This is a genomic window from Enterobacter asburiae, assembly GCF_008080435.1.
Taxonomy (GTDB): domain Bacteria; phylum Pseudomonadota; class Gammaproteobacteria; order Enterobacterales; family Enterobacteriaceae; genus Enterobacter; species Enterobacter asburiae_C.
In genome coordinates this window covers 1-81,986 of the sequence record NZ_VRKN01000017.1, presented here as the reverse complement: position 1 = coordinate 81,986, position 81,986 = coordinate 1, and the positions used below count along the sequence as shown (strand labels likewise).

The 81,986-nt window shown below is 56.6% G+C and carries 75 protein-coding genes and 1 rRNA gene; 37 read left to right on the top strand and 39 right to left on the bottom strand.

Features of this window, described 5'->3' with window-relative positions; all coding sequences use genetic code 11:
• Positions 1-116 precede the first annotated feature (116 nt).
• The 4 genes from rrf to FU672_RS21350 all read left to right on the top strand — a co-directional run bounded on the left by rrf (position 117) and on the right by FU672_RS21350 (position 3,353).
• A 5S ribosomal RNA gene (gene rrf / locus FU672_RS21365) occupies positions 117-232 on the top strand.
• A gap of 124 nt (positions 233-356) precedes the next feature.
• Positions 357-1,385: a UDP-N-acetylmuramate dehydrogenase gene (murB, locus tag FU672_RS21360; RefSeq protein WP_148244736.1), complete on the top strand. Its 1,029-nt coding sequence runs from the start codon at positions 357-359 to the stop codon at positions 1,383-1,385.
• Positions 1,382-2,344 (top strand): bifunctional biotin--[acetyl-CoA-carboxylase] ligase/biotin operon repressor BirA, encoded by a 963-nt coding sequence (gene birA, locus FU672_RS21355; RefSeq protein WP_148244735.1) that lies wholly within the window; start codon positions 1,382-1,384, stop codon positions 2,342-2,344. The genes murB and birA overlap by 4 nt, the downstream gene beginning before the upstream one ends.
• A gap of 16 nt (positions 2,345-2,360) precedes the next feature.
• Positions 2,361-3,353 (top strand): family 8 glycosyl hydrolase, encoded by a 993-nt coding sequence (locus FU672_RS21350; protein WP_148244734.1) that lies wholly within the window; start codon positions 2,361-2,363, stop codon positions 3,351-3,353.
• Between the two features lie 48 nt (positions 3,354-3,401).
• On the opposite strand, the gene bcsG is transcribed toward FU672_RS21350, so the two are convergent.
• Genes bcsG through bcsE form a run of 3 tightly spaced genes read right to left on the bottom strand, consistent with a single transcriptional unit; the run spans position 3,402 to position 6,827 of the window.
• Positions 3,402-5,081 carry a cellulose biosynthesis protein BcsG gene (gene bcsG / locus FU672_RS21345; RefSeq protein WP_063145660.1) on the bottom strand — a complete coding sequence of 560 codons (1,680 nt, stop codon included), beginning with the start codon at positions 5,079-5,081 and terminating at the stop codon, positions 3,402-3,404.
• Positions 5,074-5,271, bottom strand: coding sequence for a cellulose biosynthesis protein BcsF (bcsF, locus tag FU672_RS21340; protein ID WP_024908822.1), 198 nt, complete (start codon positions 5,269-5,271; stop codon positions 5,074-5,076). The genes bcsG and bcsF overlap by 8 nt, the downstream gene beginning before the upstream one ends.
• Entirely contained in the window at positions 5,265-6,827 is a 1,563-nt protein-coding gene (gene bcsE / locus FU672_RS21335; RefSeq protein WP_148244733.1) for a cellulose biosynthesis c-di-GMP-binding protein BcsE, read from the bottom strand. Before bcsE ends, bcsF begins: the two co-directional genes overlap by 7 nt.
• Positions 6,828-7,002: 175 nt before the next feature.
• On the opposite strand from bcsE, the gene bcsR reads away from it, so the two are divergent.
• From bcsR to FU672_RS21290, 9 genes are all read left to right on the top strand, one after another.
• Positions 7,003-7,191, top strand: a complete 189-nt coding sequence (gene bcsR, locus FU672_RS21330; RefSeq protein ID WP_008503237.1) for a cellulose biosynthesis protein BcsR — start codon at positions 7,003-7,005, stop codon at positions 7,189-7,191.
• Between the two features lie 11 nt (positions 7,192-7,202).
• Positions 7,203-7,955, top strand: a complete 753-nt coding sequence (bcsQ, locus tag FU672_RS21325; RefSeq protein WP_148244732.1) for a cellulose biosynthesis protein BcsQ — start codon at positions 7,203-7,205, stop codon at positions 7,953-7,955.
• Positions 7,952-10,567 carry a UDP-forming cellulose synthase catalytic subunit gene (gene bcsA, locus FU672_RS21320; protein ID WP_148244731.1) on the top strand — a complete coding sequence of 872 codons (2,616 nt, stop codon included), beginning with the start codon at positions 7,952-7,954 and terminating at the stop codon, positions 10,565-10,567. Before bcsQ ends, bcsA begins: the two co-directional genes overlap by 4 nt.
• Before the next feature lie 10 nt (positions 10,568-10,577).
• Complete coding sequence (bcsB, locus tag FU672_RS21315) at positions 10,578-12,998, top strand: cellulose biosynthesis cyclic di-GMP-binding regulatory protein BcsB (RefSeq protein WP_148244730.1); 2,421 nt, start codon at positions 10,578-10,580, stop codon at positions 12,996-12,998.
• 6 nt (positions 12,999-13,004) lie between these two features.
• On the top strand, positions 13,005-14,111 hold the full coding sequence (gene bcsZ, locus FU672_RS21310; protein ID WP_148244729.1) for a cellulose synthase complex periplasmic endoglucanase BcsZ: 1,107 nt from the start codon (positions 13,005-13,007) through the stop codon (positions 14,109-14,111).
• Positions 14,093-17,575: a cellulose synthase complex outer membrane protein BcsC gene (gene bcsC, locus FU672_RS21305; protein ID WP_148244728.1), complete on the top strand. Its 3,483-nt coding sequence runs from the start codon at positions 14,093-14,095 to the stop codon at positions 17,573-17,575. Before bcsZ ends, bcsC begins: the two co-directional genes overlap by 19 nt.
• A gap of 119 nt (positions 17,576-17,694) precedes the next feature.
• Positions 17,695-19,701 (top strand): biofilm formation regulator HmsP, encoded by a 2,007-nt coding sequence (gene hmsP, locus FU672_RS21300; RefSeq protein WP_148244727.1) that lies wholly within the window; start codon positions 17,695-17,697, stop codon positions 19,699-19,701.
• A gap of 159 nt (positions 19,702-19,860) precedes the next feature.
• Positions 19,861-21,147, top strand: coding sequence for a dicarboxylate/amino acid:cation symporter (locus tag FU672_RS21295; protein WP_148244726.1), 1,287 nt, complete (start codon positions 19,861-19,863; stop codon positions 21,145-21,147).
• Positions 21,148-21,374: 227 nt separating this feature from the next.
• Positions 21,375-22,868, top strand: a complete 1,494-nt coding sequence (locus FU672_RS21290; RefSeq protein WP_148244725.1) for a M16 family metallopeptidase — start codon at positions 21,375-21,377, stop codon at positions 22,866-22,868.
• 84 nt (positions 22,869-22,952) lie between these two features.
• Here FU672_RS21290 and kdgK read toward each other — a convergent pair whose 3' ends face one another.
• The gene (gene kdgK / locus FU672_RS21285) at positions 22,953-23,882 is read right to left on the bottom strand and encodes a 2-dehydro-3-deoxygluconokinase (protein ID WP_148244724.1); all 930 of its coding nucleotides are present in this window, start codon (positions 23,880-23,882) and stop codon (positions 22,953-22,955) included.
• A gap of 229 nt (positions 23,883-24,111) precedes the next feature.
• Between kdgK and pdeH the strand changes: the two genes are divergently transcribed.
• Both pdeH and FU672_RS21275 read left to right on the top strand, forming a co-directional pair.
• Complete coding sequence (pdeH, locus tag FU672_RS21280) at positions 24,112-24,885, top strand: cyclic-guanylate-specific phosphodiesterase (protein ID WP_148244723.1); 774 nt, start codon at positions 24,112-24,114, stop codon at positions 24,883-24,885.
• A gap of 65 nt (positions 24,886-24,950) precedes the next feature.
• Positions 24,951-26,993, top strand: coding sequence for an AsmA family protein (locus FU672_RS21275; protein ID WP_148244722.1), 2,043 nt, complete (start codon positions 24,951-24,953; stop codon positions 26,991-26,993).
• A gap of 60 nt (positions 26,994-27,053) precedes the next feature.
• Here FU672_RS21275 and FU672_RS21270 read toward each other — a convergent pair whose 3' ends face one another.
• The 3 genes from FU672_RS21270 to FU672_RS21260 form a co-directional block, all read right to left on the bottom strand.
• Positions 27,054-28,376 carry an MFS transporter gene (locus FU672_RS21270; RefSeq protein WP_063144297.1) on the bottom strand — a complete coding sequence of 441 codons (1,323 nt, stop codon included), beginning with the start codon at positions 28,374-28,376 and terminating at the stop codon, positions 27,054-27,056.
• 260 nt (positions 28,377-28,636) lie between these two features.
• Positions 28,637-29,662: an inner membrane protein YhjD gene (yhjD, locus tag FU672_RS21265; protein ID WP_148244721.1), complete on the bottom strand. Its 1,026-nt coding sequence runs from the start codon at positions 29,660-29,662 to the stop codon at positions 28,637-28,639.
• A 50-nt stretch (positions 29,663-29,712) separates the two neighbouring features.
• Complete coding sequence (locus tag FU672_RS21260; protein WP_045404754.1) at positions 29,713-30,612, bottom strand: LysR family transcriptional regulator; 900 nt, start codon at positions 30,610-30,612, stop codon at positions 29,713-29,715.
• A gap of 119 nt (positions 30,613-30,731) precedes the next feature.
• Between FU672_RS21260 and FU672_RS21255 the strand changes: the two genes are divergently transcribed.
• Both FU672_RS21255 and FU672_RS21250 read left to right on the top strand, forming a co-directional pair.
• Complete coding sequence (locus FU672_RS21255; protein ID WP_148244738.1) at positions 30,732-31,490, top strand: SDR family NAD(P)-dependent oxidoreductase; 759 nt, start codon at positions 30,732-30,734, stop codon at positions 31,488-31,490.
• Positions 31,491-31,663: 173 nt separating this feature from the next.
• Entirely contained in the window at positions 31,664-32,266 is a 603-nt protein-coding gene (locus FU672_RS21250; protein WP_148244720.1) for a helix-turn-helix transcriptional regulator, read from the top strand.
• Here the strand turns inward: FU672_RS21250 and FU672_RS21245 are convergent.
• Positions 32,245-32,583, bottom strand: a complete 339-nt coding sequence (locus tag FU672_RS21245) for a lysozyme (protein WP_148244719.1) — start codon at positions 32,581-32,583, stop codon at positions 32,245-32,247. The genes FU672_RS21250 and FU672_RS21245 overlap by 22 nt on opposite strands.
• Positions 32,584-32,654: 71 nt before the next feature.
• Entirely contained in the window at positions 32,655-33,194 is a 540-nt protein-coding gene (locus tag FU672_RS21240; RefSeq protein ID WP_148244718.1) for a GNAT family N-acetyltransferase, read from the bottom strand.
• Between the two features lie 147 nt (positions 33,195-33,341).
• Here FU672_RS21240 and FU672_RS21235 point away from each other — a divergent pair, with 147 nt between their 5' ends.
• Positions 33,342-34,931: an STY4199 family HEPN domain-containing protein gene (locus FU672_RS21235; RefSeq protein ID WP_148244717.1), complete on the top strand. Its 1,590-nt coding sequence runs from the start codon at positions 33,342-33,344 to the stop codon at positions 34,929-34,931.
• 120 nt (positions 34,932-35,051) lie between these two features.
• Here the strand turns inward: FU672_RS21235 and FU672_RS21230 are convergent, their stop codons facing one another.
• From FU672_RS21230 to FU672_RS21220, 3 genes are all read right to left on the bottom strand, one after another.
• Positions 35,052-36,701: an alpha,alpha-trehalase gene (locus tag FU672_RS21230; RefSeq protein WP_148244716.1), complete on the bottom strand. Its 1,650-nt coding sequence runs from the start codon at positions 36,699-36,701 to the stop codon at positions 35,052-35,054.
• Positions 36,702-36,883: 182 nt separating this feature from the next.
• The gene (gene gorA, locus FU672_RS21225) at positions 36,884-38,236 is read right to left on the bottom strand and encodes a glutathione-disulfide reductase (protein WP_148244715.1); all 1,353 of its coding nucleotides are present in this window, start codon (positions 38,234-38,236) and stop codon (positions 36,884-36,886) included.
• A 71-nt stretch (positions 38,237-38,307) separates the two neighbouring features.
• Entirely contained in the window at positions 38,308-39,150 is an 843-nt protein-coding gene (locus FU672_RS21220; protein WP_148244714.1) for a 23S rRNA (adenine(2030)-N(6))-methyltransferase RlmJ, read from the bottom strand.
• Positions 39,151-39,357: 207 nt separating this feature from the next.
• On the opposite strand from FU672_RS21220, the gene prlC reads away from it, so the two are divergent.
• Complete coding sequence (gene prlC, locus FU672_RS21215; protein ID WP_148244713.1) at positions 39,358-41,400, top strand: oligopeptidase A; 2,043 nt, start codon at positions 39,358-39,360, stop codon at positions 41,398-41,400.
• Between the two features lie 7 nt (positions 41,401-41,407).
• Entirely contained in the window at positions 41,408-42,160 is a 753-nt protein-coding gene (gene rsmJ / locus FU672_RS21210; RefSeq protein WP_148244712.1) for a 16S rRNA (guanine(1516)-N(2))-methyltransferase RsmJ, read from the top strand.
• Positions 42,161-42,252: 92 nt separating this feature from the next.
• On the opposite strand, the gene uspA is transcribed toward rsmJ, so the two are convergent.
• Entirely contained in the window at positions 42,253-42,690 is a 438-nt protein-coding gene (gene uspA / locus FU672_RS21205) for a universal stress protein UspA (RefSeq protein WP_003861223.1), read from the bottom strand.
• A 283-nt stretch (positions 42,691-42,973) separates the two neighbouring features.
• Between uspA and uspB the strand changes: the two genes are divergently transcribed.
• Positions 42,974-43,309, top strand: a complete 336-nt coding sequence (gene uspB / locus FU672_RS21200; RefSeq protein ID WP_003861224.1) for a universal stress protein UspB — start codon at positions 42,974-42,976, stop codon at positions 43,307-43,309.
• A gap of 53 nt (positions 43,310-43,362) precedes the next feature.
• On the opposite strand, the gene pitA is transcribed toward uspB, so the two are convergent.
• On the bottom strand, positions 43,363-44,862 hold the full coding sequence (gene pitA / locus FU672_RS21195) for an inorganic phosphate transporter PitA (RefSeq protein WP_148244711.1): 1,500 nt from the start codon (positions 44,860-44,862) through the stop codon (positions 43,363-43,365).
• A gap of 228 nt (positions 44,863-45,090) precedes the next feature.
• Between pitA and FU672_RS21190 the strand changes: the two genes are divergently transcribed.
• From FU672_RS21190 to FU672_RS21180, 3 genes are all read left to right on the top strand, one after another.
• The gene (locus FU672_RS21190) at positions 45,091-46,284 is read left to right on the top strand and encodes a BaiN/RdsA family NAD(P)/FAD-dependent oxidoreductase (RefSeq protein WP_148244710.1); all 1,194 of its coding nucleotides are present in this window, start codon (positions 45,091-45,093) and stop codon (positions 46,282-46,284) included.
• A gap of 108 nt (positions 46,285-46,392) precedes the next feature.
• Positions 46,393-46,791: a potassium channel family protein gene (locus FU672_RS21185; RefSeq protein ID WP_148244709.1), complete on the top strand. Its 399-nt coding sequence runs from the start codon at positions 46,393-46,395 to the stop codon at positions 46,789-46,791.
• 166 nt (positions 46,792-46,957) lie between these two features.
• Positions 46,958-47,983, top strand: coding sequence for a TerC/Alx family metal homeostasis membrane protein (locus FU672_RS21180; RefSeq protein WP_148244708.1), 1,026 nt, complete (start codon positions 46,958-46,960; stop codon positions 47,981-47,983).
• A gap of 48 nt (positions 47,984-48,031) precedes the next feature.
• Here the strand turns inward: FU672_RS21180 and FU672_RS21175 are convergent, their stop codons facing one another.
• Entirely contained in the window at positions 48,032-48,694 is a 663-nt protein-coding gene (locus FU672_RS21175) for an HAD family hydrolase (protein ID WP_148244707.1), read from the bottom strand.
• Between the two features lie 239 nt (positions 48,695-48,933).
• Between FU672_RS21175 and FU672_RS21170 the strand changes: the two genes are divergently transcribed.
• The gene (locus tag FU672_RS21170; protein ID WP_148244706.1) at positions 48,934-49,461 is read left to right on the top strand and encodes an NlpC/P60 family protein; all 528 of its coding nucleotides are present in this window, start codon (positions 48,934-48,936) and stop codon (positions 49,459-49,461) included.
• A gap of 5 nt (positions 49,462-49,466) precedes the next feature.
• On the opposite strand, the gene FU672_RS21165 is transcribed toward FU672_RS21170, so the two are convergent.
• Both FU672_RS21165 and FU672_RS21160 read right to left on the bottom strand, forming a co-directional pair.
• Positions 49,467-50,261 (bottom strand): SDR family NAD(P)-dependent oxidoreductase, encoded by a 795-nt coding sequence (locus FU672_RS21165; protein WP_047646797.1) that lies wholly within the window; start codon positions 50,259-50,261, stop codon positions 49,467-49,469.
• A gap of 32 nt (positions 50,262-50,293) precedes the next feature.
• Positions 50,294-51,175 carry a LysR family transcriptional regulator gene (locus tag FU672_RS21160; RefSeq protein ID WP_148244705.1) on the bottom strand — a complete coding sequence of 294 codons (882 nt, stop codon included), beginning with the start codon at positions 51,173-51,175 and terminating at the stop codon, positions 50,294-50,296.
• Between the two features lie 99 nt (positions 51,176-51,274).
• On the opposite strand from FU672_RS21160, the gene FU672_RS21155 reads away from it, so the two are divergent.
• From FU672_RS21155 to arnF, 8 genes are all read left to right on the top strand, one after another.
• Positions 51,275-51,781, top strand: coding sequence for a phenolic acid decarboxylase (locus FU672_RS21155; protein WP_148244704.1), 507 nt, complete (start codon positions 51,275-51,277; stop codon positions 51,779-51,781).
• Positions 51,782-52,232: 451 nt separating this feature from the next.
• Positions 52,233-53,372, top strand: coding sequence for a UDP-4-amino-4-deoxy-L-arabinose aminotransferase (arnB, locus tag FU672_RS21150; protein ID WP_148244703.1), 1,140 nt, complete (start codon positions 52,233-52,235; stop codon positions 53,370-53,372).
• Between the two features lies 1 nt (position 53,373).
• Positions 53,374-54,357 (top strand): undecaprenyl-phosphate 4-deoxy-4-formamido-L-arabinose transferase, encoded by a 984-nt coding sequence (gene arnC / locus FU672_RS21145; RefSeq protein ID WP_148244737.1) that lies wholly within the window; start codon positions 53,374-53,376, stop codon positions 54,355-54,357.
• Positions 54,354-56,336 (top strand): bifunctional UDP-4-amino-4-deoxy-L-arabinose formyltransferase/UDP-glucuronic acid oxidase ArnA, encoded by a 1,983-nt coding sequence (arnA, locus tag FU672_RS21140; protein WP_148244702.1) that lies wholly within the window; start codon positions 54,354-54,356, stop codon positions 56,334-56,336. Before arnC ends, arnA begins: the two co-directional genes overlap by 4 nt.
• Entirely contained in the window at positions 56,333-57,235 is a 903-nt protein-coding gene (gene arnD, locus FU672_RS21135) for a 4-deoxy-4-formamido-L-arabinose-phosphoundecaprenol deformylase (RefSeq protein WP_148244701.1), read from the top strand. The genes arnA and arnD overlap by 4 nt, the downstream gene beginning before the upstream one ends.
• Complete coding sequence (gene arnT, locus FU672_RS21130) at positions 57,232-58,887, top strand: lipid IV(A) 4-amino-4-deoxy-L-arabinosyltransferase (RefSeq protein WP_148244700.1); 1,656 nt, start codon at positions 57,232-57,234, stop codon at positions 58,885-58,887. Before arnD ends, arnT begins: the two co-directional genes overlap by 4 nt.
• On the top strand, positions 58,887-59,222 hold the full coding sequence (gene arnE, locus FU672_RS21125) for a 4-amino-4-deoxy-L-arabinose-phosphoundecaprenol flippase subunit ArnE (RefSeq protein ID WP_047345702.1): 336 nt from the start codon (positions 58,887-58,889) through the stop codon (positions 59,220-59,222). The genes arnT and arnE overlap by 1 nt, the downstream gene beginning before the upstream one ends.
• Positions 59,219-59,608, top strand: coding sequence for a 4-amino-4-deoxy-L-arabinose-phosphoundecaprenol flippase subunit ArnF (gene arnF, locus FU672_RS21120; protein ID WP_148244699.1), 390 nt, complete (start codon positions 59,219-59,221; stop codon positions 59,606-59,608). The genes arnE and arnF overlap by 4 nt, the downstream gene beginning before the upstream one ends.
• On the opposite strand, the gene acpT is transcribed toward arnF, so the two are convergent.
• From acpT to FU672_RS21020, 20 genes are all read right to left on the bottom strand, one after another.
• Positions 59,556-60,173, bottom strand: coding sequence for a 4'-phosphopantetheinyl transferase AcpT (acpT, locus tag FU672_RS21115; RefSeq protein WP_148244698.1), 618 nt, complete (start codon positions 60,171-60,173; stop codon positions 59,556-59,558). The two genes, arnF and acpT, sit on opposite strands and share 53 nt — an antisense overlap.
• A 2-nt stretch (positions 60,174-60,175) precedes the next feature.
• Positions 60,176-61,405, bottom strand: coding sequence for a beta-ketoacyl-ACP synthase (locus tag FU672_RS21110; protein ID WP_148244697.1), 1,230 nt, complete (start codon positions 61,403-61,405; stop codon positions 60,176-60,178).
• A complete protein-coding gene (locus tag FU672_RS21105; protein ID WP_148244696.1) occupies positions 61,402-62,133 on the bottom strand; it encodes a 3-ketoacyl-ACP reductase FabG2 in 732 nt (243 codons plus the stop codon). The genes FU672_RS21110 and FU672_RS21105 overlap by 4 nt, the downstream gene beginning before the upstream one ends.
• Positions 62,130-62,603 (bottom strand): hotdog family protein, encoded by a 474-nt coding sequence (locus FU672_RS21100; RefSeq protein WP_148244695.1) that lies wholly within the window; start codon positions 62,601-62,603, stop codon positions 62,130-62,132. Before FU672_RS21100 ends, FU672_RS21105 begins: the two co-directional genes overlap by 4 nt.
• Positions 62,600-63,769, bottom strand: a complete 1,170-nt coding sequence (locus FU672_RS21095; RefSeq protein ID WP_148244694.1) for a beta-ketoacyl-[acyl-carrier-protein] synthase family protein — start codon at positions 63,767-63,769, stop codon at positions 62,600-62,602. The genes FU672_RS21100 and FU672_RS21095 overlap by 4 nt, the downstream gene beginning before the upstream one ends.
• A 1-nt stretch (position 63,770) precedes the next feature.
• Positions 63,771-64,349, bottom strand: a complete 579-nt coding sequence (locus FU672_RS21090) for a DUF3261 domain-containing protein (protein WP_148244693.1) — start codon at positions 64,347-64,349, stop codon at positions 63,771-63,773.
• Complete coding sequence (locus tag FU672_RS21085; RefSeq protein WP_148244692.1) at positions 64,346-66,670, bottom strand: MMPL family transporter; 2,325 nt, start codon at positions 66,668-66,670, stop codon at positions 64,346-64,348. The genes FU672_RS21090 and FU672_RS21085 overlap by 4 nt, the downstream gene beginning before the upstream one ends.
• On the bottom strand, positions 66,639-67,244 hold the full coding sequence (locus FU672_RS21080; protein ID WP_148244691.1) for a LolA family protein: 606 nt from the start codon (positions 67,242-67,244) through the stop codon (positions 66,639-66,641). The genes FU672_RS21085 and FU672_RS21080 overlap by 32 nt, the downstream gene beginning before the upstream one ends.
• The gene (locus FU672_RS21075; protein WP_148244690.1) at positions 67,241-67,663 is read right to left on the bottom strand and encodes an acyl-CoA thioesterase; all 423 of its coding nucleotides are present in this window, start codon (positions 67,661-67,663) and stop codon (positions 67,241-67,243) included. Before FU672_RS21075 ends, FU672_RS21080 begins: the two co-directional genes overlap by 4 nt.
• Positions 67,664-67,666: 3 nt before the next feature.
• Positions 67,667-69,358: a glycosyltransferase family 2 protein gene (locus tag FU672_RS21070; RefSeq protein ID WP_148244689.1), complete on the bottom strand. Its 1,692-nt coding sequence runs from the start codon at positions 69,356-69,358 to the stop codon at positions 67,667-67,669.
• A complete protein-coding gene (locus FU672_RS21065; RefSeq protein ID WP_033146841.1) occupies positions 69,349-69,702 on the bottom strand; it encodes an ApeI family dehydratase in 354 nt (117 codons plus the stop codon). The genes FU672_RS21070 and FU672_RS21065 overlap by 10 nt, the downstream gene beginning before the upstream one ends.
• Positions 69,689-71,050 (bottom strand): class I adenylate-forming enzyme family protein, encoded by a 1,362-nt coding sequence (locus FU672_RS21060; RefSeq protein WP_148244688.1) that lies wholly within the window; start codon positions 71,048-71,050, stop codon positions 69,689-69,691. The genes FU672_RS21065 and FU672_RS21060 overlap by 14 nt, the downstream gene beginning before the upstream one ends.
• Positions 71,043-71,630: a COG4648 family protein gene (locus FU672_RS21055; protein WP_148244687.1), complete on the bottom strand. Its 588-nt coding sequence runs from the start codon at positions 71,628-71,630 to the stop codon at positions 71,043-71,045. Before FU672_RS21055 ends, FU672_RS21060 begins: the two co-directional genes overlap by 8 nt.
• Positions 71,631-71,636: 6 nt before the next feature.
• The gene (locus FU672_RS21050; RefSeq protein WP_008503082.1) at positions 71,637-71,888 is read right to left on the bottom strand and encodes an acyl carrier protein; all 252 of its coding nucleotides are present in this window, start codon (positions 71,886-71,888) and stop codon (positions 71,637-71,639) included.
• 12 nt (positions 71,889-71,900) lie between these two features.
• Complete coding sequence (locus FU672_RS21045) at positions 71,901-72,158, bottom strand: phosphopantetheine-binding protein (protein WP_008503081.1); 258 nt, start codon at positions 72,156-72,158, stop codon at positions 71,901-71,903.
• The gene (locus tag FU672_RS21040; protein WP_148244686.1) at positions 72,139-72,954 is read right to left on the bottom strand and encodes a lysophospholipid acyltransferase family protein; all 816 of its coding nucleotides are present in this window, start codon (positions 72,952-72,954) and stop codon (positions 72,139-72,141) included. Before FU672_RS21040 ends, FU672_RS21045 begins: the two co-directional genes overlap by 20 nt.
• On the bottom strand, positions 72,951-73,673 hold the full coding sequence (locus FU672_RS21035) for a beta-ketoacyl synthase chain length factor (protein WP_048981443.1): 723 nt from the start codon (positions 73,671-73,673) through the stop codon (positions 72,951-72,953). The genes FU672_RS21040 and FU672_RS21035 overlap by 4 nt, the downstream gene beginning before the upstream one ends.
• Positions 73,674-73,741: 68 nt before the next feature.
• Positions 73,742-74,806, bottom strand: coding sequence for a class I SAM-dependent methyltransferase (locus tag FU672_RS21030; protein WP_148244685.1), 1,065 nt, complete (start codon positions 74,804-74,806; stop codon positions 73,742-73,744).
• Positions 74,807-74,875: 69 nt separating this feature from the next.
• Positions 74,876-75,265, bottom strand: a complete 390-nt coding sequence (locus tag FU672_RS21025; RefSeq protein WP_121426138.1) for a lipoprotein — start codon at positions 75,263-75,265, stop codon at positions 74,876-74,878.
• Positions 75,266-75,600: 335 nt separating this feature from the next.
• Positions 75,601-76,650, bottom strand: coding sequence for an AI-2E family transporter (locus FU672_RS21020; RefSeq protein WP_148244684.1), 1,050 nt, complete (start codon positions 76,648-76,650; stop codon positions 75,601-75,603).
• A 145-nt stretch (positions 76,651-76,795) separates the two neighbouring features.
• Here FU672_RS21020 and FU672_RS21015 point away from each other — a divergent pair, with 145 nt between their 5' ends.
• Positions 76,796-78,013, top strand: a complete 1,218-nt coding sequence (locus tag FU672_RS21015; RefSeq protein WP_148244683.1) for an MFS transporter — start codon at positions 76,796-76,798, stop codon at positions 78,011-78,013.
• A 4-nt stretch (positions 78,014-78,017) separates the two neighbouring features.
• Here FU672_RS21015 and FU672_RS21010 read toward each other — a convergent pair whose 3' ends face one another.
• A complete protein-coding gene (locus tag FU672_RS21010) occupies positions 78,018-78,575 on the bottom strand; it encodes a DcrB family lipoprotein (RefSeq protein ID WP_148244682.1) in 558 nt (185 codons plus the stop codon).
• A gap of 72 nt (positions 78,576-78,647) precedes the next feature.
• Entirely contained in the window at positions 78,648-79,313 is a 666-nt protein-coding gene (locus FU672_RS21005; RefSeq protein ID WP_148244681.1) for a 7-cyano-7-deazaguanine/7-aminomethyl-7-deazaguanine transporter, read from the bottom strand.
• Positions 79,314-79,480: 167 nt separating this feature from the next.
• Between FU672_RS21005 and tusA the strand changes: the two genes are divergently transcribed.
• The 3 genes from tusA (at position 79,481) to FU672_RS20985 (ending at position 81,750) form a co-directional block, all read left to right on the top strand.
• A complete protein-coding gene (gene tusA, locus FU672_RS21000) occupies positions 79,481-79,723 on the top strand; it encodes a sulfurtransferase TusA (protein ID WP_008503071.1) in 243 nt (80 codons plus the stop codon).
• A 366-nt stretch (positions 79,724-80,089) separates the two neighbouring features.
• Complete coding sequence (locus FU672_RS20990; RefSeq protein ID WP_148244680.1) at positions 80,090-80,536, top strand: hypothetical protein; 447 nt, start codon at positions 80,090-80,092, stop codon at positions 80,534-80,536.
• Positions 80,537-80,763: 227 nt separating this feature from the next.
• The gene (locus FU672_RS20985; protein WP_148244679.1) at positions 80,764-81,750 is read left to right on the top strand and encodes an IS110 family RNA-guided transposase; all 987 of its coding nucleotides are present in this window, start codon (positions 80,764-80,766) and stop codon (positions 81,748-81,750) included.
• Positions 81,751-81,986: the final 236 nt, after the last annotated feature.

Sequence of the window (81,986 nt, the reverse complement as noted above, 5' to 3'; positions counted from 1 at the left end):
TGCGTTGAGCTAACCGATACTAATGAACCGTGAGGCTTAACCTTACAACGCCGAAGATGTTTTGGCGAAGAGACGACGCATTCAAATTTCAGCCTGATACAGATTAACAGAATTTGCCTGGCGGCTTTAGCGCGGTGGTCCCACCTGACCCCATGCCGAACTCAGAAGTGAAACGCCGTAGCGCCGATGGTAGTGTGGGGTCTCCCCATGTGAGAGTAGGGAACTGCCAGGCATCAATTAAGTAGAGAGGCCATCCGAAAGGATGGCCTTTTTGCGTTTATACGCTGCACAAACTAATCCCCCAACGCCCTGCTTATACGGTAAACTACCTGCGTTTTTGCATCAGGATAGCGTCTATGAACCACTCCCTTAAGCCCTGGAATAGCTTTGGCATTCAACGCAATGCTAATCAAATTGTACGTGCCGATACTGCACAGCAACTGCTGGATGCATGGCAAAGCGCAACAGAAAATAACGAACCCGTACTGATTCTGGGCGAAGGAAGTAATGTCCTGTTTCTCGATGATTTTGCGGGAACGGTGATCGTTAATCGCATCATGGGAATTGATGTTGAAGAGCGTGCCGATAGCTGGCACGTGCACGTGGGTGCCGGAGAAAACTGGCATCATCTGGTGCAATTTACCCTCGAAAAAGGGATGCCGGGCCTGGAAAATCTTGCGCTTATTCCAGGCTGCGCCGGATCGTCACCTATTCAAAACATCGGCGCCTACGGCATCGAACTGAAACATGTCTGTGAATATGTCGACTGCATCGAACTGGCGACCGGAACAGCTAAGCGTTTAACGGCAGAACAGTGCCGATTTGGCTATCGTGACAGTATTTTCAAACATGACTATCAGGATCGCTACGTGATTGTCGCCGTGGGTCTGCGCCTGTCGAAGAACTGGCAGCCGGTGTTGACCTACGGGGATTTAACGCGTCTCGATCCGGCGACCGTAACCGCCCGCGACGTTTTTGACTCGGTTTGCCATATGCGGATGACCAAACTTCCCGATCCAAAAGTAAACGGAAACGCTGGAAGCTTCTTCAAAAACCCGGTTATCAGCAGCGAAAATGCAAAAGTCTTTCTTGAGGGATGGCCAGCAGCGCCACATTACCCTCAGTCGGATGGCAGCGTGAAGCTGGCCGCGGGGTGGCTCATCGATCAATGCCAGCTAAAAGGCACTTCAGTAGGCGGTGCCGCCGTTCACCAACAGCAGGCCCTGGTACTGATTAATCAACGCGATGCGACCAGCGATGATGTTGTACAGCTGGCTCATTATGTTCGTCAGCGTGTGGGCGAAAAGTTTAACGTCTGGCTGGAGCCAGAAGTTCGCTTCATTGGCCGTACAGGTGAAGTCAATGCCGTGGAGGCCATCGCGTGAAAGACAATACCATCCCCTTAACCCTGATTAGCATCCTTGCTGACGGTGAGTTTCATTCTGGCGAGCAACTGGGTGAGCAGCTTGGCATGAGCCGTGCTGCTATCAATAAACATATCCAGACGCTCCGCGACTGGGGTGTTGATGTGTTCACGGTTCCAGGAAAAGGCTACAGCCTGCCGGAGCCTATTCAATTGCTGAATGAAGAAGCGATCCGCAGCCAGATTGGACACGGCAATATTGCGGTGCTGCCGGTGATTGATTCGACGAATCAGTATCTTCTGGATCGTCTGCCTGAACTGAAATCCGGCGATGCCTGTGTTGCTGAATATCAACAGGCCGGTCGTGGCCGTCGCGGCCGCAAATGGTTTTCGCCATTTGGTGCCAACCTCTATCTTTCTATGTACTGGCGACTCGATCAGGGTCCGGCCGCTGCCATTGGCCTGAGTCTGGTCATCGGCATCGTCATGGCGGAAGTGCTGCACGATCTGGGAGCGGATAAGGTACGCGTTAAATGGCCTAATGACCTGTACCTCAACGATCGTAAACTTGCGGGTATTCTTGTCGAACTGACGGGAAAAACGGGCGATGCGGCGCAAATCGTCATTGGCGCAGGCCTTAATATGGTGATGCGCAATGTACAAAATGATGTGGTGAATCAGGCCTGGACTAACCTTCAGGAGGCGGGGATCGTCATCGATCGTAACACCCTCGCCGTGCGTATGATTAAAGAGTTGCGCAGCTCGCTCACGCTTTTTGAGCAGGAAGGGTTGGCACCGTTCCTGTCTCGTTGGGAAAAGCTGGATAACTTCATCAACCGTCCGGTGAAATTGCTGATTGGTGATAAAGAGATCTACGGGACTTCCCGCGGTATTGACGCACAGGGCGCGCTGCTCCTGGAGCAGGATGGCGTGATCAAACCCTGGATGGGTGGTGAGATTTCACTGCGAAGTGCCGAATAACCGGATTGAGTTAATTATGCGAAAACCCGTCTGCGCGACGCTGGCCGTCATGATGAGTGTGTTGTTCTCGCCTCTCACTCAGGCGGATCAGGCCTGGGAGAGTTACAAGGCCCGCTTTTTCAAACCGGAAGGCCGGATTGTCGATACCGGCAATGGCGGTGTGTCGCATACGGAAGGTCAGGGTTTTGCCATGCTGATGGCGGTGGCCAACGACGATAAAGCCACGTTCGATAAGCTCTGGCAATGGACAGACAGTCAGCTGAAGAACAAAAAGAATGGTCTGTTTTACTGGCGCTATAACCCCGCAGAGTCCAACCCGGTCGCCGACAAAAACAACGCTGCAGATGGTGATGTGCTGATTGCCTGGGCGTTGCTGAAAGCCGACGCCCGCTGGCATGACAAACGCTACAGCGCCGCGTCGGATGCAATTACAAAAGCATTGATTGACCACAGCGTGATCCGCTATGCGGGTTACCGCGTGATGCTGCCCGGCGTCCAGGGATTTAAGCTTGAGGGTGAAGTGGTTCTTAATCCTTCCTATTTCGTGTTTCCGGCCTGGCAGGCCTTCGCCGGGCGCAGTCATTTGCCGGTCTGGCGCGATTTGATTAAGGATGGGAAAGGCCTGCTGGGGAAAATGGGCTCGGGTAAAGCGAATCTGCCCACTGACTGGGTTTCACTGGCATCAGGTGGCAAGCTGGCTCCAGCCAAAGGTTGGCCACCGCGAATGAGCTATGACGCGATTCGTATTCCGCTATACGTTGCCTGGTCTGAAAAACAAAGCCCACTGCTGACGCCGTGGAAGGCCTGGTTCGGTCATTTCCCCCGGGAACAAACTCCCGCCTGGGTTAACGTCACGACCAACGAATATGCGCCCTACATGATGGAAGGTGGCCTGTTGGCAGTACGCGATTTAACGATGGGGCAGTCTTCCGGAGAACCCGAAATCACCTCTACAGACGACTACTATTCGGCAAGTCTGAAAATGCTGGTGTGGATCGCCCAGCAATAATGTCGATATTGTCCCTCTCCCGGTCAGGGAGAGGGACGTCATACCGTATTACTGCGGATACGGTACCCAATCCCCGCCGTTCAGGCGAACGTACGGTTTGTTCTGATACTGGATCACCACCGCGTTGGCGTTCTCGGAAACTTCCGCCGTTTGCGGCAGTTTGCTGGTGAGCTGATCCCAGTTCACGCTATCTTCCACAAACAGCTTCCCGTCAACGGCACGGGCAACCAGTTCTGAGATCGCCAGATAGCTGGTTGGCTGTGTAATCTCAATCGGTGCGCCCTGATGGGGTGCCTTCATACCAAAGAATTTAATGCCGGCAGGCACGTTGGTGATGGACGGGCTTGGGATATCACGCAGACCTGATACCTGCATTCTGTCGCCTTTCAGCGCACCACCGTGCTCAGGTACCACAACCACCATCACTTTACGGCCTGATTTTTCCAGCTCCGTGAAGAACGCGTCCAGCTCGTCGAAGAATTTCTGCGCACGCACTTTATAATCTGCCGTTTTGCTCACGCCCGGGAAATGGTTACCGTCGTGGAGCGGCAGGGTATTAAAGAACGTCGCGCTGCGTGGATTACTGTCTTTTTCGATGGTCTGCAGCCAGCGTTGCAGGACGGCGGTATCGTCATAAACGGGCGAGCCGTCGAAGCCCAGCAGAGAGACAGGAAGACCGGTTTGATCCATCAGCGGTGCCTGCATGCCACCCTGTTCGCGCACCTCTTTCAGGAAGTTACCGAACTGGCCGTTATGCCCCAGCATCAGATGCTGCGTAAAGCCCAGTTTTGAGAGGTTATCGAACAGATAACACTGGTTGCCGGCGGGTTGATACAGGTTTTTATGCGATGTCTGACCGCAGCTTGCACGCAGCAGGCGGATCGCCGCCGGGCCGCTGTACGAGGTGGCAGAGTTGAAATCTTTGAACTGAATGTCGAAATGTGACCACAGCGGATGAGACATCAAACCGGCGGCATCCACGTCGGCCCAGGAGAGAGAACAGATGTTGATCACCAGCAGTTCAAACGGCTGCGCATCCGCTGGCAGCGCATCCGGGAATTTAGTCTGTCGCTTGTCTTCCGCGGTATAGAAACTGGAGAGCCAGGCGTTCAGGTTTGTAGAGGTCGGCGGTGCTGTCTGGGTTGGGATATCACCCACCACAGGCGTATCGCCTGCCGTTGTCACGGTTGCCGCTGCGCTTCCCCCGGTCGTGGTCACTGTGGTGGTCGGTTGACCGGCAGGCCACAGCGAAAAGTTTGGCCCTGCCAGCGTCAGCACGTTAAGCCAGATCATAATCGCGACGACAAACACCGTGACGCGGATCCACTGTGACAGGAACAGCCAGGCAACCAGCAGCACAAATACCGCGCCAATCATCTGCCAGTTAATAAAGCGCTCGGTCAGATCGAGGACATAGCTGGCGCTAAAGCCCGCCACCTGCGATCCCTGGCTCATAATGCTGTCCGGCCCCGGTAGCCAGGTATCATGCCAGAACAGCGCAAAGCCGACAGGGATGGCTACCCAGTGACGTAAGCGATGCAGCCTGATATTCGGCAGCGGCATCAGCAGGAAGGCCATAAACACGAGGTTGAGAAGGGGATGGAAATTCAGATAGCCTGCCCACAGCAGACCAAACTTCACCAGAAAGTAGAAGTTCCAGCCGGAAAGACCGCGCCAGTATTGCCAGAGCGGCGAGGGTGACGAAGCGGTATAGGTAGAATTAGTCATGTTTTCGGTCTGCCTTGACGTGTGATGCCCGTGTCAGTGTTCCGGCTGGTTTTACATAGCGAGGTTTTATAAACAGCACTCTGGCCGTATCACGGATACGGCGTATGGAATGACGCGCATAGTAGCCAAGCGGGAAAAAGATCAGCGCACAGAATATAACCAGTTGAATGATATCGCTGATATTCATGATGATGCGTTCTCCGCGTTGTCTGTTAATAAGCGAAGGGGTTCCGGAACCCGACGCCAGACGTGTCCATCATGTCTGGCATTGAGGATCGGTTTGGCATCGCTCTTGATAGCGAGCGGTTTAACCCATTGTTCAGGCTGGAGCGCACGCATCTGCACCAGCTCCGCGCTGATAGTATTATCTTCGAACCAAATCATACGGTTCGAGAAAATATCCCCGGTAGGCAGGGGGAAGATGTGGTTAAGCGCCGTATCGAGATCGTTTACCCGGCAGAAGGACAAAAACAGTACCAGGCGATTGTCGCCAATGGTCATGATGTCCCCTGTACGGTTCGGGCGACATAAGGTAAGAGCCTGTTCAACACGGATACCCGGTACAGGACGCAGGGCAACCATGACCCCTTTTCCGTCAGCGGGAAGAAGCGTGTTGCTCATCATGTTGCCGACGGCGTCGCAGAAGGTATCCCATTTTTGGTATCCACGCAGCTTCATCGGCTGCGTCATGGAGAGCAGCGTGGAAATATCTTCCGGCACATGGCGGCTAAACTGCTGGCCCTGAACGCTTTCGATAAGCGTCAGGCAGCGTGACAACGGCGCATTCCATGGAATAACCATATTGGCGCCGCAGCCCAGAAGCAGGCGCTCATCGGTGGCGCGCAGGCTGGTATTATTTTCGCGAACGATGATTTTTAACGCACTGCCGCGCTGGCGACGTAAGGTGTGGATTTGCCTTGCCAGCGTCTCAATCTGGTTATTCTGCATCAGTGAGAAAATAATGGTTGCCGCCTGGGTTGTGCGGGCTTCATGGAAAAGGGCTTCGTTAGATTCTAGCAGTGACCAGTTTTCCGACAGGGCAGGTGCCCCCTCTAAAACCGCGATATGGCTCAGGATGCGTTTTTCATCACTGCGCGGTTGCACCACGGTTTCTTCCTGCCGCGCCAGGTGCCACTCGCCCTCGATATGTTTCAGCGTAAGTTGTTGCCTGGCGCTCACGCCTTTTTCATTACACCAGAATGCAATATCGTAGAGATAGCTTCCCGCCTGGTCACGAACACTTGCCAGACCGAACAGGGAGCGATATTCACCCATTAAAAGTGAAAACAGCTTGTCATTATTACTGCCGGGATTGACTATCAATAGCGTGCAATTTTGAAATTTTGCCCATTTATTGATTTTTTCCAGCCATGGCAGCAGTTTTTCAGCAGGCATATTTTGCAGGACGTTATTTGCACATTTTAGAATCACTAAATAGTGATCCGGATCAATCGTGCACTGAACGTCGCGGGACAAAAAGTATAGACTATCGGCTTCCGATGTCATGGAAAATAATCGCACCGACTGGGGGCCGCGACCACTTTCAAGCGCGATAATTTTTCTGGGCTCTTCGCCCATGCTAATGACGGCCACACGGGAATCCTTATCCTGAGCAGCAATTGTCTGGTTTACCAGACTGATAGCATCTTCATTACGGTCCGTATTAATCCACCAGACTCCTCCGACTGGCATGTGGCTCAATTCGTCCCATAATGACTGGATGCCAATAGAAAATATGGAGTCCACGGTGTCCCTCTTTTCGTCTAATTTATCTGTATCTCAGTTTACTAGCGAAAGCGTAGAAATAAACCTAACATTGAAATTAAAGAACATCAGATTTAGCATGTAAATGAAATTTCATAGGGCAGGATGCCTCGCTACTTCTGATCTGGCGATTCTACGCAAAGGGATGGAAAAAAGAATGGATAATAACGAACCCGGTACCCCAGTCGATTCGACCCTGGGTTACACATTCCAAAACGATTTTCTGGCGCTGACGCAGGCCTTTTCTTTACCTGAAATAGATTACACCGATATTTCCCAGCGGGAACAGTTGGCTGCGGCTATTAAACGCTGGCCGCTATTAGCCGAATTCGCCCATCAACAATAAGGGAGCCATTGATGGCCATACTCGGATTACAGGGTGTCCGTGGCGGTGTGGGTACCACATCAGTTACCGCGGCGCTGGCGTGGTCATTACAGCTTTTAGGTGAATCGGTGCTGGTGATTGACGCCTGCGCCGATAATTTGTTGCGTATGTCGTTTAACGTCGACTTTTCTCGCGAAGAGGGCTGGGCCCGCGCGCTGCTTGATGATAAAGACTGGCAGGATGCAGGGATGCGCTATACCTCCCAGCTTGATCTGCTGCCGTTTGGTCAACTGACCACCACGGAACGCGAGAATGAAGCCGCGTATCAGCGTCTGTTTTCGCAGTTCACGATGGCGCTGCAAACCCTGAAAGAAAAAGGACACTACAAGTGGATCCTGCTGGATCTGCCGCACGGCGCCGGCACGCTGACCCGACAACTTATCGCGCAGTGCGATCATGTCCTTTCCATCGTCAACGTCGATGCGAACTGCCATATCCGCCTGCATCAGCAGGGGCTACCTCAAAATGGCCATATCCTGATTAACGATTTGCGCATTGGCAGCCAGATCCAGGACGATCTGTATCAGGTGTGGCTGCAAAGCCAGCGCCGTCTGCTTCCCATTGTCATCCATCGTGATGAGGGAATGGCGGAATGCCTTGCGTCTAAGCAACCGCTCGGCGAATACCGCAGCGATTCACTGGCGGCAGAAGAGATCCTGACGCTGGCTAACTGGTGTCTGCTGAACTTCGCCAACAGGGCGGAGCATGCAGGGAGTTCTGTATGAGTCGTCTCGCCAGCTGGTTACTCATCCCACCGGTCAGTTCGCGTTTGAGCGAACATTACCGGCATTTCCGCCGGTACGGCGCTTCGGCATTTAGCGCCGCGCTTGGCTGTTTCTGGATGATTCTGGCCTGGATGTTTATTCCACTCGAACACCCGCGCTGGCAGCGCATACGTGCACGGCACAGTGAGCTATATCCGCACATTAATCCCAACCGACCGCGTCCTTTGGATCCGGCGCGTTATCTTATTCAGGCTATCTGGCTGGTGGTCACGTCATCCCGCTCAGAGAAAATAACGCCGCACTGGCGCAGTTTCTCCCGCGTGCAGCAGTTACGTGAACGCTATCACCAGTGGCTGGATAAACTGCCCAACAACGTAAGCGATAAGACCAGCCATCTGGATAACCATAAAGAGCTCGGGCATCTCCATCCGGGCTTGCGGCGTTTTATCCTCGGCGTGATCGTCGTGTTCTCGCTCATTCTGGCGCTGGTCTGTATTACGCAACCTTTCAACCCTGTGGCGCAGTTCACCTTCCTGATCCTGCTGTGGGGCGTGGCGTTGCTGGTCCGCCGTATTCCGGGCCGCTTCTCGGCGCTGATGCTGATTGTGTTGTCGTTGACCGTCTCCTGTCGCTACATCTGGTGGCGTTATACCTCAACCCTGAACTGGGACGACCCGGTCAGCCTGGTGTGCGGTCTGGTGCTGCTGTTTGCAGAAACCTACGCCTGGATAGTGCTGGTGCTGGGCTATTTCCAGGTCATTTGGCCGCTTAACCGCCAGCCGGTTCCGCTGCCAAAAGACACCGCGCAGTGGCCAACTGTTGATCTCTTTGTTCCGACCTACAACGAAGATCTGAGCGTGGTGAAAAACACCATTTATGCCGCGCTGGGCATCGACTGGCCGAAAGATAAGCTCAAGGTCTGGATCCTGGATGACGGCAACCGTCCGGCGTTCCGCCAGTTCGCAGAGGAGGTCGGCGTCGAGTACATCGCCCGTCCGACTCACGAACATGCTAAAGCCGGGAACATCAACAACGCGTTGAAGTATGCCACAGGGGAGTTTGTCTCGATCTTTGACTGTGATCACGTGCCGACGCGCTCGTTCCTGCAAATGACCATGGGCTGGTTCCTGAAGGAGAAAGAGCTGGCGATGATGCAGACGCCGCACCACTTCTTCTCGCCGGATCCGTTTGAACGTAACCTTGGCCGTTTCCGTAAAACCCCGAACGAAGGCACGCTGTTCTATGGCCTGGTGCAGGACGGAAACGATATGTGGGATGCCACCTTCTTCTGCGGCTCCTGTGCGGTTATCCGCCGTAAACCGCTGGATGAAATTGGCGGCATCGCCGTCGAAACGGTGACTGAAGATGCGCACACCTCTCTGCGTCTGCACCGTCGTGGCTATACCTCGGCCTATATGCGTATTCCGCAGGCTGCCGGTCTGGCAACGGAGTCACTGTCGGCGCACATTGGTCAGCGTATTCGCTGGGCACGCGGGATGGTGCAGATTTTCCGTCTCGATAACCCACTGATAGGGAAAGGGCTCAAGCTGGCGCAACGTCTCTGCTACGTCAACGCCATGTTCCACTTCTTATCCGGTATCCCGCGGCTAATCTTCCTGACCGCGCCGCTGGCGTTCCTGCTCCTTCACGCTTATATCATTTACGCTCCCGCGCTAATGATTGCGTTGTTCGTTCTGCCGCACATGATCCACGCGAGCCTGACGAACTCGAAGATACAGGGTAAATACCGCCATTCCTTCTGGAGTGAAATCTACGAAACGGTGCTGGCCTGGTACATCGCGCCGCCGACGATGGTGGCGCTGATTAACCCGCATAAAGGGAAATTCAACGTCACCGCGAAGGGTGGTCTGGTGGAAGAGGAGTACGTCGACTGGGTGATCTCCCGTCCGTATATCTTCCTGGTATTGCTGAATATCGTTGGCGTCATCGCCGGTATCTGGCGTTACTTCTACGGCCCGGAAAACGAAATCCTGACCGTCTTCGTGAGTATGGCCTGGGTCTTCTACAACCTGATTATCCTCGGCGGCGCGGTGGCGGTGTCGGTGGAGAGCAAACAGGTTCGTCGTGCGCATCGCGTTGAAATCTGCATGCCTGCGGCGATCGCCCGTGAAGATGGCCACCTCTTCTCCTGTACCGTGCACGACTTCTCTGACGGTGGTCTGGGGATCAAAATCAACGGCCAGGCGAAGGTGCTGGAAGGGCAGAAAGTTAACCTGCTGCTTAAGCGCGGTCAGCAGGAGTATGTCTTCCCGACGCAGGTTGTTCGCGTGACGGGCAATGAAGTCGGTCTGCAGCTGATGCCGTTGACCAAAAAGCAACATATCGATTTTGTGCAGTGTACGTTTGCCCGCGCGGATACGTGGGCTATCTGGCAGGACAGCTTCCCTGAAGATAAACCTCTGGAAAGCCTGCTGGATATTCTGAAGCTGGGGTTCCGTGGCTATCGTCACCTTGCAGAATTTGCCCCGTCGTCGGTGAAATTAATTTTCCGGTCACTTACTTCGCTGGTTTCCTGGGTCGTGTCGTTCATTCCTCGTCGTCCTGAGCGGGATGAGGCGAAGCAGGCGGACCCGGTTATGGCTCAACAATGATGATAACGCGATGAAAACAAAACTTTCCTGGTTATGTGCAGTGGCAATGGGGATGAATGTCCTCCCCGCAACAATGGCTAACGCAGCTCCTGGTAACGCAGCGGCAACGCCTGCGCCAACGGTACCTGTCGTCGCGCAAGCAACCGATCCGGTTGTCACCGCGGCACCTGGTCAAACAGAAAACATTATTCCGAACCAGCCAACGGAGGGGAACACCCTGCCGGCAGATGGGCAGGTCATCGGGCAGGTGATGCCGGGCGTCCGGGGGGCGAATGCGCCCATCGTCGCGGACAATGCGCCGTCACGGGACGTGAAGCTGACCTTCGCGCAAATTGCGCCGCCTCCGGGCAGTATGGTGCTGAGTGGCATCAACCCTAACGGCGGTATTGAATTTGGCATGCGCAGCGATGAGGTCGTCTCTCATGCGGTGCTGAACCTTGAATACACCCCGTCACCGTCGCTGTTGCCGACGGAGTCTCAACTTAAGGTCTACCTGAATGACGAGCTGATGGACGTTCTGCCGGTCACCAAAGAGCAACTGGGTAAGAAAACCCAGGCGCAGGTGCCGATCAACCCGCTGTTCATCACCGACTTTAACCGTATCCGTCTGGAGTTTATTGGTCACTACCGCGATGTCTGCGGAAATCCTGCCAGTAGCACGCTGTGGATGGACGTCGGACGTAACTCCTCGCTGCAGATGACCTACCAGTCGCTGGCGCTGAAAAACGATCTCTCTGCATTCCCGGTTCCGTTCTTTGATCCGCGTGATAACCGTCCGCTCACGCTGCCGATTGTGTTTGCGTCGTCCCCGGACGTGACCGAGCAGCTGGCTGCCACCATTGTGGCATCCTGGTTTGGTTCACGTGCCGGCTGGCGTGGTCAGAGCTTCCCGGCAATGTATGACAAACTGCCGGACAGAAATGCCATTGTGTTTGCGACCAACGCGAAACGCCCGGCCTTCCTGCGCGATCATCCGGAGGTCAAAGCGCCGACCGTTGAGATGATAAACCACCCGGAAAACCCGTATGTGAAGCTGCTGGTGGTCTTTGGTCGTGATGATAAAGATCTGGTGCAGGCCGCAAAAGCGATTGCCCAGGGCAACGTCCTTTTCCGTGGCAACAGCGTGGTGGTGGATGAGGTCAAACCGCTGCTGGCGCGTAAACCTTATGATGCGCCAAACTGGGTGCGTACCGACCGTGCGGTGACATTTGGCGAGCTGAAAACCTATGAAGAACAGCTGCAGGCGTCGGGGCTTGAGCCCGCGCCAATTAGCCTCTCAATGAATCTGCCGCCGGATCTGTACCTGCTGCGTACCAACGGCATTGATATCAATCTGAACTACCGTTATACCGCGCCAGCGACCAAAGACAGCTCGCGCATGGATATCAGCCTGAACAACCAGTTCCTGCAATCTTTCAGCCTGCAAAGCACGCAGGATTCTAACCGCCTGATGCTTCGCCTGCCGGTGTTGCAAGGTCTGCTGGACGGTAAAACGGATGTTTCTATCCCGGCACTGAAGCTTGGCGCGATAAACCAGCTGCGCTTTGACTTCCAGTACATGAACCCGATACCTGGCGGTTCGGCGGAGAACTGCATCACCTTCCAGCCCGTACAGAACCACGTCGTGATTGGCGATGAGTCGACCATCGACTTCTCGAAGTACTATCACTTCCTGGCGATGCCGGATCTGCGTGCCTTTGCTAACGCGGGCTTCCCGTTCAGCCGCATGGCCGATCTCTCTGAGTCCATTGTGGTGATGCCAAAAGCGCCAAACGAAGGGCAGGTCACGACCCTGCTGGACACCATGGCGACTGTTGGGGGACAGACGGGATTACCGGTGATTAACGTCACGTTGACGGACGATGGCAGCCAGATCCAGAACAAAGATGCTGACATCATGGTGATCGGTACCATTCCGGATAAGCTGAAAGATGACAAACGTATCGATCTGCTGGTGAAAGCGGCCCAGTCCTGGGTTAACACGCCGCTGCGCCAGACCGAGTTCCCGAGCATTATGCCGGATGAGAACGATCGTCAGGCCAGCGCGCAGACGACGGTAACGTCTCAGGGGGCAATGGCCGCGGTGGTGGGCTTCCAGTCCCCTTACAACGACCAGCGTAGCGTGGTGGCTCTCCTGGCGGACAGCCCGCGCGGGTATGAACTGCTCAATACGGCCATGAACGACAGCGGTAAACGTGCCGCGATGTTTGGTTCCGTGTCGGTGATCCGTGAGTCCGGCGTCAATAGCCTGCGCGTAGGCGATGTGTACTACGTGGGCCATCTGCCGTGGTTCGAACACCTGTGGTATGCGATGGCGAATCATCCGGTTCTGCTCGCCATCCTGGCTGCGGTCAGTGTGGTCTTGCTGGCATGGGTGCTGTGGCGTCTGCTGCGTATCATCAGCCGTCGTCGCCTGAACCCGGATGAGTAAGATGAGATGAAAGCCTTTCGCTGGTGTGCATTAGCAGCGTTGATGCTGGCGGCGCTTCCTCTTCGCGCCGCCTGTACCTGGCCTGCCTGGGAGCAGTTTAAAAAGGATTACATCAGTGAGGGCGGGCGCGTCGTTGATCCCAGTGACACGCGCAAAATTACGACGTCGGAAGGGCAAAGCTACGCCTTGTTCTTTGCCCTGGCGGCGAACGATCGCAACGCGTTTGACCAGCTTCTGACGTGGACGCGCGATAATCTTGCCAGCGGTAATCTCAACGACCATCTGCCTGCCTGGCTATGGGGTCAGAAAGATAAAGAAACGTGGGCGGTGATTGATACTAATTCCGCCTCTGACGCCGATGTCTGGATTGCATGGTCTCTGCTCGAAGCGGGTCGGTTGTGGAAACATCCGGACTATACCCGCACGGGTAAGGCACTGCTGAAACGCATTGACAGCGAGGAAGTGGTGAAAGTGCCGGGGCTCGGCGCAATGCTGCTTCCTGGTAAAGTCGGTTTTGCCGATGAACACGTCTGGCGCTTTAACCCCAGTTATCTACCTCCGCAGTTAGCGAGTTATTTCACGCGTTTTGGTGCCCCGTGGACCCAGCTTCGTGAAACCAATTTGCGCCTGCTGCTGGAGAGTGCGCCGAAAGGTTTTTCGCCGGACTGGGTGCAGTATCAGAAAACCAGAGGCTGGCGGTTACAGCAGGATAAGACGCTGGTGGGCGGCTACGACGCCATCCGCGTTTATCTCTGGGTGGGAATGATGAGTGATAAAGATCCTCATAAAACCCGGTTGCTGACGCGCTTCCAGCCGATGGCGGCAAAGACAATGAAACGGGGTGTGCCGCCGGAGAAAGTGGATGTGGCGACGGGTAAACGCACCGGCAATGGTCCGGTCGGGTTCTCTGCCGCCATGCTGCCGTTTTTACAACAACGTGATGCCCAGGCGGTTCAGCGCCAGCGCGTTGCGGACCATTTTCCCGATAACAATGCTTATTACAGCTACGTGCTGACTCTCTTTGGGCAAGGATGGGATCAGCATCGTTTTCGCTTCACCGCTCAAGGTGAATTAATACCGGATTGGGGCCAGGAATGCGCAAGTTCACAGTAAATCTACTCACTTTATCGCTTGGCCTGGCACTGATGCCGCTGGCTGAGGCCGCCAACTCTCCGCAGCAGAAACAGCTGCTGGAGCAGGTTCGGCTGGGCGAATCGACACAGCGTGAGGATTTGGTTCGTCAGTCGCTCTATCGTCTTGAGCTGATTGACCCGAACAACCCTGACGTCATTGCCGCACGCTTTCGCTACCTGCTGCGCCAGGGCGATAACGCCGGCGCGCAAAAAGAGCTGGATCGTCTGAAAGGGATCGCGCCGGGATCGGGTGCGTACCAGTCATCACGCAACACGATGCTGCTTTCCACGCCGGATGGCCGCCAGCAGCTCCAGCAGGCGCGATTACTCGCCACCACGGGACACACGCAGGAGGCGATTGCCGCCTATGACAAGCTGTTTGACGGCAACCCGCCGGGCGGCGACGTGGCGACTGAATACTGGAACGTCGTGGCGAAAGACCCTGCTCGCCGGAATGCAGCCATTAACCAGCTCAAGAAAATAAATACCAGCAGCCCCGGAAATACACAGCTGCAGACGACGCTGTCCCAGCTTTTGTTCCAGAGCGGACGCCGTGATGAAGGCTTTGCGGTGTTGCAGGAGATGGCCAAATCTACCAACGGGCGCAGCCAGGCGTCAGATATGTGGTATGACCAAATCAAAGGCCAGCCTGCCAGCAGCGCCAGCGTCAGCGCGCTGCAAAAATACCTGAGCGTATTCAGCGACGGTGATAGCGTCGCGGCGGCGCGTGCCCAGCTTGAAGCACAGCAAAAACAGCTCGCTGACCCGGCGTTCCGCGCGAAAGCGGAAGGGCTGGCGGCGGTGGATGCCGGGCAGGGGAGTAAGGCGGTGGCTGAGCTGCAAAAAGCCGTCAGCGCCAACCATGCCGACAGTGAAGCAGTGGGCGCCCTTGGCCAGGCCTATTCCCAGAAAGGCGATCGCGCCCGCGCGGTGGCACAGTTTGAAAAGGCGATTGCCCTCGATCCCCAGAGCGATAACCGGGGTAAATGGGACAGTTTACTGAAGGTTAACCGTTACTGGCTGCTGATCCAGCAGGGCGATGCGGCGCTGAAGGCGAATAACCCGGCGCAGGCGGAGCGTTACTATCAGCAGGCACGCAGTACCGACAATACCGACAGTTATGCTGTGCTGGGGCTGGGCGATGCCGCCGCGGCGCGTAAAGATAACGACGCGGCGGAACGTTATTATCGCCAGGCGCTGCGTATGGACAGCGGCAACAGCAATGCGGTCCGCGGCCTGGCCAATATTTACCGCGCGCAGTCCCCGGAGAAGGCCTCGCAGTTTATCCAGTCTCTCTCCGCCAGCCAGCGCCGGAGCATTGATGATATTGAACGTAGCCTGACCAACGAGCAGCTCTCCGCCCAGGCAGAACAGCTGGAGAATCAGGGGAAATATGCTCAGGCGGCAGACATTCAGCGCCGTCGTCTTGCGCTCTCTCCCGGCGACGTGTGGATAACCTATCGTCTCTCGCGCGATCTCTACAGCGCGGGTCAGCGCAGCCAGGCGGATACCCTGATGCGTCAGCTTGCCAGCCAGAAACCGTCAGACCCGGATCAGGTATATGCCAACGGGCTCTATCTTTCCGGAAACGATCAGGACCGCGCCGCGCTGGCGCATCTGGACACGCTGCCGCGCAGCCAGTGGAACGGCAATATTCAGGAACTTGCCGACCGCCTGCAAAGCAACCAGGTGCTGGAAACTGCCAACCGTCTACGCGACAGCGGCAAAGAGCAGGAGGCGGAAAACCTTCTGCGTCAGCAGCCGACCTCCACCCGCATCGACCTGACGCTGGCGGACTGGGCGCAGCAGCGTGGCGATCTGGCGTCGGCGAAAACGTCGTACAACGCTGTTCTGCAGCGTGAACCGCAGAACGAAGACGCGATCCTCGGCCTGACCGAGATTTATAGTGCACAGGGTAACAAAGATGCCGCGCGCGCAGAGCTGGCGAAACTGCCCGCCGCGCAAAACGGCCAGCCGCTGTCGCTCAACATGCAGCGCCGGATCGCGATGGCGCAGGCAGGTCTGGGCGATTCCGCTGCCGCAGAACAGACCTTCAACAAAATCATTCCGCAGGCTAAATCGCAGCCCGGCTCCATGGAAAACGCACTGGTGTTACGTGATGCCGCGCGTTTCCAGGCGCAAAACGGGCAGCCTCAGCAGGCGCTGGAAACCTATAAAGATGCGATGGTGTCGTCCGGCGTCACGACGACCCGTCCGGCCGACAACGACAGTTTCACCCGTCTGACGCGTAACGATGAAAAGGACGACTGGCTGAAGCGCGGCGTGCGCAGTGATGCCGGTGATTTGTACCGTCAGCAGGATGTTAACGTCACGCTGCAGCACGATTACTGGGGCTCCAGCGGCACGGGCGGCTATTCCGATCTGAAAGCGCATACCACTATGCTGCAGGTGGATGCCCCGCTCTCTGACGGACGCATGTTCTTCAGAAGCGATCTGGTCAACATGGACGCCGGTTCATTTGATAACAATAACGGGACTTACGATCCTAAATGGGGAACCTGCTACGAAACACCGTGTAGCGGTAATACCCATCAGTCCGACAATGGCGCAAGCGTTGCCGTCGGCTGGCAGAATAAAACCTGGGCGATGGATATTGGCACCACGCCAATGGGCTTTGACGTCGTCGACGTGGTGGGGGGCATCAGCTACAGCAGCGACCTGGGGCCTGTTGGCTATACCGTTAACGCCCATCGCCGCCCAATCTCCAGCTCTCTGCTGGCCTTTGCCGGGCAAAAAGATACCAACACCGGCACCACCTGGGGCGGCGTACGTGCCACCGGTGGCGGCGTAAGCCTGAGCTATGACAAAGGGGAAGCGAACGGCGTCTGGTCAAGCCTGAACGCGGAAACGCTGACGGGTAAAAATGTGGAAGATAACTGGCGCGTCCGCTGGATGACGGGTTACTACTACAAGCTCATTAATAAAAACAATGAGCGCCTGACGGTCGGCGTCTCCAATATGCTCTGGCACTACGACAAAGACCTGAGCGGTTATACCCTGGGTCAGGGCGGCTACTACAGCCCGCAGGAGTATGTCTCCTTCGCACTGCCGGTGACCTGGCGTAAACGCACGGAGAACTGGTCCTGGGAGCTGGGTGGATCGGTGTCCTGGTCTCACTCCAAAACCAAAGACGAGCTGCGCTACCCGATCCAGAATCTGATCCCGACCGATGAGCCAGACCGCTATACTGACCGGGGCGTGATGGAAACCGGCAGCAGCTCCTCAGGCACGGGTTATACCGCGCGGGCCATTATCGAACGCCGCGTAACATCCAACTGGTTTGTGGGCATGGGCGTGGATATCCAGCAAGCGAAAGACTATACCCCAAGCCATGCGCTGATCTATGTGCGTTACTCTGCTGCAGGCTGGCAGGGCGATATGGACTTACCGCCGCAGCCGCTCATCCCGTACGCGGACTGGTAATCGGATTTTCCTTAATCCATTTGTAAGTCTCTCTTAATAGCGCGGCAATCGGGTATACTCAGGCGCGCCAGGTTTACACCCTGGCGCGCCCTGCGCTTCGAGTTTTGTGGAGAGTCATTTTGCGTGTCAGCCGTTCCTTAACAATCAAACAGATGGCGATGGTCTCTGCCGTCACCATGCTGTTTGTACTGCTCTTCTGCGTAATTTTGCTGTTTCATTCCGTACAGCAAAATCGCTATAACACGGCTTCGCAGTTAGAAAGTATCGCCCGCTCGGTACGTGGCCCGCTTTCTGCCTCTATCCTGAAAGGGGATATTCCCGAAGCGGAAACCATTTTAAAACGCATTCAGCCTGCCGGCGTTGTTAGCCGCGCCGATGTCGTCTTGCCTAACCAGTTTCAGGCGCTGCGGATGAGCTTTATCCCGGAGCGTCCCGTCCCGATGATGGTGATGCGCCTGTTTGAACTGCCGGTGCAGATTTCTCTACCCGTCTATTCACTCGAACGCCCTGCGAATCCGCAGCCGCTGGCCTACCTGGTATTACAGGCGGACTCCTACCGCATGTATAAATTCGTCATGAGCTGGGTGGTTACGTTAGTGACCACTTGCTTACTTATGACGCTGATCCTCAGCGTGGCGCTCACCTGGTGCATTAACCGGCTGATTGTTCATCCGCTGCGCCGTATCGCCCGCGAGCTGAATACGCTTGCGCCGCAGGATCAGATGGGACATCAGCTTGAGCTGCCGCGTCTGCATCATGACGATGAGATAGGTATGCTGGTGCGCAGCTACAACCTCAACCAGCAGCGCATCCAGCGTCAGCAGGATGAGTTAAACAGCAGCGCCACGCGCTTCCCGGTGTCGGAGCTTCCCAATAAAGCGTTCCTGATGGCGATGCTGGAGCAGACCGTTGCCCGTCAGCAAACCACGGCGCTGATGGCAATCGCCTGTGAAACCCTGCAGGACACGGCTGGCGTGCTCAAGGAGAGCCAGCGCGAAATGCTGCTGCTGACCCTGGTGGAAAAAGTGAAGTCTGTCCTTGCCCCGCGCATGGTGCTGACTCAGGTCAGCGGTTACGACCTGGTGGTGATTGCCAATGGCGTAAAAGAACCCTGGCATGCGATCACATTAGGTCAGCAAGTACTCACTGTCATTAATGAGCGGTTGCCCATTCAGGGTATCCAGCTTCGTCCAAGCGCCAGCATCGGTATCGCCATGTACTATGGTGATTTAACGGCGGAACAGCTTTATCGTCGCGCGTTCTCGGCGGCGTTTACCGCCCGGCGCAAAGGGAAAAATCAGATCCAGTTCTTCGACCCGGAGCAGATGGAAAAGGCGCAGCAGCGCCTGACGGAAGAAAGCGACATCCTGACCGCGCTGGATAACCGCCAGTTTGCCCTCTGGCTACAGCCGCAGGTGAATTTGCTGACGGGAGAAGTGAAAAGCGCCGAGGCGCTGCTGCGTCTGCAGCAGCCGGATGGTTCGTGGGAACTGCCGGAAGGGCTAATTGAGCGCATTGAGTCCTGCGGCCTGATGGTTACCGTCGGCTACTGGGTGCTGGAGGAGTCCTGCCGTCAGCTTGCGGCCTGGCAGGAGCGCGGCGTGATGTTGCCGCTGTCGGTCAATTTGTCTGCCCTGCAGCTTATGCACCCGACCATGGTTTCAGAGATGCTGGAGCTGATCCATCGTTACCGAATCAAGCCGGATACGTTAACTCTGGAAGTGACGGAGAGCCGACGCATTGACGATCCCAACGAGGCGGTCGCGATCCTGAAACCGCTGCGTAATGCCGGGATTCGCATTGCGCTGGACGATTTTGGTATGGGCTACGCCGGGCTGCGCCAGCTTCAGCACATGAAAACCCTTCCAGTGGATGTGCTCAAAATTGACAAAGCGTTTGTCGACGGCCTGCCGGGCGACAGCAGCATGGTGCAGGCGATTATCCAGATGGCGCGCAGTCTCAACCTGCATCTTATTGCCGAAGGGATTGAAACCGAAGCGCAACGCGCCTGGCTGGCAGAGGCGGGCGTGGAGAGCGGGCAAGGCTTCCTTTTTGCCCCTGCTGTTCCTTCGGATGTCTTTGAACAACGATACCTTTCTGGCGCTGACAACCACGTAAAAGTGTAATTTTGTTGCTGGCTTGTGCGAGCCAGCTCAAAGTTCTTAACATTTGTGTTTCAAATTTGAACTGAGTTTATTTCTGTCCTGTTATGTGGGTGTTATTTTAAAGCCGCAGGTTAACCATAACCTTACAAAGCCTGTGGTTTTTCTTCCCAAGGACACCTTATGAAAACCTCACTCTTCAAAAGTCTTTATTTCCAGGTCCTGACAGCCATCGCCATCGGTATTCTGCTGGGTCACTATTACCCTGAACTGGGCGCGCAAATGAAACCGCTTGGCGACGCGTTCGTTAAGCTCATCAAAATGGTCATCGCTCCGGTGATCTTCTGTACCGTGGTGACGGGCATCGCTGGCATGGAAAGCATGAAGGCGGTAGGTCGTACCGGTGCAGTGGCGCTTCTCTATTTTGAAGTGGTCAGTACCCTTGCGCTGATTATCGGTCTGATCATCGTCAACGTGGTGCAGCCAGGTGCGGGGATGAACGTAGACCCGTCAACGCTGGATGCCAAAGCGGTCGCGATGTATGCCGAGCAGGCGAAGGACCAGGGCGTGGTGGCCTTCCTGCTGGACGTGATACCGGGCAGCGTCATTGGCGCGTTCGCCAGCGGAAACATCCTGCAGGTGCTGCTGTTCGCCGTGTTGTTTGGCTTTGCCCTGCACCGTCTGGGCAGCAAAGGCCAGCTGATCTTTAATGTGATCGAAAGCTTCTCGCAGGTCATCTTCGGCATCATCAATATGATCATGCGCCTGGCACCGATCGGTGCCTTCGGTGCGATGGCTTTCACCATCGGTAAGTATGGCGTCGGTACGCTGGTGCAATTGGGTCAGCTGATTATCTGCTTCTATATCACCTGTATCCTTTTCGTGGTCGTGGTGCTGGGGTCCATCGCCCGCGCGACAGGCTTCAACATCTTCAAATTTATCCGTTACATCCGCGAAGAGCTGCTGATTGTTCTTGGGACCTCCTCTTCAGAATCGGCGCTGCCGCGTATGCTCGACAAGATGGAAAAGCTGGGGTGCCGTAAATCGGTGGTCGGGCTGGTGATCCCGACGGGCTACTCCTTTAACCTGGATGGCACCTCGATATACCTGACGATGGCGGCCGTGTTTATCGCTCAGGCGACCAACAGCCATATGGATATTTTCCATCAGATTACCCTGCTGGTGGTGCTCCTGCTCTCCTCTAAAGGCGCGGCAGGCGTGACGGGCAGTGGCTTTATCGTGCTGGCTGCCACCATTTCCGCTGTGGGTCATCTGCCGGTGGCGGGTCTGGCGTTGATTCTCGGTATTGACCGCTTCATGTCAGAGGCCCGTGCGTTAACCAACCTGGTGGGTAACGGCGTGGCAACGGTGGTGGTGGCGAAATGGGTGAAAGAGCTGGATCACAAAAAGCTCGACGATACTCTGAATAATCGTTCCACTGACAGCAAAAATCCTGGCTTATCCTCTTAATCTTGTCACAAATGCCCGTATTCCCTTGTCGGGATGCGGGCTCCTGCGCATAATAACTGTTCGTACCTGTCATAATTCGACAAGATTTTTTTTGGGTATATTTCACTTCTGACCGTGACGTTTTGCCGAACGCGCGGTCTAATCGACGTGTTTTCATCGTCATCTTTAAGAGTGAAGCGCGTTGCGAAACACTCTTTTTTAACCAGGAATGTTGATCAGGGGTTCACATGCAGGGCACAAAAATTCGACTCTTAACCGGCGGTTTGCTGATGATAGCAGCAGCCAGTTATGTGCAGGCAGATGCGCTCCAGCCAGACCCGGCCTGGCAACAAGGGACATTAGCGAATGGTTTTCAGTGGCAGGTTTTAGCCACTCCGCAACGTCCCAGCGACCGTATTGAAATCCGTCTGTCCATTAATACCGGTTCCCTCACGGAAAGCACTCAGCAAACCGGTTTTAGCCATTTTATTCCCCGGCTGGCGCTCACGCAGAGCGGCAGCTTGCAAGCGGTTCAGGTGCGTTCGCTTTGGCAACAGGCCATCGATCCGAAACGCCCACTTCCCCCGGCTGTTGTCTCGTATGACTACACCATGTTTAACCTGAGCCTGCCTAATAACCGTAACGACCTGCTTAAAGAAGCGCTTACGTATCTCTCTGATGCCTCTGGTAATCTGGCGATTACGCCGGACACCGTCAACTATGCGCTGAGCAACAGCGATATGGTGGCGACCTGGCCTGGGGATACCAAAGAGGGCTGGTGGCGTTACCGCCTGAAGGGCTCGACGTTGCTGGGACACGATCCGGCTGAACCGCTGAAACAGCCGGTGGACGCCGAACAGGTAAAATCGTTCTACCAGAAGTGGTACACACCGGACGCGATGACGCTGATTGTGGTGGGTAACGTGGACAGCCGCGCGGTGGTGGAGCAGATCAACAAAGCGTTTGGTGATTTGAAAGGCAAGCGTGAAACGCCAGCCCCTGTCCCAACGCTCTCTCCGCTGCGTGCAGAGCCTGTTAGCATTATGACCGACGCCGTGCGTCAGGATCGCCTCTCCGTCATGTGGGATAACGCCTGGCAGCCAATCCGTGAGTCCGCGGCGATGTTGCGCTACTGGCGTGCCGATCTGGCGCGTGAAGCGCTGTTCTGGCACGTTCAGCAGACGCTGAGTAAGAACAACGTGAAGAATATCGGCCTTGGCTTTGACTGTCGCGTGCTGTTCCAGCGTGCGCAATGTGCCATTAACGTTGAATCGCCGGGCGATAAGCTGAATGCCAATCTGGGCGTGGTCGCGAAAGAGCTGGCAAAAGTGCGTAAAGAGGGGCTTTCCGAAGAGGAATTCAACGCTCTCGTGGCGCAGAAAAAACTCGAGCTGCAGAAGCTGTTTGCGACCTACGCTCGCGCCGATACCGACATTCTGATCAGCCAGCGTATTCGCTCCCTGCAGAATCAGGTGGTGGACATTGCGCCGGAACAGTACCAGAAGCTTCGTCAGGACTTCCTGAACGGTCTGACCGTCGATATGCTCAATCAGGACCTCCGTCAGCAGCTGTCGCAGGAGATGGCGTTGATCCTCCTGCAACCGAAGGGCGAGCCGGAATATGACATGAAGGAACTTCAGACGACCTGGGATTCCATTATGGCTACCGCACCGCAGCCAGCGCAGGCCGCCACGGCTGATGATTTACATCCCGACGCGACGGATATTCCGCAGGGGCAGTAACCCCCTCACCCCGGCCCTCTCCCCAAAGGGGAGAGGGTGTTCATCGTCCCCTCTCCCCTTTGGGGAGAGGGTTAGGGTGAGGGGTTATACAGGCATCGCCTCGCGCGGAATAATCGCCCCGCGATACTGAATCACCGTGCTGGCCGTCAGGTGCCCACGCTGTGCCGCCGCTTCCGGCGTTCCACCCGTCAGGCGTACCGCCAGATAGCCCGCGCTGAATGAATCACCTGCCGCCGTGGTATCAATCACTTTCTCTTTGGCAAGCTTCACCGCCGGAACGTCAACCAGCGCTTCACCCGCAACCGCGACCAGGCACGAATCCGCACCGCGCTTAATCACCACTTCACTCACGCCAGCCGCCTGCGTGCGTGCAATCACCTCATCAACCGGTATCTGACCCCACAGAGCGTCTTCATCGTCGAGCGTCAGGAAGGCGATGTCGGTGCACTGCAGCATCTGTTGATAGACCTGCTGCGTCTCTTCACGGCTGGCCCACAGGCGCGGACGGTAGTTGTTATCGAAAATAACCTTACCGCCGTTTGCACGGCATTCGCGCAGCAGCGAGAGCAGTTTTTCTCGGCTGGCGGGGCTTAAAATCGCCAGGCTAATGCCGCTCAGATAGAGATAGTCAAATGTCGCCAGCGCTTCGCAGATGGCCGTGGCCGCGTCGCTCTCCAGCCAGAATTTGGCCGCGGCTTCGTTACGCCAGTAATAAAACGTGCGTTCGCCGGTGCTGTCGGTTTCGATGTAATAAAGCCCCGGGAGGCGGTTTTCCATACGCTGGATCAGCGATGTCTCAACATGTTCACTCTGCCAGGCCTCCAGCATTTGCTGGCTGAAGCTGTCCGTACCCAGAGCGGTAACGTAGTTCACGGTGAGCGCGTCAGGCGCAACCTGACGGGCAATATAAACGGACGTGTTTAACGTATCGCCACCAAATCCGCGGCTGACTTCCGCGCCTTTTTGTGACAGCTCAATCATGCATTCGCCAATCACGGCAATTTTTTTGGACATAGTCGTGAACCTGAACAGAAGAATTATCAGCAGTGTGCGCTGAGTGAATTAACCGGTCAACTATATTAAAACAACGTTCCATTATTTTATTTGAGCCAGCGCGTGTTCCCGCGCATTTCTGTCATCTTAATTTCATTTTCCCGGTGAATTGAACATAAAGTTCTCAATTGTCGCGCCGATAATCCTGTGACGAGTCCAGAAAGGCTATCCCAACAACAGGACATCTGAAATGAAGTCAGAGCAGGTTATCCAGCGGCTGAGCACTACGCCTGAGGCAAGTATTGAGAACTTGCAGGAGCATCGCTACTGGCTGCAATGTGAGCGTGCGTACACCTATCAGCCGATCTACCGAACAGATGGTCGACTGATGGCAATTGAAATTTTGACCGTCGTTACGCACCCCTCAAACCCTACTCAGCGCATCGCGCCGGATCGCTATTTTGCCGAAGTTGCCGTTCGCCAGCGTCTGGATGTGCTGGAAGAGCAGCTTCGTATGCTGGCGACGAAGCACTCCTTTTTCGAACAGCACGATATCCTCGCCTCGGTCAACGTCGATGGCCCAACCCTGCTGGCGCTGCGCCAGAACGCGACATTGCAGGAGCTGATCGCCACCCTGCCGTGGATGCGTTTTGAGCTGGTGGAGCATGTCCGTCTGCCGCAGGATTCCTCGTTTGCTTCGATATGCGAATATGGCCCGCTGTGGCTGGATGACTTTGGCACCGGCATGGCGAACTTCTCCGCCCTGAGTGAAGTGCGCTACGACTACATTAAAGTGGCCCGCGATCTGTTCATTATGCTGCGTCAGACCCCGGAAGGGCGGAATCTGTTTACGCTGTTATTGCAGCTGATGAACCGCTATTGCCAGGGTGTGATTGTTGAAGGTGTGGAAACACTGGAAGAGTGGCGTGATGTGCAAAACTCTCCCGCAGCGGCGGCGCAAGGCTATTACCTCTCTCGCCCGGTACCGATGGATCGCCTCGATAACGTTATAACGACCCTCTGATAAGCCCGCTTCCCTTTGTCTGAACTATAGTTTTACAGGACAGATCATCAGGAAAGGGGATAAAAATGACAAGAACAACCAGGGTAATCTCCTGGACAGCAGGGATTTTCTTGTTGTTGATCGTGGTCGTCGGCATCATTATTGCGACGTTTGACTGGAACCGTCTCAAGCCGACCATCAACCAGAAAGTCTCAACCGAACTGAACCGCCCCTTCGCCATACGCGGTGATTTAGGGGTGGTATGGGAGCGTCAGAAAGAGGAGCCCGGCTGGCGAAGCTGGATCCCCTGGCCACACGTCCATGCCGACGACATCATTCTCGGCAACCCGCCGGATATCCCGGACGTCACGATGATCCACCTGCCACGCGTTGAGGCCACGCTGGCTCCGCTGGCGCTCTTCACCAAAACGGTCTATCTGCCGTGGATCAAACTTCAGCAGCCCGATGCGCGCCTGATCCGACTCTCAGAAAAAAACAACAACTGGACGTTTAACCTTGCCAGCACCAGCGAAAAAGATCCGAATGCCCAGCCTTCTTCCTGGTCATTCCGACTCGACAATATTCTCTTTGATCGCGGGCGGATCGCCATAGACGATAATGTCAGCAAGGCGGATGTGGAGATCCTGGTCGATCCGCTGGGCAAACCGCTGCCGTTTAGCGAGGTCACGGGCACGAAGGAAAAAGGTGACGCGGCAAGCGTAGGTGACTATGTCTTCGGCCTGACGGCAAAAGGACGCTACAACGATCAGCCTCTCAGCGGTAAAGGGAAAATCGGCGGCATGCTGGCGCTACGGAGCGAAGGCACGCCGTTCCCGGTGCAGGCGGACTTCCGTTCCGGTAACACCCGCGTGGCGTTTGTGGGGACGGTTAACGACCCGATGAATATGGGGGGCGTCGATCTTCAACTCAAATTCGCCGGTGATTCGCTGGGTGAACTCTATGAACTGACCGGTGTACTGCTGCCGGATACCCCGCCGTTCGAAACGGACGGGCATCTGGTCGCCAAAATCGATACCGAAAAATCGTCCGTTTTTGACTACCGGGATTTTAACGGCCGGATCGGCGACAGCGACATCCACGGCACGCTGACCTACACCACCGGAAAACCGCGCCCGAAACTGGAAGGGGATGTCGAGTCCCGTCAGCTGCGTCTGGCCGACCTTGGTCCGCTGATTGGCGTGGATTCGGGCAAAGGAACAAAGTCGAAAGAGGTCAGGAAGGACGTTCAGCCTGCGGGCAAAGTGTTGCCTTACGATCGCTTCGAAACCGACAAATGGAACGTGATGGATGCGGATGTGCGCTTCAAAGGTGGAAAAATTGAACATGGCAGTACCCTGCCAATCAGCAATCTTTCGACCCATATCCTCCTCAAAAACGCCGACCTGCGCCTGCAGCCACTGAAGTTTGGCATGGCGGGCGGGACGATTTCCTCGAACATTCACCTGGAAGGCGATAAGAAGCCGATGCAGGGACGGGCGGAGATCCAGGCGCGTCGATTGAAGCTGAAAGAGCTGATGCCGAACGTTGAGTTGATGCAGAAAACCCTCGGTGAAATGAACGGCGATGCCGACATTCGCGGCGTGGGGAACTCGGTGGCGGCGCTGCTGGGCAGCGGCAATGGTAACCTGAAACTGCTGATGAACGACGGGCTGGTGAGCCGAAACCTGATGGAGATCCTGGGGCTGAACGTGGGCAACTACGTCATCGGGCAAATCTTCGGTGATGATGAGGTGCGGGTGAACTGCGCAGCGGCAAATCTGGATCTGGTTAACGGCGTGGCGCGCCCGCAGATTTTTGCCTTCGACACGGAAAACGCGGTGATTAACGTGACCGGTACCGCCAGCATGGCCTCGGAGCAGCTTGATTTGACGATTGACCCGGAAAGTAAGGGGATCCGTATCATCACCCTGCGCTCGCCGCTTTACGTACGCGGGACCTTCAAAAATCCGCAGGCGGGCGTGAAGCCCGGACCGCTGATTGCGCGCGGTGCGGTGGCTGCGGCGCTTGCGACGCTGGTCACCCCAGCCGCAGCGCTGCTGGCATTGATTTCGCCGTCAGAAGGCGAAGCGAATCAGTGCCGGACTATTTTGTCGCAGATGAAGAAGTAGCTCTCTTTCTCCCTCTCCCTGTGGGAGAGGGCCGGGGTGAGGGCATCAGGCCGCAGTGAATTACAGAGCCTGGTGCTTAGTCTCGTGCGTCAGCAGCAGCGCAATCAGCGTCAACGCCGCCATGGCCGCCAGATAAACCCCCACATAGAACAGACCATAGTTTGCCTGCAGCCAGGTGGCGATATACGGCGCCACGGACGCACCCAGAATAGACGAGACGTTATAAGAGAAAGAGGCTCCGGTATAACGCACTTCCGTCGGGAACAGCTCAGGCAGCAGCGCGCCCATCGGACCGAAGGTCAGCCCCATCAGGCTCAGGCCAATCAGCAGATAGGCCATCACCAGCGCCGGGCTTCCTGAACCCAGCAGCGGCGGGAAGACGAACAGGGCAAACAGAATGATCAGCGTGGTGATCGTAATCATGCTCGCACGACGACCGAATTTATCCGCCAGCAGACCCGCAATCGGTACCATCACACCAAACCCGATCACCGCCATCATCAGCATCCACAGCACTTCGTTACGCGGCAGCCCCAGCCCAACCGGCGCAGCGGTGGTACTGAACGTCATGGAGTAGACGGTCATGATGTAGAACAGCGTATAGGTTGCCAGCATGATAAACGTGCCCAGCACGGTCACGCGGACGTGTTTGGTCAGCAGCGTACCCAGCGGCACTTTCACCTGCTTGTTCGCCGCGGCCACTTTCGCGAAAACAGGAGTCTCATGCAGAGAAACACGCACATACAGGCCAATCAGCACCAGCACGGCTGAGAAGATAAACGGAATACGCCAGCCCCAGCTCATGAACTGCTCATCCGTCAGCAGCCAGGAGAGCAGCAGGAACGTCCCGTTGGCAAAGAAGAAGCCAATCGGTGCGCCAAGCTGCGGGAAGGAGCCATACAGCGCACGCTTGCGCGCCGGGGCGTTCTCGGTAGCCAGCAGCGCCGCGCCGCCCCATTCACCGCCAAGGCCCAGACCCTGACCAAAACGCGCCAGCGCCAGCAGGACCGGCGCCAGAATGCCGATGGTTTCATAGGTCGGCAGCAGACCGATGGCCACGGTGGAGATGCCCATCGTCAGCAGCGAGGCCACCAGGGTGACTTTGCGGCCAATGCGATCGCCAAAGTGTCCAAACAGCGCAGAGCCAATCGGACGCGCAACAAACGCGATAGCAAAGGTCGCCAGAGACTGCAGCGTGGCCGCCGTCGGATCGCCCTGAGGGAAGAAAATATGCGGGAAGACGATGACCGCGGCGGTGGCATAAATATAAAAGTCGAAGAACTCAATGGCGGTGCCAATCAGCGATGCGACGACAACTTTATTGCGCGAGTTTACCGGAACGTTTTCCGTTCCTGAATCGAGTGTGGTGGCTGTTGCTTGCATAATATTTTCTTATTTTTGTCGAACGAAAGGCCATATTACGCACAGCAAAAGCGACATTTCAATCTGTAACAAAGCCGCGCGCTGATGATAAAAGCAACAAAAAGCGGATAATTTTCAGGCCAGCCAAAACACGTCTATGAAATGCTTCACGGATTTTAAATATTAGTCAATTAAACTGGTTTTCGGTTAAATAAAAGTTACGGACTGGATTTATATGCTGAAATGATGAATCGGGCTGAAATTTCAGCCCGAGAGCGGGGTTACCGGTGCGTTTTGCCCGGCATTCGCGGGTCGTCTTTGTACTCGGCGGTGGCAATCCACGCCGCGCAGAACAGGGTTAAACGCGCGAAGAAGTAGAAGAACGCCATCAGCCCCAGCACCGAGCCAAACGCCGCGCCGGAAGGGGATTTAACCAGTGACGGTAAGGTATAGGTCATCACGATTTTGATCACCTCAAAGCCGATCGCCGCAATCAATGTGCCACGGATAAGCGCCTTCTTGCGCGGACGATGACGGGGCAAGCGCCAGAAGATCCAGAAGAACAGCAGGTAATTGGCGAAGATGGAAATGGCCAGTCCAATGCCGCGCCAGGCGGGTTTCAGCCATTCGATGTAATCAAGATAGAGCGCGGAGATGATCATCTGCTGCGCCGAGCCCGCCACGGAGGTAATGGAAAGTGTCACGATGAGCGCGACAAGCAGACCAATCAGCGAAACAAAATCGCGAAGATACTTAACCCAAATTTTCTCCTGGTCCTGCGGCTTACGCTCCCAGACATCGCGCGACTGGGCGCGAATGGCCTCGCGCAGGTTGCCCATCCAGTTAACGCCGGAGTAAAGGGCAATCAGCAAACCGACGATGCCGACGGTGGTACGCTGCTGAACGGCGGTATTGATGGTGCTTTTGAGCGTGCTGGCAAGGGTCGGGTCACTGACGTTATTCAGGATCTTATTGAAGATATCCTGCAGCAGCGTCGGGTGCGACGCGAGCACAAAACCGGCCGCCGCAAACGACACCATCAGGATCGGGATCATCGACAGGAAGGAAAAATAGGTGATGGCGGCACCAAACTGGTTTCCCATGCGGTCATTAAAGCGCTCGGTCGCGCGTACCAGATGCGCAACCATCGGAAACTGCTGAATTCTCGCGGCGATGCCGGTGACGGTCCCCAGCGCTTTACTGGCGGTGCCTGGCGATGTGGCCTCTTCGGGCCCGATTTCCATCTTTTTGACGGGATCATACTCTAAATGTTGGGTGGGTCGTTGCGGGTTGTTTTCCGGCGTCACGCGCATTTTCCTTTTCGTTGAGCTGGAGGTTATTGAATTATAGCTTGCGACTAGTCCACGTAAGCTTTTGTGAGTTCGGTAAGCCATTCCATGAACAGGTGTACCCGGCGGGAGAGGTTACGGCGGTGGGGGTAAATCAGGGAGACAGGCATCGGTTCGGCCCGGTATTGCGGGAGGATCTCAATCAGTTTTTTCGCGCGCAGTAAATCACGCACCCCAACCCGCGGAACCTGAATAATGCCCAACCCGGCGAGACAGGCAGCCTGGTAAGTTTCCGTGCTGTTGACGGTTAACACCCCGCCCGTTTTTATCCACTGCGTCGCACTGCCGTTATAAAACTCAAAGCCCTGTGGGCGGGTTCCCAGCATCGCGGCGTAGTGGATCACGGCGTGTGAGCCTAAATCGTCCAGCGTTTCCGGGTAGCCAAATCGCGCCAGATAATCCGGACTGGCGCAGTTAATCACCGACAGCTTGCCCAGCGGACGGGCAATAAGTCCTGAATCCTTCAGCGTGCCGACGCGGACGACGCAATCAAACCCTTCACGGATCACATCCACCAGACGATCGCTGCTGCTGAGTTCCAGTTCAATGCCCGGATAGTGCTGCAGAAAAGCGGGCAGTTTGGGTATGACTAAATTTCGAGCAACACCGACGGGCATATCCACGCGGAGCCGGCCGCTGATGCTGGAGGGATCGTGCTGAAACATGCCGTCGAGTTCATCAAGGTTTGCCAGCAGATCTTTTGCCCGTTCGTAATAGACCATGCCGTCCTGCGTCAGGCTGACGCGGCGCGTGGTGCGGTGCAATAGCTGGGTGCCAAGCCGGTTTTCCAGGGCCTGAATTTGCCGTGAAACGCTGCCTTTCGGCAGGGTTAATGTTTCTGCCGCGCGGGAAAAACTCTCCAGTTCCGCGACGCGAACGAATAACTGCATTGCGTGAATTTTATCCATAGAGGAAGCTCATTGTTGTTGCCGCTGAAACAGTGAAGCGTTTTAACCCATCTTTATTGATTTTCTATCACCTAATAAGCTCTTTCTCAATCTCCTTAACAGCCAAAACGAGGTTTATGATGAGTGAACGTATCACATTAGTGACGGGCGGTAGCCGTGGTCTGGGTAAAAACGCTGCGTTAAAGCTGGCGGCAGAGGGCACGGGAATCATCCTGACATACAACCGTAGCCAGCAGGAAGCGCTGGAAGTTGTGCATGAAATTCAGGAAAAAGGCGTCAACGCAGCGGCATTACAGCTCAACGTCGGGGATATTACTGGTTTTGATAATTTTGCCCGACAGCTTCAGAAAACCCTTAAGACCATCTGGCAGCGTGAAACATTTGACTATTTATTGAACAATGCCGGAACGGGTTTATATGCGCCCTATACCGACACAACGGAAGCCCAGTTTGATGAGGCGCTGAACATTCATTTCAAAGGACCTTTCTTCCTGACCCAGCGCCTGCTGCCGCTGCTTAACGACGGGGGACGGATCCTCAACGTCTCCAGCGGGCTGGCCCGCTTTACCCAGCCGGGCTCAGGGACCTACGCGGCCATGAAGGGGGCGATGGAAGTACTGACGCGTTATCAGGCGAAAGAGCTGGGGGCGCGCGGGATCGCCGTCAATATTATTGCGCCGGGCGCGATAGAAACTGACTTTGGCGGCGGACGCGTGCGCGACAACGCGGAGCTTAATCAGATGCTGGCGTCGCAGACGGCGCTGGGGCGGGTGGGGCTGCCGGACGATATTGGCGATGCCATTGCGGCACTGCTCAGCGATAAACTGGGCTGGATGAATGCGCAACGTATTGAAGTGTCAGGCGGTATGTTCCTGTGATGCACGCGCTTAAGGGGAAGGAACCTCTTAAGGAAATCCTTAATATGAATGTGTCTAAATACGGACAGATATGAAGAACTCGGAGGGATTTGTAACCTCTCCATTTGTTGAGTTTTTTCTTAAATAACCCCTCTGTAGAATCCCCCTTCGCTATTTTCAGAGGGAGAAAAACGATGCGAGTAATCATGTTTGACAGGCAGTCACTCTTTATTCACGGAGCGATGCACAATCTTCAGACGTTAATTCCGGAAATAGATATGACAGGGACCTGTCAGGCAGACGATTTATGGGCCCAGGTTTCCGCCTCGCCGTCAGCTATCGTCATGATTGACGGGAGTGTAATCCAGGACGAGGGGATCGCTTTGCTGGAAGCGATCGTGCATCGCTTTCCGGCGATACGCGTGATTCTGGTTTTGGCGAAAAAAGAGGCCAGATGGGTTGAGCAATTGCGGCAGCGAAACGTCATGGCCATTATTCCCCGAAATGCCCACCCCGAGCGGTTTTCCGCCGTGCTGGATTCGGTGTCCAGAGGGATGGTCTGTTTTCCCGGGGAATGGGTCAGCCTGCCGTCGTCGCCTCAGGCGTTATTATCCCTGAGCGAGCGTCAGCGCGACGTGTTGAAATTGCTGGCGGCGGGGGAGTCAAACAAAGAGATTGGACGCAATCTCAACATCAGTGCGGCCACGGTAAAAGCGCACCTTGAGGCGCTTTTCCGGCGGCTGGACGTGAAAAACAGAACGCAGGCAGCCCTGTTCTATACCCGTGCGACGGCCTGAAAAATCGCGTTTGGGAGCGAAGACATCTCTCCGAAACTGAATATCATCATGACCAGCGCATCATGCTGCTGTTGGGTTAATGGACTTGTCACATTTTCCCGCAGCAGCGTCTCGCACAGCTGAATATCTTCATGCAGCAAATCTTCTGCCTCGGCAGGGGTGACGGGACCGTGAAAATGCGCCCGATCGCGGATCACGTGACCATAACCGATAACCCATAATCCGTGTTCGTCACGATATTTCTCCAGAGAAAGACCCTGATGTTTTTTTATTAACGCAATGGCGGCAGAAGATATTTTCAGCGCATGACCTTTCATATTCGTTTCCTCTTAATAGCGACACTGTAGAGGAAACGACGTCCGAGAAATATCCGCCAAATGGCTGTTGATCAGGAATTATTATTCAGGTATTCCTGCTGTAATAAACCAAATAGCCAGTCATTTTGCCAGCGCCCCGCAAGGTAATAGCTCTCGCGTAATTCACCTTCGAGGCGAAAGCGGGCTTTTTCCAGCAGGCGTCCTGAAGCAACATTCCCCGCGGTGACGGTGGCAGTGAGTCGACGTATACCGCCCTGATGAAAAGCGTAATCGCAAAGCGCCTTCAGGGATTCAAAGCCGTAACCTTTCCCCTGCGCCTCGGGTGCGAAAAGGAAGCCCACTTCGGCGCAGTCCTCCTCCCGATGAATATACCCGGTAACGCCCAGCGGGGCCTGGGAGGCGGTATCACGTACGACGAGACAAAGCCAGTGCGCGCTGCCTGGCACCCAGGGTGTCAGGCGCGAATCAAATGCCTCGCGGATCGCCGCGACGGGGCGGTTTTCCGCCACAAAGCGCATGACGTCGGGATGCTGCTGTAGCGCCAGAAAAAAGGGCCAGTCTTGTTCCTGCAGGGGCGAACAGGTAAGGCGAGGGGTAATTAAAACCGGCATTCAGATTCTCCTGAAACATTTTAAATGATTTTAGGGTTGTCACTTTATTTCAACAGAAAGTCAGGTATGGTTAACCGCGTATAAATAAAAAGAAAAAAGCCGTCTCGTGCCCATTCCGGATGTCTTCGTTGTCGCTTAAGGAAAACAATGACTCTCAGCACATCACATCATATTCGCGAACAGTTCGAACACTGTCTGGCGGTCATTCGCCATGCGTCGGTGGAAATTTTGCTTCTTCTGAATGTACATGCTTCTGAGGGCAAAGATCCACGCTGGTTCCTGGAACAACTCGACAGCGCGCGATTAGCTCTGGGCGGCTGGGGAGCCGTTGCGAAAAAACTCAACCTGAATGATGCCGAGATGTCAGAATTTACGCTCCAGCTGCGCCTGCTGCAGCAGCGCGTTCCGCAGTATGAAAGCGGACAGGATGTGAGTGAAAACCAGCTTATTGCGGCGATGCGGTTTGTGACCGCACTTGAACATCTTCGCCTGCAGCAGCCGCTGTTGACCTACAGCACTGACCTGGCACCGGGAAGCGAACTTCAGCAGCAGCAGGCGCAAAAGCAGGTGCGCGCGATTGAGCTGATGATTAAAGGGCTCATCCAGCAGGCCTGGCCCGATCAGGTGCGGCTGAACAATCATCTGAAAACTCTGTTTAACGCTGACCGCGTACGGCGCTGGCTGAAACTCGGCGAGATCAACGATGTCCTGAGCGGCATGATGTTCAGTGAGCTGGCACAGATGCTGGTGGATAAAAAAGAGTTCAGCCGCTATTACGCTTCGCTGTTCAGCGACCCGTCCATGCTGACGCTGCTGGTTGAACCGCGAAAAACGCTGCAAACCTTCCTCGATGACATTCGGCAAATCCGCAACAGCATCACTGTTCAGAAAACGTTAAGCTCGGCGCAAATTCAGCTGCTGGATAACTACTACGCGCAGATCGCGCGGCCCGTTCAACGCGCGTTTGAAGAGGGGAGAACGCGCGTCAATCCGGCCGGATTCATGGCGGTAGATGCCAGCGAATTGCATACCTTCTGGGAAAAGGCGCAGAAAATGGATCGGGTCACCGGTGGAGATCTGTTTGAAGTTCGTGACACCATTGAAAAGCCGACCCAGCGCGCGCCGCGTAGCCCCGAACAACGCGAGCAGCTTATTTCCGGAGCGTTATGGGGGGCGGTTGGCGTCATGGTGATTGCCATCGTGGCGGGGGGCTTCTGGCTGGTGACCAGCAGTAAACCGCAGCCTGCGACCGCCAGCGCGGCTGAAGCGGCTCCTGCGCAGGAAATGCGCGAGACGCCTTCCTCGCGTGAAACGCTCACGCGTATGGGGGTGACCTGGGACGAGAATAATTTCCGCTCGGCCATTAACCGCAACGATACTCGCGTGACCCTGCTATTTTTGCAGGGCGGTATGGACTGGAAGCTGTCCTGGACTGAAGAGGCGATGTCGGCAGGCTATGACGATGTGCTGGAGCTGATGTTACGCTACCGGCAGAACATGGTGGAAGAGAAGCCGTGCCGCCGCTTCATCAACACGCTCAGCCACGCCATGTCGAATGGCGAGTCTCTTACCTCGGTACGTAAAGAGTATCTCAAAGCCTTCTGCACCGTGCCTGCCGTAGTGAAACGCCAGCAGCACGATCTCGACATGGCCACACGCCGTGCGCAGTCACAGCCGGATGCCACCACGAAAAAATGGCAGTCCATTCAGACTGCCATTTATGAGGTGATTCGCTAAAATTTTTCCCCTCACCCTAACCCTCTCCCCACAGGGGAGAGGGGACTGCACGGTGCGGTCTTTATCTCCCTCGCCCCTTTGGGGAGAGGGCCGGGGTGGGGGCACCAGACCGCACCCCACTTAAGGTTCCCCATACAACCCAATCAGCCGCCGCACTACGCCGTTCGTCCAGCCGAAACCATCCTGCAGCGGATACTCCCCCCCGCCACCTTCTCGCGGCGTACTGCTGGCGATGTGGTACTTCTCAATCAGCTTGTGGTGCGTCTGATAAAAATGGTTCACCGTATGCAGCCAGCTCCAGGCGATCTCATCCCCCAGCGAGTCGTTGCCGTACTGCTTGAATCCCTGAATCGCCATCCACTGCAACGGCGCCCAGCCATTGGGTTTATCCCACTGCTCGCCGGTTTCGTACTCGGTCGCCAGAATTCCGCCCGGGGTCAGGAGTCGGGCTTTCACCGCGTCAGACAGGCGCTCGGCCTGCTCGTGCGTCGCCATGCCAACGTACAGCGGCACAATGCTGGCTGCTGAGAACAGCGCTTGTTCTTCGCGCCGCCAGTCGTAATCGCGGTAACAGCCGCTCTCTTCATCCCACAGATAGCGGTTCACCGCCGCGCGCCGATCGTTGGCTTTCTGGCGAAACGCCTCTGCCGTCTCTTTGTCCCCTTTCGACGCCGAGATGTTGGCAATAGCGCTTTCCAGCTTAAACAGGAAGGCGTTCAAATCGATGGGGATAAACTGCGTCGTGCGGATGCTGGCGAGCCGCGACGGATCGCGCAGCCAGCGGGACGAATAATCCCAGCCGGACGCCGCCCCCGCGCGCAGGTCGCGATAGACTTCATTGGGCGGACGACCCGAGTGGCGGGCAGTTTCCACGTCCTCAATCCACGATTCGTCGCGTGGGGTATCACGGTCGTCCCAATAGCGGTTGAGTAATGAACCGTCCGGCATGCGCACGGCGCTGCGGTAAGCCTGGTTAAGCAGCAGCGACTCCGCGCCGTCCATCCAGAAGGCGTACTCCATTTTGAGGTGATCCAGATAGCGTTTCGCACCGCGCACGCCGTCTTCTTCGAACAGTTCCACCATCAGGGCAAAGACCGGCGGCTGTGAGCGGCTGAGATAATAGGTTCGGTTGCCGTTGGGGATATGCCCGTAGCGTTCAATCAGCCAGGCGAAGTTGTCCGCCATACACTTCAGCAGATCGTTACGGCCACTCTCCGCCAGCCCCAGCATGGAGAAATAGGAATCCCAGTAGTAGGTCTCGCTGAATCGCCCCCCGGGGACGATATAGGCCTGCGGCAGCGCCAGCAGGGAAGACCAGGGAATATGATCCTGCGGTTCGCGCGTCAGCACCGGCCACAGGTTATCAATGTGCGCTTTCAGGGAGAGTCCCGGGTCGGAGACATATTCTGTGCCGTACGTTTCCGGCATCCAGAAGTGGTTCTCCACAAACTGGCGCAGGTCGAAATCCCGGTGGCGTCTGACCTTGCGGTAGCGGATCAGGATATCCAGCGGATCCATCTTCGGGGCGCAGTCGGGGAAGGTTTTACTGTCCGCAAACAGCCGTGTCGACTGCACATGCTCGAACAGTTCAAGATAGCGGTCTGCGGGCGTCAACGCATCGGAGGCGGGTAGCCCCTCGATCATTTCGGGTTCCGGCTCCGCCTCAATCATTTCATCCAGTTTCAACTCGCAGGGATCGGTCTCGTAGCGCAGCTCTTCTGCAATCTCGAATTCGATGTTCTCGGTAGCCTGTAGTTTCTGGTTGAACATGGTGATAGGGACCTCCGGTTGTGTGTTCAAAAGACAGGTTTATCCGGGCGTCTTATAAGCGTAGACATTCGCTTCGGTAGATGGGGAGGGATATGTGCGGTAGATCACTATTTTCGGAGCATTCGTTTTGCAACGATTTATGAATGTTAAAAAAAATGCCCCTCCGGGGAGGGGCATCAGGATTAACGCATGGTCACGAATTCTTCCGCGGCCGTCGGGTGGATTGCCACCGTGTTATCGAAATCTTTCTTCGTTGCACCCATCTTCAGCGCCACCGCAAAGCCCTGCAGGATCTCGTCCATGCCGAAGCCAATGCCGTGGATACCGACAATCTTCTCGTCCGGGCCCACGCAGACCAGCTTCATGCGGCACGGCTGGCGGTGTGAGGTGACGGCGGTATACATCGCGGTGAAGGCCGATTTATACACTTTCACCTGGTCGTCGCCATACTGCTCGCGCGCCTGCGGCTCGGTTAAGCCGACGGTGCCGATTGGCGGGTGGCTAAAGACTACGGTTGGGATAAGGTTGTAATCCAGATGCTCGTCCGGCTTGTTGTTAAACAGGCGCTCGGAGAGACGACGACCCGCCGCAACGGCCACTGGCGTCAGCTCAACCGCACCGGTATTATCACCGACCGCATAAATGCCCGGTACGCTGGTGTTCTGGAATTTATCGACGACGATATAGCCTTTTTCGTCGGTTTTCACGCCAGTTACGCCCAGGTTGAAGTTATCGTTCGCCGGTTCACGGCCAATCGCCCAGATCAGGCAATCGACGGTCTGGCTGCGGCCATCTTCCAGCTCAAGCGTCAGGCTGCCGTCCGCGTTTTTCACCACCGCTTTTGGCACGGCGTTGGTGTGCAGGGTTGGGCCTTCGGTGTTCATCACTTCAACCAGCGTGTCGACAATCAGCGGGTCAAAGCTGCGCAGCGGTGCATGTTTACGTACGAACAGGTGCGCCTCTGCGCCCAGGCCGTTAATCACCCCGGCCAGTTCAACCGCGATATACCCCGCGCCCACCACGGCAACGCGTTTTGGCAGGGCAGGCAGTTCGAAGAAACCGTCGGAGTCGATGCCGTATTCCACGCCCGGGATGTTCGGGTGGCTCGGACGACCGCCGGTGGCGATCAGGATGTGATCGGCGGTGATCGTCTCGCCGTTCACCTCGATCGTCTTCGCATCAACGAAACGGGCAAAACCACGGATCACGTCGACGTTATTTTTGCCCAGCACGTTGTCGTACGAGGTATGAATACGGTCGATGTAGGCGGTACGGCTGGCGATCAGCTTGTCCCAGTCGAAGTGGTTGATGGTGGTGTCAAAGCCGTAGTCCGGGCCATACATATGGATAGCTTCACGGATCTGCGCCGCATGCCACATCACTTTCTTCGGTACACAACCCACGTTCACGCAGGTGCCGCCCAGCGCTTTGGCTTCAATCAGCGCGCACTTCTGGCCGTACATGGCCGCACGGTTGATGGAGGCGATGCCGCCGCTGCCGCCGCCGATTGCGATGTAGTCATAATGCTTAGTCATAGCTTTTGTCCTTAATCGTGAATTGCCGCGATTGTATACCTGAAATCAATAGTTTCCACCGATGGCTGCGATTACTCCGGCACGATCCAACTGACGGTGGCGTGGCCTGTACCCGCTGGCACCAGCGTTTTATGCAGCCACGGCAGCACGTTGTTCATCTGCGCTTCGAGCTTCCACGGCGGGTTGATCACAATCATCCCGGAGGCGGTCATGCCGCGCTGATCGCTGTCCGGACGTACCGCCAGCTCGATCTGCAGGATTTTGCGGATGCCGGTCGCTTCCAGGTCTTTGATCATGCGTTTGATTTGCGCGCGCAGCACCACCGGGTACCACAGGGCGTATGTCCCGGTGGCGAAGCGTTTATAGCCTTCGTGGATACCGGTCACCACCGCCTGATAGTCGGTTTTGATTTCGTACGGCGGGTCGATCAGCACCAGGCCGCGACGGGAAACCGGCGGCAGTTTGGCTTTCAGCTGCTGGTAACCGTCGGCTTTTTCCACGCGGGCGCGGCTGTCTTTCTGGAATTCAGAACGCAGCAGCGGGAAGTCGCTCGGGTGCAGCTCAGTCAACTGGAGGCTGTCCTGCTCGCGCAGCAGCTGGCGTGCAATCAGCGGTGAGCCCGGGTAGTAGCGCAGCTGGCCGTTACGGTTGAAGTGATTCACCACGCCGATGTACGGCTCCAGCTCGGCGGGCAGATCGTCCTGCTGCCAGATGCGGGCAATCCCTTCCAGATATTCACCGGTACGCTCGGCATGCTCGCCGCTCAGCTGATAACGGCCCGCGCCCGCGTGCGTGTCCAGATAGAGAAACGGCTTATCTTTCTCTTTGAGCGATTCGATGATCAGGCTCTGAACGGTGTGTTTAAGGACGTCGGCGTGGTTGCCTGCGTGGAAGCTGTGGCGATAACTGAGCATGGGTAATGATATTCCGCTGAATTGACGATTTGCCACAGTTTACAGCAGAACGGCGCAGATTACCCGTAGGCCCGGTAAGCGCAGCGCCACCGGGCTCTTTTCCGCCACGTCTGGCATTGAAATCCTCTACACTTAACCCCATTCTAGATCCCATATGCACAGCGCCGGATGCGCGCTTCATTCACCTATTTCAACAGGACAGCGTTTATGACCAATCCATTACTGACGCCTTTTTCGTTGCCGCCGTTTTCTAAAATCCTCCCTGAGCATGTGGTTCCAGCCGTTACGCAATCGCTGGATAACTGCCGCGCGGCGGTAGAAAGCGTGGTCGCGCAGGGCGCGCCGTACACCTGGGAAAATCTGTGTCAGCCGCTGGCCGAAGTGGACGACGTGCTGGGGCGTATCTTCTCCCCGGTGAGCCACCTGAATTCGGTAAAAAACAGCCCGGAACTGCGTGAAGCCTACGAGCAGACCCTGCCGCTGCTCTCTGAGTACAGCACCTGGGTTGGCCAGCACGAAGGGCTTTATAAGGCGTATCGCGACTTGCGCGACGGTGACCATTATGCCGAACTGAACACCGCACAGAAAAAATCGGTCGATAACGCCCTGCGTGATTTCGAGCTGTCCGGGATTGGCCTGCCAAAAGAGAAGCAGACCCGCTACGGTGAAATTGCCGCGCGTCTGTCCGAGCTGGGCAACCAGTACAGCAACAACGTGCTCGACGCCACCATGGGCTGGACGAAGCTGATTACCGACGAAGCGGAGCTTGCGGGAATGCCGGAAAGCGCGCTGGCGGCGGCAAAAGCCCAGGCCGAGGCGAAAGAGCAGGACGGTTTCCTGTTAACGCTGGATATCCCAAGCTATCTGCCGGTCATGACCTACTGCGACAATCAGACGTTGCGTGAGGAGATGTACCGCGCGTACAGCACCCGCGCCTCCGATCAGGGGCCGAATGCCGGTAAGTGGGATAACAGCCCGGTGATGGCGGAAATTCTCGCCCTGCGTCACGAGTTGGCGCAGCTGCTGGGCTTCGAAAACTACGCCGATAAATCCCTCGCCACCAAAATGGCGGAGAACCCGCAGCAGGTGCTCGACTTCCTGACCGATCTGGCGAAACGCGCCCGTCCTCAGGGTGAGAAAGAGCTGGCCCAGCTGCGCGCCTTCGCGAAAGCGGAGTTCGGCGTGGACGAGCTGCAGCCGTGGGATATCGCGTACTACAGCGAAAAGCAGAAGCAGCACCTCTACAGCATCAGCGACGAGCAGCTGCGCCCGTACTTCCCGGAAAACAAAGCCGTCAACGGCCTGTTCGAAGTGGTAAAACGCATCTACGGCATCACTGCCAAAGAGCGTACCGACATCGACGTCTGGCACCCGGACGTGCGCTTCTTCGAGCTGTATGACGAGCAAAACGAACTGCGCGGCAGCTTCTACCTTGACCTCTACGCGCGTGAGAACAAGCGCGGCGGGGCGTGGATGGATGACTGCGTAGGCCAGATGCGTAAAGCCGACGGATCCCTGCAGAAGCCAGTCGCCTACCTGACCTGTAACTTTAACCGTCCGGTGAACGGCAAACCGGCGCTGTTCACCCACGACGAAGTGATTACCCTGTTCCACGAGTTCGGTCACGGTCTGCACCACATGCTGACCCGCATCGAAACCGCAGGCGTGGCTGGCATTAGCGGTGTGCCGTGGGATGCGGTCGAGCTGCCAAGCCAGTTTATGGAAAACTGGTGCTGGGAGCCGGACGCGCTGGCGTTTATCTCCGGCCATTACGAAACCGGCGAACCGCTGCCGAAGGAACTGCTGGATAAAATGCTGGCGGCGAAAAACTACCAGGCGGCGATGTTTATTCTGCGCCAGCTGGAGTTCGGCCTGTTCGACTTCCGTCTGCATGCCGAGTTTAGCCCGGAACAGGGCGCGAAAATCCTTGAAACTCTGGCCGAGATTAAAAAGCAGGTTGCTGTTATTCCTGGGCCAACCTGGGGTCGCTTCCCGCATGCCTTCAGCCATATCTTTGCTGGCGGCTACGCGGCGGGTTACTACAGCTACCTGTGGGCCGACGTTCTGGCGGCAGATGCCTTCTCTCGCTTCGAAGAAGAGGGGATCTTCAACCGCGAAACCGGCCAGTCATTCCTCGATAACATTCTGACCCGCGGCGGTTCTGAAGAGCCAATGGTGCTGTTCAAACGCTTCCGTGGCCGCGAGCCGCAGCTGGATGCGATGCTTGAGCATTACGGGATCAAAGGCTGATTGTTACGTGAAGATCTGCTTAGTGGATGAAACAGGCGCCGGAGACGGCGCCTTATCTGTTCTGGCGGCCCGCTGGGGGCTGGAGCACGATGAAGAAAACCTGATGGCGCTGGTCATGACGCCGGAACATCTGGAGTTGCGTAAGCGCGACGAACCGAAGCTCGGCGGGATTTTTGTCGATTTTGTCGGCGGCGCCATGGCGCACCGGCGCAAGTTCGGCGGCGGTCGCGGCGAAGCGGTGGCTAAAGCGGTCGGCATCAAAGGGAGCTACCTTCCGGACGTGGTCGATGCCACGGCGGGGCTGGGGCGCGATGCGTTTGTGCTGGCGTCTGTCGGCTGTCACGTGCGGATGCTGGAGCGTAATCCGGTGGTCGCCGCGCTGCTCGACGATGGGCTGGCACGGGGCTATGCGGACCCGGAAATCGGCCCGTGGTTGCAGGCGCGTTTGCAGTTGATCCACGCGTCCAGCCTGATGGCGCTGACGGATATCACCCCGCGCCCGCAGGTGGTCTATCTCGACCCCATGTTCCCGCATAAGCAGAAAAGCGCGCTGGTGAAGAAAGAGATGCGGGTGTTTCAGTCGCTGGTGGGACCGGATCTGGATGCAGATGGCCTGCTGGAGCCTGCGCGTAAACTAGCAACGAAGCGTGTGGTGGTGAAACGCCCGGATTATGCGCCGCCTCTGGCGGACGTTGCGACCACTAATGCGGTGACCACCAAAGGGCACCGGTTTGATATCTATCCGGGTACGGCGGAATAAAAAAAGCCGGGTGGCGGCTTCGCCTTACCCGGCCTACGTTCAGTGCCGCTTGTAGGCCCGGTAAGCGTTAGCGCCACCGGGCTTTTTTGCACTTATTCGTCTTCTTCGTCACGCAGTGGAACAATCAGCATATCCACGTGAACGGTGTTGATCAGCTGACGCGCTGAAGACATCAGCTTGCTCCAGAAGTCCTGATGGTGGCCGCAAACCACCAGGTCCATGTCGTATTTCTTGATCGCATCAACCAGTACCTGGCCCAGGTCGCCGCTGCCGCTCAGGGTTTCGGTAATCGGATAGCCCGCGTTGGTCGACAGTTCGCTCAGGGCGTGGTGAGTCTCTTCGGAGATGCGTTTCTGCATATCGCCAAGATTCACATCGATCAGACCGGTGTAGAGGTCGGAGTAATTCACGTCAACGTGGATAAGCGAAACTTTCGCGTTGTAGGGACGTGCCATGGATACCGCTTTATCAACCAGCACTTTGCTCTCCGGGGAGAGGTCAACCGCGATGAGAATGTGTTTGTAAGCCATAGTGTTACTCCTTCCTTAAGTTATCGATGACTAAAAGTGAAAGCCGTCGTCTGATACTTTCATTACGGCCCAGTTAAACATATTTTTCAAGCTTTGGTGTTGATAACGATTAACCTTGTGGCAAAAAAATTAACGGATCTCCTACACTATTAAATGAGCCGTTCGGATATTAAAACGCGAACCGAATCGACTTTTGGTCATTCTTTCACTGAACTGTCTGTCAGGGCATTGGGGTGCGGGAGCTCATGAGCCTTGCTTCGTGGGCGGACGCCGGGGAGGATGTATGATTAGCACCGTCGCATTGTTTTGGGCGTTATGCGTGGTTTGCATAGTGAATATGGCGCGCTACTTTTCATCGTTACGTGCGCTGTTAGTGGTACTTCGTGGTTGCGATCCGCTGCTTTATCAGTATGTGGACGGTGGAGGGTTCTTCACCTCGCATGGACAGCCCAGCAAGCAGATGCGTCTGGTGGGATACATCTACTACCAGCGCTACCGCGATCATCACGATGAAGAGTTTATTCGCCGCTGCGAGCGCCTGCGTCGTCAATTCATTTTGACCAGCGCCCTGTGCGGGCTGGTCGTGGTCAGTATGATTGCATTGATGATTTGGCACTGAGCATAAAAAAAGCGGGTCAGTTTCCTGACCCGCTTTTTGTCACCTTCAACCGATTAAATCAGCTTCAGCGAAATCCAGTACAAACCGCCAGACAGCAGGATAGAGGCTGGAAGGGTGAACACCCAGGCCATCAGAATGTTGGTCACGGTTTTGCGCTGCAGACCGCCACCGTCAACAATCATGGTACCTGCCACGGACGAGGAGAGTACGTGGGTGGTTGATACCGGCATACCGGTGTAGCTCGCCAGACCGATAGACACCGCCGCCGTCATCTGCGCGGACATACCCTGCGCATAGGTCATGCCTTTCTTACCGATCTTCTCGCCGATGGTGGTCGCCACACGACGCCAGCCAATCATCGTACCGATACCCAGTGCCAGCGCGACGGCCATGATGATCCAGATTGGCGCGTACTCGATGGTGTTGAGCATATCGCTTTTCAGTTTCTTCAGCAGACGCTGGTCGTCAGCATTCACGTCAGGCAGCTTCGCCACTTTATCCGTCACATCAGAGATGCACAGCATAATGCGACGCAGCTGACCACGCTGCTCAACGGTCAGTTTGTCATAACTTTCGATATTGCCCAGCATACCTTTCGCACGTTCCAGCGCGTTAATCGCGTTTGCCGGATGGCAGTGGAACTCGCCAGGTGCAGTCGCGGCACCGGCTTCCGGAGAAGGAATTAACTGGTCAACGCCGGTCGCCTTCTTCAGCAGGTCAGGATGCTGCTGGAAATAGGTTTCGACGTTGTTTACCGCATCGCGGGTACGGGTGATTTCGTAGCCGGAGGCATTCATGTTGACCACGAATCCTGCCGGTGCGACGCCAATCAGTACCAGCATCACCAGACCAATGCCTTTCTGACCATCGTTCGCGCCGTGTGAGAAAGACACGCCGATAGCGGAAATGATCAGGGCAATACGCGTCCAGAATGGCGGTTTTTTCTTGCCGTCTTTCTTTTCACGCTCTGCTGGCGTCAGGTGAATACGGGAGCGTTTTTTGGTATTGCTCCAGTAACGACGCAGGATGAAGATCAGCCCGCCAGCCACCACCAGACCCACGATAGGGGAGACGATGAGTGAGGCAAAGATCCCCAGTACTTTCGGGATATTTAACGCATCAACAACCGATGTACCGGTCATGAGGGCGTTCGTTAACCCGATACCGATAATCGCGCCGATGAGGGTGTGAGAACTGGATGCAGGCAGGCCGAAATACCAGGTACCGAGGTTCCAGATAATTGCAGCAAGTAGCATTGAGAACACCATAGCGAGGCCATGGCCAGAACTTACGTTAAGCAGCAGATCCGTTGGCAGCATATGCACAATGGCATACGCAACGCTCAGCCCGCCCAGGAGGACACCAAAAAAGTTAAATACCGCCGCCATAACAACCGCAAGCTGCGATCGCATTGCGCGAGTGTAGATAACCGTCGCTACTGCGTTTGCAGTGTCGTGGAAGCCGTTGATTGCTTCGTAAAACAGTACAAAAACCAGAGCAAGCAATAATAAAAGCCCGGTATGTAAATCCAGGCCGGCAAACAAATGTAGCATAGGACGTTACGCCATTTTGAGGACATGAACGCGGCGCATTATCCAGGACAAATGCACGGCGGGCAAAGTGAAATATAGACTTTTTTTGACATACCACCTGATTTGAGAAAAGTGCCTGAAAGGATATTCTTTAAATTTCAATGGAATGGCTTTGTAATATCTTTTTACGCTGGTGTGACCACAGAGGAAACTTTACAATCCGCGGCAGTTAACAAAGAGGGTTTTGACGTGGAAAGGTTTGATGCCGTGGTAATTGGCGCCGGTGCGGCGGGTATGTTTTGTGCGGCAATGGCCGGACAGGCGGGTCGTCGCGTGCTGTTGCTGGATAACGGTAAAAAGCCAGGCCGTAAGATCCTGATGTCCGGCGGCGGGCGCTGCAACTTTACTAACCTGTATGTTGAACCCGCGGCCTATTTGAGCCAAAACCGTCATTTTTGTAAATCTGCGCTGGCGCGTTACACCCAGTGGGATTTTCTCGACCTGGTGGGTAAGCACGGCATCGCATGGCATGAAAAGACGCTGGGTCAGCTGTTCTGTGACGACTCCGCGCAGCAGATTGTCGATATGCTGGTGGCCGAGTGCGAGAAGGGCGGTGTGGTGATGCGCCTGCGCACGGAAGTGCTGGACGTCGCCCGTGACGACCAGGGCTATACGCTGCAACTGAACGGTGAAACCGTCAGCGCAGACAGCCTGGTGATCGCCAGCGGCGGCCTGTCCATGCCGGGGCTGGGGGCTTCCCCGTTCGGCTATAAGATTGCCGAACAGTTTGGCCTGAACGTCTTGCCCACGCGCGCCGGGCTGGTACCGTTTACGCTGCATAAACCGCTTCTCGAACAGCTTCAGACGCTGTCTGGCGTGTCCGTTCCCTCGGTCATTACCGCCGAAGACGGGACGGTGTTCCGTGAAAATCTGCTCTTTACCCATCGTGGTCTCTCCGGCCCGGCAGTACTGCAAATTTCCAGCTACTGGCAGCCGGGGGAGTTTGTCACGGTTAACCTGCTTCCCGATTGCGATCTCGACGCGTTCCTCAACGAGCAGCGTACCGCGCACCCGAATCAAAGCCTGAAAAACACGCTGGCAATGCAGCTGCCAAAACGTCTGGTGGAATGTTTGCAGGTGCTCGGGCAAATCCCGGATGTGTCGCTCAAGCAGCTTAACAGCCGCGAACAGGAGATGCTGGTTGAGACGCTGACAACCTGGCGGGTGCAGCCAAACGGCACCGAAGGCTACCGCACGGCGGAAGTGACGCTGGGTGGCGTCGACACGAATGAGCTCTCGTCCCGCACCATGGAAGCGCGCAACGTGCCGGGGCTCTATTTTATTGGCGAAGTGATGGACGTCACTGGCTGGCTCGGCGGGTACAACTTCCAGTGGGCATGGGCAAGCGCCTGGGCGTGCGCGCAGGCGCTGGCAGAGCAATAATCACGCAACGCAATTATTGCACCAACTTTTCCTCTCCATTCAACTAAGCTTCGACCTGGTGCCCCGCCGCGTTCGCGGGGCCATATTCCTTTTGGTCGAGCACGCGTCATGCAGCTAATCAGTATTATTATTTTGCTTACCCTAACCGTGGTGATCCATTCGCTGTGGATGTTTGGCGTTTTAAAATTCATTAGATTAGAAGTCGATTCTGCGGTGCGCATTGTTTTACGCAATGTCGGTATCGTGATCTCCATGATCTTCGCCCATCTTCTTGAAGCCGGACTGTTTGCTGCGTTTTATTTTGTCATCGACGCGTTTAATGACTGGAACACCAGCTTCTACTTTTCACTGGTCAGTTACGCCACTGTGGGATACGGCGACGTCACGTTACCCCAGCACTGGCGGCTCATCGGCGGAGTGGAAGGGCTGGTGGGCGCGTTGATGGTGGGCTGGTCTGTGGCGGTTCTGGTGGCGGTGCTGCAGCGTTTGCGCGGCATGAGCGCCTAAACGGCAGATGCACGATCCCCGTCTGGTAAGGTAAAGTACCCCTCCTTGCGCGGCCAGAAGGCTGCGATTTTGAGGGCGAAGAGGCTGATTAACGGCCCGCCCTTTTCTGTTCCTGGTTTACGCCAGTTTGCATGGTGTCGTGTTTTGTCTGCCAAAAGGGTTTTGTATGTCTGCTGCTCATCTCGGTTTCCCGACGGAAACCGTTGTTGTCTTTGTGGTGATGGCCGTTGGGGCGATGTTTATCGACCTCTTTATGCACCGTCACGATAAGCCTGTCTCGCTGAAAAGCGCGGCGATGTGGTCCATTTTCTGGGTCATGATGGCGCTGGCCTTCGCCGGATTCCTGTATGTTCACCATGGCGCCGAGATGGCGAGTCTGTTCCTCACCGGTTATGCGCTGGAAGAGGTGCTCTCCGTCGATAACCTGTTTGTGATGATGGCGATCTTCGCCTGGTTCGGCGTGCCGGATAAGTACCGTCACCGCGTCCTCTACTGGGGTGTGCTGGGGGCGATTGTCTTCCGCGGCATCTTTGTGGCTATCGGTACCAGCCTGTTAAGTCTGGGACCGTACGTTGAGGTGATTTTCGCGCTGGTCGTTGGCTGGACGGCGGTGATGATGCTCAAGCGCAATGAAGAGAGTGACGAAGTGGAAGACTACTCGGGTCATCTCGCCTATCGCCTGGTGAAGCGATTCTATCCGGTCTGGCCGAAAATCAGCAGCAACGCCTTTATTCTGACGCAGAAAGAGGTGGATGCGGAGCTTGAAAAGCCGGAAAACCAGGACGTGATGGTCGGCCGCGTGAAGAAGGCGAAGCGCTATGCGACGCCGCTGTTGCTTTGCGTGGCCGTCGTCGAACTCTCTGACGTCATGTTCGCGTTTGACTCCGTGCCGGCCATTATTGCCGTGAGCCGTGAGCCGCTGATTATCTACAGCGCCATGATGTTCGCCATTCTCGGCCTGCGTACGCTCTACTTCGTGCTGGAAGCGCTGAAGCAGTATCTGGTGCACCTCGAGAAAGCCGTGGTGCTGCTGCTGTTCTTCGTGGCGTTCAAGCTGGGGTTAAATGCCACCGATCACTTCTGGCACCACGGTTACAGCATTGGCGCGACGGCCAGTCTGTTTGTGGTATTAGGCGTGCTGGCGCTGGGGATTATTGCGAGCGTGATGTTCCCGGGGAAACGTACTGCCTGATGCATCGCTTTTCTCCCTCTCCCTGTGGGTGAGGGCACCAGACCGCACCTAACCCTTAATCGGTGAATTCCGGCGCTTGCGCGGGTGATGGAAGTGCCGCCAGTGTGGATCCTGCGCCGCCGCCAGCAGCTCGTGGTCGCCGCGGGTGTCTCCCCAGGCGCGCAGGTGATAGGCGTTCAGATCGCCATACACTTTTTCCAGCCTTGCCACCTTCTGGGCGCAGCGGCAGTTATTGCCCGTAATACGCCCCGTCAGCTTGCCGTCTTTCACTTCCAGCTGCGTGCCAATCAGCTTAATGCCCAGTTTGTCAGCCCACGGCTGGAGCACCAGCGCTGGAGACGCGGAACAGATGGTCACCTCCGCACCGGCATTAACCTCAGCCGCCACCGCCAGAACCCCTTCGGGGCGCATCAGCTTGTTCCAGTATTTTTCGCAAAAGGCTTCTGCCTGCTGGCGCAACCAGTGTTCATCTACGCCCGTCAGAAACGTTTTAATCAGCACTTCCTTCAGCTCATCGCGCGTCAGCTTGCGACGAACGCAGTGGAGCGTGGGCAGCGCCATGCGCACCAGGCGGCCCGCGAAGTAACGTTTACCGAAGGCAAAACGCAGGAAAGGAATAAAGCTGTCGTGGTGCGTTAATGTTCCATCAAAGTCAAAGACAGAGAGCACGCTGGATTTAGCCACCGTCTCGTCGGCAATCATATTGGTCATAAATACGTCTTAGCTGAAATACACATTCTGCGGATCAGTTTACCTGCTTTAGCTGGACAGTCCTTATATCACCACCATTTTTTTCTCGATCTTGCGATCTCAAAGTGAGTCCATTTTTGGTCTCGATAAGGATTGGTGAAAAAACGAACTGTCTATATTATCGCCACATCGCAAGATATTTCGGGGAACCATTGGGCCCCACAGGTAAGGAAAAACTCACTCACTACTTCTTTCTTGATATGACTCTTAGATCGCTTATTTCAATCCTCACGTTAAGTTTTGCTTCATTTTCTGCGTTCAGCTTTCAACTGCCAGCGTCGATGTTATCGATGAACAGTGAGCTGGCAGTATCGCCGGCGAAATCTGCACTGGTGCATCAGGAAACAGGCCCGCTGCGCTCGCGTATTCTCGATCAATACCAGAAATGGAAAGGCACCCAGTACCAGTGGGGCGGAACCACGCATCGCGGGGTGGATTGCTCCGCGCTCGTGCAGCATCTGTTCAGCGATGCGGCGCATCTTAATTTACCGCGCACGACGCGTGAGCAGATCCATCGCGGCGTGCAGGTGGCACAGTACCGCCTGAGAGCCGGTGACCTGGTGTTCTTCCAGACGGGCCCGAACCGCAAACACGTCGGCGTTTATATTGGCAATAGCCAGTTTATTCATGCCTCAAGCAGTCAGGGGGTAACGGTCTCAACCCTGACTGATGATTACTGGCAAGCGCATTACATTACTGCCCGACGGGTCGCAGGCAGTGCGGCCTGACAACATCAGATAATGTCATCCACGACGCCGCCGTCGACGCGCAGCGCCGCGCCCGAGGTGGCGGAGGCCTGTGGCGAACAGACATAAATCACCATATTGGCCACCTCTTCAACCGTGGCCGCGCGCTGAATAACCGAGCTGGGGCGGTTGGCCATCACAAACTCTTTCGCCAGCTGCTCCAGCGATTTGCCGGTTTTTTCGATTTCATCTTTCATCATCTCTGCGAAACCGTCAGACATCGTCGGGCCTGGCAATACGCTGTTGACCGTCACGCCGCTCCCTGCCACGAACTTCGCCAGCCCGCGCGCCAGCGAGAGCTGCGCCGTTTTGGTCACGCCGTAGTGGATCATATCCGCCGGGATATTGCAGGCCGACTCGGAGGAGATAAATACCACGCGTCCCCAGCCTTTCTGCACCATGCCCGGCAGCAGGGCGCGGGACAGACGCACGCCGGACATCACGTTGGTCTGCCAGTAACGCTCCCAGGTCTCATCGTCGGTGGCATAGAAATCCTGCGGACCGTAAATCCCGGCGTTGTTGACCAGGATGTCAACGTTATTCGCAACTTTCAGAAGCGACTCGACCCCTTCCGCCGTGCTGAGATCGGCAATCGCGGCACGCACCTGTACGCCCGGCACCACCTGCTGTAGCTGTTGAATGCCTTTATTCACCGATTCCGTGCTACGGCCATTGACGATCACTTCCGCTCCGCTTTCTGCCAGACCTCTGGCAATGGCGAACCCGATCCCGCCGGTTGAGGCGGTCACCAGCGCCACTTTCCCCGCAAAGTCGATTTTCATCATCTGCTCCTTATCGTTTTAACGTTCGGACCTTAAAGCGTAGCAGGTGAGGATGACGGCTCCTGGCTAAAAAGGCGCAACAGTGTCTCAACCTGTTCATCAAGCGGGGCGAGGGAGCGCTTTACAATCAGGTGTAGCGGCGTTGCTCTGCGTGCACCGTGGCTCAGCGGCAGGCGTTTCAGTACGCCTTGATCCAACTGGGTCTGGATGCGTTCCTCTGGTAGCCAGCCGTAGCCGACCTGAGAGACGACGGCCTCTATGGCGGCATCGATGGTGGAGAAGGTCCACGACTCGCCGGCAGCACGCGCGGCGGGCTGGCTGTCCGCAATCTGGATGAGCGGCCACGGGCGCAGCATCTCATCATTTAGCGGTGCGTCGAGGTGAAAGAGAGGATGCTGGTGATGGGCCACGGCAACAAAGTCAATATTCATCAGCCATTCGCCGAGCCCGGTAATGTCCTGGCGGCGGGTTAAGATCATCACATCGGCTTCGTCGTTAATGGCATCGGCACGGGTATTTTCCAGCACCTCGGTGAGACGTACCTGAATTTGCGGATACTGCTGCTGGAACTGACGCAGGATGGCGAACAGGCGGCGGCGCGGGAAAATGGAGTCCACCACCAGATCCAGCCGCGTGCGCATCCCGTTGCGAAGGGTCGCTGCGCGCGTTTCAACATACGAAAACGCTTTCAGCAGCGGTTTAACCTGGTTAAGAAGAAGTTCTCCGGCCGGGGTTAACACCGCCCGTCGCCCCTCCGGGACCAGGAGCGCCACGCCGAGCCGCTCCTGCAACAGCGACAGGTTATAGCTCACCGAGGACTGGCTGCGGTGGGTTTCTTCCGCGGCTTTGGCAAAGCTGCCCGCCTCAACCACCTTCGCCAGTAAAGACCATTGTTCCAGCGTCGTCTTATGCATGATTTATCTAAAATTTGGATGAATTTGATTAAAACATAGCGTTATTTATTCATTTTTTGAAGGGGTACGATCGTCTCATCAAAACAAAGGAGACATCTTATGAACACCTTCGACAAACACGACTTAAGCGGCTTCGTTGGCAAACACCTTGTTTATACTTACGATAACGGCTGGAACTACGAGATTTATATCAAAAATGAAAATACCATCGACTACCGTATTCACAGCGGGCTGGTGGGTAATCGTTGGGTAAAAGATCAGCGGGTGTATATCGTTCGCGTTGGCGAGAGCATCTATAAAATTTCCTGGACCGAGCCAACCGGCACCGACGTCAGCCTGATTGTGAACCTGGGCGACAAACTGTTCCACGGCACCATCTTCTTCCCGCGCTGGGTCATGAATAACCCGGAAAAAACCGTCTGCTTCCAGAACGACCATATTCCGCTGATGAATAGCTATCGTGATGCGGGCCCGGCGTATCCAACGGAAGTGATTGATGAATTTGCCACGATCACCTTTGTGCGCGACTGCGGTGCAAATAATGAAAGCGTTATCGCCTGCGCGGCCAGTGAATTGCCGAATGATTTTCCTGCTAATCTTAACTAAGCGCGATAGTTGAATGCGCGACAATTGATATTAATAAAAAGTTCCCGGAGGATGACGGAGTTCCCACCCAAACCTCCGGGATTTTTATTTTGGTTGAGTATTCATTTACTTTTCTTATAATTTTAATGTAAACGAAATGAAATAGTAGAGTAATCGCTGTGAGTCCACCCACAAAAAATGAAAAAAATAGTAAGTATCACTATCTTGCTGTTGTAAAACGATTTCTTATTCTTTTCTATGTGCTGTTTCCCTTCTGCTTTTCACCTGTCTTAATTTTTTCCTAAGAAAACGACGCTACCTTGCTTCAGTTGATGGTTTGTTGACATAACTGTTATAGCGACTTAATTTTATTTGGTCTTTATTTAATAACCATCTTGCATGATCCCATTGAGCTGCCCATTACGACAGCGCAGTAAAAGATGACGCCTTTAATACAGCAAGGAAATTAATAATGAGTGATTTTCTGCCTTTTTCGCGACCGTCGATGGGCGCTGAGGAAATTGCGGCGCTTCAGGACGTTTTGATGTCGGGCTGGATCACCACTGGGCCTAAGAATCAGGAACTTGAAGAGGCATTCTGTCAACTTACCGGGAATCAGCATGCAATTGCCGTCTGTTCAGCCACCGCGGGGATGCACGTCACGCTGATGGCGCTGGATATTGGCCCGGGCGATGAAGTCATTACCCCTTCCCAGACCTGGGTGTCCACGCTGAATATGATCGTGTTGCTGGGTGCCACGCCGGTCATGATTGATGTGGACAAAGATACATTAATGGTGACGCCAGAAGCCGTTGAAGCCGCCATTACCCCGCGTACCAAAGCCATTATTCCCGTTCATTATGCCGGCGCGCCGTGTGAAATCGACGCTATCCATGCCATCGGTGAACGTCACGGTATTCCGGTTATTGAAGATGCGGCCCATGCCGCCGGAACGTACTACAAGAACCGTCATGTGGGCTGGAAAGGGACGGCGATTTTTTCCTTCCACGCCATTAAAAATATGACTTGCGCGGAAGGCGGCTTAGTCGTCACGGATAATGCCCAACTTGCTGCGCGGATCCGCAGTCTGAAATTCCATGGCCTGGGCGTAGATGCCTATGACCGCCAGACGCACGGTCGTGCGCCGCAGGCGGAAGTGATTGCGCCGGGCTATAAATACAACCTGGCAGACATCAACGCCGCGCTGGCGCTGGTGCAGTTAGGCAAACTGAAAGAGGCCAACAAGCGCCGCCAGGAAATCGCTGAACGCTACCTGCGGGAGCTTGCCGATACGCCGTTCCAGCCGCTCACCATTCCGTCATGGCCGCACGTGCACGCCTGGCACCTGTTTATTATTCGCGTTGACGAAGCGCGCTGCGGGATCTCACGCGACAACCTGATGGCGGCGCTGAAAGAGAAAGGCATCGGTACCGGCCTCCACTTCCGCGCGGCGCACACCCAAAAATACTACCGCGAGCGTTTTCCTGATGTATCGCTCCCGAATTCTGAATGGAATAGCGCGCGTATTTGTTCTCTCCCTCTTTTCCCGGATATGACTCATGACGACACAACCCGTGTCATTACCGCACTCCATCAGCTTGCAGGACATTGATATGTTCAGTGCACCGCCTGTACAAAAAGTTTCCGTGGTCATCCCGGTTTATAACGAGCAGGAGAGCCTGCCCGAACTGATCCGCCGTACAACGGCCGCCTGCGACACGATGGGCAAGGCTTACGAAATTCTGCTGGTAGATGACGGCAGTAGCGATAATTCCGCGCTGATGCTGACAGAGGCCGCGCAGGCTGAAGGCAGCCACATTGTGGCCGTGCTGCTCAACCGCAACTACGGCCAGCACTCGGCGATTATGGCGGGGTTTAGCCACGTCACGGGCGATCTGATTATCACCCTGGACGCTGACCTGCAAAACCCGCCGGAAGAGATCCCGCGCCTGGTTGCCAAAGCTGATGAAGGTTATGACGTGGTCGGCACGGTACGTCAGAACCGTCAGGACAGTCTGTTCCGTAAGCTGGCCTCACGCACTATCAACCGTCTTATCCAGCGCACGACCGGTAAAGCGATGGGTGATTACGGCTGCATGCTGCGCGCCTACCGCCGCCATATTGTCGACGCCATGCTGCATTGCCATGAACGCAGCACTTTTATTCCGATCCTCGCCAACACCTTTGCCCGTAAGGCAACGGAAATTCCGGTTCTGCACGCCGAGCGCGAGCACGGGGAATCGAAGTACAGCTTTATGCGTCTGATCAACCTGATGTATGACCTCATCACCTGCCTGACCACCACACCGCTGCGTCTGCTGAGCGTTTTTGGCAGCATCATCGCTGTGGCCGGCTTTGCGCTGTCCGTCATGCTGGTGGTACTGCGACTGGTCTTTGGCCCGCAGTGGGCGGCGGAAGGGGTCTTCATGCTCTTTGCCGTACTGTTTATGTTCATCGGCGCCCAGTTTGTCGGGATGGGTCTCCTCGGTGAATACATTGGCCGAATTTATAACGATGTTCGCGCGCGTCCGCGCTACTTTATTCAACGTGTTGTCCGTCAGGAACACAAAGCATCTCAAGAGGAAATTCACCCATGAAAGCTGTTGTATTTGCCTATCACGATATGGGGTGCACGGGCACGCTGGCCCTGCTGGAAGCGGGCTATGACATTGCTGCAATCTTTACCCATCCGGACACGGCCGGAGAGAATAACTTTTTCGGCTCTGTAGCGCGTATCGCCGCCGAGCGTGGGATTCCGGTTTATGCGCCGGACGACGTAAACCACCCTCTGTGGGTGGATCGCATCCGCGCGATCGCGCCTGACGTGATCTTCTCGTTCTACTATCGCAACCTGCTCTCCGACGAGATCTTAGGTCTGGCCGCAAAAGGCGCCTTTAATCTTCATGGTTCTCTGCTGCCTGCCTACCGTGGCCGCGCCCCGCTGAACTGGGTGCTGGTGAACGGTGAAACGGAAACGGGCGTGACGCTGCATCGCATGGTGCGCCGTGCGGATGCGGGCGCTATCGTAGCGCAGCATAAAGTCGCTATTGATGCGGACGAAACTGCGCTGCAGCTGCATCAAAAGCTAAATGCGACGGCACAGACGCTGCTGCGTGATGCACTTCCCGCCATCCTCAGCGGCACCTTCAGCGAGACCGCGCAGGATGAGAGCAAGGCAAGCAGCTTTGGCCGCCGCGCGCCGGAAGATGGTCGTCTGGACTGGAACAAGCCTGCCCGCCAGCTGCACAACCTGGTGCGCGCCGTGACCGCCCCGTGGCCGGGTGCGTACAGCTTTGCTGGCGTAAGCAAATTCATCGTCTGGAAATCCCGCGTGCGTGACGATATCCCGGCCGCCAAACCGGGCACCGTCGTCTCTGTCTCCCCGCTGATTGTGAGCTGCGGCGAGCAGGCGCTGGAGATCGTCACCGGACAAACCGACAACGGTCTGTACGTTCAGGGCATACAGCTGGCACAGTCTCTGGGTCTGGTGGCCGGGGCGCTGATCACCAGCGCGCCGGTTGTTGCTATCAAACGCCGTACCCGCGTGCTGATCCTCGGCGTGAACGGGTTCATCGGTAACCACCTGACTGAACGTCTGCTCAAAGACGATAACTACGAAATCTACGGTCTGGATATCGGCTCCGACGCGATCAGTCGTTTCCTCGACAACCCGCGTTTCCACTTCGTGGAAGGGGATATCAGCATCCATTCCGAGTGGATTGAATATCACATTAAAAAATGCGACGTGGTGCTGCCGCTGGTCGCCATTGCCACGCCAATCGAGTACACCCGTAACCCGCTTCGCGTGTTCGAGCTGGATTTCGAAGAGAACCTGAAGATCATCCGCGACTGCGTGAAATACGACAAGCGCATCATCTTCCCGTCCACGTCTGAAGTATACGGCATGTGTACCGATAAGAACTTCGATGAGGACACCTCCAACCTGGTGGTCGGGCCGATCAACAAACAGCGCTGGATTTACTCCGTCTCCAAACAGCTGCTGGACCGCGTGATTTGGGCCTACGGTGAGAAAGAGGGTCTGCGCTTTACCCTGTTCCGTCCGTTCAACTGGATGGGTCCACGTCTGGATAACCTGAACGCGGCGCGCATCGGTAGCTCCCGTGCAATCACCCAGCTGATCCTGAACCTGGTAGAAGGCTCGCCAATTAAGCTTATCGAAGGCGGGAAACAGAAGCGCTGCTTTACGGATATCAGCGATGGTATCGAAGCGCTGTTCCGCATCATCGAAAACAAAGATAACCGCTGCAACGGTGAAATCATCAACATCGGTAACCCGGACAACGAAGCGAGCATTCGCGAGCTGGCAGAGATGCTGCTGGCCAGCTTTGAGCGCCATCCGCTGCGCGATAAATTCCCGCCGTTTGCCGGTTTCCGCGAAGTGGAAAGCAGCAGCTACTATGGCAAAGGGTATCAGGACGTTGAGCACCGTAAGCCAAGCATTCGCAACGCGAAGCGCTGCCTGAACTGGACGCCGACGGTGAAGATGGAACTGACCATTGATGAGACGCTCGATTTCTTCCTGCGCACCGTGGAGCTGTCGGAACAGGACTCATGAAAAAAGTCGGTTTACGCATTGATGTCGACACCTTCAGGGGAACGCGTGACGGCGTACCCAAACTGCTGGAACTGCTGAGCAAGCACGGTGTGCGTTCCAGCATTTTCTTCAGCGTGGGGCCTGACAACATGGGACGCCATTTATGGCGTCTGGTTAAACCGGCATTTCTGTTCAAAATGCTGCGCTCGCGCGCAGCATCCCTCTACGGCTGGGATATCTTGCTGGCCGGCACCGCCTGGCCCGGCAGACGCATCGGCGCGGGTAATGAAGCCGTTATCCGTGAGGCGGCCCGGCTACATGAGGTCGGCCTGCATGCCTGGGATCACCATGCCTGGCAAGCCTGGGCTGGCGTCTGGGACATCCCGCGCCTGTCCCGTGAAGTCGAGCGTGGGATGCTGGAGCTGGAGGCCATTACCGGTCAGCCCGTGCGCTGCTCTGCTGTGGCGGGATGGCGTGCGGATCAGCGCGTCGTGAAAGCCAAAGAAGCCTTTGCGTTTCGCTACAACAGCGATTGCCGCGGAACCGGGCCGTTTTTGCCACTGTTAGGCGAAAATCGCTACGGTACGGTGCAAATTCCGGTCACGCTTCCCACCTGGGATGAAGTGGTCGGGCGCGAGGTGAAGGCTGATGAGTTCAATCGCTACATTCTGGACCGCATCCATCGTGACACCGGTACGCCGGTGTATACCATCCATGCCGAAGTGGAAGGGATTGCGTATCAGCATGATTTCGATGAACTGCTGACGATGGCCGCTCAGGAGGGCATTGAATTCTGCCCGTTGAGCGAGCTGCTGCCGGACGACCTCAGCACCCTGCCTGTGGGCAAAGTCGTACGTAATGAACTGGCTGGCCGGGAAGGCTGGCTTGGCTATCAACAAACCGTGAGTCCGGTCCCATGAAAACAGCCCGTTATGGCTTAGCGCTTCTCGCACTGTTTATCGTTTACTACCTCATTCCTGTCGATGTCCGCCTGCTGTGGCAGCCTGATGAAACGCGCTATGCGGAAATCAGCCGCGAAATGCTGGCCTCCGGAGACTGGATTGTCCCGCATTTTATGGGGCTGCGTTATTTTGAAAAACCGATTGCTGGCTACTGGATCAACAGCATCGGGCAGTTGCTGTTCGGGCACACCAACCTCGCTGTGCGCGCCGGGTCCATATTCTCCACCGGGTTTGCGGCGCTGCTGGTCATCTGGATGGCCTGGCGTCTCTGGCGAGATAAGCGGACAGCCATTTTCTCCGGTCTTATCTTCCTGACCCTGTTCCTGGTGTATGGCATCGGCACGTATGCGGTGCTGGATCCTATCATCACCCTGTGGCTGGTGGCGGCGATGTGCAGCTTCTGGCTGGCGTCACAGGCCCAAACCGTTGCCGGCAAAGCGGGTGGCTATGTGCTGCTTGGGCTGGCCTGCGGGATGGGGGTGATGACCAAAGGCTTCCTGGCGCTGGCGGTACCGGTGATTGGCGTGCTGCCGTGGGTGATCGCCCAGAAGCGCTGGAAAGAGGTGCTGATTTTTGGCTGGCTCGCGATCCTGAGCTGCGTGCTGATTGTTCTGCCATGGGGGCTGGCGATTGCGCAGCGTGAGCCTGACTTCTGGCGTTACTTCTTCTGGGTTGAGCATATTCAGCGTTTCGCCCAGAGCGACGCGCAGCACAAAGCACCGTTCTGGTACTACGTGCCATTCCTGATCGCGGGCAGCCTGCCGTGGCTGGCGCTGCTGCCTGGTGCGTTTCGTCTCGGCTGGAATGACAGACAAAACGCGGGTGGCGGGTTCTATCTGCTGGGTTGGGTGGTGATGCCGCTGCTGTTCTTCAGCATCGCCAAAGGCAAGCTGCCGACCTATATCCTGCCCTGCTTTGCCCCGCTGGCTATCCTGATGGCGCGCTATGCCTGCCTCGCGGCGGAAAAAGGCGCCAGAGCGCTACGCATTAACGGCGGGATTAACCTGGCGTTTGGCGTCATCGGCGTGGTGGCGGCACTGGTGGTCTCGCCGTGGGGACTGTCTAAGCATCCGGTCTGGACGTCGGTCGAACTGTATAAAGTCTTCTGTGCGGTGGTGGCGTTCCTCATCTGGGCGGCGGTAGGCTGGTTTACGTTCAGACAGAGTCAGCAGCGTTGGTGGCTGGCGGCACTGTGCCCTGCAGGGCTGGCGCTGCTGATTGGTTTTGCCATTCCAAACATGGTGGTGGATTCCAAACAGCCGCAGTCGCTGGTGGATACCGTGCGTGAGCCGCTGCAGGAAAGTCGGTTCATCCTTGCCGATAACGTTGGGATCGCGTCCGGTATTGCCTGGGAGCTGAAGCGTAATGACATCACGCTCTTTGGTCAGGCGGGTGAGTTGCGCTACGGGCTGGATTATCCGGACGCGAAAGATCGCTTTGTCAGTAAAGATAATTTTGCACAATGGCTGGCGGAGCATCGTCAGCAGGGCCGCGTGTCGCTGGTGATCCTGCTGTCGAAACACGACGACATTACGCAGGCTAACCTGCCGAAACCGGACAGCCTGTATATCCAGGGCCGTCTGGCCTACCTGCAGTATCTGCCGAAGTGATGACCTGGATCTGGCTGATACTGGCAAGCTTGCTCAGCTGCGCGGGGCAGCTGTGTCAGAAACAAGCCACCCGTCCGGCGAAAGCCGGGCGGCGTGGGGCACATATCGCGCTGTGGCTGGGCCTGGCACTGCTGGCGCTGGGCAGCGGGATGCTGGTCTGGCTGGTGGTGCTGCAACGCCTGCCTGTCGGCATTGCCTATCCTATGCTGAGCCTCAATTTTGTCTGGGTGACGCTGGCGGCGAAGGCCTTCTGGCGTGAAAACGTCGCGCCGCATCACTGGCTGGGGGTGGGGTTCATCATCATCGGGATTATTGTGCTGGGAGGGAGCCTGTGAAAGGAGCGTTCTGGGCCTTATGCAGCGTGCTGTTAGTCAGCGCGGCGCAGCTGTTGCTGCGCGATGCCATGCAGGCATTGCCACCGGTCAGTGAGGTCCTGGTGTTTGTTTCCGCGCTGTGGCACTTCTCGTCCGGTACCGGGGCGCTGCTGCTGGGGTTGATGGGGTATGTGGCCTCTATGGGCTGCTGGTATCTGGCGCTGCACCGTATGGCGCTCAGCAAAGCCTATGCCTTGCTGAGCCTCAGTTATATTCTGGTGTGGGGCGCCGCGATCCTGCTGCCGGGCTGGGAGGAGCGCTTCTCCTGGCACGGGCTGGTGGGTGTCGGGTTTATTATTCTGGGTGTGTTAGTGATTTTTCTACCCCGAACATCCCAACGTGAATAATCGACTCGTTGGTCAGGGTGTAAGGGGTCGATGTGCAGACGGCAAGGCTCAGCGATCCGACCTGTAGCTGACTGACCGCGTGTGTCTGCGCAGTGCTATCGATGCTGACAATCTGCCAGGCACTGCCGCCACGCTGTTTCACAATCGCTTCTTTCCGCGTCCAGATACGCCAGAACGCTGAAAGCCGTTCCTCGGGCGCTTCACGCTCCAGCTCATCATGCTCTGTCATGCTGAATACCGCATTAGCCAGTGCCTGCCAGTTCTTCCTCGGGCGAATCACTTCGATATCACAGCCGACTTCACCTTCATCGCTCATCAGCAAAGCAATATCGTCACCGCTGTGGCTCAGGTTGAACCACAGCGGATGCCCCTTCGCAAAGGCCGGTTTCCCCTGCTCGCCGTAAATGATGTCGGGGAGCGGGTGAGGGGATAACGCTCTGGCGAGCAGCGTCCTCCCGGCCAGCCAGGAGGCATGTCGGGCACCCTGAGGTGCCCTGTCTGCGAGCGTTGACGCCAGCGGGTCCGCGCTAAGGGTGGAGATTTTTCCCAGTACAAACTGGTACATAGTTACGCCCAGCGTTTAATGATAATCGAGGTGTTGATGCCGCCAAACGCGAAGTTATTGCTCTGCAGATACTCGCAGTCAATCTGACGGGCTTCTCCCATAATATAATCTAAAGCACCGCATTGCTCATCCGGCTGCGTTAAATTGAGCGTCGGGGCAAACCAGCCTTCACGCATCATCTGCAAACTCATCCACGCTTCCAGCGCGCCGCAGGCTCCTAACGTATGGCCAAAATAGCTCTTCAGCGAGGAAACCGGCACGTTGTCACCATAGATAGCGGCAGTGGCCAGGCTTTCGGCAATATCACCGCGATCGGTGGCGGTACCGTGTGCGGAGATATACCCCATATCCAGGGCGCTTAATCCCGCCATGGCCAGCGACTGCTCCATGCAAATCTGCATGGTTTCACGCTGAGGCTGGGTGATATGGGCCGCGTCACAGTTAGTGGCAAAACCTACGATTTCGCCGTAGATCGTGGCCCCGCGCGCTTTGGCATGCTCCAGCTCTTCGAGTATCAGGGTACCCGCACCTTCCCCAATCACCAGGCCATCACGCTGCGTATCAAATGGCGATGGGGTGTTTTTGGGCGCATCATTGCGCTGGCTGGTGGCGAACAGCGTATCAAATACCGCCGCTTCAGACGGGCACAGCTCCTCAGCGCCCCCGGCAACCATGACGGTCTGATAGCCGTGGCGAATCGCTTCCCAGGCGTAGCCAATCGCCTGGCTGCCGGAGGTACAGGCGCTCGACGTCGGGATGACGCGGCCACGTAACCCAAAGAACAGGCCGGTATTCACCGCGGTGGTGTGCGGCATCATCTGCACGTAGGTTGTCCCGGTGATGTTATTGGTGTGCTTTTCGGTGAGCATGGTGGCGAATTCGCTGACGGGCCCGGTACTGCCCGTGGATGAGCCATAGGCGATACCCGTTTGACCATTGGTGAGCACCGCTTCGCCAATCAACCCCGCCTGCTCCAGCGCCAGTTCGGTGGCGCGGGTCGACATCAACGACACGCGGCCCATGGCGCGAATACGCTTGCGGGTATAGTGTTCCGGCAGCGTGAAATCATCAATCGGCGCGCCCAGCAGGGTGTGCAGGCCATCATACACCTGCCATTCCGGCATTTTACGCACCGCGTTTTCATACGCCAGCAGCCTGCTGGAAACGGATTGCCAGTTTTCGCCAAAGGCGGTCACGCCGCCCATGCCCGTAATCACCACGCGACGCGTCATAGCATTCCTCCGTTAATGGAAATGACCTGGCGGGTGACGTAGCCCGCAATATCTGACATCAGATAGCTTGCCAGCCCGGCGACCTCCTCAGCCTGGCCCATACGTTTCATTGGAATGATGGACATCGCTTCTTTCAGCGCGGCCTCTTCCATCTCAATCATGCCGGTATCAATCAGCCCCGGCGCAATGCAGTTCACGGTGATTTTGCGTTTTGCCAGCTCGATCGCCAGCGCTTTGGTGGCACCGATAATGCCCGCTTTCGCCGCGCTGTAGTTCACCTGCCCGCGGTTGCCCATCACGCCGGACACGGACGATAAGGTGATAATGCGCCCCCCTTTTCGGGTGCCAATCATCGGCATAACGCAGGGGTGAATGACGTTATAAAAACTGTCGAGATTGGTGTGGATCACGCTATCCCAGTCGTCTTCACTCAATGCCGGAAAGGCGCCATCGCGGGCGATTCCGGCGTTACTGACCACACCATACCACGCGCCATGGACTTCAATCTCCTGCTCCAGCACCTCGCGGCACTGTTCGCGGTTGCCCACATCAAAGGCGAGTAAACGACCGTTGCCACCCGCCTGCGTGATGGCGTCCAGCGTCTCCTGCGCGCCTGCGGCATCACGATGGTAATGCACGCCTACGGTAAACCCGTCGGCGGCAAGCTGGCGGGCGATGGCGCGCCCTATGCCTTTGCTGGCCCCTGTGACCAGTACGGAACGACTCATGCGTTAGATCCCTGATTAAAAAGCGATGTTAATTCTTCTGCGCTCGGCTGGAAGGTGTTGACCCGGCCCGTGGCCAGCGTCTCTTCATTAGCGGAAATCGCGCATTCAAAACTGCCAAAGCGTTCGTCCTGCATCAGCAGTTTTACGCTGATTTCCAGCGTCAGGCCTTGCGTAAAACGCCCGCTGGCGCAGATCAGCTCGCGCGCGCCGAGCACCATGCCCAGCGCAATATGATCCTGCCCCTGCTGCTGGCGATGCCAGCCCGACCAGACGCCGACGGTCTGCGCCATCAGCTCGAGCGCGTACCAGCCCGGCAGGTCGCCATCGGCATTCAGAAACGGTGCCAGTACGCTTTGCCTGTTGACCGCCACGCGGCAAACCGCCGTGTCGTCCGTGACGCACTCAACGGACGCCAGCAGCATCATTGGCGCATCGTGCGGCAAATAGTCGACGGGTGATAAGTAGCTCATGACGCTCTCCCCAGCAGAATGCTGGCGTTATTGCCGCCAAACGCGAACGAGTTAGACAAAATGACCGGCTTTTTCAGGGCGGTGCGCTGGTGCAGCAGGCCGCACGATGCCAGCGTGTCGTCCGGTGCGTAGCGGGCGAAGTCCTGCGGCGGTAAGGGCAGATCGCGCGTCAGAATCAGCCAGCTCAGGGCCGCTTCGGTAATACCGGCAGCGCCCAGCGTATGGCCGGTAAGATGTTTGGTTGAGCTGCACGGCACGCTTTCCCCGAAGAGATCGTGTACTACCTGCGATTCAATCTGATCGTTGAGCGGCGTGGCCGTGCCGTGCAGGTTGATGTAGCCGATATCCTCCGGCTGCATACCCGCTTCGTTAAGCGCCTGAGTGATAGCCCTCATCGCCCCTTCGCCCTGCGGATGCGGGGCGGAAATATGGTAAGCATCGCTGGATTCGCCCGTTCCGAGCAGCGCCACGTCGGCGGGGTCACGGCTCAGCACCATCAGCGCGGCGGCTTCGCCGATGGTGATCCCCCGACGGTCGCGACCAAACGGCTCGCAGAGCGTAGGGGAGAAGGATTCAAGGCTGTTAAAGCCGTTGACGGGCATTCGGCTCAAAGTATCGGCTCCGCCGACAATGGCGATATCCACCAGCCCGGCTTCGATCAGACGCTTGCCGCCGATCATCGCCCGCGCGCTGGAAGAGCAGGCTGTCGAGATCGTATAGGCCGGGCCTTCAAGCTGGAGCCAGTTGGCAAGGAAGCGGGACGGATCGCCCAGCTCCTGCTGCGGATACTGCCAGCGCGTGCTGGTCTCGCCGTGGATCATGCGGCGCACGTGCTCATCACCTTCATCCAGCCCGGAGGTGCTGGTTCCCAGCACCACGGCCACGCGGTCGCGACCGACGCGGGCGATGGCCTCGTCAACGGTCGACTGAATCTGTGCCAGCGCGGCCAGCAGCAGTTGGTTGTTACGGGTGCGGTGTGCGGACAAGGTGTCCGGGATGGTCGGCAGCTCGCCTTCCACGGCGCCCAGTACGGCTTCGGGTGAGCCCTGCAACCAGCCGGTCCGGGCGTGCATACCCGGCGCCACGCCTGCCGTCAGGTTTGCGGCAATCTCATCAGGCGAGTTGCCCAGCGCGTTGACCATGCCAACAGCGGAAATATAAATCATCTCAGTCACCCAGATATTGAATGGTGATGTGGTATTTAAAGACGTGTTGCTCGATGCTGATCGGCTCGCGCTTGCCTTTGCGCTGCAGGTAGACAATCTCCGTCACCAGCTTGCCGCTGGCGTTGCGCAGCTCGCGCCGATCGCCATTGTCCGTTAACGTCCAGCCCTTCGGCAACTGCGGCTGCCAGGCGCTAATTGGCCAGTGGCTGAGCATCACGTCGGCCAGCACCTGGCTGGCGGGCGGCAGCTGCGGCACGACGATCGACTGCTCGGTATGAATACCGGTCTCATCGTACGTCGCCAGGAACAGACGAATGCCCACGGAAGAGAGCCCGGCCAGCGTCACTTTATGCGCATCCGCATTGAGCATCACCAGCAGAGACTGCGTTTGTCCGTTAAAGCTACCGGTCAGCAGCTGTTGGGAGCTGACCGCCGGGCTAATGCCGGGTGGCGGGAGCGTCACTTTGGTTCCCGGCTGGAGCCAGGCCTGGGGGCGCGTCTCTTTGGTATCGGTCGAATGGCTGCAGCCTGACAGCAGCAGCGCCGCAGCCAGCGCGACGGCGCGGTAAAAAGCGTTCATTTACGTTTTCTCTCTTTCTTATCCGGCATCGCCAGCGGAGCCAGCAGGAAGGCGGTAAAAATACCGCTCACCAGCACGATACCAAAGCTGCTGATGGCCTGGGTGGCGCTGAAGACGAGCATGCCCAGCGTCAGCAGCGTAGTCATCATGGCCAGCGTAATCGCCAGCATTGAGGTCAGCGGCGTACCGCGCGGGTTGCTGAAAAACAGCGTGTAGTTAATGCCAATGCCGAGCACCAGTACCAGCGCCAGCAGTGAAAACAGATTCACCGGGTGGCCCGTTGCGGCCAGCACCGCCAGCCCGCAGCTCAGCGACAGCACGGATGGCACCAGGCTTATCAGCCCCTTACGCCAGCCGAGGCGCAGCATCGCCCCGCAGGCAATCACTGCCAGCGCCGCAAACAATAGCCCCGTCAGCAGCGTGCGATAGAGGGCAAACAGGCTGTCAAAGCTGGCTTTGCGATCGACCCAGACGACACCGTCATGGCGCGCGGCCAGTTCACTGAGGAGTGCGCTGTTTTTCGCGCCGTCCACCGGCACGAGCACGCCGCTTTCTCCGTCAGGCAGGGTCAGCCAGAGCAGACGCCAGCCTTCGCTGGCCGGGCTTTCAAGCCACGCGTCCACGCTGACCGGCATGGCGTCGAGATTCGGGGATACGGTGTTAAGTCCGGCGCTTTTCAGCACGTTCGTCACCGCAGGTGCGGCGTTCTGCAGCAGCGTAAGATCGCTTTTCTGGCGGGCCAGCGAGTTCAGCGGCAGGGTACGCCAGCGGGCGATCTCTCCCGCTTTCTGCGCCTCTGCCAGCGCCGGGGTAAAGGCTTCCAGTCGCTCCAGCGTTTGCTGAGGCGAGGCGCCATGCACCACAAACCATTTCTGATCGACACTCTGTCCGGTCAGGGCGGTAATGGCTTTCTCCTGCGCCAGAATATCCTTCGGCAGGGCCTGTAGCTGGACGATGTCGTCGTCCACCTTCAGGGTGCTCATCCCCACAGCGGAGAGCAGCGCCAGCGCGACGGGCAAGCCAACGGACAGTTTTTTATTGCGTCGCCAGGCGGCCAGCCAGCGCAGCATCAGGACCATCAGCGGAACCGGGCGCACCGGTAAACCCCGACACAGCCACGGATGCCAGAAAATCACCGTCAGGCAGGAGGCGCTCAGCCCCACGGCGGCGAACACCGCCATCTGGCGGATCCCGGGGAAGGGGGCCAGCATCATAATCAGGTAGGCGGCGACGGTCGTCAGCAGCGCCAGCAGCAGCGCATTGCGCACTTTGGCCAGGCTTTGCCAGGGGGAGTGCTCCGCGCCGTGCACCATCCGTTCGGTCAGGTAGTAGAGCGTGTAGTCTGCTGAAATACCGATGATGCTCATGCTCATCACCAGCGTCATCAGGTGCAGTTCGCCAAAGAGCAGCAGCGTCACCACCGTGCCTGCCAGCGCGCCGATGGCAATCGAGAGCACGCTCAGCAGCAGCGGGCGCAAAGAGCGGAACACCGCCACGATGAGCAGGAACACGCCAAGCAGGGTGGCGATACCCAGCGTCGAGACGTCGCGTTTGGCCTGCTGGCTGGCGTAATCGCTGTAGAACACGGTTCCGCGGGAAAGCAGCTGTGCCTGCGGGAAACGCGCTTTTAGCGTCTCCTGCAGCGCGTTAAGCGTCGTCACGAGCCGGTGGGTCTGCTGCATATCAAATGACGAGCCCGCCAGTTCACCGTGAAGCAGATACCAGTAGTTTCCCGCCTCATCTTTTGTGACCAGCCAGCCGTCCATCAGCCGCAGCTTCTGGCTATTTTGCGCCAGAGCGAGCTGCGAGCCGCGCATCAGCATCAGGGGATCGTTTTGCAACTCTTTGCCGCTGACGCCGGAAAAGGCTGAATAGAGCTGAGATAAAATCCACTGCGCCTGCGCGTCTCCGCCGTTTTGCAGGCGGACGCGGGTGGCGGGATCAATCAGGCCATTTCGGTGCTGCCAGAAGAATTCTCCCCAGGCCTTTTGCCCGGCGGCGTCCATCGGGCCTTTGACCTCGCTGAGCGCGTCGCTGCTTTGCAGCAGCGCCAGCCACTGCTGCGCCACGCGCGGATCGGGCTCTTTGCCGGGGCTGACCAGCCAGACCAGCTGGCGGTCGAGACGCTGCATAAACCCGTCGTTGAGCGCCGGAGGGATCGCCCCCAGCGTCTGTTTCGGCAGCATGGCCAGCACGCTGCTGTTCAGACGCGCGCCGGGCAGCAGCGACAGCAGCACGCCCAGCAGAACCAGGCATAGCATGGCCCACAGCAGCGCCGGGCGCAGGGATTTACGGTGCGGCAAAGCGTTGGCGTTCGTCATCGGTCAGGCTGGCGGGCGTCAGTTGGTGGCGTGAAAGGGCGATATCGGTACGGTCGCCCTGTTTGTCGTTCAGACGAATCGTCTCCAGATAGGTCGCGCCGCCCAGATCGAGGGTGGCGAAAATCTTGTCCAGCGGCGTCGTTTTTGGCGTGAGCACCAGCGACCAGCGGCCCGTGCCCAGGTCTTTAAAATCGATGCGGAAGTTCTCTTCAAGCACCTTGCGGTCGGCCTGGAACAGGGCCCGCAGAAGATGGTTGAACTGGAACATCTGCGGATTATTGTCGGCAGTGATGGTCTGCGGCGGTTGGCCGTTGATTGCCTGAACCATCCGTTTGTCATCCAGCAGAAGCGTCATCGGAAACGGCGCTTTTTGATCCCACAGCAGGCCGCTATCGCGGGCGATCAGCATCTCGCCCTTCGAGCGCAGCGGCTGCGACATATCTTTTATCGTCCGAACCTGTTCGAAGTGCGCGCGCACGACAGGCTGCTCGGTGAATCGCTGCTGCAGTTCATCCAGCGTCACGGCGCTGACCAGCGGGCTGACGATCAGCGCCAGCAAAGGCAACCATTTCATGGCGTCACTCCCATTCGTTCAAACAGTATTGCCGGGCTCACAAAGCACATTTCGCGGGTGGCTTCTTCTACCGCTACCTGGATGGTGTAACCGGTGGTGGTGCGTTTGCCGGTCTGCGCATCGAAAATTTGATAGGCAATACGCAGGCGGTTTTCATACTCTTCAATGTGCGCGCGGACGCGAATATGCTGCTCAAAGGTCACCGCATCGCGGTATTTCACCCGGGTATCGACGACGGGCCAGACGTAGCCGGAGGCCTTCATCTGGCGATAGCCATAGTCAAACTGATTGAGCAGCGCCTCGCGGGCGATCTCAAAGTAGCGGAAATAGTTACCGTGCCAGACCACGCCCATCATATCGACGTCGTGGAACGGAACGGTGATCTCGACTTCAGTCGTAAAGCGGGGATCGGTCAGCACCCTTTACTCCTTCTCTCTGGACTCTGGCAGATGCCAGAAATCGAAAAAATTAAACCAGTCGAGCGGCGACATGAGGGCGTAATGCTCCAGCCGCTGCGCGTAGCGATCGACGGTATTCTGCAGCGCCTGCTGGCGTTCACCGCGAGGCAGGCGCAGCGGGTCGGCAAATGGTTCGCAGTGCAGGGTGAGCTTCCCCTGCTGGCGCAGGGCAAAAATCAGCACCACCGGGCAGCGCAGGATGGAGGCCAGGATAAACGGCCCCTGTGGGAACGGCGCAGGCTGGCCCATAAACGGACTCCAGATCACGCGCCACTCGCCGCCACGCTGCGGATTCACCGCGATGCGATCGCCCACTATGGCGACCCATTCTCCGCGCTCAAGCTTCTCTTTGATGGCAATCGCGGTGTCCGGGCCGATGTCGGTAACCGACATCAAATTCACGCTGGCCTGGGGCGCCATTTCGCTCATAATTTGCTTAAAGCGTTGGGCGTTCTCGCTGAAGACCAGGGCGTTGATGATTTTGCTGTCTTCCAGCTGAGCCAGCGCCCGGCAGGCTTCTACGTCGCCAAGGTGCGAGGCGAGCAGGAGCTTGCCCTGCGGCGCCGCGATATCTAGCGCTTCGCTCGCGCCGGGGGCAAAGACCACGTCGCGATCAAACTTCAGCTCACCGCGCCAGCTGGCGACTTTATCCAGCATCGCGTTGCCGAAGCGCATAAAATGGAAAAAGCTGTTGAGCCGTGAGGGAACAGACATGTTCCGCTGACGCAGTTCTTGCTTCACTCTCCCAATCCACTGCCGCGAGGCCTGCCGCGCCGGACGCGCGATAAGCCAGTACACGCCGATCACCGGCCACAGCAGCACGGTAAAGGCCCGCCGCCCGAGCAGTTGCCAGACGCGCAGCATCAGGCGCATCCCCCACAGACCCTTGACCTCGTCCTGCTGCGCCCAGTGCTGGCGGCGTCGACGGAAAAGCAGGCCGGGAATGCGGGGCAGCATGCCGAAGAACAGCCGGGTATGCATCAGGGAGATCCGCACGTTATCTTTTAACGCGTCGAAGTGGGATAACCCGTCTTGTGGATAGGTGACGCGGGTGGGCAGAAAGACGCTGGTGTTGCCCTGCCAGTAGAGACGGACCATCACTTCGGTGTCAAAGTCCATCCGTTTGCCGAGCGGTTCACGCGCTGCCAGCCGCAGCGTGGGCGAAACCGGGTAGACCCGAAAGCCGCACATGCTGTCTTTAAGCTGCAGAGATAAGGTCTCAATCCACACCCAGACGTGGGTTACCCAGCGCCCGTAGAGTCGCGAGCGCGGAATGGAATCATCGTAAATGGGCTGGCCGGAGATCAGCGCGTCCGGGTGGCGCTCCGCCAGCGCCAGCAGTTTGGGGATATCTTCGATGGCGTGTTGACCGTCCGCGTCCACCTGCACGGCGTGGGTATAGCCCGCGCGCGCGCACTCCTCCAACCCCCTGATGACCGCGGCACCTTTCCCGGCGTTTTGCGCCAGACGGACCAGCGTCATCTGTGGCTGCTCCGCCGCCAGGCGTTCGAGCTCCTGACGGGTGATCGCTTCGCTGCCGTCATCCACCACCAGACACGGCAAGCCGAACGGTGCGAGACGTGACAGCACGCTGGCGATCATGGCGCCGTGGTTGTAGCACGGGATCAGCACACAGGGGCGGAAGATTACTGACATAGTCGAATTTTTCCGCTGCTGGCGGTATGGCGCTCAGCCCCGGCATGACGCTGGTAGCTGAAGGTCAGCATCTGACGTTCGGCATGCCACTCAAGCACCAGCGTCACCGTGGTTTCCGGCAGCAGAGGCGCCTGGAACTTCACGTTTTGAATGCTGTGAAAGCGGTAGCCCGGTGCCAGTAACGTCGTGGCGTAGTGCATCACCCAGTCAAGCTGCGCAACGCCGGGCAGCAGCGGTTGTACGGCGAAATGGCCCTGAAACCAGAACAGCGCCGCGTCGAGATGCAAAATGATTTCCAGCTTCTCCGGCTGTGTCTGGTGGCGCTCAATTTCATGAATTTTCATGAAATAACTCCTCTAACTGCGCATAGACACGCTTGTTCATACTGTTTACCGGCATTTCATCGATAATACGCCAGTAGCGCGGTACCGCGACCGGCTCAAGCCACGGCAGCAGGGCGCGACGCCAGGCGAACTCCTGCGCTTTTTTATCCTGCATATACCCGCGCTGACGAACCGCGTCGTCCAGGACCAGCAGGACGCCAATCCCCTGACGGCCCCCGCGCGTGACCGGCAGTGCAGCCGCTTCGCAAATGCCGTCGAGCTCCAGCAGGCGACGTTCGATCTCGTTAAGCGAGATGCGCTTTTCTTCAATTTTGACCACTCGCCCGCGACGACCGGCGATGCTGAAAAGCCCCTCGCTGTCGAAGTGGAGAATATCGTCCAGCTGGAGTCCTTCGGCCTCATGGATCAGTGGCGACGTGACGCGACAGGCTTCATCTTCCTGATGGAAGATAACGCCGGGGAACGCCAGCCACGGGACGTTATCCTGCTGGCGATGGCGCCAGGCGAGGATCCCGGTTTCGGTACTGCCATAAATTTCATCCGGCCAGATGTTAAGCCAGCCCGCGGTGGTGGAGACATCACACCAGGGCAGCATTCCACCTGCTGAAATCAGCATTCTGACGGGCGGCGCGGCCAGCTCGGTATCCAGGCGCTTCAGGAACGCCGGGCTGCTGATGAACAGGTAATGCCTGTCATGAGGAAGGGCGGCCAGCTGCTCTGCGTAGTAGAGCATCGCGGCATGCAGCGGCAGGCCCAGCGCCATTGGCAATACGATGCGGAATGTCAGGCCATACAGATGTTGCGGTACGACCGAGGCGACAACGCTGCAGCCGGCCAGACGCTCGCCGAAGCGGTCAGCCAGCAGACGGGCTTCACGATCCAGACTGACGATGTGTTTAATCACCCGGCGCGGGGTACCCGTGGAGCCGGAGGTGAACAGTTCAACGAAGCGGCTTTCGTCAATAGCCGGCAAGGGCGCCCAGTGGCTAGCCGTCTGATGGCGGGAGGCCACCACAATCAGCTTCCCATGAAAACCGAGTGTCCGATCGCTCAGAACGCCGCTAAACAACGCCTGCTGTTCTTCAAGCTGCGAGACGCGGCTATGGCCGGGAATGACCGGTGTTTTACCGGCGTGCAGCGAGGCCAGCAGCGCAACAATAAACAGGTAGCTGTTTTCAAAGCACAGCGCCCAGCGCTCGCCTTCCTGCTGACGCAGGGTGTCGACCAGTATGGTCACGTCGTGGCGCAGCTGGCCCAGCGTCCAGGTACGATCGTCAAGCCAGGCAACGGGCGTATCGTCAGGGCGCGGCGCGTTTAACCACTGGCCCAGCGGAAGGGGGTTAGTCATTGTGCATCTCTTTTTTTATCACCCGCTGGCGCACCAGCCACTCTGTCGCCATCAGCGTCCCCATCAGGATGTAGGCCACCATACCGTTCCACAGCGTCCACAGATGCATGTCACCGTGGAGAACGGTGAACAGCGCCATCGCGCCGTTGCCGATGAAGAAGCCGCACCAGACGAGGGTCACCTTGCGGGTATAGCGCACGCCTGCGGGGGGCAGATTTGGCTCGCGCAAGCGCGCCAGCCGTTCGACAAGCGGCATCGCGGTCCACAGCGAACCCCCGAACACGGCCAGCATCACCAGGTTGACGACCACTGGATAGAGCAGCAGCCACTGGTGGGTTTTCAGCAGGTAGCTGGCCGCGCAAAGCGCGATGCCCGCCAGCGCAACACACTGCACCACATACCGCATCGGGCTGGTGTTCCGCTGCGCCTGACGCAGCCGCAGCAGCAACACCAGCGCCATCACCGGTAACAGCCACTGCAGGCTGTTATGCGTCAGCCCAAATCCAATCAGGAAGGGCCACGCCAGCAGCATCAACCCCGTCAGCAGTGGGATGACCGGGAACGTCCGTCCACCACGCACAATGTCTTACTCTTCGCGCAGAAGCTGTTCGACGGCGTCTACCACATCCTGAACGGTACGAACCGATTTAAAGGTTTCCGGCTTGATTTTCTTGCCCGTTTTTTTCTGCAGATGAACAATCATGTCCACCGCATCAATGCTGTCCAGCTCCAGGTCTTCGTAAAGACGGGCTTCGGGCGTAATATCCTGTGGGTCGATTTCAAACAGTCGGGTCAGAAGGCCACAGACTTCCTGATAAATGGTTTCTTGTTCGGTCATCGTGATCACATCTCAGGCGCGTTGAGCGTTGATAAAGGACGCCAGCGTGGCGACGGAAAAGAAGTGCTGGCGCATCTCTTCGCTTTCGGCGGAAAGCACCACGCCATACTGGTTTTTCACGGCCAGACCCAGTTCCAGCGCGTCGATAGAGTCGAGACCCAGCCCATCACCAAACAGCGCGGCATCGGTATCAATGTCCTCTGCGGTGAGCTCGTCCAGATTCAGCGTGGTGATAATGAGATTCTTAATTTCAAGATAAAGCGCTTGCATCATTAATTCCTGACAAAGATTGAAGGCCTGATGTTAATCGATGCTGTAGATGCCGGTTTAACTGCCTTGCCGCCAGCGCCGGTTCTTGTTCATTTGCATCGTAAAATTCGTCGATGTTCACGCGGTCGCGGACATCCACGGTGAAGACAGGTTTTTCTGGCGGTACATCATACCAGTGACTTTTTTTATCCAGCAGGTGTTCGCTACAGTGGATCAGCACCACCCGCAGATCGCTGTTACAGCGCACGGCGATATTTGCCGCGCCGCGCTGGAGGGAGATAGCCTCGCCAAACCGGGTTCGCGTGCCTTCCGGGAAGATTAAAAGCGTGTCGCCCTGAGCCAGACGCTGCTGGCTGGCCGCGAGCAGGGGCTCGGCTTCGCTGTTAATCAGGTAATCCGCCGCACGGATGACGCCGCTGACAAAGGGGTTGCGCAGCAGCGCGCTCTTCACCAGACAGTCGGTTTCCGGCATCACCGACGCCAGAATCACGTAGTCAATTAACGTGGGGTGGTTAGCCACCACCAGACAACCCCGATCGCTGCGCAGCGCGTCAAGATTGTGAATGCGATAGTCCAGTACTCCGAGGCTGCGAGCCACGGTCAGGAAGAAGCGGAAGCTGGCCGCAATGCTGCGACGCGCCAGGCGACGGCGGTTGGCGCGATCGCGCTGGACGATCAGCAGCAGGTTGAACCAGACCAGCGACAGCAGCAGCCCGCCCACGCCAAACAGCGCGAAGCAGAAGCCGGTCATCACCAGTCGCCATAACCAGTTGATACGGGCAGCCAGGCGGTTCATGCGCGCGTCCATTGCCACAGCAAGCGTTCGCCGGGCACCACAAACTGACGTTCCTCGCTGAGATAGCGTTGCAGGAACATCAGGCTTTGCGGCAGGGCGGGTTCTTCACCCGTGCTGCCGCTGCGGGTTTCACACTGCAATCCGTTGCCGGATTCAATCACCAGCGCCAGCGCGTACGGCCAGGTGGGCATCTGCGGCGGTAACGCCGGATGGTAAAATTCCGGCAGCGCGCCGTCAAAATCAACCAGCAGGACGCGGGAGTAGCCCGCATGCAGCAGGCTCAGCACTTCACATAAGGCCTGCTGGAAGGTGTCCAGCCCGGCAGAAATGGATGACGAGACGATGGCCTGGCGTGCGGTAATCGTGAGATTGCCCACCGCGGAATTGTGCACGGACATGGCGAAGTCGGTGGGAGAAACGGACTGCCCGGTCGCCAGAGCATGCAGAATACGGTAGTTGCGCTCCAGCTCGCCGTGGCGGCTGGAATAGACGACGGCATCAATGGCGTGGTTTTGCAGCATGGCAAGACCAATGTCCACCGCCAGCTTACTGCCTGAATTGAGGCGTCGCGCGGTCATCATGGGCAAAGCGGTCAGCCGGGGAAGCGGGGCCGCTGGGTCAACGGCCAGCTGCAGACGCGACCATGCCTGCCACTCTGTGGCATCGCTGAGTCCTGGCGCTCTCGCCTGCCAGTCGATAATGTTCAGTGAAAATTTCATCTACGCGCGTCCGCGAAAAAAAACCGTATTCAAAGGGCAGGCTGGGCCACCCGGGCAGCTAAGCTGCTCTATTGTTCACGTCTGGTGCATATCAGCAGGGTATGACCGACCCCAAGGTTGTCCAGCCGCTGTTCAACGCTGAAACCTGCGCTCTCCAGGTAGCGATAAAACTTCTCTACGCTGTAAAACCGGCTATTACCATTCGCCATACAGGTGAAATAGAGCGAGGTGGCATTCAGGCTGAAAGAGGCCGCTTCAAATTTCTGGGCATCCCAGAAAAGCTCCATGATGCACAAACGTGCGCCTGGCTTCATGACCTGTGCGACGCGCGTCAGCATGGCGACAATCTGATCCGGAGAGAAACAATCCAGGAACTGGCTCATCCACCAGACGTCGGCGTCACCCGGCAATGTTGCTGGGCTAAGCATATCGACAGCATGGAATCCAATACGATGAGAAAAACCTGCTTTTGCGATGTTTTCCTGCGCCAGCGCTATCTGTTGCGGCAGATCGAGGATCGTCACGGCAACATTTTCGTCATAGCGGCAGCAGCGTAGCGACCATTTACCCGTATTTCCGCCCACATCGTACAATTTTGTCGGCGAGCTTGCGAATATATATGGCAAAGCAGCGTCAAAAGCGGCGTCAGAATAGTAGTGATCAAAGGCGAACCAGCTCTTTTTCGCCGGAGCAGGTAATTGGGATAATGCCGGGTAGATGGTTGGCCAGTTGCCAAACACGGCTAATCCGGCAGGTTTTTCTTCCTGTAGGGCGTCCGCCAGGCGAAATAGCCCCTGGTAACAAACATCCTGAGTGAAATCCATATTTACGCGGGTCATTTCGTCATGCAGTAAAAAATGGCCCACTTTCGCCAGAAAATAACGTCCATTCTGTTGGGTAACGATTCGACCGCTTAATCCCATATCCAGCAGTACGCTGACGCCATAGCTGCCGAGCGTGCTGTGTTCGGTTATTTCCTCGAGGCTGGCACCCTCTTTACCTTGTTTATCGAGCCAGGCGAGAACGCCTGAGTTACGCAGACAAAGCGCAGTCTGGAATAACATCGGGGCAAAGGCGATGCGTTGCGCTTCGGTAATGGCATCCAGTGCGCTGAGTGTGTCCTTTTCGTACATTACTGCGTAACCTTTTAGGGCAATAAAGAGAGGTTATCGGGCCATACGCGGCCCGACTTTAGAAAAATATTACAGCGCGGCGCCAGCGGAGAGGTTCAGCTGAATATCGTGGTCGAGGTTATTCACCCAGCGGTTATAATTTTTGTGAATTTTACCGTCTGCCGCTTTCAGGTTAAGGCTGTTTTCATAGTTAATTGAATAGCTTGTTGCCGTGTACGGAATACTCACCTGGACCGAGTGATCGCGTGACTGCAGACGGCCTTTAATCACCCCAGGACCCGCTTCCGTCATGATCCAGTCACGTTTTTGGCCTGCTTTCAAAATTGCCGTTTTTACCTGATCGGCAGTATGGCCTGCGCTGACAATAGAGTGAACCTGAGCGATTGGGGCGGTACGCGCACAGCCTGCCAGTGCGCCAACGAATACGGCAGCAGCACACCATTTAACGATCTTTTTCATCAACAACTCCATATCAATAATAACAATTAAAGGTAGTGGTTTTTACAAATAATATTCATCCAGCTTATTGTTTGCGCCAGATGTATTTTTATCAATATTAATGTTTGCATTACGTTGACGCGAAGGCCGGCATAATAACATGGAAAATAATTAATAATTTCATTTTTTATAATTTGCGTTAAATCGGGAATTGCGTTTCAACGTAATGCGCATGGTGCAAATAAAAACAGAAGGAATATCGCCTTAACGCAAATAAAAATACCGCGACGGGTTAGGGACGCGGTAATTTACGGCGTATTACTGACGGTTTAAACCTACCTGTACAGGTAGGTCGGTTACCCGGGTAACCGGCTTTTCGGCCTCCCCGGCCCGAGCAGGATCGCCAGCTTGCTGCCGCCTTTGGTGGTTTCCATCCAGATTTTACATACGCTGGTCAGGGGGACCGACAGCAGCATACCGACCGGGCCCAGCAGCCATCCCCAAATCAGTAAGGATAAAAACACGACCAGCGTTGACATGCCCAGCCGGTGGCCCATCATGCGCGGCTCAAGAATATTGCCCAGCACCATATGCACGACGAGAAACAGCGCGCCGACCAGCATGCATTCGTAGAAACCGTTAAACAGAAACGCCTGAATCATCGGCGGCACAGCGGAAAGCACCGCGCCAATATTGGGCACGTAGTTCAGCAGAAATGCCAATACGCCCCACATCAGGGCGAACTGCACGTCCATCAGCATCAGCCCCAGCCAGACAATCACCCCCGTCCAGACGCTCAGGAGCGTTTTCAGCGCCAGGTATTTGGAGACGCCCTTCAGTGCCCGGTGTAAGCCAGCAATGTGAATTTGTGGATTATTCAGTGCAAAGCGCAGCTTATAAGGAACGTGGCGGACTTCGAACAGCATAAACACCACCGTCATGACCAGCAGCAGAATGCTGGCCATCGCGCCGGAAAGCCCTGTCATCAAGGTGGTGGCGTAGGTCATGACCTTCTCGGAGTCCATCCTGCGCAGCATCCGTTCTGGTGAGATATGCAGATTAAGGAAGGGCACCATCTCCTGCAGCGCGACGATCTTACGCGTCAGCTCTTTGTTGTACTGCGGCAGCATGGTGGAGAATTCGCTCAGCGATGCCGCCAGCACGCCGAAGAGCGCCGTCAGGGCAATTAACATCACGATGACGACGATGGTGATGGCGACCGGACGGCTGACGCCCCGGCGTAAAAACCAGGTGACCAGAGGATTAAGCACAATGGCAAAAAAGAGCGCCAGCAGGAGCTGAACAATAATGTCTGCGGCAGCATGGATACCCGCAAGGACAACCACCAGACAGGCGAGTTTTAATAAGATGTGAAGTCCTGCTTTGTCGGACGGGTTAGCGATCATGCGTGTTCCTTAATATGATGACCCGGTAAGTGTAGTGCCCGGGCTTCGCTTCGTCTGGGGCCGTTAATCTGAAAGTCGGTGCTGATTTTCTTATTGCGCCGTGGTAATAGTGAAACACTGTTGTAAAAAATCCAGGTAGAACCCCATGCACGAACAGGCCGCTGAACCGGCACTGAGCGGATTGCGCCTCAATCTGCGCATCGTTTCCGTTGTGATTTTCAACTTTGCCAGCTATCTGACCATTGGCCTGCCGCTGGCGGTCCTGCCGGGGTATGTCCATGACGTCATGGGCTTCAGCGCCTTCTGGGCGGGGCTGGTGATTAGCCTGCAATATTTCGCCACGCTCCTCAGCCGCCCGCATGCCGGGCGCTACGCGGACATGTTCGGTCCAAAAAGCATCGTGGTGGTGGGACTGTGCGGCTGTTTCCTCAGTGGCCTGAGCTATCTGCTGGCTGCCGCAACCAGCCACTGGCCGCTGGTCAGCCTGGCGCTGCTCTGCCTGGGCCGCGTCATTCTTGGCATTGGGCAAAGTCTGGCGGGAACCGGCTCGACGCTGTGGGGCGTGGGGGTGGTAGGCGCACCGCATATTGGCCGGGTGATCTCCTGGAACGGGATTGTCACCTACGGTGCGATGGCGCTCGGTGCGCCGCTCGGCGTGGCCTGCTATGCGCTGGGCGGGCTGCATGGGCTGGCCATCACCATTATGGCGGTCGCGCTGCTGGCGATCCTCTTTGCGCTGCCGCGCCCGAAAGTGAAGGCCAGCAAAGGCAAGCCGCTGCCGTTTCGGGCGGTGCTGGGGCGCGTCTGGCCGTACGGCATGGCGCTGGCGCTGGCGACCACCGGCTTCGGCGCGATCGCGACCTTCATTACCCTGTTCTACGACGCCAAAGGCTGGGATGGCGCAGCCTTTGCGTTAACCCTGTTCAGTTGTGCGTTTGTTGGTGCCCGCCTGCTTTTCCCTAACGGCATCAACCGTCTGGGCGGGCTGAATGTGGCGATGATCTGCTTTGCGATAGAGATTGTCGGGCTGCTGCTGACCGGAATAGCGATGGTGCCATGGGTCGCAAAAGTGGGCGTGTTCCTCGCGGGGGCAGGCTTTTCACTGGTCTTCCCGGCGCTGGGCGTGGTGGCGGTAAAAGCCGTTCCGCAGCAGAATCAAGGGGCGGCGCTGGCGACCTATACGGTGTTTATGGATATGTCTTTAGGCATTACCGGCCCGCTGGCGGGGCTGGTGATGGCCTGGGCAGGGGTTCCGGTGATCTATCTTGCCGCGGCGGGTCTGGTGGTGATTGCGTTGCTGTTGACGTGGCGGCTAAAAAAATGGCCTCCGGTGCAGGCACCGGAGGCCACGTCATCCTCGTGAAGCGTTACTGGATCACGATGGTGTTAATGATGTTTTCAGCAGCCGTCTGCGCTTTCTGCTGATCTTCCGCTGGCAGGGTGATCTGCAGGGTCAGCAGTTTGTTATCGACTTTGCCCAGCACGACAGAAGAGTAGGCGGTCTGGCCTTTTGCTGAGATGATGCTGTCGAGCTGTTGCAGCGTGTGGCCTTTCAGCTCGATGGATTTATTGGTTACGACCTGCAGCTGCGGATCGCGGCCGCGCTGCTGATCTTCCAGACGTTTGGACAGGATGGCCAGATCTTCACTGGTATCGTCGCCCACAATCACAATGACCGCTTTCTGCCCGGTTGCGTCGGAGTAAACGTGCATGTTGTTCGCCTGGGTGCCCAGCTTGCCGCTCTGGTCAGTCATATCGGCTGGCAGAGAGAAACTGAGTTTGCCATCCATCAGATTCACCGGCTGGCCGGTCGCGTTGCTCTCGGCGGATGCGCCCTGAGCAGGCGTTTTTGTGTCGCTGTTATCACAGGCTGCAAGACCCACAACCAGCAGGCCAATCCCGACATATTTAACCAGATTGCGCATTGACTTCTTCCTTTCGATAAACGGCCATAACGGCTCATTCGCTCATCTTATCACAACTGATAAAGCGAACCCTTAACCAGCCTGCAATGCCGTGATTTCAGATTTATCTGCCAGCCTTTTCAGCAGCATATTCAGCAGCACGCCGTACATCGGCAGGAAGAAGACAATGCTGATGAGGACCTTGAAGCAGTAGTCCACCAGCGCGATTTCCATCCAGTGTTCAGCCATGAAGGCATCCGGGCTGTGCCAGAAGGCGATGAAGAAGAAGGCCAGCGTATCGCTCACGTTCCCGAACAGCGTGGAGGCGGTTGGCGCCATCCACCAGCGATGATTCTGACGCAGGCGGTTAAACACATGCACGTCGAGGATCTGCCCCAGCGCGTAGGCCATAAAGCTTGCCGCGGCGATACGGGCAACAAACAGGTTGAAGTGAGTTAACGCCTCAAAGCCCTGCCAGCTTCCCATATAAAACAGAGACGAAACCACGTACGAGATGAACAGCGCCGGGAGCATGACTGAAAAAATAATGCGGCGAGCCAGCGGTGCGCCAAAGATACGCACGGTCAAATCGGTCGCGAGGAAAATAAACGGGAAGCTGAACGCGCCCCAGGTGGTATGAAAACCAAAGATGGAGATCGGGAGCTGCACCAGATAGTTGCTGGAGGTGATCACCAGCAAATGGAAAAGCGAAAGCCAGAACAACGCTTTTACGCGCTGTGATTCAGAAAACGACGTCATATTGTGACCTTTTTATACGTTGGGGTGAGGGAACCCAATAAAAACCGCAGCATGATACTGCTTTGGCAGGACATTGCAATGGTTATTTTTTACGCAATCGTTAACCTGGTTTGCATTGATCGCAACCGGGCGTAAACTACAGCCGTTTTTACCAGACCGAGAAGACCATGACCGACCTGTTTTCCAGCCCAGACCACACTCTTGATGCCCAGGGCCTTCGCTGCCCGGAACCGGTAATGATGGTACGTAAAACCGTGCGCAACATGCAGACCGGTGAAACGCTGCTGATTATCGCCGACGACCCGGCCACGACCCGCGATATTCCCGGTTTTTGTACCTTTATGGAACATGAGCTGGTGGCACAGCAGACCGAGGCGCTGCCGTACCGGTATTTGATTCGTAAGGGGTAGCCATCGCCGAGTGGCTCTCACTTCTTTAGGGAGAGGTTAAGGGTATCAGGCCGTACCCATTATAAATAATCATTCGTTTTGCGAGCCGCCTTCCAGAGCCTCTCTTGCCACCCGATCGGCAAAGCAGTATCTTCTTGCCGCGCCTGCAAAATCAGGCGTCAGGATTAGCCTCCTGCCTTACTTCTTCGGTGACACAAGTATTTTTGTGTCGCACGCTTAGCTACACTCCAAGGGTGGGCCGAGCGGGGGCGTCGCAAGACGCGCCGGTATCCGAAGAGGCCGGTAAGGCTAACCCTGCTCGGTTCCGCCACCAGCGAGATTAGCCTCTCCAGTGGTGGATAAAAACTACTCTTTGGAGGCGGTCATATGACTACTACCCCTAACTTTTCTCACTCTTTATTCACTACCCCGTTCGATCGCACCACAGATTTCACCAAACTTGCAGACAACTGCGAGCGGTTTGTTGACGTAATGGTTGAATGCGAAGATCAGCTACAGAAGATGGCGCTGTGCGGGCGGCTTTCCGCCTGTCTGGCTCTGCTCCAGCCAACATTACTTGAACCTGTTCCTGAATATTTAAAAGTGAGTTTAACGGTAGATGACCTGCCGCTGGATGTCCCTGCCTTCGAACCGGAAGTTGATCAGTTGGGAAGCTATTGCCAGCTATTAACACAGTTGCTGTTGGCTCGTTCACTATCAGAGAGTGATGAAAGAGTGGCTGGAGATTTGTTGCAAGGCTTAGTTGGGCTGTATAGCGGTATGTTGAAAGCACCGCGCTGGTTGCGTACAAATGAAGGCATCTTGCCACTGTGAAAAAAGCCGGGTGGCGCTAACGCTTACCCGACCTTGTATTATCCTTCCGTGCAGAAAGAACCGGCCAGTTCTTTCTGCCATGCAGTCCACATGCCGTACCCGGCCTTAGGCTTTCAGCCTGTGTCGTAGATCCCTGCAGTGGACTGCACCTTCTCCACAAGTGCCAGACCGGACAGTATCATGGACCGGTTTTCCCGGTAATCCGCATTCACAAGGTTGGTTTCACTATGGAACAGGAACTTCATTTTATTGGTATCGATGTCTCTAAAGCTAAGCTGGATGTCGATGTGTTGCGACCTGATGGCCGTCACCGCAGCAAAAAATTTGCTAACACCCCGAAGGGGCACGAAGAGCTGCTCAGCTGGCTCCGCAACCATAATGTGACCCCGGCACATGTGTGCATGGAAGCGACCAGCACCTATATGGAAGACGCAGCGGCGTCACTCAGTGATGCCGGCTTCACCGTATCCATCATCAACCCCGCACTGGGTGAAGCCTTTGCACAGAGTGAAGGGCTGCGCAGTAAAACCGACGCTGTTGATGCCCGTATGCTGGCAGAGTTCTGCCGGCAGAAGCGTCCGGCCGCCTGGGAGGCACCTCATCCGGTGGAGCGCGCGTTACGGGGGCTGGTGCTGCGCCATCAGTCCCTGACGGACATGCACACGCAGGAGCTGAACCGCCGGGAGACGGCGCGTGAAGTTCAGATGCCGAGCATAGATGCGCACCTTCTGTGGCTGGAAGCTGAACTGAAACGGCTGGAAAAGCAGATAAAAGACCTGACGGATGACGACCCGGACCTGAAGCACCGGCGAAAACTGCTGGACAGCATACCGGGTATAGGTGAAAAGACCTCCGCAGTACTGCTGGCCTATGTGGGGCTGAAGGACAGGTTCGGTCAGGCGAGGCAGTTCGCAGCCTTCGCAGGGCTGACACCGCGGCAGCATGAGTCCGGAAGCAGTGTCCACAGAACAAGCCGGATGAGTAAGGCAGGGCATGTATCGCTTCGCAGGGCGCTGTATATGCCGGCAATGGTGGCGCTGTACAAAACGGCGTGGGGAAAACAGTTCAGGGAGCGTCTGGAGAAAAACGGAAAGGGAGCAAAACTGATAATAGGGGCGATGATGCGTAAGCTGGCACAGGTGGCGTATGGCGTCCTGAAGTCAGGACGCCCGTTCGATGCCACGTTGCACGAGAAAAATGCTTGTGTGGAATAACAGTATCTACGGGACTGGAGCAGTTGTAGGTCGGGTAAGGCGAAGCCGCCACCCGACAAAAATACGGCCTCTGTGGCCTGATGCCCTCATCCCGGCCCTCTCCCTGTGGGCGAGGGATCCCCAGTAATTTTTTTACCTGAAGCGATGAACGTTGCATCTGTAAAATTAATGACTTACAGCGATGCCCTGGTCCGGCTGTAAATCGCCGAAGCGTTTCCGCAAGGCCGGGGCGAGGC

Coding starts and splice junctions, on each gene's coding strand:
- arnC (WP_148244737.1), top strand. CDS start 53,374: ATGTTCAGTGCACCGCCTGTACAAAAAGTTTCCGTGGTCATCCCGGTT.
- FU672_RS21275 (WP_148244722.1), top strand. CDS start 24,951: ATGACAAGAACAACCAGGGTAATCTCCTGGACAGCAGGGATTTTCTTG.
- FU672_RS21050 (WP_008503082.1), bottom strand. CDS start 71,888: ATGACCGAACAAGAAACCATTTATCAGGAAGTCTGTGGCCTTCTGACC.
- FU672_RS21250 (WP_148244720.1), top strand. CDS start 31,664: ATGCGAGTAATCATGTTTGACAGGCAGTCACTCTTTATTCACGGAGCG.
- arnB (WP_148244703.1), top strand. CDS start 52,233: ATGAGTGATTTTCTGCCTTTTTCGCGACCGTCGATGGGCGCTGAGGAA.
- bcsQ (WP_148244732.1), top strand. CDS start 7,203: ATGGCCATACTCGGATTACAGGGTGTCCGTGGCGGTGTGGGTACCACA.
- FU672_RS21290 (WP_148244725.1), top strand. CDS start 21,375: ATGCAGGGCACAAAAATTCGACTCTTAACCGGCGGTTTGCTGATGATA.
- FU672_RS21100 (WP_148244695.1), bottom strand. CDS start 62,603: ATGAGCTACTTATCACCCGTCGACTATTTGCCGCACGATGCGCCAATG.
- FU672_RS21165 (WP_047646797.1), bottom strand. CDS start 50,261: ATGAAAATCGACTTTGCGGGGAAAGTGGCGCTGGTGACCGCCTCAACC.
- FU672_RS21080 (WP_148244691.1), bottom strand. CDS start 67,244: ATGAAATGGTTGCCTTTGCTGGCGCTGATCGTCAGCCCGCTGGTCAGC.
- FU672_RS21295 (WP_148244726.1), top strand. CDS start 19,861: ATGAAAACCTCACTCTTCAAAAGTCTTTATTTCCAGGTCCTGACAGCC.
- FU672_RS21270 (WP_063144297.1), bottom strand. CDS start 28,376: ATGCAAGCAACAGCCACCACACTCGATTCAGGAACGGAAAACGTTCCG.
- arnE (WP_047345702.1), top strand. CDS start 58,887: ATGACCTGGATCTGGCTGATACTGGCAAGCTTGCTCAGCTGCGCGGGG.
- bcsA (WP_148244731.1), top strand. CDS start 7,952: ATGAGTCGTCTCGCCAGCTGGTTACTCATCCCACCGGTCAGTTCGCGT.
- bcsZ (WP_148244729.1), top strand. CDS start 13,005: ATGAAAGCCTTTCGCTGGTGTGCATTAGCAGCGTTGATGCTGGCGGCG.
- FU672_RS21045 (WP_008503081.1), bottom strand. CDS start 72,158: ATGCAAGCGCTTTATCTTGAAATTAAGAATCTCATTATCACCACGCTG.
- FU672_RS21005 (WP_148244681.1), bottom strand. CDS start 79,313: ATGACGTCGTTTTCTGAATCACAGCGCGTAAAAGCGTTGTTCTGGCTT.
- FU672_RS21170 (WP_148244706.1), top strand. CDS start 48,934: ATGACTCTTAGATCGCTTATTTCAATCCTCACGTTAAGTTTTGCTTCA.
- FU672_RS21155 (WP_148244704.1), top strand. CDS start 51,275: ATGAACACCTTCGACAAACACGACTTAAGCGGCTTCGTTGGCAAACAC.
- FU672_RS21070 (WP_148244689.1), bottom strand. CDS start 69,358: ATGTCAGTAATCTTCCGCCCCTGTGTGCTGATCCCGTGCTACAACCAC.
- FU672_RS21235 (WP_148244717.1), top strand. CDS start 33,342: ATGACTCTCAGCACATCACATCATATTCGCGAACAGTTCGAACACTGT.
- pitA (WP_148244711.1), bottom strand. CDS start 44,862: ATGCTACATTTGTTTGCCGGCCTGGATTTACATACCGGGCTTTTATTA.
- murB (WP_148244736.1), top strand. CDS start 357: ATGAACCACTCCCTTAAGCCCTGGAATAGCTTTGGCATTCAACGCAAT.
- gorA (WP_148244715.1), bottom strand. CDS start 38,236: ATGACTAAGCATTATGACTACATCGCAATCGGCGGCGGCAGCGGCGGC.
- FU672_RS21240 (WP_148244718.1), bottom strand. CDS start 33,194: ATGCCGGTTTTAATTACCCCTCGCCTTACCTGTTCGCCCCTGCAGGAA.
- uspA (WP_003861223.1), bottom strand. CDS start 42,690: ATGGCTTACAAACACATTCTCATCGCGGTTGACCTCTCCCCGGAGAGC.
- FU672_RS21110 (WP_148244697.1), bottom strand. CDS start 61,405: ATGACGCGTCGCGTGGTGATTACGGGCATGGGCGGCGTGACCGCCTTT.
- FU672_RS21350 (WP_148244734.1), top strand. CDS start 2,361: ATGCGAAAACCCGTCTGCGCGACGCTGGCCGTCATGATGAGTGTGTTG.
- arnD (WP_148244701.1), top strand. CDS start 56,333: ATGAAAAAAGTCGGTTTACGCATTGATGTCGACACCTTCAGGGGAACG.
- FU672_RS21010 (WP_148244682.1), bottom strand. CDS start 78,575: ATGCGCAATCTGGTTAAATATGTCGGGATTGGCCTGCTGGTTGTGGGT.
- bcsC (WP_148244728.1), top strand. CDS start 14,093: ATGCGCAAGTTCACAGTAAATCTACTCACTTTATCGCTTGGCCTGGCA.
- FU672_RS21185 (WP_148244709.1), top strand. CDS start 46,393: ATGCAGCTAATCAGTATTATTATTTTGCTTACCCTAACCGTGGTGATC.
- FU672_RS21105 (WP_148244696.1), bottom strand. CDS start 62,133: ATGAGTCGTTCCGTACTGGTCACAGGGGCCAGCAAAGGCATAGGGCGC.
- uspB (WP_003861224.1), top strand. CDS start 42,974: ATGATTAGCACCGTCGCATTGTTTTGGGCGTTATGCGTGGTTTGCATA.
- prlC (WP_148244713.1), top strand. CDS start 39,358: ATGACCAATCCATTACTGACGCCTTTTTCGTTGCCGCCGTTTTCTAAA.
- FU672_RS21040 (WP_148244686.1), bottom strand. CDS start 72,954: ATGAACCGCCTGGCTGCCCGTATCAACTGGTTATGGCGACTGGTGATG.
- FU672_RS21030 (WP_148244685.1), bottom strand. CDS start 74,806: ATGTACGAAAAGGACACACTCAGCGCACTGGATGCCATTACCGAAGCG.
- arnT (WP_148244700.1), top strand. CDS start 57,232: ATGAAAACAGCCCGTTATGGCTTAGCGCTTCTCGCACTGTTTATCGTT.
- FU672_RS21020 (WP_148244684.1), bottom strand. CDS start 76,650: ATGATCGCTAACCCGTCCGACAAAGCAGGACTTCACATCTTATTAAAA.
- arnA (WP_148244702.1), top strand. CDS start 54,354: ATGAAAGCTGTTGTATTTGCCTATCACGATATGGGGTGCACGGGCACG.
- FU672_RS21090 (WP_148244693.1), bottom strand. CDS start 64,349: ATGAACGCTTTTTACCGCGCCGTCGCGCTGGCTGCGGCGCTGCTGCTG.
- FU672_RS21220 (WP_148244714.1), bottom strand. CDS start 39,150: ATGCTCAGTTATCGCCACAGCTTCCACGCAGGCAACCACGCCGACGTC.
- FU672_RS21180 (WP_148244708.1), top strand. CDS start 46,958: ATGTCTGCTGCTCATCTCGGTTTCCCGACGGAAACCGTTGTTGTCTTT.
- FU672_RS21015 (WP_148244683.1), top strand. CDS start 76,796: ATGCACGAACAGGCCGCTGAACCGGCACTGAGCGGATTGCGCCTCAAT.
- FU672_RS21175 (WP_148244707.1), bottom strand. CDS start 48,694: ATGACCAATATGATTGCCGACGAGACGGTGGCTAAATCCAGCGTGCTC.
- FU672_RS21160 (WP_148244705.1), bottom strand. CDS start 51,175: ATGCATAAGACGACGCTGGAACAATGGTCTTTACTGGCGAAGGTGGTT.
- FU672_RS21085 (WP_148244692.1), bottom strand. CDS start 66,670: ATGACGAACGCCAACGCTTTGCCGCACCGTAAATCCCTGCGCCCGGCG.
- bcsR (WP_008503237.1), top strand. CDS start 7,003: ATGGATAATAACGAACCCGGTACCCCAGTCGATTCGACCCTGGGTTAC.
- tusA (WP_008503071.1), top strand. CDS start 79,481: ATGACCGACCTGTTTTCCAGCCCAGACCACACTCTTGATGCCCAGGGC.
- bcsG (WP_063145660.1), bottom strand. CDS start 5,081: ATGACTAATTCTACCTATACCGCTTCGTCACCCTCGCCGCTCTGGCAA.
- pdeH (WP_148244723.1), top strand. CDS start 24,112: ATGAAGTCAGAGCAGGTTATCCAGCGGCTGAGCACTACGCCTGAGGCA.
- FU672_RS21035 (WP_048981443.1), bottom strand. CDS start 73,673: ATGAAATTTTCACTGAACATTATCGACTGGCAGGCGAGAGCGCCAGGA.
- FU672_RS21245 (WP_148244719.1), bottom strand. CDS start 32,583: ATGAAAGGTCATGCGCTGAAAATATCTTCTGCCGCCATTGCGTTAATA.
- FU672_RS21060 (WP_148244688.1), bottom strand. CDS start 71,050: ATGACTAACCCCCTTCCGCTGGGCCAGTGGTTAAACGCGCCGCGCCCT.
- FU672_RS20990 (WP_148244680.1), top strand. CDS start 80,090: ATGACTACTACCCCTAACTTTTCTCACTCTTTATTCACTACCCCGTTC.
- FU672_RS21230 (WP_148244716.1), bottom strand. CDS start 36,701: ATGTTCAACCAGAAACTACAGGCTACCGAGAACATCGAATTCGAGATT.
- FU672_RS21065 (WP_033146841.1), bottom strand. CDS start 69,702: ATGAAAATTCATGAAATTGAGCGCCACCAGACACAGCCGGAGAAGCTG.
- kdgK (WP_148244724.1), bottom strand. CDS start 23,882: ATGTCCAAAAAAATTGCCGTGATTGGCGAATGCATGATTGAGCTGTCA.
- bcsB (WP_148244730.1), top strand. CDS start 10,578: ATGAAAACAAAACTTTCCTGGTTATGTGCAGTGGCAATGGGGATGAAT.
- FU672_RS21025 (WP_121426138.1), bottom strand. CDS start 75,265: ATGAAAAAGATCGTTAAATGGTGTGCTGCTGCCGTATTCGTTGGCGCA.
- FU672_RS20985 (WP_148244679.1), top strand. CDS start 80,764: ATGGAACAGGAACTTCATTTTATTGGTATCGATGTCTCTAAAGCTAAG.
- acpT (WP_148244698.1), bottom strand. CDS start 60,173: ATGTACCAGTTTGTACTGGGAAAAATCTCCACCCTTAGCGCGGACCCG.
- FU672_RS21095 (WP_148244694.1), bottom strand. CDS start 63,769: ATGATTTATATTTCCGCTGTTGGCATGGTCAACGCGCTGGGCAACTCG.
- FU672_RS21255 (WP_148244738.1), top strand. CDS start 30,732: ATGAGTGAACGTATCACATTAGTGACGGGCGGTAGCCGTGGTCTGGGT.
- FU672_RS21260 (WP_045404754.1), bottom strand. CDS start 30,612: ATGGATAAAATTCACGCAATGCAGTTATTCGTTCGCGTCGCGGAACTG.